Genomic DNA, 115,343 nt, shown 5'->3' on the forward strand with positions numbered 1-115,343 from the left:
TTTGGATTAATGGCTTTCGAGCTTATAGGAAAGTCTTTGCCCTTATATTGATTTGTAGTTAGCTATGAATAACTTAATTTTACGAGGAGGAAAACAAATGAAAAAGTACATCTTAAAACGATTACTGTATATTGCGATTGCCTTATTTTTTATTATTACGCTAACATTTGTCTTAATGCGAATTGCACCGGGAAATCCATTTGCAAGTGAGCGTGCGATGCCACCAGCGATTGAAAAGCAATTGAATGAAACTTATGGATTGGATAATCCATGGTATGTGCAGTATAAAGACTATTTGTTGAATATTTTAAAATTTGATTTTGGTGAATCAATGAAATACAAAGGTCGCTCAACGAATGATATGATTTTTAAATCATTCCCAATTTCATTAGCTTTAGGAGCTCAGTCGCTGTTTTTAGCAGTTGGAATGGGTGTCTTATTAGGGGTTATTTCAGCAATGTATCATAATAAATTGGGAGATTACCTTTCAACTATTATCGCAGTGTTAGGAATTTCAGTGCCGTCATTTATTTTAGCAGGGCTAATGCAATACTTTTTAGGTTTGAAATTAAACTGGTTCCCAATTAGTGGGTGGAAAGGTTTTGCCTATACGATAATGCCGTCTTTTGCGATTGCATTAGGTTATATGGGAAATGTGGCGAAAATGATGCGTTCAAGTATGTTGGAACAAAATACGTCCGAATATGTAAAACTAGCACGTGCAAAAGGCTTGTCGAAATGGACGATTGTGTTTAAGCACTCACTGCGAAATGCTTTATTGCCAGTGGTTACTTATTTAGGGCCTTTAACAGCTGGTGTCATTACAGGTAGTTTCGTTGTTGAAAATATTTTTGCGATTCCAGGTTTAGGAAAACACTTTGTGACGAGTATTAATAACCGTGACTATACAATGATTATGGGGACTACGGTCTTTTATGCAATTTTATTATTATTTGCAGTATTAATTGTCGATATTATTTACGTGCTCGTTGACCCACGAATCAAATTGGAAGGAGATGAATAATAGATGATTGATGAAACAATGATTGATGCTTCAGAGTTTGAGATAGTTGGTATTCGAGAAGACCAAACCGATGTGCTAAGCGATAAGACGGTTTCGTTTTGGGGCGAGGTGTTGCACACATTTCGTCGTAACAAATTAGCGATTTTCGGCTTAGTTGTGTTAATAATCGTTACCTTAATGGCAGTCTTTGTTCCAATGGTATCGCCATTTAGTTTTAGTGAGCAAACGAAAAGCTATAATACAGCTCCTAATTTTACCAATTGGTTTGGAACAGATAACTTAGGTAGAGATATTTTTGTCCGAGTTTGGATAGGTGCACGTATTTCCTTATTTATCGGATTGGCAGCTGCCTTGATTGATTTAGTGATTGGTGTATTGTGGGGAAGTATTGCCGGTGTCGTTGGTGGACGTGTCGATAATGTGATGATGCGTATTGCCGATATTTTAACAGCCGTTCCTTATTTATTAATTGTCATTTTATTATTAGTTGTATTGGATAAAGGACTATTACCGATGATTATTGCTTTATCAATTACCGGTTGGGTGCGAATGGCACGAATCGTTCGTGGTGAGGTTTTATCAATTAAAAATCAAGAATATGTCTTAGCCTCACGTACCTTAGGTGCTAATGTTTGGCATTTAATTTTAAAGCATTTAATTCCAAACGCAATGGGAGCGATAATTGTGACGATGACTTTATCAATTCCGTCAGCAATCTTTACGGAATCATTTTTAAGTTACTTAGGTTTAGGTGTCACACCACCAATGGCAAGTTGGGGTACTATGGCGTCAGAGGGTAATGAAGCGATTATGACAGCCCCATGGCGTTTGATTTTCCCAGCTTTACTGATTTCGATTACTATTTTTGCGTTTAATGCAGTCGGCGACGGTTTGCGTGACGCACTTGATCCAAAATTGAGAAAGTAGAGGTGGTAGCAGATGACACAACCATTATTAGAAGTAAAAGATTTGCGTATTAGCTTTAAAACCTTTGCTGGTCAAGTACAAGCAGTGCGTGGCGTGAATTTTTCATTAGCAGAGGGTGAAACACTTGCGATTGTAGGAGAGTCTGGTTCAGGTAAATCGGTTGCTTGTAATGCCTTAATGCGTTTAATTCCACAACCACCGGGACACTATGACAGTGGTCAAATCTTATTCCAAGGACAAGATATACTAAAATTAAGCGAAAAACAAATGGAAGATATTCGAGGCAATAATATCGCAATGATTTTCCAAGACCCGATGACAGCATTGAATCCAACTATGAAAGTTGGTAAGCAAATTGCTGAAGTTATCTTACGTCATAAAAAAGGTATATCAAAAGAGGCTGCTAAACAACGAGCGATTGAATTGTTGGCAGAAGTAGGTATTCCATTTGCAGAGCGTCGCTATGAACAATATCCGCATGAATTTTCTGGCGGTATGCGTCAGAGAGTGGTAATTGCGATTGCTTTAGCTGCAGAACCACAATTATTGATTGCTGATGAGCCAACAACGGCACTTGACGTAACGATTCAAGCACAAATTCTTGAATTAATGAAAGAAATTCAACAAAAAAACAATAATTCAATTATCTTCATCACGCATGACTTAGGTGTTGTAGCGAATATTGCTAATAAAGTGGCAGTTATGTATGCTGGACAAATTGTTGAATATGGAACAGTGAATGAAATTTTCTATAATCCAAAGCACCCATATACTTGGGGGTTATTAGGGTCTATGCCAGACTTAGAAAATGATGAAGAGGAAGAGTTGTATACAATCCCAGGTGCACCACCGAATTTAATCAATCCACCAGTAGGTGATGCTTTTGCACCACGCAATCGTTATGCAATGAAGATTGATTACGAAAAAGAGCCACCAATCTTTAAGGTGAATGATGACCATTATGTGAAATCATGGTTAATGGCGCCAGGAGCACCACAAATTCCAGTACCAGAAGTAATTCAAAATCGTATCAATCGTTACTTACAGCAAGGAGGGGCAGGCAATGACTAAGAAAAAATTATTAGAAGTCAAAAATTTTAAGCAATACTTTGGTTCGCCTAGTCACCCGATTAAAGCAGTTGACGGAATTACTTTTGATGTATATGAGGGCGAAACGCTTGGGCTTGTAGGTGAATCCGGTTGTGGCAAATCAACAACTGGACGTTCGATTATTGGGTTGTACGATATTACAGACGGTGATATTGTGTTTGACGGACAAGTGATTAGTGGTCATCAAACACCGGCACAACGTAAAGAGTTAGCGACACATTTGCAGATGATTTTTCAAGACCCATACGCATCACTGAATCCACGTATGACGGCTGGAGAAATTATTGAAGAGGGTTTTGACATTCATGGCTTATATAAGGATAAGGTAGAACGTCGTAACCATATTGGTGATTTATTGGAAGCGGTAGGATTAAATAGAGAGCATGCGAACCGTTATGCACATGAGTTTTCAGGTGGGCAACGTCAACGGATTGGGATTGCTCGTGCCTTAGCACTCAAACCGAAATTCATTATTGCTGATGAGCCAATTTCAGCATTAGATGTATCCATTCAAGCACAAGTCGTGAACTTGTTGAAGAAATTGCAAAAAGAGCGTCAATTAACGTATCTATTTATTGCACATGATTTATCAATGGTGAAATATATTAGTGACCGTATCGCAGTAATGTATGCTGGAAAAATATTAGAGATTGGGCCAGCAGCTGAAATCTATCGTAATCCAATCCACCCATACACGAAGTCACTTTTATCAGCTGTACCACAACCAGACCCAATTAGTGAAAGTGTTCGTCAACGTATTCCTTATGAACATCAAGAGCCGACAGGTGTCGTAGACAAGCGTGAAGTAACACCAGGCCACTTTGTCTATGCTGATGAAGAACAGTTTAAGGCTTGGGTAGGGTAAAATTAAGTAGTGCCTACTGGAGAATGAAACCTAGATTTTTAGATTAATTAAACCATAGAAAAATATGGAGCTAGTCAAAAAGGTCAAATATTTTAACAAATGGAATTGAAGATGTTGATTTAACAACAGTTCTGTCTTTTGATTTGTTAGAATTTCTGACTTTTTGCTAGCTCCATAAATTTTGGTTTATTTTTTATCGAGTGCTGTTTTCTTATCCTTGTTCATGCTCTAATGATACAACTGCTAAGGTCTTACCCAGACTTGCCAAAATTTTTAGAACTGTATCAAGTTGTGGGCTTGTCTTGCCTGTTTCCATTCTAGCAATAACGGGCTGGCTCACACCACTAAGCTCCTCTAATTTCTTTTGACTGATACCCTTTTCATTTCTAGTTTTAATTAGCTCACTCATGATAGCCACTCGCATATCACTTTCTAAAATTTCTTCTTTGCTGAATAATTCTGCTCTCACATTTTCCCAGCTACTACCAATTGCACTATTTTTCATTATTTAAGACCTCTTTCTAAAAAATATTATAACCTAAAAGTTATTGACGATAAATACTTTTGAGTTATTTAAAATAAAGAACACATAAAAGGAAAAAAGAATAGAATGTTGATTTATGAATGTTATTAGCTATTTGGATAGCACTATTATATATTGAGTTTAGCATAGCAATAAAATTATTTATGTTTTATTAGTGAATCCATTAACATCAATATTATTTTTTGCAAAAAAAGAGCAGTTATCAAAAAAGATAACCACTCGAAATACAGGTTTTTCACTGCGAATGTATATAGTGCAAGTTTTTCATTGCGAAGTACAAGTGTAGTATCTCATTGTATGCTCAAGGTGTCAATACCTATGTAGTCTAGTAATTTCTTTTTTGTTAAAAGTATAAAAAATCCATTGACAAACCACTTGATTAATTATATAGTTAATTACATAAGTAACTAACCAGTGAGGTTGGGTAACCACAACAAATGGAGGTGATAAGATGCAATTTGATTTTCAAGGAAATGTACCATTGTTTCAACAAGTGGCTGAACAGATTGAACAAGCTATTTTAAGTGGTAGTTTTCCAGAGGGGGAACAAATTCCTTCAACAACGGAAGTGTCAATCAGCTACCAAATTAATCCGGCTACGGTGCTGAAAGGAATGAATTTATTGGTTGACCAAGGCATATTAGAAAAACGCCGTGGCTTAGGAACATTTGTCACGCAAGGTGCACAAGCGATGTTGCGAAAAAAACGGCAACAACAATTTATTGATTCGAATTTACCTGCATTTATAAAAGAAGCAAAAACACTAGGGATTTCAGCCCAATCATTGGTGGAATTAATCGAGAAAGGATATTAACTATGAGTTTAAAAATTGAAAAAATTAATAAAAATTATTTTCGTCATGCTGCATTAATTGATGTTGATTGCGAATTTTTACCGGAAAAAATATATGGTTTACTTGGACGTAATGGAGCAGGAAAAAGTACATTGTTGAATATTATTGCACATCGTATTAATAAGACGAGTGGAGAAGTAACCTTGAATGGCGATTCCATTTATTCAACAGAAGAGGCTCGTAAAGAAATCTATTTATCAAATGATGAAACATGGTTTGATAACGGTATGCGTATTACACAATTGATGTCGATTATTCAAAAATTTCACCCAGACTTTGACGTTGAATTTGCACAAGCATTATTTGCAGAGTTTGAATTAGACCCTAAGAAACGATTCAAGGCATTGTCAACAGGGTATCGCAGTATTGCTAAATTAATTATTGCTTTATCAATGCCGTCGAAGTATATCTTTTTAGATGAGCCTGTGTTAGGGCTTGATGCACATCACCGAATGTTATTCAATAAGAAATTAATTGAGGCGTATGAACGTAATCCACGAACTTTTGTTATTTCAACACATATGATTGAAGAGATTGCTTATTTATTAGAAGAAATTATTATTATTGACCGAGGTATGGTGAAGCAACAAGCGAATATCGAACAGGTGTTGAATGCAGGATATGTCTTAACTGGGACAGCAAGTCAAGTTGAACCATTGCTTAAAACTTTAACGGTAGTAAATATCGACCAGTTAGGTCAATTGATTTCAGCTGCTGTACTAGGAGAGCTACCAACGGAATTGCCAGTAGGTGTTGAAGTGCACCCACTAGGATTGCAAGACTACTTTATCCATACGACAACTAACTAATTGAACAGAGTACGATAAGGAGGAATCAATATGATTTTACAATCAATTAACTATTTATTAAAACGATTATTTAAACTTAGTATCATCTCAACATTAATATTTCTCGCTGTAATGTTTATATTTGTACGATTATTAGGGGGAGGAGATAATGGCATTATTGAATTGAAAATTTCAACGTGGTGGGTATTTTTAATATTTGGTTTTGGTATATCCGAGGCGGTTAAGTATTTCCGTTTCAGTAATTTATTAGGAATGACAAGACGTCAACATGCGATTGCATATTTATTATCTAGCCTTATTGGTTCAGCGATTTTTGCGTTGATTTCAGTTATCAGCAGTCAGTTTGTAACGCAAATGATTGTAGGGCCGTTTAAATTAGTGTTTGAAAACTATGGGTCTGATTGGCTAAGAGTGTTGTCATTAGTGGGGTCATACTGGTTAGTTTGTGTTTTTGCGAGTTTACTGGCTCTTATTTTTAATAAATTACCTAAAAATGTAGGGATTTATGTGGTGATTGGGGCTGTATTTTTAGGGATTCCATTAGTTTCGGGTGCAGGTGCTGTAGTTGTTAATTTGCTTGAATCACAAAATGTCATTGCGTTGATGAAAGTTATTAACTTCATTAAAAGTGTACCGGCATTTGTATGGGATACGCTACTCTATGTAGTGGTTATTGGGGGCTATTGGTTAGTGCAAAGAAGTCATGTGTCACGTGCGATTGATTAGGTATGGGGTGTGAGTGAGAGAGCTCTGAGAGATAGAAGTAGATACAATCCAGTTCGGAACTGGAATAAAGACATTATGGTAGTAAAAACAATGGCGAGGGGTATTAAATAGGTAGAATGGTTTGAATTTTATCGATTTGTGACAGTGTAATCAAAAATGTTAAAAAAAGGTAAAGAAATTGATAAGAAAAAGGTAACGATTTACTTGACAATGAATACTTTGAGGAGTATCATAATGTTGAGTATAGGGGCTGATAATTATCTTAGTGGGTGATAATTTGCCTTTAATATTGACTCGAAAAATAAAAATGTTAGGAGAATTAGACATGCAATCAAAAAAAGTGAAAATGTTATTAGCTAGTGCAATTGCTTTATCTGGTTTAGCTTTCGTTAATCCAACTCAAGCAAGTGCTGAAGAATCAGCTGTAAATCCAGGGTTATTACGTGGAGGTTTGCTGAATTTAGATGAAACACCAGATGAAACACCAGATACAAAACCAACTGAAACACCAGCTGAAGAAGGATCAATTATAAATAAAGGCTTGTTAAATAAGGAGCTTCCAAAATTAGATGGAACATCTACTGAAGCAACTACTTCAGAAAGTGAAAACAAGCAGTTTTTTAATAAATTAGATGAATTAAATAAAGCAATTTCAGGTGAAACAACTGAAGCTCCAGCATCTACGACAACAACTGAAGCACCATTCACAATTAATAAAGGGTTACTTAATCGTAACAGCCCAATTAACAAAGGATTATTTACGCAAAAAGATATCGATGCACTTGTTCAATTCCTTGAAAATGGGGATGTTTCAGGACTTGATAAAGCTTTATTAAATAAAGGAAAATTAGCACTACTTGTAGATTTTCTTGAAAATGGTGAAAGTTCAGCAATTAACAAATCTTTATTAGATATGAAAAAATTAGATGCACTTGTAACTTTCATTGAAAGTTTAGATGCTTCTGTAGTTGATAAGAGCTTACTTAATCAAGATAAATTAAACAAATTAGTTGCGTTTATCGAAGGTTCTGAAGTGGCACCAGAAGTTGCTCCAACTGAAACAGAAATGACAGAAACAACTGTTGAAATGACAGAAATGACAGAAACAACAGCTGAAATGACAGAAACTACTGTTCAAGCAGAAACAACAACTGAAGCTAAAAAAGATGAAGCTAAACCAGCTGAAACAACAACAGCTCAAAAAGCAACAACTGAAGCTAAAAAAGTAGAAGTTAAAAAAGAAGAATCTAAAAAAGCTGCTTTACCAAACACTGGTGAAACTACTACATTAGGTGCATTGGCATTAGCTACATTGTCTGTAGTTGTTGGTGCTGTATTAGTAGCTCCACGCTTCAAAAAAGAGAACTAATTTAACCTAAATTAGCCAATTTTAAAGTACTGATGGTTTAACTGTCAGTGCTTTTTTAGTTTTTTCAGAATACTATATTTTTATTTATAGCAGAGTGCATAAATATATTTTTTAGGTGTTGGATTGAATGATGAAATAGAATCATGAAACAATATTTACGTTGATATTCAGTAAGATTTTGATTAAACTGTAAATATACAGCTGTTTTGTACATATGAGTGAGATAGAGGGAGATATAGGATGAATTTTAAGAGAGTTATTTTGATGATAGTCTTATCATTATGTTTTTTTGTAGGAAAAGTTGAGGCAAAGACAAATATATTATTACTAGGGTCTGATGCAGGGTATGAAAGTGATAGAAAAGAAGAACTTGTTGGTAGTCGGTCTGATGCCATTGTCATTGCGACAATTGATGAAGAATCGAAAACAATCACATTTTCTTCTATTCCGAGAGATTCTTTAGTTGCGATTCCTGGAAGAGGAGAAGAAAAATTAACGCACGCTTTTGCTTATGGTGGTAAAGAATTAACGATACAGACAATTGAAGAGTGGTTAGATGTGAAATTTGACCACTATGTTGTGGCAAATATGCCAGGTTTTATTAATATCATTGATACTCTTGGAGGGGTAACTGTAAAACCGCCGATGACATTTAACTGGTGGAATAGATTTTTCTTTGAAAAAGATGTTGAACAAAAGTTGGACGGAGAGCATGCATTAGCGTATGCGCGTGAACGTTTTACTTCAGGTGGCGATTATGCTCGACAAGCAAGAATGCGTGAAATGTTGATAAAAGTAAGAGAAAAATTGATTTCTGAAAATAACATTGGTAAATATGAAGAACTATTTAATAATCGTTATAAATTTATTGATACAGATTTGAATTTTGATCAAATTAAAGATTTATATGCACAATACTTTAATTCAGAGTACGCACCAATTGAGTTTCAACTTGCTGGAGACGGCTATACTGCTGACGGATTAGGCTATGTTGACGCTATTAGAGAAGACTCATTAGCAGAGCTGAGAAAAATTATTCAGTAAGAAATGAGTGTGAGAACGTTGAATAACAAGATATTATCAGTTGTGATACCAAGCTACAATTGTGCAGAGTATTTATTGGAGACAATTCCTACCTTTCTAGATATTGATACTTCATTAAAAGAATGCATTGAAATTATTATTGTAAATGACGGCTCAACTGATTATACGGCTACGGTTGGAGAACAATTTGAACAGACTAATCCTAATGTCGTTCGCTTAATCAATAAAGAAAATGGTGGACATGGTTCTACGATTAATACTGGGATTAAAGTAGCAAAAGGAAAGTATTTTAAAGTTGTAGACGGTGATGATTTCGTTGATTCACCCAATTTTGAAAAGCTAATCAGATTTTTATTAGAGATTGATGTTGATCAAGTAGTGACACCATATGTTAATTTCTTTGAAATAACTAATCAGCGTCAAGTTGACGGCGTTCTTTCTGTAAAAGAAAAACAAATCACTTCGATTGATGAGTTTTTGAAAGAAACTGGGGCGATTCCTGCTATGCATGCGATTGTTTATAAAACAGAATTGCTTAGAGATAAGGGGATTCAACTGTACGAACATTGTTTCTATGTCGATATGCAGTATATCGTTTTTCCATTACAGTATGTTGAAACAGTTGCTTATTTGAATGCACCATTATATCAGTATCGTTTGGGAAATGCAGGACAAAGTGTGAGCATGGCAAGTTATGTTAAAAACGAAAAAATGCATGAACGAGTGATAAAATCATTGGTTGAGTTCATTAATCATGCTGAAATGAGTATGGTAAAAGAAGAAATGGTTAATCGTAGAATTGCGGATTTATGTGCAACGCAAACCAATATTTACTTATTGAATGAAGATTCAAAGCAAGGTAAGGAAAAATACGAATTATTGAGAGAATATTTAAAAGAACATCATGCATACACATACAATAATCCGTTTGGTAAAAAAGATAAGTTGCTATCTAAGTTTTCGTGGCTATGGCATGGATTAGCATATGGATATAAGGTCAAAGTAAAGAAATAGAGGGTTGTCAATGGGTATTGTTAATCGAATAAACAATATAATACCTCAATGGTATGAAAGATTATTTTTCATACCCTTTATTGTATTTGTAACGCTCAATTTATTATTAATATCAAATTTGTCCTTGCCAGCTTGGATAGCTCCTTTATCAAAAGTTCCAATGCTATTATTGGTGATTAAAATTGTTTGGGATATATATGTAAAAAATATTTCGAAAACAAAGTTAATAGTCAGTGTTTTTTTACTGCTTGTTTCAATGTTAGTCGTATTGCTTGGGGGACAGAAATTTGTACTGTATTACTCGCTACTAACAATCGGAGCACATGGAATTGAGTTGCGAAAAATTTTAAAAGTTTGGTTTTATCAGTTAGCACCAATTGTGTTTATTATCTTCGTGTTTTCGTTATTAGGCATAATTGAGAATGAAGTACATTATCGTGAGAATGGTATTACAATTCGCTATGCTTTTGGTATTGGCTATCCAACTGATTTTTCGGGCTTAATATTCTATATTTACGGCATATTTAGTTATTTATTGCCGATAAAACAATGGAAAAAAATCGTTTTAGGTGTATCGTTAGCAGCTTTAGTTTTCTTTTTTGTAGACGCTAGATTAGACACTATCTTAATTTTAGTGCTACTAGGTGCAATGGTTGTGGTTAAGCCTAAACATTTTAATGGAAAAATTGCTAATTTACTTCCATTTTTGCCACTGATATATTTGATTGTTTCTCTTTTAATGGCATATTGTTATAATTCTGAAATTCAGCTTTATGCAATATTAGATAAAGTATTATCCGGCAGATTGCAATTAGGACATAATAGTTTGATGACGTATCCGATTAAGGCATTTGGTCAAATTGTTGAAATGAATGGGTATGGGAACTTTAGTCCAAATCTTCCGTATTCTTTCATTGATAATGCATATATTCAAATGGTGTTGCGATTTGGTTGGGTATATTCACTTACTATGGCTATTTTTCAAGGGAGCTTAATTTATCGTGCAATAATTGCTCGAGATGTTAAATTGGCACTATTGCTTTTGATTTTTGGTTTGCATGGTATGGTCGCACATCATTTCTTCAATCCGATATATAATCCGTTTTGGATAGGAGTTCTATGCAAAGATAGAAGACAAGAGCAAGAATTAAGCGAAATAATGATTGTCAGTCAAGTTAAAGATAAAGGGAATGGATTAGGTAAAGCCGTTAACGATGTGATTTCTTTCTTGAGAGCAAAAGCGAATGTGGAAGTTTCGGTCTTAGATATTACGGATAATAAATATTATTTGCTTAATTTGATACGAGTATTCTTTTCTAATGCCAGTGTGATATATTTTACACCTGCTGGGTCTTTGTGGGGCAATGTTCGTGATAGTGGCTATTTGTTTATAGCACTAATTTCGGGTAAAAAAATCGTTACTCATTTTCATAATAGTAACTTTGGTAATGTTGTTGTGTCGAAACGGTGGCTATTATGGCTTAATCGCTTTATTTATCAGCGAGTTTCACGAATCATATTACTAGGCGAAAAGCAAAAAGAAATGTTTGAGTTGTTGTATATTGATGATAATAAATTTAATAACATACCGAATCCAATAAATGATGAACTTTTTATTAGTGAAGAGGAGTTTGATTTGAAAAAAGGCAATAAAGTTGTTTATTTTTCAAATATGATTAAGGATAAAGGGTATTTAGAAGTGTTAGATTTAGCGAAATATATGAAAGATGACCCATTTGCATTTTATTTTTGTGGAAAGTTTTATGATGATGAGGCAAAACAGCAATTCATGCAACAAATTAGAGAATTAAAAAATGTTCATTATATTGGTGGTGTCTATAATGCTGAAAAAATGCGTTTTTTGAAAACCGTTGATTATTTTATATTACCTACCCAATATAAAGACGAAACCTTGCCTATTAGTATGTTAGAGGCTATGGCAAATGGAGCATTTATTTTAATTAATAACAGAGGGGTTATTTCAGAATATGTTAATCATAAAACAACTCGTTTTATTGATAATATACCAAGTTCTGACATAAGAAAATTAATCATCGAAAATTATCGTAAATATGAATATAGAGATTTTGAAATTGATAAAATGAAGAAAGCGCATGATTTTTATACTATTCATCAATTGATTGAAAATAATATATTGGAATTAATATGGGGACAAGAATGAAAATTTTACAAGTTACCGGAAGTCTTAATATTGGTGGGCTAGAAAATGTAGCCGCTAATATAATGAGATATGGAAAAATATATAAACAAATGGATTTTTTAATCTATGAAGAAACAGTGAGAGGCTATGAAGAAGAACTAATTGCTTTAGGAGCAGAAGTTATTATGATGTCTCCCCCTAAAGCAAGCATTATGTCGTTTCTAATTAAATTTTTTCAGCTATTAAAAAAAGGAAAGTATGATGCAGTTATTATCCATACTTATACTAGTGCGGGATTTTTATCGTTTGTGAGTAGAATTGCCAGAGTAAAGAAAATTGTTGTGTATAGTCATACTTCAAGCGAAAGCTCTCAAGATTCATTGAAACAAAAATTATATAAGGCTTTTATGAAAGTTTTGATTGCAATATTTTCGACCGATAGAATTGCTGTGGGCGAAAAAGCTGGACAATCCTTATATTTAACCGATTATAAAATTATTGAAAATGGTATTGCTGTCAATGAGTATGAATTTTCACCTTTGAAACGAGCGTCTTTAAGAAAAGAACTAGGTATTCAGGAAGACGACCTATTGTTAGGACATGTGGGGCGTTTATCTAGGGAAAAAAATCAAGTGTTTTTATTAGAATTAATGAATCGCATGAATAAAGATAGCAATATAAAGTTAATGTTGATTGGTGAAGGTGATGAACGTCTTAAGTTAGAAAATTTAATTAAACAGTATCATTTAGAGCAAGCTGTAATATTAGTTGGTTCGGTGCCGAATCCACAGGATTACTATCATGCGATGGACGTTTTTGTTTTTCCGTCCTTGTATGAAGGGATTCCTTTAGCGATGTTGGAAGCTCAATTGAATGGTTTGCCTGTTGTTGCATCTAATAATATTGATAAGAAAGCATTTTTATCGGATAATGCAGCTGCTGTGTCGTTGGATGATAGCGATATATGGATGAATAATGTTTTATTAATGCAACGAAAACCACTTGATGTCAACTTAATAAATAAGTTGGATGTGACGCATATGGTAAGAGAAATTGAAAACATTTTAATGAATTGAGATATAGATATTACAGCGCTGCTTTTCGCAATTGGATAGAGTTTGTTTGAAATATAAAAGTATATTTTCTGAGTTTGTTTGGTTAATTTTAGGTATAGATGACAGTATGATTTTTATTTAATGCAAAGACTCTTCAACATGATTAAAAGATGTTAGACAGAGAGTTTATACATTTTATCTAATTGAATTGTAAATGTTGATTTAGCAACGTTTTTGTTCGGCGACTTGTTAGAATTTCTTACTTTTTGTCCTGAGCGAATATTTTATAAAAAAGTAGTCAAATAGGTAAATATTTGATAAAATATATAATTGATAAATGTTTTAGGGGAGAGCCTTATGAAAAAATTACAATTAAGAAATGCAGTCGTTTTGACAACTTGTGCTTATGCACTGTCGTTTGTTCATCAAGTATCTGCTGAAGAAATAAAAGATAATGATTTAGGATATGATTTTACAAATAGTACTGAAGAGATAGAAGCCATTGAACCGGTAGAAACTGCTGCCGTGGACGCTGAAAGTGTATCAAATGATGATACAGAAATGGTTGAAAATACAGATGCTGTACGTTATTCAGCGGGATTTCGTTCAGCATCAGATGTAGATGAAGAAACAGATTCATTTGAAGAAAGTATTGTTGAGCAAAATAAATGGATTGAAAATTCAGCAAAACAGCAATGGGAATATCGTGATGCACAAGGTAATGTTTTAGCACATATGAACAATGACGGCTACTGGGTAAATGGAGAGAAAAAGTTTGATACAGTGCTAAAAGTATCTGATGATAAGTATTATTATTTTGGAGATAAAAGTTTAAATGGTCAATTAATTCGAAATAATTGGGCATATAGCACAAAAGAACAAAAATGGCATTATGGGCAGAATGATGGAACTGTAGTTTCGACCTTGAGTAAAGATGGTTATTGGAAATTTGGTGTTCAGTATGCCGATGTAGTTGTAGAGATTAAAGATAAAGGCTACTACTATGTTCAAAATTGGGATAAGGGTGGTAAACTGTCTGTTAATCAATGGGCATACAGTTCTAGAGAGCAAAAATGGCATCAATCTAATGCTAGTGGCATGATAACAGCGACATTTGGAAAAAATGGATATTGGGTAAATGGGCGAAAAAAATTCGATGAAGTGATAACAATGCCTGATAAAACTGAATATTATGTTGGTGGATATGCTGCTAATGGGAAATTAGCTGTTAACGAATGGTCGTATAGTAATAAAAATAATAGATGGTACTACGGGAATGAGAACGGTAAGGTAGTTTCTACATTAGATAAAGATGGTTATTTTATTAATGGTAAACAACAATTCGATCAAGTTATTGAAGTGCCAAAATTTGGTTTTTTATATGTTAAAGATGCAGGTCAAAAGGGAAAAATGGCCATTAATGAGTGGGCGTATAGTGTCAAAGAAAAGAAATGGCATTATGGAAGTTACAATGGTCGTATTTCATCTACATTAAGTAATTCAGGATATTGGATCGAAGGAAAGCAATTATTTGACCAAGTTATTGAAGTTCCAAAGATAGGATACTTTTATGTTGAGGGATATAATCAATCTGGACGCTTATCATTGAATAAATGGGTGTATAGTCCTAAAGAGCAAAAATGGCATCAAACTGGTGCAAATGGTGTGATAACAGCGACAATCGGTAAAGAGGGGTACTGGGTCAAAGGAAGAAAGCAGTATGATGAATTGGTCGAAATACCGAACCATGGAATGCTTTTTATTGGCGGATATAGTGACAATGGAGCGTTGGCACTTAATAAATGGGCGTATAGTTCAAAAACAAAGACATGGTATTATGGAACATATGATGGCAAGGTAGTTTCAACATTAGGAGAAAATGGCTATTTTATAAATGAAAATCAATATTACGATCAAATTATTGAAATTCCAAAAGTTGGATTTTTCTATGTTAAGGATAAGAATTCAAAAGGTAAATTAGCTGTTAATGAATGGGTGTACAGTTCTAAAGATAAAAAATGGCATTATGGAAGTGCTAATGGACGAATTTCATCCACTTTAACAGAAAATAGCTACTGGGTTGATGGAAAGCAAATATTTGATCAAGTGGTTGAAATTCCAGGGAAAGGTTCATTTTATGTCGAAGGGATAGCGAATAAAGGAATTATAGCTAAAAACAAATGGGTACAAAGTGATAGAGATGGTCGTTGGCATAAGGTAGGCGTTGATGGTTTAATTGAAGAATCATTCGGTAAGAATGGGTATTGGATTAATGGTGTGCAACAATTCGATGTGTTATTACGCCACCAAAACAAAGTGTACTTCTTTGAACCACAAAATGCCGGTGGTAAAATGTCAGTGAATAAGTGGTCTAAGAGTGAAAAGGCAGGAGTTTGGTATCAATCTAATTCGACAGGTAATTTAGTACGTAAAGATAAGACTGGACCAATCTTGCCGGCGTATGTTGAATTAGACAAGGGGCAATGGAAGATGTTCAGTCTGGCGCAGGATAGTTGGCATTCAGGATGCTGGTTAAGAAGTGCTGCGAGTGGTATTAACTCAGCAGGAGGCAATGTCACACCGTTTAGTTTGATTGAACATATTAAACGTACAGATGATCCTAGAACAGGAATGCTAAGTCATCCGTCGATTACTAATAATTGGAATTTAGGCGGTGTTTATTCAGCGATGTGGCCAGAAGCATTAGTTCCAGTAGTGAAGAAATTTGTTCCTAATGCGGTCGATTTGACGGGTGCTAGTTTTGAGGATATTAAACGTGAACTGGCTAGTGGAAATACTGTGCAGATTTATTATGCTTGGGCAGCTCCAAATATCCGATTGAACGGAGAACGTGGTACGTTTTATGGTAGTAAGGACTATCATTCGATACTACTCACAGGGTATAATAGTACTGGATTTTTCCATCAGGAACATTGGTATGGTGGAACTCGAAATAATCATTTTGCGTATTCTAAATTAAAATGGCAGTATGAGGCGTATGGCTCAAAAGCTATCTCATTTAGAAAAGAAAATGTATTACCATAATTAATCAATTGAACTGGGTAAAAGCATTCAGCATTGAATACAAATAATAGAGTACGATGATATAAGTATTTTTGTTTTGATGTATTGTTGATAATGTGTTTTACCCGGTTTTCTTTTAGATTTTTAATTTGATAGGAGAAAAACAATGAGAAGAAAGTATTCTCTGGAATGTATTCGGGCAGTAGCTATAATTATGGTTGTACTAGTCCATGTAACAGAAGGGATTATGATAATATATCCTGAGAGTAAAACCTATCTATTATCCGTTCTGTTTTTTACATTAGGAAGATTAGGTGTGCCGCTTTTTTTGATGTTAACAGGTTATTTAATGCTGGATAGAACAGATATTTACAATGATATAAAAAAATATTTTAAAAAATATGTCTTTTCATTAATCATAAGTACATGGATGGGAATTTCTGTATTGTTGCTTTATGATATATTTAAAGGAGTATCCTATGATTGGATGAATATTATAAAAATGTTTTTCTTTTTGGCCAAATTACCAGCAATACAAACTTGGTACATGCCAATAATTATTGGTGTTTATTTAATTCTTCCGTTGATTGCGAAAGGCTTTCAGGTCTTGAATTCGAGAGAATTGGGAATGATTCTAGCCCCAGTATTTGTCTATAGTTTTCTTGTCACAGATTTGAATCAAATGTTATTAATGAATGGAATGAAACCCTTGACAGTCTCCATCACATTTGATGGCGTAGGTAGCTATCTATTTTATTTATTATTAGGAGGGTGTCTAAAAAAACTAAAAGAGGGGGCAAAGCGCAGGCAGGTATATATGAGTATAGTATTTACTATGACTTTGACAATATTAGTATGGATGCAATATTATTCGTTAAATACTGATTATATTTTTAAAGTTTGGTATAATAGTGCACTTTTATGCAGCGCTTCAGTTGCTATGTTCATTATAATTGAAGCGACAATCGAACGCAAAACAGCTGGTCAAACTATGAGGAAACGTGGTATTGTATTGTTAGATAGAGGGTCTGTGTTTATTTATTGGCTGCATTCTATCATATTGGATATTCTGCTGAATCAACATTTTTTCTTTGAAAACATTTCGCATTCAGAATGGACGTTTACATTTGCGGTTATAGGGTATTGTATGATTATCGTAACAGTATGTCTTCTACTTAAACAATTGACAAAATATCTAATTAAGAGGTAAAAATGAAAGTTATTGAAAAAATTAAAAAGGGACTATATCCAAAAATCAATCCAATAGTGAATGCTATTGGTGAAAAATTTAATCGTGTTGAAGATATTCGAATGGGACTCTTGTGGTATCCGACAAAAACCAATTTTCCTTTACAATTATTATTCTTTGTTGTTACACCTAAGATGATAAGGATGAGTAGTACGATGATTGCCACAATGTCTGATGGGGAAATCATATGGAGTAAACAGCAAAATGATAATTGGGAAATAAAACTTCGAATTTTAAGCTATGAATTAAATAAAGATTATTCAGTAACATATAAAATTAAAGTAGATATTATGAACAAGATTATTTCGGTCGAGAATGAGGAAGGTGTTGTAACAAAGTATCCGTATTTGACAATAGTGGAGTGGAAAAACACTCCACATTTAGCTGATAGTGCCTTTTTTCACTCGTATCTGGACGATGTTATCTATCATTATCTGGTTGATGCTGGTGTTTTTGAAGAAGAAGATTACGATAAAGAATTGGAGTATGAAAGTTGAAAATTAACATACTAATTGCAACACATAGGCAAGTGAATTTGCCAAAATTACAAGGTTATTTACTTGTTCAATGTGGTAGTAAAATTAATGATAAAATTAAAACAGAATATCAAAGAGATGATGATGGAGAGAATATATCAGAATTGAATCCATATTATAGCGAATTAACAGGTCTTTATTGGGCGTGGAAAAATTTAGAGACAGATATATTAGGTTTAGTACATTATCGGAGATTTTTTGTGAAAAATAAGTCTGCGAAAGAATTGTTAGATAGAGTTTTAGACGCAGATTCAATCGTGAAATTATTAGAAAGTAAAGACATCGTCGTCCCTAAAAAAACAAATTACTATATTGAAACACTCGAAAGTCATTATTCCAATACCTTGAATGATTCGCATATTGATGTGCTGAGGAATATTATTATGACGAATTATCCGTCAGATATCCATGTATTCAATGAGGTAATGCAACAAACTGGTGGGTATATGTATAATATGTTTATTGCGAATAAAAAGATTAGCGATGAATATTGTGAATGGTTATTTCCAATTTTAGATGATGCCTATAAGATTATAGGGAATAAGGGAATGACTGAATTTGAAAAACGATATGTAGGCAGACTTAGTGAGTTACTCTTTAATGTTTGGTTAAAGAAAACAGGTTATTCTATCATCGAAGCACCTTACAAATATGAAGGGAAAATTAATTGGGTATATAAAATATATAGATTTTTATTGGCAAAGCTCATGAAGAAAAAATATACAGAAAGTTTTTAGAGGGAGGATATTATGGCTCATATTAGTCGAAAAGAATATTTTGCTGTGCAATCAAAACGAAAAAAACGCAAAAAAAGCAGAGTAATCAAAATAATTTTTTCAATTTTCTTGACACTTTTTTTAATTTCAGGAGGAGTATTATTATACTCGTACTATCATGTTTCTAAAACCTTTAATGCATTACAATCTAAATCCGAAGTAGAATTAAAAGAAGTTGTTGATGTTCGTAAAGAAGATGTGAAAGTGGGGCATGATTCAATAAGTATTTTGATGTTAGGGCTTGATACGGGTGAATTTGAGCGGACAGATAATGGAAGACCCGATATTGTGCTAGTTCTAACTTTAAATCCAAAGACGAAAAAAGGGATTATGACAAGTATCCCACGTGATACTTATACGGAACTAGTAGGACGTGGAGAGAAAGATAAAATTAATCATGCATATGCCTATGGCGGTATTTCGATGATGATTAATAGTGTACAGAAATTGTTGGATATTCCGATAGATTACTATGTAACAGTAGATATGGGTGGTTTTACAGAAATCATCAATCTTATTGGAGGAATTACGCTTACGCCACTAGAAACGTTCGAACAAGAGGGTTATTTCTTTGTTGAAGGCGAATCACAGGATATGGACGGGTCTACTGCACTCCAATATATTCGAAATCGTTATACTGAAAAGGGAGATTATGGGCGTCAAGAACGTGCAAGACAAGTATTAGGTGCGATTGCAGAGAAAGTAGTCAATGTTAATGCTATCGCTAATTTAGGTTCATATATGTCAGTAGTTGAAAAATATGTAGGAACTAATGTCAAGCTAGGTGATGTTCAGTCAATGCTAGGTGATGTTCCTGCTATTTTAAAAAATTTGAATATCTTACAATTAAAAGGTGCTCCATTAATGTTGAATGATATTTACTATGAGCAAATAAATGAAGATTCGTTATTATCAGTAAAAAATCAACTAAGAGAGAACCTCGAAATAGAGTAAGCGAAAATTAGGAGGGAGTTTATTGTACACAAAAACTCGTGAAATTGAACGGTTTATTGTATCCGCTATGGATTTAATTGCAGTCACCATTGCTGGATATATCACTTCGTTATTTACGAATGCAGAATTTGAATTCAATGATATTATCATTGTGTATTTAATTCATTTCGTGGCTTTCTATGTAGGTAATACATATAAGCATTTTCGTAGGAGAAAAATAACTCAGGAAGTAAAGACCGTAATGGGATATTCTCTAATTTTTTCTTTAGTGTTGTCGATTGTAATATTCTTTTCAAAAAGTTTTATACATATTTCTAGACGGGGAATGCTACTAATCAGTATATTGAATGGTATCTTTATTTTTCTAATTCATTTGTTCGTTAGGTATTATATGAAACAAAAAATATTTTCACTTAATTCAAAGAAAGTATTTGTCATTTTAGAATCTGACAAAGCAGATGAAATTATTGAGCGATTAGATTTTAGTAATACATTAGATGGAGAACTAAAAGGATTTACATTGTTTGATGAAGATGCGGATACAGTCAAAAAAATTCGAGCAAAGTTTCCTAACGCAAATTATGTAAGAGTCCATAATATGATGGAGTATGTGACAAAAAATGTAGTCGATGAAGTTCTCATTAATTTAAAATCAACATCAAATAGTGCAATCGAAAAATATGTAAGAGATTTGGAACTTTTAGGTATAGACATTAGTTTAAATATACCTTATTTTGATTTTGAGTCAGATGCGGATAAGAAAATTACTAAATTGTCAAAATTCAATGTGTTGACGTTATCCCATACTTTCTATAAACCTTTGCACGTTTTTGCTAAGAGAATGATGGATTGTGTAGGGGCTTTAGTTGGTTTGTTGATTACTATGTGTGTAAGTATGATTATTATTCCGTTGATTATGTTTGATAGTCCAGGTTCACCATTTTTCGTTCAAGAAAGAGTAGGGAAAAATGGAAGACGTTTTAATTTTTATAAATTTCGCTCGATGTATCTTGATGCAGATGAAGTGAAGAATAAGCTACAAAGTAGTAATCAGATGAAAGGTCTAATGTTTAAAATGGATAATGACCCTCGAGTAACGAGAGTGGGAAGTTTTTTGCGTAAGACTAGTTTAGATGAACTACCCCAGTTTTATAATGTATTAAAAGGAGACATGAGCTTGGTAGGGACAAGACCGCCTACTGTTGAAGAATATGAACAGTATACTCCACAACAAAAAAGAAGATTAAGCTTTAAACCAGGCATTACTGGATTATGGCAAGTTAGTGGTCGCAGTGAGATTACTGATTTTGATAAGGTAGTCAAACTAGATGTTGAGTACATTACGAATTGGACGATTTGGAGAGATATAAAAATTTTATTTTTAACAATTAAGGTAGTTTTAGCTGGTAGAGGTGCAAAATAATGGTGCAAAAAAATAAATCCATTACGATTAATTTTGTGATGAATTTTATCTTAACGATTTCAACATTTATCTTTCCATTAATAACATTTCCTTATGTTTCTCGTGTACTTTCACCGGTAGGGATTGGAAGAATTAATTTTGTGACGGCTGTGGTTACCTATTTTATGATGTTTGGAATGCTAGGAATACCAACGTATGGAATCAGAGCTGTCGCAAAAGTTCGTGATGACCAAAAATTATTAGCGAAAACAGTTCAAGAAATATTAATCATCAATAGTATCGCAATGTTATTTGTAAGTATTATCTATGTGATTGCTATTTTTACTGTTCCAAAATTTAATCAAGACTTTACGCTTTTTGTGATAAATGGGACGTTATTGTTTTTAAATGTTATTGGTATTGAATGGCTATATAAAGGGTTAGAAGAATATCGATACATAACTATCCGTTCAATCTTTTTTAAACTGATTTCAGTTATACTAATGTTTATATATGTTCGAAGTAAAGAAGATTATATAAAGTATGGCATTATTAATATTTTTGCAACAGCAGGTTCTAATGTCTATAATTTTATTAACATTAGAAAATATACGACGCTTAGATATAGAGGGAAATATGATTTTAAGCAGCATCTTCCCTCTATTTTTCGCTTTTTTATGATGTCAATAGCAGCTACTATCTATACTCACTTAGATACGGTGATGATTGGCTTTATGAAAGGCGATTATGATGTAGGATATTATACTGCTGCTGTAAAAAGTAAGACTATTTTAACGAGTTTAGTGACATCGTTAGGTGCAGTGTTATTGCCACGTCTTTCTTACTATATTGAAAAAAATGAACGAAATAAATTTAATGATTTAGCAATTAAATCCTTTAATTTTATTATATGGTTAGCGATTCCTATTACGGTATTCTTTATATTAAATGCCAAAGAAACGATATTGATTTTATCGGGAGAAACTTTTATAGATGCTGTGATTCCGATGCAAGTGATAATGCCTACGGTGTTATTGATTGGTATTTCAAATTTATTGGGAATTCAAATTTTAGTGCCATTACAACGAGAAAATGAAGTTTTACGTTCTGTTGCGTTAGGAGCGGTAGTGAACTTGATTTTTAATGCTATTTTTATTCCGATGTTAGGTGCGACTGGTGCTGCAATAGGAACTTTGATAGCCGAGTTAATTGTGGTGATTTATCAAATTTATGTGTTATCAGATACTTTTTCACTATTGATGATTCATCAAAAATGGAATGCCTTACTCTTAGCAAATATTGGTGCATTTTTAGCTGAGATATTCATGAATTATTTTATAATGCCCAAATTGTTGATTGTTAAAATGATAATGAATGCTATGGTATTTTTTGGAGTCTATGGAGTAATATTGTTAATAATGAAAGAAAATATGACGATGAATATTTTGTTGAAAATATTTACTAAGTTAGTTAAAAAAGATAGAGGAGTATAGAATGAAAGCAGATTATTTAGTAGTAGGTGCAGGTTTATTCGGAGCTGTCTTTGCCCATGAAATGGCAAAGGCTGGTAAAACTGTTAAAGTGATTGAAAAACGTGACCATATAGCTGGGAACATTTACACTAAAGAAGTTGAGGGGATTCAAGTTCATCAGTATGGGGCACATATTTTTCATACGAGCGATAAAGAGATTTGGGATTACATCAATCAATTTGCTGAATTTAATCACTATATCAATGCACCGATTGCGAATTATAATGGTGAAATCTATAATTTACCATTTAACATGAATACTTTTTCAAAATTGTGGGGAGTTAAAACACCACAAGAGGCAAAAGAGAAGATTGAAGAACAGAAAGCTAATTATGCGATAAAACGACCAGCAAACTTAGAAGAGCAAGCTATTTCATTAGTAGGGCCGGATATTTATGAAAAGTTAATCAAGGGCTATACGGAAAAACAATGGGGTAAAAAAGCTACGGAGTTACCGGCATTTATTATTCGTCGTTTGCCGGTACGATTTACTTATGATAATAACTATTTTAATGATCGTTATCAAGGAATTCCAGTCGGTGGCTATACAGCGATAATTGAGAAGATGTTAGCACATGAGAATATTACAGTGGAATTGAATACAGACTTTTTTGCTAATAAAGCTCACTATTTAGCGGAGTATCTACGCATTGTTTACACTGGAATGATTGACGAATACTTTGATTACCAGTTTGGCGTATTGGAGTATCGTAGTTTACGCTTTGAAACAGAGGTGTTGGATATGGAAAATTATCAAGGGAATGCCGTTGTCAATTATACAGATGCTGAAACACCATATACACGAATTATTGAGCATAAGCATTTCGAGTTTGGTACACAACCGAAAACGGTGATTACTCGAGAATATCCGCATCACTGGACGACAGAAGAAGATGCTTATTATCCAATTAATAATGAGCAGAACAATGCGTTGTATGCAAAATACGATGCTTTAGCGAAGTCACAAGAACAAGTGATATTCGGTGGACGATTAGGACAATACCGTTATTATGATATGCACCAAGTGATTGGTGTGGCGTTGAATATGGTTCATAAGGAGCTGAACTAATGTGCTAGGAAATGTTCGCAAAATACTTAACATGAATTTGCTTTCTCTACTTAAGAAGATTCAAAATAAAAATCAATTATTTTATTCACTATTGCGCGTAACAATAATGATAAATATTTTTATTTTGTTTGGGGCATCTCTTTATGTTTTGCGACCCTATTTTCATAGCGGTCTATCTGCCAATGAAGTGACAATTGTTTCAAAAGAAAAAGAACATCGCTCTCGACAATGGCTGAAAGACATTTATATTAATAATCGTGAAATAACCCAGTTTAATTCTACGCAAGAAAATTTTTCAAGCGAAATGAATGAGAATAAATTAGGGGTAATTTGGAAAGCAGATGAAACAGATTCGAGCATAAGTATTAAAGTTTCTACAATAGAAAAAATTTCTTTTGAGTATTTTAAAGATATATTTATGGGAGAAATAGTAATTCTAGTCGATGGAAAGGAATACCAGCGAATTGACTCGTTTAGTGAGGATTGGGGCTGGGAAAGTTTCCAAATAGATTTACCAAAAAGCTTGGCTATTACGAAAAAAAACTATCTGTTTTATTTGATATATCTCATTGCGGGTATCATGACCTATCTTTTCTTTACAAAGAAAGTATATGAAAACATAAGGGTGAAAGAATTATTTTCGTTAAGTATTTTATCGCTGTTAATTTTGAGCATTTTGATTTCAACTTATTTATTGGGCGATGTTCAATCTGTTAAATTTTTAGGTGGTGAATACCTTTCTAAGAAAAGCATCATTTGTTTAATGCTATTTTTGGAGTTTGCTTTATATATTATGAATAAAGTATTGGCTACAGTCGGTATTCTGAATAATAGAACATATGTAAAAATAGGGTATCACTTAATGTTGATGGCGTTGGTAGCAATCTGTTCGACACGTCTAATTGAATCTGGATATTCTAATGTTAATTATATGTTTCCAGGTAAACTAAGTATCAATGTCTGTATATTATTTTTAATATTACTGCCTACTGTAGTGAGTTCAAGATTATTTAAGTTATTTTCGATTATGACTTTCATGTTATCTGCAATGTTGGGTATTATAAATGATAGAATGATTTTTTATCGTGGACAAGTTATTTCGATGCAATTCCTAAAACAATTGAAAATGTTTGGAACAATTGCGAATAATTATCATATAACTCTTGAAGAGCAACATATTATGGTCATAACTTATGCTTTGTTTTTAATTATGATGTTAATGCTCATTACCACTAGATATAAGTTGGAAGTGAGACAGAATAAATTTAAGCTAAAGACTATATTATGTTTTGTGATAATCTCGTTCTTTAGTTACTTTTCTATTACAACGATAGTATCTAAAAATGATATTCATCTTAGTTATTGGAGAATGCAAGATGTTTATCGTTCAAATGGGTTTCTATTATCTCATTTGAAATATAGAGAAAATGAAAAAATAGAAAAACCAAAGGGGTATTCAGAGGAGAATGTATCCAATATACTTTCGCAATATAAGAATTTTGAACCACATAATAAAAAGTGGCCAAATATTATTATTATTCAAAATGAATCTCAGGCAGACTATTCACCTGTCAAAGATTTAAAATTTTCTGAAGATCCTTTTCGTTTCGAAAATTCATTAGTAGACAATACGGTGAAAGGTTCTTTGTATGTTTCTGTACAAGGTGGCGGAACTGCTAATACGGAGTATGAAGTTTTGACAAGTAATACACTTGCATCTGGAATCAGAAATGTTTTTCCATTTCAGACAATAATAAAAAATGACAGTCATAGCATTGTTGATTATTTAAACAGTTTAGGTTATTTAACTGTAGGTATGCACCCTTTTTCAAAAGATAATTATAATCGATTCGATGTGTATCATTATTTAGGTTTTGACAAGGTGTATTTTTTAGATAATGATACTCCAATTGATGATATTGCAGATGTGAACTTTGAGCGTTCATTTGTTTCAGATGAGTCGCTATTCAAAGGAATAATGGAACTGCATAAGCAAAAAGATGATCAACCACTTTTCGCATTTGCTGTTACAATGCAGGGGCATGGCGGCTATCAAACGCAAGACTATCAAACCGAAGTAGGAATCAATATGGAAAATGCATTGGAAGAAGAAGTATATTTTACTCTAATGAAAAAGACTGATAATGCATTTGAAGAATTGATTAATTATTTTCAAAAGATAGATGAACCTACAATCGTTATCATGTATGGAGATCATCAACCAACGCTATCACAAGGGTTTTATTCAAAATTTATGGAGAATTTACCGTATTCAGATCGTTATCGTACCCCATTTGTTCTATGGGCAAACTTCGATATTTCAGAAGAGCAAAATACCATTCTCAGTCCTAATTTTATTATTCCAACCTTACTTTCTAAATTGAAAAATAGCGATAATCCTTTACCGATTAATTCGTATTATCAGTTTTTAATAGATGTAATGGAAGAATATCCTGTTTATACGACATGGGGCTTTAAAGAGAAAATTGATAAGTATTCTGAAACGATTGATACAAAATTATATCAAGAATATATGCAAGTCCAATATAACAAAATATTTGGAACGTATCCTAGTAAATTGTTTTTACCTTAGGAGATAGGGAGTAGAAACACGAATTGTTATCAATTCATTTGAAATGATTATCCAGAACAAGTAAGACGTTGAGGATTTTTGAGATGATAAGACCAATAATAAAATATTTACGTTAAATTTTTGATTGAATTAAAGGATTCTCCGACATCTTGTGGGGTCCCGCAAGATGTTGGCAACAGAGAATGGGGAGTCCCCCGACAACAATTGGGGAATAAAGCAGAAAAACCATCGTGAAATTTTACGATGGTTTTCTGCATTTCTTATAGAACGTTCGTGATAATGAATAGATGATTGTTAATTAAGATTCTCTTAACTCCTTATTTAAGAACATAAAACATTCGATTGTTGATATTCCTTTATAATATAGAGTAATAGCCTTTACTATGAAAGTCAGAGTTAAAGCAAAATGGACAATGATGAATACTATCCAAAAGGAAACACCGAATTACATCATGAGGGCTAGAATCAATTGACTGAATACGATAAACGGGTAAATTAAAAAATCGAGTAATGAGTTCCTGATAATTGTTCATAAAAACTTCCTAAAATATAAAAGCTGAACGTTCCAGATTGAAATTAGTTAAGACGATGCAAATTTCAATTTGGTACATTTGGCTAGAAATAGTTGAATATTTATATCAGTGTATATCTAGGGTGAGATATGTCTTGTGTATAATTAATTAGGAAATCGAAAATGGGGAAAAGTTTTATTTAGAGTTATTCAATAGCAATAACGTTATAAATTAAAAGCTTAATAGGAGCGATAGCGCTCATAAAAATTCTCGACGAAAATATTTTTTCGAAATTTCAAAAAAAATTCGAAAAAGTATTGACTGACAACATAAAGGATGATAGTATAAGGGAGTTCTCAGGAGAGAACACGAACGAGCGAAAAAAGTTTTAAAAAATCTAAAAAAAGATGTTGACAAACTTAAAAGCTTGGAGTAATATATAGGAGTTGTCACAAGCGGCAACGAAAGCTCATTGAAAACTAAACAAAGAACAAACCAAGAATGTGTAGGGGATAGCAATAGCTATCACAACCCGAATAATAAATTCGAGACAGAGGGACACCTCTTAAAAAATGTAAGCTAGTAAATAGTAAGAGTCAAAGAAGACTCATGAAACTTTCATGAGAGTTTGATCCTGGCTCAGGACGAACGCTGGCGGCGTGCCTAATACATGCAAGTCGAACGAACGGAGACGAAAGCTTGCTTTCGTCGAAGTGAGTGGCGCACGGGTGAGTAACACGTGGGAAACCTACCCTTCAGCGGGGGATAACAGTCGGAAACGACTGCTAATACCGCATAGAACTTTCTGCCGCATGGTGGGGAGAGGAAAGGCGCTACGGCGTCACTGAAGGATGGTCCCGCGGTGCATTAGCTAGTTGGTAAGGTAGCGGCTTACCAAGGCGATGATGCATAGCCGACCTGAGAGGGTGATCGGCCACATTGGGACTGAGACACGGCCCAAACTCCTACGGGAGGCAGCAGTAGGGAATCTTCCGCAATGGACGCAAGTCTGACGGAGCAACGCCGCGTGTGTGAAGAAGGTTTTCGGATCGTAAAGCACTGTTGTTAGAGAAGAACGGTTGTAAGAGGGAATGCTTACAAAGTGACGGTATCTAACCAGAAAGCCACGGCTAACTACGTGCCAGCAGGCCGCGGTAATACGTAGGTGGCAAGCGTTGTCCGGATTTATTGGGCGTAAAGGGAGTGCAGGCGGTTAATTAAGTCTGATGTGAAAGCCCACGGCTCAACCGTGGAGGGTCATTGGAAACTGGTTAACTTGAGTGCAGAAGAGGCAAGTGGAATTCCATGTGTAGCGGTGAAATGCGTAGATATATGGAGGAACACCAGTGGCGAAGGCGACTTGCTGGTCTGTAACTGACGCTGAGGCTCGAAAGCGTGGGGAGCAAACAGGATTAGATACCCTGGTAGTCCACGCCGTAAACGATGAGTGCTAAGTGTTGGAGGGTTTCCACCCTTCAGTGCTGGAGTTAACGCAATAAGCACTCCGCCTGGGGAGTACGGCCGCAAGGCTGAAACTCAAAGGAATTGACGGGGACCCGCACAAGCGGTGGAGCATGTGGTTTAATTCGAAGCAACGCGAAGAACCTTACCAGGTCTTGACATAGGATGCATAACCTAGAGATAGGTGAAGTCTTTCGGGACATCCATACAGGTGGTGCATGGTTGTCGTCAGCTCGTGTCGTGAGATGTTGGGTTAAGTCCCGCAACGAGCGCAACCCTTATCACTAGTTGCCAGCAATAAGATGGGGACTCTAGTGAGACTGCCGGTGACAAACCGGAGGAAGGTGGGGATGACGTCAAATCATCATGCCCCTTATGACCTGGGCTACACACGTGCTACAATGGATGGTACAACGAGCAGCGAACTCGCGAGGGTAAGCGAATCTCTAAAAGCCATTCTCAGTTCGGATTGTAGTCTGCAACTCGACTACATGAAGCCGGAATCGCTAGTAATCGCGGATCAGCACGCCGCGGTGAATACGTTCCCGGGTCTTGTACACACCGCCCGTCACACCACGAGAGTTTGTAACACCCGAAGCCGGTGGCCTAACCGTAAGGAGGGAGCCGTCGAAGGTGGGATAGATGATTGGGGTGAAGTCGTAACAAGGTAGCCGTATCGGAAGGTGCGGCTGGATCACCTCCTTTCTAAGGAGTAATGGAACTACCATTCTTGAGACTTTGTTTAGTTTTGAGTGAGCATTCACTCAAGGGTTATAAATGCGGGCCTATAGCTCAGTTGGTTAGAGCGCACCCCTGATAAGGGTGAGGTCGATGGTTCGAGTCCATTTAGGCCCATGCTTTTAAAAAGTGAATAAAAGCACCAGCAACATGGGGGATTAGCTCAGCTGGGAGAGCGCCTGCTTTGCACGCAGGAGGTCAGCGGTTCGATCCCGCTATTCTCCATTGCTAGTAATGACTAGCAAACAAGCCCATTGAAAACTGAATAACCGAAAACAAACAAATTTATACAAAGCATATAAATTAAACCGAGAAATCAAACCGAGTTAACAAAGAGTTAACAAGAAAGTTATCTGAGAGGATAACGAGCGCAAAAATAAGTGGTTAAGTAACAAAGGGCGCACGGTGGATGCCTTGGCACTAGGAGCCGAAGAAGGACGTGACGAACGACGAAATGCGTTGGGGAGTTGTAAGTAAGCTATGATCCAGCGATGTCCGAATGGGGGAACCCACTACGAGTAGAAACGTAGTACGCGAAAGCGAGGTAGACGCAGAGAACTGAAACATCTAAGTACCTGCAGGAAGAGAAAGAAAAATCGATTCCCGGAGTAGCGGCGAGCGAAATGGGAAGAGCCCAAACCAATGTGCATGCACATTGGGGTTGTAGGACTGCAACGTGGGAGTGAGATTGATAGAAGAATGACATGGGAAGGTCAGCCAAAGAGAGTGAGAGCCTCGTATTCGAAATTGATTGAACCTCTAGCAGAATCCTGAGTACGGCGGGACACGAGGAATCCCGTCGGAATCCGCCAGGACCATCTGGCAAGGCTAAATACTACCTAGTGACCGATAGTGAACCAGTACCGTGAGGGAAAGGTGAAAAGGACCCCGGGAGGGGAGTGAAAGAGTACCTGAAACCGTGTGCTTACAAGTAGTCAGAGCCCGTTAAGGGGTGATGGCGTACCTTTTGTAGAATGGACCGGCGAGTGACGTTACCGTGCGAGGTTAAGCTGAAGAAGCGGAGCCGAAGCGAAAGCGAGTCTTAATAGGGCGAAAGTACGATGACGTCGACCCGAAACCAAGTGACCTACCCATGAGCAGGTTGAAGGTGCGGTAAGACGCACTGGAGGACCGAACCAGGACACGTTGAAAAGTGTTTGGATGACTTGTGGGTAGCGGAGAAATTCCAATCGAACTTGGAGATAGCTGGTTCTCTCCGAAATATATTTAGGTATAGCCTCAGAGTGAGAGTCAAGGAGGTAGAGCACTGTTTGGACTAGGGGGGCGCAAGCTTTACCGAATTCAGATAAACTCCGAATGCCATGTACTCATCTCTGGGAGTCAGACTGCGAGTGATAAGATCCGTAGTCGAAAGGGAAACAGCCCAGACCACCAGCTAAGGTCCCAAAGTAATTGTTAAGTGGAAAAGGATGTGGAGTTGCACAGACAGCTAGGATGTTGGCTTAGAAGCAGCCACCATTTAAAGAGTGCGTAATAGCTCACTAGTCGAGTGACTCCGCGCCGAAAATGTACCGGGGCTAAACAATACACCGAAGCTGTGGATTCTAGCGAAGAGCTAGAGTGGTAGGAGAGCGTTCTATTAGCGGAGAAGTCATACCGTAAGGAGTGGTGGAGCGAATAGAAGTGAGAATGCCGGTATGAGTAGCGCAAGACGGGTGAGAATCCCGTCCACCGAAAGACTAAGGTTTCCAGGGGAAGGCTCGTCCGCCCTGGGTTAGTCGGGACCTAAGCAAAAGCCGATAGGCGTATGCGATGGACAACAGGTAGAGATTCCTGTACTTGGTAAGTATCGTTTGAACGAAGGAGGGACACAGGAGGCGACTCCACGCATCCGGATGGAAGAGGATGTGCAAGCAACGAGTCTTGATAAGAGTGAAATGCTTTTATCTGGAAGGGTGAGTTGTGACGCGTAGCGAAATAAAGTAGCGAAGGTGGATAATCAAACTGTCGAGAAAAGCTTCTAGTGAGATACAACCAACCCGTACCGCAAACCGACACAGGTAGTCGAGTGGAGAACACTCAGGTGATCGAGAGAACTCTCGTTAAGGAACTCGGCAAAATGACCCCGTAACTTCGGGAGAAGGGGTGCTGATGGAAACATCAGCCGCAGTGAATAGGCCCAGGCGACTGTTTATCAAAAACACAGGTCTCTGCAAAATCGAAAGATGACGTATAGGGGCTGACGCCTGCCCGGTGCTGGAAGGTTAAGAGGAGAGGTTAGGAGCAATCTGAAGCTTTGAATTGAAGCCCCAGTAAACGGCGGCCGTAACTATAACGGTCCTAAGGTAGCGAAATTCCTTGTCGGGTAAGTTCCGACCCGCACGAAAGGCGTAACGATCTGGGCACTGTCTCAACGAGAGACTCGGTGAAATTATAGTACCTGTGAAGATGCAGGTTACCCGCGACAGGACGGAAAGACCCCATGGAGCTTTACTGTAACTTGATATTGAGTGTTTGTGTGGCATGTACAGGATAGGTAGGAGCTGAAGAATCGTGAACGCCAGTTTACGAGGAGGCGCTGGTGGGATACTACCCTTGTGACATGGACCCTCTAACCCGCGTGCGAGGAGCACGGGAGACAGTGTCAGGTGGACAGTTTGACTGGGGCGGTCGCCTCCTAAAGAGTAACGGAGGCGCCCAAAGGTTCCCTCAGAATGGTTGGAAATCATTCGCAGAGTGCAAAGGCAGAAGGGAGCTTGACTGCGAGACGGACAGGTCGAGCAGGGACGAAAGTCGGGCTTAGTGATCCGGTGGTACCGCATGGAAGGGCCATCGCTCAACGGATAAAAGCTACCCTGGGGATAACAGGCTTATCTCCCCCAAGAGTTCACATCGACGGGGAGGTTTGGCACCTCGATGTCGGCTCATCGCATCCTGGGGCTGAAGTCGGTCCCAAGGGTTGGGCTGTTCGCCCATTAAAGCGGTACGCGAGCTGGGTTCAGAACGTCGTGAGACAGTTCGGTCCCTATCCGTCGCGGGCGTAGGAAATTTGAGAAGAGCTATCCTTAGTACGAGAGGACCGGGATGGACGCACCGCTGGTGTACCAGTTGTTCCGCCAGGAGCATCGCTGGGTAGCTATGTGTGGGAAGGATAAGCGCTGAAAGCATCTAAGCGCGAAGCCAGCTTCAAGATGAGATTTCCCATTCTTAGGAAGTAAGACCCCTGAAAGACGAACAGGTAGATAGGCTAGAAGTGGAAGTGTTGTGAGACATGGAGCGGACTAGTACTAATCGGTCGAGGACTTAACCAAGAGATTGATTGGGAGTTTGGAAGGTTATTCAGTTTTGAGTGAGCTTGGAGACAAGATTACTTAAGAGACAAGACGAATTCTCTGTGTGGTGACGATGGCAAGAAGGACACACCTGTACCCATGCCGAACACAGCAGTTAAGCTTCTTAGCGCCGATGGTAGTTGGACTTTTGGTCCTGTGAGAGTAGGACGTTGCCATGCAGGAGAAGTCGTTAGTGTCATTCCGCAATAGCTCAGCTGGCAGAGCGCATGACTGTTAATCATGATGTCGTAGGTTCGAGCCCTACTTGCGGAGTGTTTTTTTATTTTCAGTTAATTTATTGCCGTTTTAGCTCAGTAGGTAGAGCGCTTCCATGGTAAGGAAGAGGTCGCCGGTTCGATCCCGGCAAATGGCTGTACAATGTTGCCGAGCTATTGCTCGGTTTTTTGATTTTTTTGGATAATATTTGTATACTGAAGACATAATTTTTAGAAACGAGGTGCGTCTATATGGATTATAATGAGCTAGAACGGAATGTGAGTGAGCTTAATGTTAGTGGATATGAAGCAATTAGTACTGAAATTGATGAGAATAATCAATCAGTGTTAGTTTTTAGCGATAGACAAGCAAATATTGGTAAAAAAAGTGCACCTAAATTTGAGTCAAAGTTAAGAACACGTATTGTTGAAGTGCCTAAAGAGATATATGAAGCGTCTGGAATTGAAATTTTTGGCAAACGGATTAAATCATTATTATTTTCTACAGATGTGGCAATTATTCGTAATTCAAATGCACAATCGGTGATTGCTGTTTATCCATTTACACCGCTTGCAACGATTATGCAATCAATTGTGAGTATTGCATCAGTACCTGTTTTCGTTGGAGTTGGTGGTGGGACGACTACTGGAAGTCGTAGTGTCTATTTAGCTATTCAAGCAGAACAAATGGGTGCGTATGGTGTCGTTGTGAATGCACCTATGGAAAATAGTGTGATTAAAGAAATTAGTATGAATATTGATATTCCTTTGATTGCGACTGTTTCCAGTTTTAATGATGATTTTTTAGGTAAAATTAGTGCTGGGGCAACGATGTTAAATGTGTCTGGTGGTGCTCGTACTGCTGAATTAGTTGCGCATATTCGTAGTGAAATTGGTGATGCTTTTCCTATTATCGCTACAGGTGGGTCTACACCTGAGCAAATTAGGCAGACGATTCAAGCTGGTGCTAATGCGATTACTTATACGCCGCCAACTTCTGCTGAAATTTTTGCAGAGTTGATGAAGAAGTATCGAGGTGAATAAGTTGAACATTGTAGATTGGGCTAAGGAATTACATGCTCTTGCTGAAACTGGGCTGTTTTTTACTAAAGATGTTTTTGATAAGGAACGTTTTGAACGTATAAAACAAATTTCTTTTGAAATGCTAGCTCAAGTAGCAGAGGAGCCGGTTGATAAGATTGCAGAATTATATTTAGAAGAAAAAGGTTATCAAACTCCTAAAGTGGATACACGTGCAATTGTTTGGCGTGGGGATAAATTGTTATTGGTACAAGAAAATGACGGATTATGGGTTTTACCGGGTGGCTGGATGGATGTTACTCAGACGATTTCATCTAATATTCGTAAAGAAGTGTTTGAAGAGGCTGGAATGGAAGTTGAAGTTGGGCGTTTAGTGGCGATTCATGACCGAAATATACATAATCCTGGACTTAATCCTTTTACAATTTTAAAAATTTTTGTAGAGTGTCAGTATGTTTCAGGAATGTTTCGACCTAATTCTGAAACAGTGGCGAGTGGATTTTTTGCAGAAGATGAAATACCACCTTTAATGGAACGCAAGACGTCCACCGAACAAGTGAGATTGGCGTTTGAGGCGAAGAAACAAGGCGAAAAATGGCAACCAATATTTGATTAATATTATTGTTAGGTGGTATAATTGAAAGGAATAAGATTGTTATATTAAATAACAACTTAGTGTGAGTATGAATGTTTGGGTAGAACTACTGTATTTTAAGAGCTTTGTGCAGTGAAGTTCAGACCAATTCGTGCGAACTAAAATAAGGAGGAAGTTATGACAACACAAACATTATCAGTGAATACATTGCGTGCTTTAAGTGTCGATCAAATTGAAGCAGCAAATTCTGGACATCCAGGCTTACCACTAGGTGCTGCACCAATGGCTTATGCTTTATGGAGCGAACATTTACGTGTAACACCTACAGAGTCAAAATGGATTAACCGTGACCGTTTTATTTTATCAGCAGGACATGGTTCAGCATTATTATATAGTTTATTACATGTATCTGGTTTTGATGTTAGCTTGGAAGATTTAAAACAATTCCGTCAATTCAATAGTAAAACTCCAGGACATCCTGAAGTAGGGCATACAGACGGTGTAGAAGCTACGACTGGTCCTTTAGGACAAGGTGTGGCTCAAGCGGTAGGTATGGCTTTAGCAGAAACGCATTTAGCTGCTGAATACAATACAGAAGAACATCAAGTGATTGACCACTATACCTATACTTTAGTAGGTGACGGTGATTTAATGGAGGGTGTAGCGTACGAGGCTTTATCTTTTGCTGGTAAACAACAATTAGGTAAATTAGTTGTGTTATACGATAGTAATGATATTTCATTAGACGGTGATTTAAATATGGCGTTTAATGAAAATATTCAACAACGTTTTGAATCGCAAAACTGGCATTATTTACGTGTAGAAGACGGAAACGATGTGGCTGCTATTTCAGACGCAATTGCAGCAGCAAAAGCACATACTAGTCAACCAACATTAATTGAAATTAAAACAGTAATTGGTTATGGTTCTCCTAAACAAGGAACTTCTGCTGTACATGGGGCACCATTGGGAGCAACTGATTGGGAAACGACAAAAGCGAATTATGGTTGGAATCACCCTGCATTTACAGTGCCAGCAGAAGCACAAGCAGACTTTGATGAAAAAGTAAAAGAGCGTGGCTTAAAAGCCTATGAGGCTTGGACTGCTTTATTTGCAGATTATCAAGCAAAATATCCTGAGAAAGCAGCAGCGTTGTTAGCAGCCTTTGCAGATGAGTTACCAGAAGCTTATGAGTATGCGTTGAATTATGTGTCTACGGATACGAAAGCAGATGCAAGTCGTAATTCAAGTGGACGTGCGATTCAGGCATTGTCTGAAGCCGTACCATTCTTCTGGGGTGGGTCAGCTGACTTATCTGGGTCAAATAAAACAATGGTAAGCAAAGAAACAGCATTTATGCCAGATAATCGTAGTGGACGCAATATTTGGTTTGGTGTACGTGAATTTGCTATGGCAGCGATAATGAATGGTGTACAATTACATGGTGGTTCTCGTGTATATGGTGGGACATTCTTTGTCTTTACGGATTATTTAAAAGCAGCTGTACGTTTAGCAGCATTATCAAATATTCCAGTTACTTATGTAATGACACACGATTCGATTGCAGTAGGTGAAGACGGCCCGACCCATGAGCCGATTGAACAATTAGCAGCTTTTAGAGCATTACCAAACTTAAATGTTTTACGCCCTGCTGATGAAAACGAAACGTATGCAGCTTGGAAAGTGGCAATAGAATCAACGAATCGTCCAACCATGTTAGTCTTAACACGTCAAAATTTACCAGTATTATCGGTAGCGTCAGATGTATTGGAAACGGGTGTGCGTAAAGGTGGTTATGTGATTTCACCTGCTCAAGCTCAAGAACCAGCTGGTATCTTATTAGCAAGTGGTTCAGAAGTGGCTTTAGCAATTGAGGCTCAAACGGTATTGCGTGAAAAAGGTGTAGACGTATCTGTTGTATCAATGCCAGCGATGAATTTATTTGATGAGCAAGATGCAGCGTATAAGGAAAGTGTCTTACCGAGTGCTGTTCGCAATCGTGTATCAATTGAAATGGGCTCAACATTTGGTTGGGGCAAATATGTTGGCTTAGACGGTGTATCAGTCGGTATCGACCGTTTTGGAGCGTCTGGAAATGGTGATACAGTAGTTGCTGAGTATGGCTTTACTGTAGAAAATATTGTGAAAACTTACTTAGACGCATTCGCAAATTAATAAATACTTTAAAGGAGTGAGAGCAGCTTATGCTATTCGCTCCTTTTCATTATGTTAGAAATTCGCTATAATAGTGAGGAGTACTACAAATAGGGAAGAAATATTCACAAATAAAACATTTTTTCAGTGACAAGAGTTGTTAGTATTGTATTTTATAAGTGAGGTGTTGTATGAAAGTAACGATGTTTTCTCAAGCAGAATCTGTTAAAGGACAAGGAGTAGGTAGTGCATACCGTGAACAAATTGAAATGTTAACAAAATATTGTTCGGACGAGATTGAGATTTTAATCAATGATTATCAGCCGACTGATATTTCACATTATCATACGATTAATTTCCCTTATTATTTATCTACTTTTTTGAAAAAAAAGCGTGGTGTTACGGTTGGATATGTGCATTTTTTGCCGGATACTTTAGAGGGGAGTATTAAGTTGCCGTCATTAATTCAAAAGATTTTTGGCAAATATGTACTCTCATTTTATAAACGTATGGACCATTTAGTCGTGGTGAATCCTGTTTTTGGTGAAGAATTAAAACGATTTGATATTCCGGCTGAAAAAATTCATTATATTCCTAATTCGGTATCGCTTAATCGTTTTTATGAAAAAAATGATAATGGTTTGCGTGCCAAGTATGGTTTTCGCCCAAATGAATTCATTGTCTTAGGTGTAGGGCAAATTCAAAAGAGAAAGGGTATTGATGACTTTGTTCAATTAGCACAGAAACACCCAGAATTTACATTTGTGTGGGCTGGTGGTTTTTCGTTTGGGCAAATGACAGACGGATATGAAAAATATCAAAAAATCTATGATAATCCACCGAAAAATTTGAAATTTACCGGTATTATTGATAGAGAATTATTGAATGATTATTATAATATAGCAGATGTGTTTTTATTGCCGTCGTTTAATGAATTGTTCCCAATGAGTATTTTAGAAGCCTTTAATTGTGGGACGCCAGTGGTCGTGAGAGAATTAGACTTATATCGTCCAATTATTCAAGACTATGCGTTGCTAGCTGACGGTGTTGAAGCGATGAGTGAGCGTTTAGTGGCTTTATCTCAGTCGCCAGAGTTAATCGAAACTTATCAAGCTAAATCACGTCAAGCAAGAGATTACTATGCACATGAAGCAGTTGCTAAACAATGGCGTAAGTTTTATCGTGGTGTTTTGCTGAATCGAAAAAAATAAAGCAAAAAACGGGCGTTCGCCCGTTTTATTTGTTTAATTATCTATCGCCATTATATACCGTATTACGCACGATAACGTAATCTACTTTACGAATAGCATCTAAATCTTTTCCACCGGCATAAGAGATTGACGATTGTAAATCTTGTTGCATTTCTCTTAAAGTATCTTCTAAACGTCCACGTGTCGGAATCAATTCGATTTTACCTTCAACATTTTTACGTTCACCTTTTTGGAATTCAGATGCACTACCGAAGTATTCTTTATAGATTTTACCGTCTACTTTGCGTGTGACACCTGGGCTTTCTTCATGAGCAGCTAATAATGAACCAATCATGACCATTGAGGCACCAAAACGAATGGATTTGGCGATGTCACCATTGTGGCGAATACCACCGTCTGCGATAATCGGTTTTCTAGCAGCTTTGGCACATAAACGAACGGCTGCTAATTGCCACCCACCAGTACCAAAACCTGTTTTTAATTTCGTAATACATACACGACCTGGGCCGACACCAACCTTAGTAGCATCAGCTCCTGCATATTCTAATTCACGAACACCTTCAGGTGTGCCGACATTACCAGCGATGACAAAGGCACCTGGTAAATGTTGCTTGATGAATTGAATCATTTTAATTACTTCATCGGAATGACCATGAGCCACATCAATGGTAATATATTCAGGAATTAAATTTTCAGATGCTAATTCACGAATAAAATCATATTCGTAAGGTTTAATACCAACACTGATTGATGCAAATAAACCTTTTTCTTGCATCATTTTGACAAATGGCTTACGACCTTCTTCGTCAAAGCGGTGCATAATATAAAAATAATCATTTTCAGCAAACCAAACAGCTAATTCTTCATTAATAACAGTCTGCATATTGGCAGGTACAACTGGGATTTTGAATGTACGTGGGCCAAAAGTGACGGTTGTATCGCATTCAGAACGGCTAGTAACGATACATTTGTTAGGGATTAGCTGGATATCTTCGTAGTCAAATACTTCCATTATTTGTTAACTCCTTTATTCATCACTGATGTGATTGTTTATTTGGTTGTTAGGGACGCTTGATTAGTGCCACTAACTATTATTATAGATGATTTTTTTATAAATTCCACTTATAGATTGTAAGATTTTATTAGTTTTCTGGATACATGGCAGCGACACGTTTTTGAAGTTCTTTGTCTTCAACGTATTCTTCATATTTTGTATTTAATCGGTCAAAAGCACCTGTAGGTGTTAATTCAATGACACGGTTACATGTTGTATTTAATACTTCGTAGTCGTGAGAAGCAATTAAAATGGCACTCTTAAATTTGATTAAGCCCTCGTTTAACGCAGTGATTGATTCTAAGTCTAAGTGGTTAGTTGGTTGGTCCATTACGAGTACATTTGCTTTTGATAACATCATTTTTGATAATAAACAGCGTACTTTTTCCCCACCGGATAAAACATTAACAGGTTTCATTACATCGTCACCTGAGAATAACATACGGCCTAAGAAACTGCGTAAAAATGTATTGTCTTGTTCTTCTTTTGCAGCATATTGACGTAACCAATCAACGATTGATAATTCAACTCCGTCAAATTCGTCACCAGAATTACGTGGTAAATAAGTTTGACTCGTTGTGACACCCCATTCAAAAGTACCAGAATCCGGTTCTGCTTTACCCATAATAATGTCGAAGAAAGCAGTGACAGCATTATCATTACGACTTAAAAAGGCTACTTTATCATCACGATTTAAAGTGAAAGTAATATTATCCAATACTTTTTCACCGTCAATTGTTTTAGATAACCCTTCAACACGGAGTAAGTCATTACCGATTTCACGTTCTGGTGAAAAGCCGACAAAAGGATAACGGCGTGATGACGGTTGAATGTCATCTAATGTAATTTTATCTAATAATTTTTTACGTGAAGTGGCTTGTTTTGATTTTGACGCATTAGCAGAGAAACGAGCGATAAAGGCTTGTAACTCTTTGATTTGTTCTTCTTTTTTCGCATTTTGGTCAGCTGCCATTTTCGCAGCTAATTGACTAGATTGTAACCAGAAATCATAGTTCCCAACATAAATTTTAATTTTACCGAAGTCAACGTCTGCCATATGTGTACAGACTGTATTTAAAAAGTGACGGTCGTGTGAAACAACGATGACTGTATTTGGGAAGTCGATAATAAAATCACTTAACCAATCTATTGCTTGGGCATCTAAACCGTTGGTTGGCTCATCTAATAATAAATTATCTGGCTTACCAAATAGTGCTTGTGCCAGTAATACTTTGATTTTATCAGCTTCAATTAAATCACTCATTTGAGAGTAGTGCATATCTGTTGGGATTCCTAAACCTTGTAACATGTTACTTGCTTCAGATTCAGCTTCCCAGCCACCCATTTCAGCAAATAGACCCTCTAATTCTCCAGCACGAATACCGTCTTCATCAGAAAAATCTTCTTTCATGTAGATAGCGTCTTTCTCTTTCATAATGTCGTAAAGCTCTTTATGGCCCATCATAACCGTTTCGATGACATTATATTGTTCAAACCCATAGTGGTTTTGGTTTAATACGGCTAAGCGTTCGTGTGGGTCCATTGTAACGGCTCCTGTTGTAGGGGCAATCTCTCCGGCTAAAATTTTTAAAAAGGTTGATTTTCCAGCACCGTTGGCTCCGATGACGCCGTAACAGTTTCCTTGGTTAAAGGTAATATTGACTTCATCAAACAATTTACGGTCTGGAAATTGTAAACTTACATTTGATACATTAATCATTAATGCATTTCCTCCATTTGCTTTATTTGTTTGGGGATGAACAGAAAATGCTCTCATTATATAGTAAAAAAATAACCCCTAAACATCCACCAACATCATACCATAAAATAGCATGAGTTGTGAGTAAAATACTAGAATTCTTAAAACAAAATGTTGTCTTGATTCGATTAATATTTACATTGTACAGATGAAAAGACGTTATGGTGTTTGATTGTATTTATTTTGTTACTTTATTAGTAAAGTATATTTGGAATTATTTGATTTAAAGTTGTGAATATTATAAAATTTAATTATCAGAATATGTGTAAATATTGTTGTAGAATTGAAGTCTTACTGTCGTACATACATTGGCTTTCAGTATTTACGTCAGTTGTCTGGAATAACAAATATGTAAGGGAGAAGTTCGTTGTGAAGAAAATAGTATTGTTAGCAAGTAGTTTGTTTATTTTATCGAGTGTTGGTTCAATTTATGCTGAAGAAACGACAACAAGTGAAATGAAACAAGAATCTGTCGCTGATAAAGACCCATTCGATATGGCATCTTATAAAACAGTTTTTGAAACGGATATGTATAAAGTAGGTAGTGACATTCCTGCTGGTGAATATAAAGTTTATTCACTTGATGAATATGCTTCATTCAAATTAACGGGAGATGCACGTGGCGAAGAGTATATTGCTTATGATATGGTTAAAACTTTTGCTTATGTAAAAGTTGAAGACGGACAATATTTAGAATTAAGCGATTGTTTTGCTGTTCCAGTTGAAGAAACATGGCCAGTAAAAATAGAAAATGATACTATTGGCGAAGGTGTGTATCGTGTTGGTGTTGATATTGAACCAGGGGAGTATAAAGCAAAGGCAAAAGATGAATTTGCTCGCTATAGAATTGCTAAAGATGCGAATGCTATAGATGTTGTAGATTCTAACTCAATTAAAAAATCAAGTTATGTAGACGTTAAAGAGGGAGAATATCTCAAGCTTGAAGGTGCTGAGCTTTCTTTAAAATAATGAAGAGTCTGAGTTCTGCGATACAGATATATGAAAAATAAATAAGTAGGGGTCACTTAATGAGGAGTGACCCCTACTTGTTGTTTAGGGGAGGGTCGTCACACTATATTTTAAAAAATCGTAATCTTAGTGAGTTTAGTAAGACTGATACCGAGCTAAAGCTCATGGAGAGAGCAGCGACCATGGGATTTAATAGTGGACCATTAAAAAGTGCATGAACTAATCCCATTGCAATGGGGATTCCAATCACATTATATGCGAAAGCCCAGAATAAATTTTGCTTAATTGTACGTAGTGTTGCGTGGCTCAATTTAATCGCTGTTAGTACATCGTTTAATTGATTATGCATTAAGACAACATCGGCTGATTCAATCGCAATATCCGTACCAGAACCAATCGCAATTCCTATATCAGCTTGTGCTAGTGCAGGAGCATCGTTAATACCGTCTCCAACCATGATGACGGTATGATGTTCTTGTAAGGTAGCCACAATGCTGCTCTTGTCGACTGGGAGTACTTCACTGTACACACCATCTAAATGGAGTGATGATGCGATTGCGTTTGCTGTATGTTGATTATCGCCAGTTACCATATAGGTGGTTAAGTTCAAGCGTTTCAATTGGGCGATTGCCTCTTTACTCGTAGTTTTAATAGGGTCGCTGACACTGATGATACCCGAAAATTGATTATTGATTGCGACAAATAAAGGTGTTTTTCCTAATTTTGCTAATTGTTCAGCACGAATTTTTATTTCGGCACTCAGCGTCACGATAGATGACATCATTTTGGCGTTACCAATTGCCAAAGTATCACCTTGAACAGTTCCTTGAATACCCAAACCGGATATACTATTAAATTCTGTAACGCTAGGCAATTCACCTAAATTCAAGCTGTCAACATAGTGTACAATAGCATCTGATAATGGATGTTCCGATACGGATTCAATGGCTGCTATTTTTATGAGTAAGTCATTAGTATCAATTTCTTCGTTTAAGTCAATATCTGTAACGGTAGGCATTCCTTCTGTAATCGTACCTGTTTTATCTAATACAATGGCTGTTGCTTTATGAACCATTTCAAGTGCAGTCCCATTTTTAAAAAGAATTCCATGTTTGGCTGCTAGACCAGTCCCGACCATAATAGCAGTTGGTGTTGCTAAGCCTAGAGCACATGGACAGGCAATGATTAAGACATTGATAAAGATTTTTAATGCAAACTCAAATGAAGCACCTGCTAGAAATAGCCAACTCAAACTACTTATTACGGCTAAAAACATGACAGTTGGCACAAAATATAATGAAATTTTATCGGCTAGTTTCGCAATTTCTGCCTTGCTACCTTGTGCATCTTGAACCAGTGTAATGATTTTTGATAGAAAGGTTTCTTGACCAATCGCTGTTACACGGTAGGTGAAACTGCCGTTTTTATTAATGCTCCCACTGGATACAGTATCGCCGATACTTTTTGAAACAGGTAAACTTTCTCCTGTAATCATTGATTCATCGACCGATGATTGCCCCTCTGTAATGATACCGTCAACTCCTAGACGCTCACCTGGACGTACCACTAATAAATCATTGATTTGCACCATTGCTAATGGTATGGATTCTATTTTCCCTTCATTTGTTTTGCGATAAGCTATTTCTGGAGCTAGTGCCATTAATTCATTAATGGCTTGACTTGTTTTTCCTTTAGCGACATCTTCCATATATTTTCCTAATTTCATCAAGGTTAAAATAACGGCAGCAGATTCAAAATATAGTTCTGGGTGTCCTTGTGAAACTGCCGGTGTGATAACTTGATAGATTAACATACCAATTCCTTGTAAATAGGCTGCACTCGTCCCGACAGCGACTAATGAATCCATATTCGGTGCTAAATGGAAAAGTGCTTTGAAACCTTTAATAAAAATATCTCGAGCTAGCCATAAAATAGGAGTAGTTAATAAAAATTGTACTAGCATATTTCGTAATAAATGATGATGACTATCGAACCAAAGTGGAATCGGTAAATGAATCATTGGTGCCATTGTTAGATAAAAGAGTGGTAGCGTTAAGGATAGCATTGATACGAGTTGTTTTTTTCGTTCTTTTAACTGATTTTCTCTATTTTGTTGTGTTATAATGAATTGTTCTTGTGGAGAGAGCGTTAAGGTTGCGCGATAGCCGAGAGATTCGACTGCTTTGGTAATGATAGGTGTATCAGCTTGTTCTCTCCAAACGACAGTTAATTGTTCTGTAACGAGATTAACACTGGCATTTTGAATATTTGGTAGTTGTTGAATCGTTCGTTCCACTTTCGCTGCACAACTTGCACAGTGCATGCCGTCGATGTGATAGTTTTGAATTAAAGTAGGGTTATGAATGATTGATTGCGTTTCATCGACTAATTGATAACCGAGTGATTCGACAGTTTGGCGAATCGTGGCAACATCTAGTTGTTTCGTATCATAATCAATGGTTGCCGACTGCGTTATTAAATTGACAACAGCTTCATTGATACCAGGGAGCTGATTTAATTTTTGCTCAACTTTTGCTGCACAACCAGCACAATGCAAACCGTTAATTTGAAATTGTTGTTTCATAAAGGGGATTCCTCCTACTAATGATGTTTACAGCAAGTGCATTGACCAGACAGACATTGACAAGCAATGGATTCTGGTGCATTTGTATGTTTTTCTTGTGCAGTTTGTTGAATGAGCTGGCAATCTGCTTTAGATAATGTTTGTTGTTCGAGCAGATAGCGAATATATTTGCCACGTTCTTTGGTGCAGCAACGACTAAGAATGGCATCCAATTCTTGTTGTATTGCTTCTTCTTCGCTAATGGCAGCAGAATATACATAGGGTTTAGTTGAGGTATCTTGAATTAAGAATTGTTTTTGAATAAGGCGGTTAATGAGTGATTTAATCGTTCCCTCTTTCCATTCCAAAATATGCTGGAATACTTGAAGAATTTCACGACTGGTTAATTGATGATGTGCCCAAACAACACGCATTATTTCCCATTCAGCTGGTGAAATAGATATTTTTTCCATAGTAACCCTCCGTTTACAATTGTAATCTCAAATATAGTTTACATCTGTAAACATAAAAATGCAAGTGAAAATCAAAGTAAGAGTGAGAGTGCGGACTTGAAATACTAGAGAAAGTTTACTTAAGCGAGAAAAGGTGAAGAAAATGAAACAACGTTATTTGACAAAGAGTGCTGTCTTTCTTGTCATTGAAGATGAGCAGCAACAATATTTATTACAAAGACGGTTTCAAACAGGCTATATGGACGGTTGGTTAGATTTAGGTGCTTCGGGGCATGTTGAAGCAGGTGAAACGGCTCGACAAGCTGCTAGGCGTGAGTTATTAGAAGAAACAGGGCTAAATATTGAATTAGACCGATTTGAGTTTATTTGTGTTGCTCATCGTAATACGGATAGTCAAGTTTATTATGATTTTTATTTTCATGTGAAGATAACACAAGCAGAAAAAGAAATAGTTCGTATTAATGAACCAATGAAAGTATCAGAAATGGTATGGGTTAATAAAGATGAATTGCCACCAGATTTAATTGAGTATAGTCGTGATATTTTACAACGTGTGGAGCATGGCGAACGATATTTTGAAATTGGGTGGCAAAATTAAGTAGAGTTATAAGGAAAATGATGAACAAGCAAAAGTCTTATTAACACAACATATTGTGGCACAAAAACTTTTCAGACCCTATATAATGTTTTTGCGTTGATTTTTAACAAGTGCGGTGCTAAGATAGGTAGAGTGATTATTGTCAATAAATGTTTATTTATTGACATAACAAATATAAGGTCTGGAGGAAATATAATGTTAATAGTTTACCTATCGTTGACAGGGCAAACACGGCGATTTATAAAAAAATTGGACTTACCTGCAATTGAATTATTTCCAGATAGACCCATGATAGAAGTGACAGAGCCTTATATTATCGTAGCACCCACGTATGAACGTGAAGTGACGGATTTGTTATGGGAATTTGTAGAAACAGGGCATAATCGACAGTATTTACAAGGAGTTGCTGGTGGAGGTAACTTGAATTTTAATACGCTCTATTGTTTTACTGCAAAAGATTTAAGCCGTGACTTTAATGTGCCGATATTACATTTATTTGAATTTCAAGGCAATGACAATGATGTAAAAAAATTGAAAGAAGAGGTGGAGAAACTTGGAAAAACCAAGATTAGCGACTAAGGCGAAAGAAGTAACCTATTTTAAATTAAATAATGAGTTGAATCGTCCGATTAACAATCAAATCCCACTCCATAAAGATAAAGAAGCCGTACGAGCTTACTTTTTAGAACATGTTAATCCGAATACTGTATTTTTCTACACCTTAGATGAAAAATTGGAATATTTAATGGAACATGACTATTTAGAGCGTGAATTTATTGAAAAATATTCTCGTGAATTTGTAAAGCAAATGATGAAAGACACTTATGCGATGAAGTTTCGTTTCAAATCCTTTATGTCTGCGTTCAAGTTTTATACGCAATATGCACTTAAAACGAATGACGGACAACGTTATTTAGAACGTTATGAAGACCGTGTCGTGTTCGCTTCATTATTTTTAGCAGACGGCGATGAAGCATTGGCTGAAAAATTACGTGATGAAATGATTGCACAACGTTATCAACCAGCGACTCCTACTTTTTTAAATTCAGGACGTAAACGTCGTGGGGAATTAGTGTCATGTTTCTTAATTCAGTTAAGTGATGATATGAATAGTATCGGTCGTGGAATTAATTCTGCCTTGCAATTGTCACGCATCGGTGGCGGTGTAGGGGTTAACTTATCGAATCTACGTGCAGCTGGTGACCCAATTAAGAAAATTGAAAATGCGTCAAGTGGTGTCGTACCAGTTATGAAATTATTGGAAGATAGTTTTAGTTATTCTAACCAACTGGGGCAGCGTAATGGTGCTGGAGCTGTATACTTGAATGTGTTTCACCCAGATGTTGTGTCGTTTTTATCGACTAAAAAAGAAAATGCGGATGAAAAAATTCGTGTAAAAACTTTATCGCTAGGTTTAGTAGTACCAGATAAATTTTATGAATTAGCAGCGAATGATGAACCAATGTATTTATTTAGTCCGTATGATATTGAACGAGTTTATGGTGTGCCATTTTCTTATTTAGATATTACGAAAGAATATGATAATATCGTTAATAATTCGGAAATTCGCAAGTCTAAAATTTCGGCTCGTGAATTAGAAAATGAAATTAGTAAACTACAACAAGAGTCAGGTTATCCTTATATTGTGAACATTGATACGGCGAATCGTTCCAATCCGATTGACGGTATGATTACGATGAGTAACTTGTGTTCAGAAATTTTACAAGTTCAAGTACCGTCTCACATTAATAATCGCCAAGAATATGAAGTGCTAGGGACGGATATTAGTTGTAATTTAGGTTCGACCAATATCCCAAATATGATTCAATCACCAAACTTTGCACAATCAGTTGATGTAGCTGTTCGTGCTTTGACCTTTGTAACGGACCATTCAAATATTGAAACTGTTCCAACGATTAAAAATGGTAATGACAAGGCACATACGATTGGTTTAGGTGGTATGGGTCTACATACATTATTTGCCTTAAATCAAATGCACTATGGTTCTCCAGAATCAATTGAGTTAACGGAAGCGTACTTCTATGCGTTAAATTATTATACTTTAGTTTCAAGTAATCAAATTGCGACAGAACGTGGCGTAAGTTTCTATAATTTTGAAAAATCAACGTATGCGACAGGTGAATACTTTGATGCGTATATTGCGAATCCATTTGAAATTCAATCAGAAAAAGCGGCAGAAATCATGAAAAATGTTCCAATGCCAACAGCATCAGATTGGAAACAATTAAAAGAAAAGGTACAAGCAACAGGCTTGTATCATCAAAACCGTATGGCGATTGCCCCAACAGGTTCGATTAGTTATGTCAATGAAACAAGTGCGTCACTACACCCGATTACACGCTTAATCGAAGAACGTCAAGAGAAAAAGACAGGAAAAACGTACTATCCAGCACCACATTTATCGAATGCAACTTTGCCATACTATAAATCAGCTTATGATATTGATATGCGTAAAGTCATCGATGTGTATGCAGCAGCGCAAAAGCATATCGACCAAGGTATGTCGTTAACTTTATTTATGCGTAGTGAAATTCCTGAAGGGATGTATGAATGGAAAGCAGGTCGTACCAATAAAATGACGACACGTGACTTAAATATTTTACGTCATTATGCTTGGAAAAAAGGAATTAAGTCGATTTATTATGTGCGTACCTTTACTGATGACGGCGATGAGGTCGGCAGTAACGCATGTGAGTCTTGCTCAATCTAATCAAAAATCAGTGTTACATTGAGCCATAAGGAGAGTGAAAAGGAAATGTCGAAAGAAGTTGAAAATCCATATTTTGCGATTAACTGGAATCAAATTGAAGATATGGTGGATAAATTAACATGGGAAAAACTGACTGAACAGTTTTGGTTAGATACACGTATTCCTTTGTCCAATGATTTAGATGATTGGCGCACATTGTCGCATGCTGAAAAGGATATGATTGGTAAGGTATTCGGTGGCTTAACATTACTTGATACATTGCAATCGGAAGATGCGATTGAACGATTACGTTTATCGGTACGGACGCAACACGAAGAAGCGGTATTGAATAATATTCAATTTATGGAGTCTGTACATGCGAAGAGTTATTCTTCTATTTTCAGTACATTAAATACGAAAGCTGAAATTGAAACGATTTTTAATTGGACGAACTCAAATGATGTATTGCAGTATAAGGCACAAAAAATTAATGATGCCTATCAAAATGGAACAGACTTACAAGCGAAAGCAGCGAGTGTATTATTAGAATCCTTTTTATTCTATTCGGGATTCTTTGCGCCATTGTATTATTTAGGCAATAATAAATTAGCGAATGTCGCTGAAATTATTAAATTAATTATTCGAGATGAATCGGTTCATGGAACTTATATTGGGTACAAATTCCAATTGGGCTATGAAAGATTATCTGAGAGTGAACAAGAAGAATTAAAGGCATGGGTTTATCAATTAACATTTGATTTGTATCAAAATGAAACGAAATTTACGCAAATGATTTATGATGAAATCGGTTGGACTGAAAAAGTCAAAACCTTTGTGCGATATAATGCCAATAAAGCATTACAAAACTTAGGGTTTGACCCACTGTTTCCAGATACAGCTGATGATGTTGACCCGATTGTTATGAATGGTATTTCAACAGGAACAAGTAATCATGATTTCTTCTCGCAAGTTGGAAATGGTTATTTATTAGGTACAGTTGAAGCAATGGAAAATGACGATTATACTAAGTGGATGTAGTTGAATTAAAATAAGAAACGTTTGTAGAAGTGCTTCCTCAAACGTTTTTTATTTTAAAAATAGATTGCATATTACGTGAATTAGTGGTAAAATTCGTGTCAGAAAAAACCTTTAAATTCGTCCGAGAGGCGAGCAAGGCAAATAAGTATCAGTTGAACTGTCTTAGTAGGCCTTGGTGTATTTTCATCGAGGTCTTTTGTTTTGGTTTTTTCCGAGTTAATAGGTGCACCGCACGTTAAACAAGGAGGAGTCATGAGAAAATTATCGTTTGCTCAGAAGATGATTGTTTCATTAGTGAGTGGTTTAGTTATTGGATTAGGTTTTTTATTGCTGCGTCAGCAGTTAAATGCTCATAATCCAGCTGCTTGGGTTTCGATTAATCAGTTGCTTTTTGTCGATATAACGGCTGAGGGAAATGAAAGTGCGTTAGGATTATTTTACATCGTAGGGCAAGTGTTTGTACGGTTATTGCAATTAGTTATTGTTCCAATGGTATTTACAAGCATTACTTTAGCAATGGTACACATTAAAGATACAGAGAAGTTAGGTCGTATCTCGTTTAAAACGATTAAAGGATTTTTAGTGAATTCTATAGCAGCGTTATTAATGGCATCTGTGATTGGCTATATTGTCATGAAATTAGGTTGGTTCAATGTATCGGAATTAGCGATTGAAGGAGCAACTGGTTCGACTGGAAGTAATCCACTTAATGTGTTGTTAAGTATGTTCCCCAATAATTTGGTAGGAACATTTACAAGTAATACTAGTGTTTTAGCGGTTGTCTTTTTAGCTGTCAGCTTAGGGTTAATCTTAAATCGCTACCATGAAGAATTAACGGTAGTTCAAAAATTGGTAGAAGAAGTTAATAAAATTGTGAGTGTGTTTTTAAATTATGTCATTCAAACTTTAGCTCCTGTCTCAGTAGCAGTTCTTTTAATTCGTACGATTGCAAGTTATGGTATAGATTATTTAAAACCAGCTGCTATTTATATGTTAGTGACAACTTTTAGCTTAATTATCTTTTTAACAATTGGTTATGCACTCTTTATTCGCATAATGGCAAAATTAAATCCAATGCCATTCGTTCGCAAAATTAGTGAAGTAGCAATCTTCGGTTTTTCTACATCATCAAGTGCAGCGACTTTGCCACTAAATATGAAAGTGACACAAGAAGAATTAGGAGTAGATACGGATATTACATCTTTTGTACTACCACTAGGAATGACTATTAATATGAATGGAACAGCTATTATGCAAGTAATCGCCTCAATTTTTGTGGCGTCTAGTGCAGGATATGAATTATCGTATTGGAATATTTTGACGATTGCCACTTTGGCACTCGTAGCGTCAGTTGGCACACCGGCAGCACCAGGTGCAGGTGGGGTTATCCTCTTTACAATTTTAAGTGGTATGGGGTACAGTAACCCAGCAGCTTTAGCGACATATGCTTTAATTCTAGCGATTAACCGTCCAATCGAAATGCTTGTGACATCATTAAATGTTGTTGGAGATAGTGCAACAGCCATTTATGTAGCCAACAGTGAAGGGCAATTAGATACAAAAGCATATTTTAATCAAGAAAATGAGCATGTAGTAGAAGTGTAAGCTCGTCAGTAAATATTTGAAGCCTATAAATAAGGGTCTGGGTAGAAAGTCTAAAAATTTTAACAAATGGAATTAAGGATGCTGATTTAACAACATTCTTGTTCTTGGATTTGTTAGGATTTCTGACTTTTTGCCCAGACCCTATGATGTATCCAATTTTTTAGAGGATATAATTGTAGATGTAAGTTCAATTGTTAAATTATCCAAGTTATTTAAAATCTTTTTTTGTAAATAGATAATAGCTACAGATTAAGTAAATAAAAGCAAAAAGACAGGCAATAAAAGTGCTAGCATTCCAAGTAGTATCCGTATTTTGTAAAGCAAGAAATAAGAAGATACTGTTAGGAATAGGGATATTTAAGATACTGTCAGCAATGAGGTGGAGTATATTATCCCAAAGAAGCGAAATAAGAATAAAAGTTAGATATGCCTGATTTATTTTGTTGAATCCTATAAAAAGAGTAGAAGTTAATAGGATAATACAGATGTAAATAGGCAGTTGATGGATAAAGATACTCAAAATCTCTAATAAAACAAGCTGACCTCCAAGAAAAATTCGAAACATACTTGCTAGACTATAAGAGAATACGATGTACAGTAAATTAATAATAAGATTCGATAGGATTTTATAGATAAAAATAGAGTTGCGTTCCTGTCTTTTAACAATGAGATTATTAATGGTTCTATATTGAAAATCTTCTCCAAAAATAAATGTAGTTGGAGCAAGGAAGAATAAAGGCAGGAACTGTGTTAAAAGTTGAATCAAGGTATGAGTTTCTTCTTTTGACGGAGAACTCTTGAGTAAGAAAACAGCTAGCAATGATAGACAAAAGAGGATTGATAGAGATATCATTAATTTTCTTTCTTTTAAGATACGGTATAGGTCTGCTTTAAGGTAATTCATGGGTAGTTTCTCCTTTTTGAATGAGTTGTAGGTAATAATTTTCAAAGGCAATTTTCTTATTGAAAATTTCTTTTAGTTCAATATTTTCTTGAATAAGTTGTGCAATAAGAGGCATAATTTTTGTCTCTTTTGGTAGAATGAGATAATCTTCTTCTTCGTGAAAAGGAATTTCTTGTTTCTGCAGAATAGATTTAGTTGTTTTTAAATTAGAAGTGGATAAATAGAGTTTTTCTTCTAATTCTTGTTGAAGTTCAGTTTTTGAGAATTCTTTTAAAACAGCTCCCTTATGCATGATAATATATCGGTCAACGACTAACTCTAATTCCGATAAAATATGACTAGAAATTAAAATTGTCATTTGATAGTTTTCTCGTAGATTGAGAATGATATTTCTCATATCTCGGATACCAGCAGGGTCTAAACCATTGATAGGTTCGTCGAGAATAAGAAAATCAGGCTTATCTAAGATAGCCATTGCAATCGCTAGTCTTTGTCGCATACCAAGTGAGAAATTTTTTGCTTTCTTGTATGGAGCAATATCTTGAAGTCCTACAGTTTCAAGAGCTTTATCAATAATCTGTTGTCGATTTTTTAATCCTAATTGCAGAGCAATGTAGTGAAGATTTTCTTCAGCTGAGAGATTAGGTTGCAAGGCAGGTGACTCGATGAGTGCACCAATGCGATAAGGCTGTGTTGAAAGAATTTCACCAGATGTTGGCGAAATAAGACCAGATAAGATTCGTAAAAGAGTTGTCTTTCCTGCTCCATTTTCTCCTACTAACCCACAAATTTCTCCTTTTTGTATTGAAAAAGAAATATGGTTAACTGCTTTGTATGAGGCATATTGTTTTGTTAAGGATTGTAATGTTAAAAGCGTGGACATGTTTTGTTTTCCCCTTTCATTTTTAATAAGGTAATGATATACTTTTTTGAAGTTAAAATTAATTGTATTACATATGTGTAATGAGGTGTCGCATGAAGGAACAATTTGGAAAAGTTTTTAAAATTATTCGAGAATCCAAAAATATGTCTTTAAAAGAGGTGGCAGGAGAGTATGTAACCCCTGCCCAGTTGTCACGTTTTGAGAATGGTAAGAGTAATCTGACGGTTGATACGTTTTTCTATTGTTTGGGCAATATGGATGTTTTGCAAGGAGAATTTTCAACTTTTTATAATAATTATTATGGTATTCGGGATATACGTTTATCCAATGAGCTTTATGAAGCTATACAAAACAGGAATATTGATTTTTTAAGACGCAGTCTTACTGAGTATGAATGTAAGTATCGTGTTACAGCAAGGAAATCGGATCGTTTGATGATTGCTGTGCTACATGTTTTTATAAATAAATGTGATTCAACTATCGATATTCCTAGAGAAGAAAAGAGTGTGATAACTGATTATTTGATGTCTATTGATGAATGGTGCAGATATGAATTATGGATATTAAGTAATTGTGCCCGTTCTTTAGAAACACAGGCTTTAGAAGTTTTAGGACAAGAAGCAGTAACTCGAAGTCAATTTTACGATAGTATCGAAGAGAATCGAAGAAAAACGTATGGGTTGCTATTGAACATTACAGGAATTTTATTGGATAGAGGAGAAGAAAGAATAGCCTCTAAGTTTATTAAAATCCTTGATAATTTTAATATTTTAGATAATTATCTTATAGAAAAATTACAGTTAAAATTTTGTAAAGCTCATTTAAGATATTTACAAGGTTTTGAAGATGCGTTAGATATTATGAAAGAGTGCTTAAAAATGACTAATCTTGTAGAGAGTTATAGTATTTCTAGGCAAATTGAGCAAACTATCAGCCAGCTTACAGATATGTAACGATTTTAAAATGAATTGATTTTTCCGATAGAATTACTCCTGTAAGTTTTACAAACAACAAAGTATTGGAGTGAACAATGATGAAGAAAAAATTTTTTATCTCGCTTTTATTTGCAAGTTGCTTTTTACCTGTATTTAAAAATGATATAGTAGGGAAAGTATCAGAGAGCGAGTTTACGCTTTTTGGAAGAGTTCATTTAGAAGACAATGACTTAGAAGATAACAGTGATTCAGGAAATAATAATGATGATAGTGTTTTAGACCATTGGTTTGAAAGTTTTATTAAGACGCATAAAACACCATTTTCTAAAATAATAAAAAAATAAGGGCGTATTTCGTGTGATATTCTCCCAATAAAGTGAAAAACATTTGTTAGGCTGATAGTATAGTCTGGCAAATGTTTTTTTGATTATGGCGATGAATAATTAACGATTGCGTGAAATGGGGTACTGTTGATAAGATAGAATAAAGTGTTTTAAGCGAAAGGAATAAATGAATGGTTAGATTATTGATGTATAATACTCGTGAAGAAGAAAAAATCTGGGCGTTAGAGTGGGCGAAACAGAATAATGTAGAAGTTGAAATGACGGTTGACTTACTGACAATGGATACGGTGGAACAAGCAAAAGGATTTGACGGTATTTCACTAAGTCAAGTAGCACCGATTGATGAGGCAGTTTATTCTGAATTAGCCAGCTATGGTATTAAACAAATTGCACAACGTAGTGCGGGTGTCGATATGTATAATTTGGAATTAGCACAAGCTAATCATTTGATTATTTCAAATGTTCCGAGCTATTCGCCAGAATCTATTGCAGAATTTACGGTCAGTGCAGCCCTAAATTTGATTCGTAAGGTTGAGTTAATTCAGGCTCGTGTTGAAAGACAAGATTTTCGTTGGACACCAGAAATTCGTGGACGTGTACTGGGAGATATGACAGTGGCGATTATTGGAACTGGACGAATCGGCTCTATTGCTGCAAAATTTTTTAAAGGATTTGGTGCAAAGGTGATAGGGTATGATTTATATCCCAATGCATTATGCGAAGATGTATTACATTATGTTGATTCCATTGAAACAGCGATTGTTGATGCCGATATTGTGTCGATTCATATGCCAGCAACGGCTGATAATTACTATTTGTTCGATTATGATTTGTTTAGAAAGTTTAAAAAAGGTGCGATGCTATTAAATATGGCACGTGGGTCAATTGTGAAGACACAGGATTTGTTGCGAGCGTTAGACGAAGAATTATTAGCTGGGGCTGCTTTGGATACATATGAATCAGAAGCTGCGTATATTCCAAAAGACTGGAGCGATAAGCCAATTGAAGATGACACTTTCCAAAAAGTATTGAATCACCCTAAAATCAGTTATACTCCCCATATTGCCTATTACACAGATGAAGCTGTAAAAAATTTAGTGGAAGGTGGCTTAAATGCAGCTCTGGAAGTTATTCAAACAGGAACTACGAAAAATCGCATGAATTAAGACGAGTGAATATCAGAAACGTAGTGCTGCAAGTTTCAGTTTATACAAAATCTAGTTTGGAGAGTTGTTGGCTTGAAAACTAGATTTTTTCCTTGTGTCAGTCTGTTGTTACGTGTGTTATACTGAATTTTATTGAGATAATGGAGAGGAAGTTAGAATGAAAAAAATATTGAAAATAGTTGCTGCTGTATTCATAGTGATAGTTGTAGCAATCGTTATATTATTTCAAATAGCACGCTATCAAGCTGATGCGAATGTTATGGTGGACGGAGTTTTAAAGATGCGTTATGGCTGGCACATTGATGTCAAAGAAGAAAGTAAGACTCCGATTATTTTGTATCAAGGAGCGTTAGTTGATGCTAAGGCGTATTTGCCGTTAGCAAAAGCATTATCCGATGAACAAAGAGATGTCTATGTCATTGATGCACCACTTGATTTACCAATATTTGCTAGTAAGCAAGTAGATAAAATCATGATAGAAGAACAACTGACAGAAGCCATTGTAATGGGACATTCACTTGGTGGAGTAGTTGCGAGCCAAGTAGCAGCTGGAGATAATCGTATTAAAGGACTAGTCTTGTTAGCGAGTTATCCCTCTAAGCACACTGATTTATCGCACGTTAAATTTCCTGTCTTATCGATTCGTGGAACGGAAGATAAGGTTTTAAATCAAGACAATTGGACACAAGCCTTAAAACGACTACCTAATTCAGCTGAATTAGAGATAATTAAAGGTGGAAATCACGCACAATTTGGTTACTATGGTGTGCAAAAGGGTGACGGTGTGGCGACTATTTCAGCTGATGTGCAGCAACAAATGGTTGCTGATAAAGTGAATGCAATCTTTAGGTAGAATAGGGGAAAACGATGAATAATAAAAGGTACTGACTCCTAAAATATTGGAGTTAGTACCTTTTTGTGTGATTTATAGTGATTGGTAAGGAACTTCAAGTGCACGTTGCACTGCTGGTCGTTGACTAATTTGTTCAGCCCAACGGTTTAAGTGCTGATATTGTTCGACAGCTAAAAATTTATCTGAGCCATTATATAGATGACCTTGCACTAAACGTCCGTACCATGGCCAAATCATCATATCAGCAATTGTATAAGTATCGCCTGTAATGTATTCACGTTTACTTAATAATTGGTCTAACAAGTCTAATTGACGTTTCGTTTCCATTGTGAAACGCTCAATCGGATATTCCATGTCGTATGGTGCATAATGGAAGAAGTGTCCAAATCCCCCACCGATATAAGGGCCAGCTCCTGTTTGCCAAAATAACCAATTGAGTGTTTCTGTTCTGCCGGCAATATCTGTTGGAATAAATTGTTGAAACTTTTCAGCAAGATATAGCAAAATAGAACCTGATTCAAAAACATGCAATGGTTGTTCAGTCGAATAGTCTACTAAAGCAGGAATTTTGGAATTGGGATTGATGTTAACAAAGTCCGTTCCAAATTGGTCTCCTTTACCGATATTAATTTGATATAAATTGTATTCAGTCCCATTGATGCCGAGTGCTTTTAATTCTTCAAAGATAATTGCTACTTTAATTCCGTTTGGTGTACCGAGTGAATACACTTGATGTGGAGCGTCACCAATAGGAAGTGTTTGCTCAAAGCGAGCACCAGCTGTTGGACGATTACCACTTCGTTTATCGTTTGGATTTTGCCATTGCCAAACATCAGGTTTTGTATAGTTTGTCATTATGATTCCTCCATAAGTTTCAGTTTTACTTCAGTATAGTGCGATATTACTGATAATCGCAACTATTTTGATTGATAGAATGGCGATAATTTGACTAAAAATAAGCGTGGACTGTGTTACAGAATGATGACAAAGTGATATTTTTATATCATATCATTACAAAAATCTTGCGACCTTGGGCAAACTGATTAAGGTTGACTTACAGATAATCCAAAAGGGTTTTAATATTTGGAATATCATGTAGAATGGTTTCATAGGCAATAACTTATTTAGACGAGAGAGTTTAAATATTATGCAAAAGGAGAAATTATTGATTATGAAGAAATCATTAAAAGTGATAGCAGCGACTGCCGTATTGTCGTTAGCTACATTTAATTTAAATACAGCATTAGCACAAACTTGGACACAACGTTCAGAAAGCGATGTGCGTGAAACATTAAAGACGAGTGAATCAGGTGTATATGTTATCCAATGGGGTGATACATTAAGTACGATTGCAGCTGCGACAGGATATTCAGTAGCAGAATTGGCATCAATTAATGCTATTGCAGATGTTAACTTTATTCAAGCGGGTTCAGTATTGTATTTTAATCACCAAGCAAATACTTTATCTTATGTGAATCCAACAAGTGAACAACCACAGACTTATACAGTAGCACCAGCTGCTCATTATGCTGTATCGGAAACGGCAGAGTGGGTGTCTGAAACTAGCACTTCAAGTGTAGACCAAGATGAAACAACTTCAGCTCCAGTGAGTGAAGAAACTGTTGCACCAGCTGAAGAATCTGTAGTAACAGAAGCTCCAGTTGTTGAAGAGCCAGTTTCAGCAGAAGTGCCAACGGTTGAAGAAACAACGCAAGCACCTGTAATGGCAGAAACATCTACTGTTGAAACGACTGTTAGTGAGGCACCTGCAACACCAGAAGTTCCTGCAATTGAAGAAACAACATTAGCTCCAGTGAGTGAAGAAACTACTCCAGTCGTTGAAGAACCTGTTACAACAGAAGCACCTACTGTTAGTGAAGAAGTAACACCAGCACCCGTGGCAACAAATTCTGGTCTGAATGAATACGGTGGTATCATTTCTGAAGCGAAAGAATGGATTGCGATGAAAGAATCAGGTGGAAACTATGAAATTTGGAATCCGTCAGGAACTTATTATGGACGTTATCAATTAACGGTTTCTTATTTGAAAGGTGATTTATCACGTGAAAATCAAGAAAAAGTAGCAGATGAATATGTTATTAACCGTTATGGTTCATGGGAAGCAGCTAAAGTATTCTGGGAAGCAAATGGTTGGTATTAAAATTTGATGCATTAAAGAGACTCTCCGTATATTAGGAGGGTCTTTTAATGTATAATGGCTCATGTGAATTGATTTGATGAGAACGAGGTTTGAAAATGCGATTAGATAAATTATTAATTCAGACAAAAAATTATTCAAAAAAGCAACGCAAAAAAATGCTAGCAGAAGGTGAAATACTTGTTGATGCTAAAGTAGCGAATAGTTTAAGACAAAATGTTGATAGCCATTTACAAGAGATTGTCGTTAAAGGTGAGCGTCTAGTCGGTGAAAGAGAACGGTATTATTTAATGAATAAGCCTAGAGGTGTAGTCAGTGCTGTTACAGATGATGAAATGATGACGGTAATTGATTTAATGAATGAAAAAATTGAAGTTACTGGATTATATCCAGTGGGTAGATTGGACCGTGATACAAGTGGAATATTGCTTATAACGAATAATGGCCCATTAGGTTTTCGTATGTTGCATCCAGATAATCATGTCGATAAAACTTATGAAGTGATTGTTAATGGAAAATTAGGCGAAGAAGAACAACAACGATTTCTTCAAGGTATTCTGTTCGATGACGGGTATCAATGTCGACCCTCCCAATTAGAGATATTATCAGCTCAAGAACATCAGAGCGTGGCTCATGTTACGATTTCGGAGGGGAAATTTCATCAAGTTAAAAAGATGTTTTTATCCGTAGGTGTTAAAGTTGTTCAATTGAAACGGATTGCATTTGGCTCGTTTACTTTAGACCCACAATTAGCACCGGGAGAATATCGTGAATTGACTACAACAGAATTAGGGTGGATAAAGGAGTATTTGGAGTAAGGGGGATAAATCATTGAGGAATATTGCGATAGAAATTAAGGGGAGAGATTAATCAATAAAGCATGTATGTTCTTTTTCTCACATACATTTACAGATACCTCTATCTATGATAAAATTTCAACAGAATGAAAACGTTTTAGGAGGTATTGTCATGGGTCAAGTCACACAAGCGATTCAAGAGGGAAAAACAGCCTTAGGAATTGAATTAGGCTCAACACGGATAAAAGCGATATTAATTGATGACGAGCAAAATGTTATTGCGTCCGGTAATTATGAATGGGAAAACCAATTGAAAGACGGTATTTGGACATATGATTTAGAAGAAGTGTGGAATGGGATTCAGTCGGCATATTCTGAACTTGCTGCAAAGGTTCAAAAACAATATGGTATTGCGTTAACGACGATAGGTAGTATTGGCATTAGTGCGATGATGCATGGATATTTAGCATTTGACCAAGAGAATCAATTATTAGTGCCATTTCGTACTTGGCGTAATACGATAACACATCAGGCTGCCAGTCTGTTGAGTGATGCATTTGAATTTAATATTCCAGAACGTTGGAGTATTGCCCATTTGTATCAAGCGATGTTGAATAAAGAACCTCATGTTGCGAATATTTCCTATCTGACAACCTTATCTGGCTATGTTCATTGGTGTTTAACCGGTGAAAAAGTGTTGGGTGTAGGAGATGCTTCAGGTATGTTTCCGATTGATGCCAAGACTGCTGACTATCGCCAAGCCTTTCTCGAACAATTTGATAGGCTAGTTTCTGAACAGGTGCCATGGCAATTGGTAACACGATTACCGAAAGTATTATCTGCTGGACAGGTTGCAGGGTCCTTGACGCAAGAGGGAGCAAAACGTCTAGACCCAACAGGAGTATTAGAGGCAGGTATTCCATTATGTCCACCAGAAGGAGATGCAGGAACGGGAATGGTCGCAACGAATAGTATCGCACCTAAGACGGGAAATGTTTCAGCTGGTACTTCTATTTTCTCAATGGTTGTATTAGAACAAGATTTAAATTCTCAATACCCTGAAATTGATATCGTGACAACTCCGGTAGGGGATAATGTTGCGATGGTACATGCTAATAACTGCAGTTCGGATATTAATGCGTGGGTGAAACTCTTTCATGAATACAGTCAATTCTTAAATCCACAACAAACATTAAGTGATACGTATGCACTTTTATTTAATCAAGCACTTGAAGGTGATAAAGATTGTGGCGATGTGATGAGTATTGGGTATTTTTCAGGGGAGAGTATTACGAATGTTCAAGAGGGACGACCGCTTGTGATACGCACACCAGAGAGTCGTTTAACGGTAGGAAATTTAATGCGAAGTCATATTCTATCAGCTTTTACGACATTGGCGATTGGAATGGAGATACTGACTGAGAAAGAACAGATAAAGATAGAACAAATATTAGGTCATGGGGGTATTTTTAAAACACCACGAGTGGCACAGACATTATTAGCAGCAAGTATTAATACACCGGTGTCGGTAATGGAAACGGCAGGAGAAGGTGGAGCGTGGGGGATTGCCTTATTAGCAGATTATCTTAAATATAGTGAGATGAGTTTGGCTCAATATTTGGATGAGATAGTGTTTAAAAACACAGGGATTGAAACGATTGAACCGAATGAAGCAGATGTGGAGGGATTTAAACGATTTAAGCAGCAATTCAAGTCAGTGATACAAGTAGAGAAGATAGCAGGAGAAGTATTATAAAGTATTATATACCTAATTAGTATATGGAAATGAGAACATTTGAGGCTGGGCATAGGGTCTGAAAATGATAACAAATAATATTAGAAATGATGATTGAGTAAGGGTGCTAATGCTATTTGTGTCAATTGATGACAGTGTGTCTAGTCTTATTTTTACGGTTGGGGCTTTCAATAGCACAGCAGCTTTTTGATGTGTTATGGTAATTTATCGGAATGAAAACTTCAATCTTTCAAAATTTTGTTATATCATTGTATGTGATAGATGTCTGTTCATTATTGGTCGAACTTTTAATAAATTGGACATCTGTCTTTTTATATCTATCATAATTGATGTATAACAAAATCAGAAAGAGGCACCAAAATGTGGCAAATAAAAACATTATCTAACATGAATTACCAAGAAATTTATCAATTATTTAAACTACGGACGGATATTTTTGTCGTGGAACAGCAATGTGCCTATCCTGAGATTGATGAGTGGGATTTAACATGTCGACATGGATTGAAGTTTGATGAAGAGCAAAATATAGTTGCTTGTTTTCGCATCATCGAAGATGCAACACATACACGTATCGGTAGAGTGGCAGTGATGTCATCTTTACGTGGAACCGGATTAGCACATGAATTGATGGAAACGGCTATCAAGGCATGTTCGCCAAATCGACCGATTCAAATTAGTGCACAGGCACATTTAATATATTTCTACGAAAAACATGGGTTTGAATCAGTAGGTGAAATTTATTTAGAAGACGGAATTCCACATATTGAGATGAATTTTGGCCAATCATAAATATTAAATTTTCATTAAGAAAGCCTCAATAAATCAATCTATATAAATAGGAAGAAAAGTCACAAAAAATGCTGCGATTTTTGGCTAATGTGATAATGACACGATAAATCCTATGAAATTTACTTAATTAATCGCTAATATTTTGATATAATAAAAATGTTAGTATCTTAAATTGAAATCGAATTGTAATGTAAACAAGGATTTCATTGTTGAAGGAGGTGTAACAATGGCACAATCTACGTTAGAAGAAATGCAAGCGATTGAGCAAGCAGTCGCTGAGATTCGTGAGAATTATCGTGAGCAAATTCAAGCGTCAAAAGAATCTATAGCACAGCGTTTGAATGAAGTTTCATCTTCATTAGAAGAAGAAACGCAACGCTTAGTCCAACAGGCAAGGGAACATTTCGAAATGCAGAAAGTTCGCATGGAAACACAGCTGAAGGAAAATTTATCACAAAATCAACAACAGTTAGCACATGCACTTGCTGATAAAAAGTCAGCGTTGATTAATCAAATTGTAGATAAGGTGGTGGCACAATATGGCGATTAGCCAAATGCAAAAAGTGACATTAATTGCAGCACGTGAGCATTTAGATGCAATTTTAGCATCGGTTCAACGGTTGCGTCGTGTTCATGTAAACAATCTGCAAGAAGAAACGATAGAGTTAGTATCGGATACACCATTAATTCGACACTATGATGTAGAGCAACAAGCGTTTGTCTTTGAAGATGAGGCATTGCAATCAATCATTAGTCGTCGGCAAAGAATTTTACACGCAATTGAACAATTAGAAGTTTATGAAGTAAAAGGCAAGTTATGGGAAACATTAACAGCAGAAAAGCCGGCAATGGATTTTGATACTTTTCGATTGCACAATGATGAATTTGCAGAACAAACGGTTATTAAACAAGCGAATCATTTAACGACACGCATTCGTGAAATTGATGATTATCTTGAAAAAACGCAAGAAGCAATCGATAAAATTGTTAAATGGCGTGAACTAGATGTCACTCCGGAGCAATTAAGACAGTTTCAATATGTCAAAGCAGTCATTGGAACTATTCCTAATGTCGAAAGTAATGCATATATCGACCTGATTCGTAAGCACCCCAATATTGAGCACAAGATTATTTTCTTGAATGATTTTGAATATGGCTTAATTTTGTTCTATCAAGATAATGAACGTGAAGCAGTAGAAGATTTAATGACGCAAGCTCGTTTTAATAAGCTGGAATATCCATACAATCTTTTACCACGTGAGCAAGTTGCGCTGTGGAATGATGAGATTGAAAAAGTCAAAGCAGAACGTATTGCGATTATTGAGCAAATGAAAAATACTCGAGATGAATTAGCCGGATTGAAAATTCAAGCTGATTATGTCAATACAAAATATGCACGTGAATTAGCGAAGAAAAAATTGGGCGTGACACAACATTTAGTGGCGATTGAAGGTTGGATTGAAAAAGATGAATTTGCAATCTTTGAAACATCAATCAGACAACAATTTGGTGATGAAATTGTGATTCGTACGGCAGAAGTGCAAGAAGATGAAGTGGAAAATGTCCCGGTTAAATTGAAAAATAATCCGATTATTGCACCATTTGAATTAATTACCAATATGTATGCTTTACCAAAATATAATGAAATGGATCCAACACCATTTGTTATGCCATTTTATTTTATTTTCTTCGGTATGATGGTAGCTGATTTAGGATATGGTTTGTTGACGGTATTAGGCAGTCTATTCGCTTTGAAATTCTTCAATTTAAGCAATAGTATGAAAGGCATGTTGCGTTTTGGCTTTGTACTTGGAATTTCTGTCTGTATTTGGGGAATCATCTATGGTTCATTTTTCGGATTCACAATGCCAATCGGTATTTTTGATCCGAACACCGATGTTATTCCAATCTTATTGATTTCGGTTGGTTTGGGTTTGATAAATATTTTTACTGCATTAGGTTTAAATATTTATCTAAATTTAAAAGCGAAACAATATATTGATGCGTATGCGTCTGGACTAGCTTGGATATTGCTTGTTACTGGTCTGTTATTATTAGGATTAGGTATGTTGGTACCTGGCTATGAAATATTTGGAACAATCGGTAAATGGCTGGCAATCTTGAATGCGCTAGGAATCGTCATTGCACCATGTATTAAGTCAAAAAGTTTTGCAAGCATGGGCTGGGGACTTTATGATTTGTACGGAACAACGAGCTATATCGGCGATTTAGTATCTTACTCTCGTTTAATGGCATTAGGTTTGTCTGGTGCAGGTATGGCAATGGCATTTAATATGTTACTCAGCTTCTTACCAATTTGGGGCAAGTTTACGATTGGTGTCGTATTGTTCTTATTATTACATGCAGTAAGTATGTTTTTATCAATGTTATCGGCATATGTACATGGTGCACGTCTGATTTTCGTTGAGTTCTTTTCAAAATTCTTTACAGGTGGAGGCAAACCGTTTGAGCCTTTAACTATCAGTGAAGAATATGTCACAATTAATCAAGAAAAAGTAAAATAATGGAGGATTTAGAATTATGGAACAATTTGTAGGTTACTTTACACAAAATGGCGGTGTTTTCTTCGCTAGTTTAGGTATTTTTATTGCAGTCGTATTTAGTGGGATTGGTTCAGCAGCCGGTGTACAAGCAGGTGGTTCAACTGCTGCAGCTTTACTTAAAGAAGAGCCAGATAAGTTTGCACAAGCATTGATTTTACAACTTTTACCAGGTTCACAAGGTTTATACGGATTCTTAATTGGATTCTTAACAGTATTACAATTAAATTCTGGTTTAACCGTTGAAAAAGGTTTAGGATACTTCTTTGCATCATTACCAGTAGGGATTGTAGGTTACTTCTCTGCGAAATACCAAAGTCAAGTGGTAGTATCTGCAATGCAAATTTTAGCAAAACGTCCTGAAGAAAATACTAAAGGGATTATTTTGGCAGCGATGGTTGAAACTTATGCCGTATTGGCATTCGTAGTATCATTAGTAATGTTCTTAAACGTATAGAGAGGACGAGTATATGAGCGACTTACAAAAATTACGTGAGTCCATCTTAGCTAAGGCGCACCAAGAAGGACAAGCGCAATTAGAAAAAGTAAAGCAAATTCATGAAATTGAATTTAATGAACAAGTGGAAAAACTAACACGTGAAAAAGAGTTGGCGCGTCAGCATTTGTTAGATAAAGAAGCACATAAATTGGTTCGTTTAGAGCAGCAAATGGCTAATCAAGGACGACAAGGTAACTTAATGAATCGTCAACATTTAATTGATACCCTATTTGAAGGGGCTGTTGAACAGATGACTTCTTGGTCAGGCGATACTTTACAGTCATTTTTATTGAAAATATTGAATCAATTCAAAGAACAACAAGTAACATTATTGTTTGGAGATAAAACAAAAGACCAATTGACGTCAGAACAAGTGGAATCATTGCAGTCAATGTATTCGAATGTGTCAGTTAGTGAAGAAGTGGTTGCGAATGCAGCAGGTTTTATCATTCGTGATGCACGTGTTGATTATAATTTTTTATTCAATCAATTGGTTGATTCTATCCGTTCTGAAATGAGTACACAATTAGTTCAACAAGTTTTTGAAAATCAAAATTAAGGGGGGATTTTATGACTACCCATGATTTTTCAAGTGTGAATACAACGATTAGTATTCGAGAGAAAGATTTTTTAACAACGGAAGAATGGCAACAATTATTAGATGCAAAAGATACGGCATCTGTTTCACTGCTATTACAAAATACACCGTATGAAATGTCAGCGGAGCAATTAGAAGATCCAGATGCGATTGAAACAGTTTTGATGACGGAATTACGGCGTACATATCGTTGGTTGTTTGAATTGTCACCACAGTCGGAAGTGATTGAACTATTTTCATCGATTTATACCTATCATAATTTGAAAGTATTGATGAAAATTCGTGCGACAGGACGAGATTTATCGACTTTATTGATTCCGATTGGTCGTTTTTCAATTGAGGCACTTGAGCATTTAGTAAATAATCTTGAGTCAGCTATTGTCTACCCAACACTTGTTGAAGAAGTGCGTCGAACATGGTCGGAATATGAAGCCTATCAGTTAACTGATGCGATTGATGTTGGTTTTGATGGTGCTTACTTTGCACATCTTCGTATGCTAGAAGAACGTATTTCCGATGAACGTGTTGCACCGATTATTAATGCACTCGTTGATTTTTACAATGTGATTGCGGTTAAGCGTGCAATGGAATTGGCAAAGGGTCGGAGCTTTATGCATACGATGATGACCAGTCGAGGTTCAGTTGAAAAACAAATTCTCATTGATTATATCGAGAATAATGAGCTTTCTAATTGGTTTGAGTGCCAAGATAATGTCTATTATGGTTCGGTCTTTCAAAAGGCAACAAAGGCGATGGATGAAGGCACAATGACTGCTAGTCAGTTAGAAAGATTGAAAGATGATTATTTACATCAATTTTTATATGAAAAACGTTTAGAATCAGACGGACCTTTAACTTTATTGCGATATTTAGTTGGAAAAGAAGCAGAAATTCGTAATTTACGTTTGGTTTTAACAGGGCGTGTCAATGGTTTGAAACGTGAACAGATGACGGAAAGGATGGGTGCGATTTATGGTGAAACAATATAGAGTTGCAGTAGTCGGTAATCGTGATGCTATCCTACCGTTTCGAATGATTGGATTCGATATTTTCCCTGTTACAAGTGGGGAAGCTGCAAAAGTGAAGTTAAGAGAATTAGCCAAAGAGGATTATGGAATTATTTATTTGACTGAAGATTTTGCACAAGAAATTCCTGAAATCATTCAATTTTATGATACCGTTGTAACTCCTGCTGTCATTTTAATTCCGACTCATCGTGGGCAATTAGGAATCGGCAAACAACGCATTCAAGATAATGTGGAAAAAGCAGTCGGTATGAATATTTTATAGAAGGAATAAGGAGGAACGAGATTGAGTCAAGGTAAAATTATTAAAGTATCTGGACCATTAGTGGTTGCATCTGGAATGCAAGAAGCAAATATTCAAGATATTTGCCGTGTAGGACATTTAGGTCTTATCGGTGAAATCATTGAAATGCGTCAAGATAAAGCCTCCATTCAAGTTTATGAAGAAACATCCGGTCTAGCACCAGGAGAGCCAGTTGTGACAACTGGTGAGCCCTTATCAGTTGAATTAGGGCCTGGTATTATGTCCCAAATGTTTGATGGGATTCAAAGACCGTTAGATACTTTTATGGAAGCAACACAAAGCGACTATTTAATTCGTGGAGTTGAAGTGCCTGTATTAAATCGTACGAAAAAATGGAACTTCACACCTAAGAAAGCAGTAGGTGATACTGTACAAGCTGGTGACGTAATCGGTGTGGTACAAGAAACAAAATCAGTGGAACATCGTATTATGGTGCCATATGGGTATGAAGGGACACTTACAGCTGTTCATGAGGGCGAGTTTACAGTTGAAGAAACTGTCTATGAGTTGAGTTTGTCTAATGGTGGCGAGTACAAAGGAACAATGATTCAACGTTGGCCAGTACGTCGTGGTCGTCCATTTGCACAAAAATTAAGCCCTGTTGAACCGATGATGACAGGACAACGTGTTATCGATACATTTTTCCCTGTAACCAAAGGGGGAGCAGCAGCTGTACCGGGGCCATTCGGTGCGGGTAAAACGGTAGTGCAACATCAAGTAGCCAAATTTGCGAACGTGGACATTGTGGTATATGTTGGTTGTGGTGAACGTGGTAATGAGATGACGGACGTATTGAATGAATTTCCGGAATTAATTGACCCAGCAACTGGTGAATCGATTATGAATCGTACGATTTTGATTGCAAATACGTCTAATATGCCGGTAGCAGCACGTGAAGCGTCAATTTATACTGGAATTACGATTGCTGAGTATTTTCGTGATATGGGATATTCAGTAGCGATTATGGCGGATTCAACTTCTCGTTGGGCAGAAGCATTGCGTGAAATGTCAGGACGTTTAGAAGAGATGCCAGGTGACGAAGGGTATCCAGCTTATTTAGGTTCTCGTATTGCGGAATATTATGAACGTGCAGGACGTGTGCGTGTATTAGGTAGTCAAGGTTTAGAGGGGACGATTACTGCAATTGGTGCGGTATCACCACCCGGTGGGGATACTTCTGAACCAGTAACGCAAAATACATTGCGTATTGTTAAAGTGTATTGGGGATTAGATGCGACATTAGCTCGTAAACGTCATTTCCCGTCAATTAACTGGTTAAGCTCTTATTCATTATACCAAGATGAAGTTGGTTCATATATTGAAGAACATTTTGGTGTTGAGTGGGCACGTAAAGTAACAAAAGCGATGAACTTATTGCAAAAAGAATCTGAGTTAGAAGAAATTGTACGTTTAGTCGGTATTGAGTCATTATCAGAACGTGACCGTATTACGATGAATACAGCTAAAATGATTCGTGAAGATTACTTGCAACAAAATGCGTTTGATGATGTCGATACTTACACGTCATTTGCAAAACAAGAAACGATGTTATCAAATATTTTAGCGTTTGATGAAGCGTCACATGAAGCATTGAATTTAGGTGCGTACTTTACAGATATTATGTCTGGTACAGTTGAGTTACGTGACCGTATTGCACGTAGTAAATTCATTTCAGAAGAGCGATTAGATGACATCAAAGCCTTAAAAGAAGCAATTGATAGCACAATGCGTGAGATTTTAGCAAGCGGAGGTGAGGCATAATGGCAGTTATTAAAGAGTATCGTTCAGTAGAAGAAGTCGTTGGCCCACTGATGATTGTTGAGGGTGTTGAGGGCGTAAAATATAATGAACTTGTTGAAATTGAAACTCAGACTGGTGAAGTGCGTCGTGGACAAGTGTTAGAAGTACAAGAAAGTCGTGCTGTTGTGCAGTTGTTTGAAAGTTCTTCAGGTATTAACTTGGCGAAAACAAAAGTTCGTTTTAGTGGTAAGCCATTACACTTGCCAGTATCAGAAGATATGATTGGCCGTATTTTCAATGGAATGGGTGAGCCAATTGATAATGGCCCAGCGATTATTCCTGAAAAATCATTGGATATCGACGGACAAGCGATTAACCCAGTTGCCAGAGATTATCCAGATGAATTTATTCAAACAGGTATTTCGGCTATCGATCATTTGAACACCTTAGTACGTGGTCAAAAATTACCAGTATTCTCTGGTTCAGGTCTGCCGCATAAAGAATTGGCAGCACAAATTGCTCGTCAAGCAACGGTATTAAATACAGATGATAATTTTGCTGTAGTTTTTGCAGCAATGGGGATTACATTTGAAGAGTCTGAATTCTTTATGAATAGTTTGCGTGAAACAGGTGCGATTGACCGTTCGGTGTTGTTCATCAACTTGGCTAATGACCCAGCGATTGAACGGATTGCGACACCTAAAATTGCCTTAACAACGGCTGAATATTTAGCTTATGAAAAAGGTATGCACGTATTAGTTATTATGACGGATATGACAAACTATTGTGAGGCATTACGTGAAGTATCAGCAGCACGTCGTGAAGTACCCGGACGTCGTGGGTATCCAGGATATCTATATACGAACTTATCAACCTTATACGAACGTGCAGGACGTTTAGTTGGAAAACCGGGTTCGGTAACGCAAATTCCAATTTTAACGATGCCGGAAGATGATATTACGCACCCAATTCCTGACTTAACCGGATATATTACAGAGGGGCAAATCATTTTATCACGTGAATTAGATAAGAGTGGTTATAAACCCCCAATCAATGTCTTGCCGTCCTTATCTCGTCTAAAAGATAAAGGTTCAGGTGAAGGTAAAACACGTAAAGATCATGCTCCGACAATGAACCAATTATTTGCTGCTTATGCCGAAGGTAAGCAAGCAAAAGAATTGTCAGCTATCTTAGGAGAATCTGCTCTATCGGATACGGATAAATTGTATGTTGAATTTACTACTCGTTTTGAAGAAGAGTATATTAACCAAGGATTTGATAACAACCGTTCGATTTATGAAACATTAGATTTAGGTTGGGAATTGTTGTCTATTTTACCTCGTACGGAATTAAAACGTATTAAAGATGAGATGATTGATGAATATTTACCTAATAAGGGGGAATAATTCATGGCACGTTTAAATGTCAATCCAACGCGAATGGAGTTAAGCAATTTAAAAGATCGCTTAAAAACTGCGACGAGAGGACATAAATTATTGAAGGATAAACAGGACGAGTTAATGCGTCAGTTTATTATGCGAATTAAAGAAAATAATGAGTTGCGACAAAAAGTCGAAGCGAAATTAACGAATGCCATGCAAGACTTTGTATTGGCGAAGTCACTCAAAAGTGATCAAATGGTGCAAGAGATGTTAGCTATTCCGTCTAAGGAAGTTACTTTGCACATGCGATTAGAGTCTATTATGAGTGTAAAAGTGCCACGTATTCATTCGGATATTAAGGAAAATACGATTGATAGTGAATTTGCGTATAGTTTCATTTCTTCTAATGCTGAAATGGATCAAGCGATTGAGTCAGTAGAAGCTAGTTTGGAAGAGTTACTGAAATTGGCTGAAATTGAGAAAAGCTGTCAATTAATGGCAGATGAAATCGAAAAAACACGTCGTCGTGTTAATGCGTTAGAATTTAGAACGATTCCTCAATTAGAAGAAACGATTTATTTTATCGAAATGAAACTTGAAGAAGCAGAACGTGCTCAAGTAACACGAATGATGAAAATTAAAGATATGGGGCAATAAGTATTAGTGTGAGCGAGGGTGACTTGGTTTAACTAATTGGAGTAGCCTAAGTGAGCGAAACTCAAAAGAGCCGATAGGGCGAGGTCAGTGATGAAATAAAATTATGCCGATAATTCCATTATGGGACTGTAAAAATAGGTGTGATAAAACCGAAAAATATGTTATACTATCAGTGGATCACACGAGTAACACTCCCTATGTTGACGGTGTGTGATCGGGTAGGTAAAACTACCACTTTTTGCATCAGATTGCATTCTAAAGAAGCATCCACTCCCTAAGTTATGCTTCATTCTCCCTATATTAATATAAGATTCATTTAATATGTTTGCATCTGATGAAAAACACCACAATCGCGATGTGGTGTTTTTATTTTTTAGTATAGGACAAGCAAAAACCACCCGTCATATCAAATGGGTGGTTTTTAAGTATTATTCTTCGCTCAAATTATTATTGTCTTCATCAACAATAACAAGACGTGTCCGTTTGCGATTATTAGTGCGAACGCTGTAAACAATGGTACGAATCGCACGTGCCACACGACCTTTTTTACCGATGACACGGCCAATATCTTCTTTATTTAAATGTAAATGGTATTCGTAAAATTCATCTGTATCGACTTCTTCAATACGCATATCTTCAGGAAATTCGATTAAAGGTTCGACAATTGTATTGATTAATTGTTTAATATTTGCCATGTAAGTACATCCTTTTTCTTTTAATCATTTTACCCCATTATCTTAGCAGATAAATGTTAAATGGTCAAATTTGTCTGATTTTATAATGCAACAAATCAATGTTTGAACACAGTCTTTGATACATAGAAGATGATAAAAGTAATGAAACTGACGACAGCCACCATACCGGACATCGACACATTGAAATAGAGTGCTAAATAGTATCCCCCAATGGCATTGATAGTTGAAACTAGCATCCCTATCATTAGTAATTGCATGAAACTTTTAGCATATAGTTGAGCGACTAATGCAGGTGCCACTATCATGGCAATCACTAGAATCGCTCCAACACTTTGAAAAGCGACCACACTGGTTAGTGATACAAGTGTCATTAAAGCGAAATCCAATGCCGAAACCGGAATACCAATCGCACGAGCGTAAGTTTCATCGAATAATCGAATGATGAGTGGGCGATAGGTAAGGGATAAAAATAGGAATAAAATTACCAATACAAAAATATTTTGCACAAATGCTTTCGGTAAATCCATGCCTAAAAAGGTCATTCGGTTAAGTGGGGCAAAAACTACTTGTCCTAGTAAGACCATATCAATATCCAAATGCACATTTGCTAGATATTTGGATATTAAGATGACAGCCGTTGAGAAAAAGGCTGAAAAGATTAAACCGATAGCAGCATCTTGTTGGATAGCAGTATTTTTCACGACAGTTTCAATGGCAAAAACAGTGATGACACCAAAAATAGTTGCTCCGACAATGAGCCAAGGTGAATCTAAATCTTGCACAATGAAAAAGGCAATGACAATTCCGAGTAAAATAGTATGCGAAATAGCGTCAGCAATCATGACCGATTGCTTTTGCACTAGTAGATTACCAACAATGCTACATGCAATTCCGACGACAATTAAAATCCATAGTGATTCAATCATTTTATCCACCCCTTACTTTTAATAATACCGTTTGGTGCAATAAAGATTGAAATAGCTGATAAAATAAATAAGCATAAAACAACGGTTGGGCCAGTTGCTAATTTTGAGATCGTTGTACTTAACCATGTTCCAACTAAAGCAGAAAATAGACCTGAACCGGCTGCGATCCAAAGCATTTTTTTATATTCACGAGTCCATTGCATTGCGATAATCGTTGGTGTAATGAGTAAACTACTAATTAAGAGTGCACCTACTGCTTTAAGCCCTACGCTGATGATGAGCAGTGCTAATAATAAATTCAATAAACTGATGTTTCGTGGTGAAATCCCAATTGACGCTGCGAATGCTTTGTCGAATAGCACTAATTTAATTTTCGGATAAAAAATGTAAAAAATTCCGAGCGAAATAACTGTACACACAGCGATTAATATCACGTCATCGACCGTCAAATAAGAGGCTTGTCCCATAATATAACTTTGTAAACCAGCTTGTGACGAGTTTAAATAGTTATCATTTCCTTGAATGTAACTCATCAGTACCATACCGAGCCCAAATAAAGACGAAAGTACTAGTGCTAATAAACTATCATAGTGAAAGGCTTCGAATTTGCTGAGCCAATGTACGAGTAAAAGTGCCACTAAACCAGCACCGATTGCCCCAAGTAATAAAAAGAATGGCGAACGATGTTGAATAATCATAAAAGCAATAATAATTCCTGGGTAAGAGGAATGCCCAATCGCATCGCCTAACTGACTTTGACGTTCTAGTACAAGCGAACTGCCGATAACACTAGCTGCCACACTTAAACATCCTAATCCAAGTGCTACGACAAGAAAAATATAGTGATTAGACCATAGATTTGTCATCGGAACTCCCCCAGTCTGTTTTTGTAGTACCAGTATAGGCTAAATTAATATTTTCTTGCGTCATGACTTCATGAATTGGGCCAGCTGCAATAATGGTTCGATTGAGTAGTACAACATAGTCAAAGTAGTCATCAACGGTTTCTAATTGATGATGAACAGTAATGCTCGAACGTTTTTCTTTTTTTAATTCAGCGAGTTGATCCATAATTAAGGCTTCGCTTGTTTTATCGACACCAGCTAATGGCTCGTCTAAGAAATAGGCTTGAGCATTTTGAGCAATGGCACGAGCTAAGAACACTCGTTGTTTTTGCCCACCGGATAGTTGATTAATTTGACGATTTTGTAAATCGGTTAATGCCATTTTTTCGATAGCAGCTAATGCTTGTTCTTTTTGCTCAGGACGTATCCGTTGAAAGCCAAACCGTTGACTAGTAATCCCCATTTGGACCACATCAAGTACAGTAGTAGGGAAGTACCAATTTACATTTGCTCGTTGCGGAACATAGGCGATTTGATTGCGTACTTCACGGATTGGACGCTCTAATACTGTCAGCTCATCAGCTTGATAGGGGATAAGATTTAATGCTGCTTGCATTAAGGTTGATTTTCCAGCACCATTAGGGCCGATAATGGCAATTCGTTTTCCTGTTGGGAGAACTAAGTTAACATCATATAGGGCTTGAGCTTGTTGGTAACTCACAGCTAAATTTTTAATGGTTAATAAGTGTGTCATAACACTGCCTTCCTTCATTGCTTAATAATTAAATAATATGTGGGAGAAATCCTACATGCGAAAATTTTTTTGAGAATATTATACTTTATTATCGCTTAAAATAACGAAAGAGTAAACTAATATCACCGTTTTAGGAGGACTTTTCAGTCAAATGATGTATTAGTTTACTTCTTTGTGCAATGTATGAAGTGAGTGTTCAAATCATACATTAATATGAAGACGAAATATGTGAATCGTCTGGTTGATGTAAGCCGCCTTATTATTGGGCTTGTGAAAGGTATTTAACAATAACGTTGATATTATGTTGATACATTGAAATGTATGTATCACCATTTTGTCCAGCAGGAGCGAGTGAGTCAGAGAATAGTGCTTCATCTTCACCGTTTACTACTGCTACATTACCGCCTTTTGCTTTAACGGCTTCTTGTAATTTTTTCATACGTTCAGGGTTAGTTGTTGATTCAACGAAAATCGCTGGTATTTTGTGTTCAATGATAAAATCAACCGTTTCTCCGATTTGTTGATTGGAAACTTCAGAGTTTGTGCTGACACCTTGAGGAGCATAAACTGTGAAACTATAACTGCGAGCAAAGTAATTGAATGCATCGTGTGGGGTAACAAGATAATGTTGGTCTTCTGATAAAGTGCCTAATTCTTTTTTAATCCACTCATCTAATTCATCTAATTTTGCTAAATAAGCAGTTGTATTTTTAGCGATTTGGTCTTTTAAGTCAGGATATTTTTCTTGTAAAACATCGCTGGCTGTTTGAGTTGCTTGTTTGTATAAGTTTACATCAAACCAGAAGTGAGGGTCGACAACAGAAGTATTATCTTCTTCCATTTGGTTGATAGAATCTTTATCAAAATCTTTTGTGACAGCTTGACCATATTTTTCTAAGATTTCAACCATTTTTCCTTCGAAATGTAAACCATGATACAATACAAGGTCTGCTTTTGAAATTTTTTGAACATCTTGTGCTTTCGGTTGGTATAGATGTGGGTCGCTACCTGCTGGCATAAGTGTTTCGATATTTACGGCATCTCCGGCTAATTCATGCACCATATCAGCTAAAAAGGTTGTAGTAACTGTTACAGTGGGCTTTTCTGTTGCAAATCCTGTGGCAAAGGGGATAATCGACAAGGCACAAAGTAGTGTGGCGATTATTTTAAACGACTTTTTAAACATAAACATTCTCCTTTTTAGGTTAACCTAAATTTATTTGATGAATTAAGTATACAATAGCCGAAACAAAAAATCAATAGGTTAGCCTAAAAAAATTAGGTGCACTTAAAAATTGTGTATTATCTTATAAAATGGTATGATATTACAAGAATTAGTACAATATCATCTGGAGACAGAAAGAAGGCGAATACACACGATGTCACAAAGCAGAGAGGATTATATTAAATATATTTTTGAGCAAGGTTCAGATGGCTTAGTGTCAAATAAATCTATCTCTCAAGGGCTACGAGTATCTGCTCCGTCTGTTTCTGAAATGATAGGTAAGTTATCGGAAGAGGGCTTAGTTTCTTATGAACGGTATCAAGGTGCCAAGTTGACCGAATCTGGTAAGAAAATGGCGATTGATTTAATTCGTAAGCATGAAATTTGGGAATATTTTCTAGAGCGTGAATTGGGGTATAATAAAGATGAAGTGCATGAACTAGCAGAAGTATTGGAACATGCGACTTCTACAGAGTTAGCTAATCGTTTAGCGCAATATATTCATTATCCGGAATAGGTGAATGTATGACGATTAATTCTTTTGTTCGCATGAATCAATTATTTAGTTTTTATCAGTCTTTATTGACGGTAAAGCAACAAGAAATGTTATCGTTATATTATGAAGAAGATTATTCTCTAGCAGAAATATCGGAACATTATCAAATTAGTCGACAAGCAGTTCATGATACAATTAAACGCAGTGAAAAAGCACTGGAGCAATATGAAGAAAACTTACATTTGTTAGAGCGACGTTTGCAACGAGAAAAATGGTTAGATACATTAGAAGACCAAGCTGATAATAAAGAGGCGGTATTAGCCATTGTGCAAAAATTGCGAGCTTATGATGAATAAATGAAATAAAGTGTGAAAGGATGTATAAATTTAATGGCATTTGAAGGATTATCTGAACGTTTGCAGTCTGCTATTAGCCAAGTAGGTGCAGGTGGAAAAATTACTGAAGCAGATTTAAAACAGATGATGCGTGAGATACGTTTAGCTTTATTAGAAGCAGACGTTAACTTTCAAGTAGTTAAAACATTTGTAAAAAAAGTAAATGAGCGTGCACTAGGTTCTGATGTGTTAGAATCATTGTCGCCGGCACAACAAGTATTGAAAATTGTTGATGAAGAATTAACAGCCTTAATGGGTGGCGAATTAGTTGAATTGAATTTTTCTCCAGCACCACCAACAATCATTATGATGGCAGGTTTGCAAGGGGCTGGTAAAACAACTACTGTTGGGAAATTAGCTAAATATGTTGTTGAAAAAGGAAAAAAACGCCCATTATTAGTAGCGGGTGACGTGTATCGTCCAGCTGCGATTGACCAATTAAAAACAATTGGAGCACAATTAGGTTTTGATGTGTTTAGTTATGGAACACAGGCGAATCCAGTTGACATCGCACGTGATGCAGTAGCACAAGCTAAATTGCAAGGTAATGATGTAGTGATTATCGATACGGCTGGTCGTTTACATGTTAATGAAGAATTAATGGAAGAATTGCGTCAAATTAAGGCGACAGTTCAACCGCATGAGATATTATTAACAGTCGATGCGATGACTGGTCAAGATGCCGTAAATGTAGCCCAAGCGTTTAATGAAGCCTTAGATATTACAGGGGTTGTCATTACTAAGTTAGACGGGGATACTCGTGGTGGTGCTGCACTGTCAATTCGTTCAATCACCGATAAACCGATTAAATTTACAGGGCAAGGTGAGCAACTTGATGCGTTAGAACCATTCTATCCAGAACGGATGTCCAGCCGTATTCTCGGTATGGGGGATATGATGACCTTAATCGAGAAAGCTCAAAAAGATTTCGATGAAGCAAAAGCCAAAGAAATGGCTGATAAGCTGAAAGATGCGTCATTTGACTTTAATGATTTTATCGAACAAATGGATCAAGTGACGAAAATGGGGCCGATTAAAGACCTACTTAAATTGATTCCAGGTGTGTCTAAGATTCCAGGTTTAGATGAGCTAAATGTTGATGATAAAGATATGGGACGTGTTAAGGCGATTGTTTACTCTATGACTCCAGAGGAACGTAGTAATCCTGATATTATCTCGCAAAGTCGTCGTAAACGGATTGCTGCTGGTTGTGGACAATCATTAGCTGATGTTAACCGTATGATTAAGCAATTTAATCAAACACGTCAAATGATGAGTCAAATGTCGAATGGTAAAATGGGCGGCATGAAAAAAATGATGAATCAAATGCAACAAATGCAAGGTGGTATGCCAGGTATGGGTGGTGGAATGCCGAATTTATCAGATCGTGCTTTTATGACACCAGAGCAATTACAAAGAGAAAATGAACAGAAAAAAATACAAAGACTATTGAAAAAGAAAAAAAGAAAATAGTGTTTTGAGATAGAATATAAAAAGCGTCATGAAAAGCAATTTATGCGTATCATGACGTTTTGTTGTGTTGAATTATTATTTAATAAAAGAAAGGACTAGATAAAAAATCAGCCCGATAATCATCATGATAGGGTAACGGTACAGCTTGAATTGCTCGCTTTTATATTTGCGGACGGCTTTTATGGCAAGAATCCCTTGTATGCCACTGATTCCAATGCCGATAATCATACAGGTGAAAGCAGAGATGCTCAATATTGAAAACCATGGATTGGGTGCAGAAACATCAAAGAAAAAGATGACTGCAAAAAATAGGAAACTTATTGCTAATAATAAAAGTGAATATTGATTTAGATGTTTTAATTTTCGTAAAGCTTGTTGTTCGTCTGACATGGTAACGCCCCCCTATTTGTTTTATCTTTAGCTTTATTATAGGCTTTATTTTTGGAACACGCTATCTTAAATAGCTAATGAGAAAAGTGACTTTCTTGTATATTTCAATAAGAAATTGTGATATTCTATACTAGGATATAGTGTGGGTGCACGCACTGTAATTCGAACTGCTATTTAAATGCTTTAATCATGTACTGTGAGACATGGAAGTATCGTAAAATCAATAATACTAAAGATGCAATATATAAACTATTTTTTTGTTGTATCTTACTATTTTACGACCAGTCACATAGTTTGTGGCTGGTTATTTTGATTTGATGTTAAGCATGGCGGTTAATTGTGAATTGTTGTTCAAAGTGGAATCGAGTGAGTTAAGTTTTTAGGTTTAGGAGGAAATAATAATGGATACAACTGTTAAAATTGCTGGTCGTACATTTGACCACTGTGTAATGAATGCTGCAGGTGTTATGTGTATGACAAGTGAAGAATTAATGCAAGTCGCACAATCTGGTGCTACAACTTTTGTTACTAAAACAGCAACGCTAGAATCAAGGGAGGGTAATCTTCAGCCACGGTACTTCGATTTTGCGACGAATAGTATTAATTCAATGGGACTTCCGAATCATGGAATCTCGTATTATTTAGACTTTTTATTTAGCGAATCAAAAGAACTACAAGCTAAACGTTTCCTATCTATAGCACCGTTACATCCGAAAGAATTACCTGTTTTACTGCAATGTATTTCTGAATCTAACTTCCTTGGTCTAGTGGAATTAAATTTATCTTGCCCTAATGTGTCAGGGAAACCACAAATTGGTTATGATTTTGAACAGACCGATCGGCTATTGTACACTACTTTTTCGCAATATCATTCGCCGATAGGTGTTAAACTACCACCATATTTTGATATTGCACATTTCGATCAAATGGCAGAAATTTTAAACCAATATCCCTTAACATTCATTAATAGTATTAATAGTCTAGGAAATGGTATTGTTATAAATGGGAATAGTATGGCAATACACCCTAAAAATGGATTCGGAGGCATTGGTGGCTCTATCATTAAGCCGACGGCTTTAGCTAATGTGCATGCTTTTTATCAACGACTTAATCCTGATATTAAAATTATTGGCACTGGTGGGGTAACGTGTGGTCGAGATGTGTATGAACATATTTTATGCGGTGCTCATCTAGTACAGGTCGGTACGGCTTTGCATCAAGAAGGTGTATCTGTATTTCAACGATTACGACGAGAACTACAAGATGAAATGACTCGGAATAATGTTCATTCCTTTGATATGTTTCGTGGCAAAGTGAATTATATTTAAACTATTATCTGATTTTGAAAATAAATGATAAAACAGTCCAAAAATTGATTAGGTTATGTTAAAGGTAACTTTCTTGTGTATTTAACTTAGAAATTGTGATAGCATATAATAGAATATAGTATGGCGAAGGTGCTCGAGCTTGAAGCACTGGAGTGCGAGAAACGCACAGAAGTGACTTCTGAAGTGGACGTCAAGCCAACCAGAGTGAACCAGAATAATATAGTGTGACAATGAGTGTTATGAAATGGACCACTGGAGCAGAGGGCGTAGAAGTGAGGTAGCACTTCAAGCTCTATGCGAAGTGGACGCCATTTCAACTCATTGGAGCCAGAATAGAGGTGAGTAAATGTTTGCGAAAGTTATTGTTGATATTCCAGTTGCACAAGTAAATCGTGAGTTTGACTATGCAATTCCTGAAGAGTGGGAAGAGATTATCACATTAGGAATGCGGGTACAAGTGCCTTTTGGTTCACGACAGTTATTAGGCTTTGTCGTTGGTTTTTCTAAAGAAACAGACTTTTCAGGTGCAGTAAAGCCAATTACGCAATTGCTAGATTATCAGTCATATCTCAATGAAGAATTAATTGAATTGAGTCATTACTTAGCTGAACATTTACAGTCATTTCGTATCGTTGTGTTACAGGCGATGTTACCTAATTTATTGAAAGTCAAATACGAAACAGTGTTTACTGTATTAGAAGATTCATTACTTTCACCGGAAGCAAAGGCAGTGTTTGGAGAAAAACGTGAAATATCACGAGAAGTATTAGACGCAGCCTTATCACTGAAACAAATTCGTATCTTGATTGATAGTGGTGCGATTCAATTAGTGTATCGAGTGCAAGATAAGAAGAGCACGAAAAAGGAATATTATTATCAATTAACGCATTCAAGTCAGCAATATCTTGAGTTGCTTGAAACGACACGAAAAAGTGCAACTAAGCAGCGAGAATTATTACAATTTTTGAGCGAACAAACAGAGCAAGGTGAGTTGAGTGCTGCACAAATACAAGCTGCTACTACCGTAACGGCAGCTATTATGCGAACGGCAGTGGATAATCAGTGGATAAAAAAAATGGAACGAGAAGTTTATCGTAATCCATTGGCCAATCGACATTTTGAACCAACCGAGCAACGAACATTGCGACCTGTTCAACAAGCAGCATTTGATGCAGTCGCACCGATGATTCAACAACGAACGGCTACCACATTTTTATTGGAGGGTGTAACCGGTAGTGGTAAGACGGAAGTGTATTTGCAATTAATGGCAGCTGCACGCCAACAAGGGAAATCAGCATTATTATTAGTACCGGAGATTGCGTTGACGCCACAAATGGTCGAGCGTGTAATGGGACGTTTCCAAACTGGTGTGGCAGTATTACACTCGGGTCTGTCTACGAGTGAAAAATATGATGAGTGGCAACGTATTATTAAAGGTGAAGCAACGATTGTCGTTGGAGCTCGTTCATCGGTATTTGCCCCATTAAAAAATTTAGGTATTTTAATTATTGATGAAGAACACGAAACGACGTATAAGCAGTCGGACAATCCACGCTATCATGCTAGAGATGTAGCGATTTGGCGTAGTCAGTATCATGGCTGTCCTGTTGTGTTAGGAAGTGCCACTCCGTCTTTAGAAAGCCGAGCACGCGCCCAAGTCGGTCGGTATCAATTGATTAAAATGAGTGAACGTGCGAATTTTTCTAATTTGCCGTCTGTTACATTGATTGATATGACCAAAGTGTTAGGGCAAGAAACGATGACCGAAATATCGCCTTTATTACTCGATAAAATGAAAATGGCGATTGAACAACAACATCAAGTAGTTCTATTATTGAATCGACGAGGCTATGCGTCCTATTTACAATGTCGTGAATGCGGACATGTGATTCAGTGTCCACGTTGTGATATTTCGTTGACGTATCATAAACACGAACATTCGATGAAATGCCATTACTGTGACTATCAACAATCAGTGCCGTACCAGTGCCCAGCGTGTCAAAGTCAGCATTTACGCTTGCAAGGGTCTGGTACGCAAAAAATTGAAGAAGTATTACAATCTTTATTGCCGCAGGCACGTATTTTACGAATGGATAATGATACAACGCGACGTAAAGGTGACCATGAACGGATTTTACAACAGTTTGGGCAACGAAAAGCAGATATATTATTAGGAACACAAATGATTGCTAAGGGGTTAGATTTTGAAAATGTAACGGTTGTCGGTGTGATTAATGCCGATACGGCGTTAAATATTCCTGATTTTCGTGCAGGGGAAAAGACTTTTCAATTATTGACGCAAGTGGCTGGACGTACTGGTCGTGGTGCATTAGCAGGAGAAGTATTCATACAAACGTATAATCCGGAACATTATGTGATGCAGTTGGTGACACAACATGATTATGAACGCTTTTTCCAATATGAGATGAAACGCCGTCATATCGGTAATTATCCACCTTATTATTTTACGACGCTTATTACCGTTTCTAGTAAAAATGCTGGTAAGGCAGAACGTAAAATTCATGAGATTAAACAACAACTCAGTCAACCAGTATTAGAACAAACAAAAGAATTATTAATATTAGGGCCAACTCGTGGGGGAATTGCACGAATTAATGAAGTGTATTATTACCAATTACTGTTAAAGTATAAGGATAAGCAATTAATTCAATCAGCGATTAATCAGTTGGTGCAGTCATCACAAGCGGAGGCACAACAGGGGCTATATGTGACGGTAGACCACGAACCCTATCATTTTATTTAGAAGTTTACTTAAAGGAGCAGTTTTAGCATGCAAAACATTATTTTTATGGGAACACCGCAGTTTTCAGCGACTGTTTTAAAAGGGATTTTATCAAAAGGATATAATGTCTTAGCAGTTGTGACGCAACCAGACCGTCCAGTTGGACGTAAGCGAGTGATTACGACGTCCCCAGTTAAAGAGGTTGCCGTAGAAAACGATATTCCAGTGTATCAGCCGGAAAAATTAAGTGGCTCACCGGAAATGGCAGAATTATTAACATTAGATGCTGATATTATTGTGACGGCTGCGTATGGGCAGTTTGTCCCAACTAAGTTGTTGAAAGGATTTCGTTTTCCAGCAATTAATGTTCACGCATCTCTATTACCGAAATATCGTGGGGGTGCACCGATTCACTATGCTATTTGGCAAGGTGAAAAAGAAACCGGTGTTTCCATTATGTATATGGAACGTGAAATGGACGCTGGTGATGTGCTGGCACAACAAGCTACACCGATTGGCGAGCATGAAGATGTCGCTGATTTATTCGAGCGTTTAGCGATTATCGGTCGAGACTTATTGTTAGATACTTTGCCACCATTATTCGCTGGTACGATTACATCGCAACCACAAGATGCAACACTTGTGACGTATTCGCCAACGATTTCCAAAGAACAAGAACAAATTGATTGGCAGACATCTGCACAAGCCGTACATAATCATGTGCGTGCCTTTCGACCGATTCCGTCGACTTATACTTGGTGGAATAATCAGCGATTAAAAATATGGGCAGGACGACCGGTTGAGTAACAAGGGCTAGAGCAAGCGACTGTGGGAACGATTGTTGCAGTGAATGAGGAACAATTATTGGTTCAATGCGGTGAGGGTATCTATGCGATTGAATCACTGCAACCAAGTGGTAAAAAGCGTATGGACGTTCCAACATTTTTGAATGGAGTCGATGTGGATAGTTTAATCGGACAACGCTTAGGAGTTCAGCCTGATGAAAATTAAAAAACGAAGTGAGCAACAGTTATCACAATCGGCTCGTTGGCAAGCACTTGTTATTTTGCATCAAGTGGAATATGAGGCAGAATATTCTAATGTGCTCATTGACCGTTTTTTGTCGGATACTACTTTATCGGATAAAGACCAGCGTTTATGTGTTCAGCTTGTCTATGGTGTGATTCAACGACGTTTGACTTTAAATTATTATTTAGAACCCTTTATTCGCGGTAAAAAAATTGATTCATGGGTGGAAAGTTTATTACGTTTGAGTATTTATCAAATCGTTTATTTAGATCGTATTCCACAACATGCGATTGTAAATGAAGCAGTGAAAATAGCGAAAACTAATGGGCATGACGGACTAGGAAAATTTGTTAATGCGGTATTACGTCAGTTTTTACGTGTGTCATTGCGTGAATTACCAGAAAAACAATCAAATTATGCGGAGTATTTAAGTGTAGCGTATAGTATGCCACAATGGTTAGTGACTTCTCTATTAGAATGGTTAGGTGGAGATGAGCAAGTAGTCGAGTTACTATTGGCGAGCTTGTTGGATAATCCGTATTTGTCGATTCGTATAAATGGACAGCCGGAGGAACGTGAACGCATTCAGCAACAGTTATCACAAGAAATGGTTGATACGACAGTGAGCGAATTATCACCATTTGGCTTACGTGTAGCAAAAGGTAATGTGGTGGATACAAATAGTTATCAAGCAGGAACGATTACAGTTCAAGATGAATCGAGTATGTTAGTAGTACCACTTGGTCGCTTGAACGGTAATGAAAAGGTGCTCGATGCTTGTTCGGCGCCAGGAGGTAAAGCTACCCATATTGCACAATTATTGAATCAAGGTGGGCATTTGACTGCATTGGATTTATCGGCAGCAAAATTGAAAAAAGTCGAGCAACATTTAGTGCGAATGGGTTTAAGTCATCGAGTGCGTACTTTTTGTACTGATGCTGAAAAATTTTTCCCCGAACCAGGTGAATTATATGATACAATATATTTAGATGCGCCGTGTTCAGGTTTAGGGTTGATGAGACGTAAACCTGAAATTAAATATGAAAAATTTGCAGCAGATATTGTTGAGTTAGCAGCTATTCAAAATCGTTTGTTAGACCATGTAGCAACGTTGCTAAAACCAGGTGGAACTTTGATATATAGTACCTGTACAATTGCACCATTGGAAAATGCTCAGCAAATCGATAAATTTTTAATGAATCATGCAGATTTTGAAATAGATCGAATTGATGAGACCGATAATCTTCCGTCAGAATTAATCAATGGACAGGGACAGGTTGAAATTTTACCACATCAATTTGGCACAGACGGTTTCTTTATTTGTCGTTTAAAAAAGGCGTCATAATGAATATAAAATTGAAAAATCAGTGTGAGGTGACAGAATGAAGATTAAAGTTCACTCCAATATCGGTCGTCGACGGAGTTCTAACCAAGACTATGCCGATTATTTTAAAAACCAACATAATCAAGTGTTATTCGTGTTGTGTGACGGTGTTGGTGGACATCAAGCTGGTGATGTAGCAAGTTTAAAGACAACTGAATTTTTAGGAGAGCGGTTTAAAAATTCTGCAGAAAAATTTACATTAACTTCGATTCAAACATGGTTAATGGAACAAATTACTGCCGTTAATGAATACATTTATCAAGAATCGATTCGTCATAGTCAATTAGGTGGTATGGGCACAACGTTAGTTGTAGCGATGGTTGTGGACGGACATTTAGTAGTTGCGCATGTGGGTGATAGTAGAGCATATGTTTTTGCCAAAGATGCGTTGACACAAGTGACAGAAGACCATTCGCTAATAAATGTCTTAATTAAATCAGGAGAGATTACGAAAGAAGAAGGACAGTTGCATCCTCAGCGTAATGTGGTGACACAATCGATTGGTGGCACTCAAACGGTGGGAACGGATTTAACAGTGCTCTCATTGTCCGATGTTGAGGTGCTATTATTATGTTCTGACGGCTTAACAAATATGGTAGATAACGATACCTTATTGGAAATGTTTAAAGTGTTTCGCAATGATGATGATTTTCCGGACAAATTAATTCAAGCAGCAAATGATGCAGGGGGAACTGATAATATAACAGTTATTGTGGCATCTGACCTTGACGTGACGGAGGTGGCATCATGATAGAGATTGGAGAAAAGCTATCTGGACGTTACCGAATTACTGACGTAATTGGCCAAGGTGGTATGGCGAATGTGTTTTTAGCCCATGATTTAATTTTAAATCGAGATGTGGCAGTGAAAGTACTTCGTTTTGACTTTCAAGATAATCAAGATGCGATTCGCCGTTTTCAACGTGAAGCGATGTCTGCAAGTCAATTGCTGCATCACAATATTGTTGAAGTATACGATGTCGATGAAACGGATCAACAACAATATATTGTAATGGAGTATGTTAAAGGAACGGATTTGAAATCTTATATCCAACAACATGCACCTTTATCGTTAGAATTAACGGTATCGATTATGAGTCAAATTTTGTCAGCGATTGAAGTGGCACATAAAAATCGTATTATTCACCGTGATATTAAACCGCAAAATATTTTGATTACTGACCAAAATGAAGTGAAAATTACGGATTTTGGGATTGCGATTGCGTTATCGGATACGAGTATTACACAGACGAATACTTTATTAGGTTCTGTGCATTATTTATCACCAGAACAAGCTCGGGGAAGTAATGCTACAACTAAATCAGATATTTATGCTTTGGGTGTTGTATTATATGAATTGATAACAGGTTCAGTGCCTTTCAATGGAGAATCAGCGGTATCGATTGCATTGAAACATTTTCAAGAAACTTTCCCACGTGTAAAAGATTCAATGGATTATGTCCCACAAAGTTTGGAAAATGTTGTCTTACGTGCGACTGCAAAAAATCCAGCAGACCGTTATGAATCAGTTGAAGAGATGCACCAAGACTTAGTCACTAGTTTGAGTGCTAATCGCATGAATGAAAAGGTGTTTGTACCGAGTAATTTAGGTGATACGGTGGTGTTAAAACCAATCAAACCGATTACGTCAGCTAAAATGGTGCTAGATGAGCAAATTGAGGCACCTGAAGCGTTAGAAGAATCTTATTATCAAAACTTTGATGAAGTAGCTCCGATGGAGCCAGTGCGTAAAAATTATCGTTTTATTCGTTGGTTAGTAGGAATACTCATGCTGATTGTAGTGGCTTTAGGTGCTTATTATGTGTATGCTCAAACTACACGATTTGTTGTTGTGCCAGAGGTTTATAATTTAAGTCAGGCAGATGCAGAAGCGTTGTTAAAAGAAAATAATATAGAAGTGGACAGCGTAGTTCACCAATGGAATAACAGTTTATCCCAAGGAACGGCGATTGAAACAAAACCAGAAGCTAATTCACGTGTGGCAAAAAATAGTAAAGTTCAATTAATCGTGAGTAATGGTAAAGAACAAGTTGAACTAGGGGATTATGTGGGGCAACGGTATGAACCGATTCGTCAACAATTAACAGATGCGAATTTTATTGTGGATAGACGTGGAATGGCGACAACAGACCCTAATCAAGTCGGTGTCATTTTAGCCCAAAGCGTTAAAGCAGGTTCGAAAGTTGTGCCGTCGGACACAACGATTACGTTTACGGTTGGGCAAATGTCAGATTCGGTTACAATGCAGAATTTTGATAATTTACCATTAGCTATGGTTGAAAAATTTGCAGAAGAGTATGGCTTGAGTGTTGATGTAAGTTATGAATTTGATAATTATGTACCTGAGGGGCAAGTGATTAGTCAAAGCCCGGCTAATGGAACGACATTAGTTGCAGGAGATGTCATCTCTGTTGTCGTTTCAAAAGGGGTCGAAGAAGAAGTCATTGTTCCAGTGCGAGAAAATATTACAGTGGAATATTTACCGCGTTATGCAGAAGATGATACGAATATGGAAAAACCTTTACCAAATCGAATTGATATCTATATTGGAGATACACGCAATAGCATTAATACGATTAATCGTAGCTTTGAAATTACAGAAGATGTTCCGATTCAATTGTTATTGTATATTGCAAACAATGGTGTTGGACAATATCGTATTGTGCGTGACGGAGAAGTATTTCTAGAAAGTAATTCTGTTTATCCGGAATAAGTGAGTTTTTGACGGATACATTAGTGTAATTTAAGTATTACTAGTCGAGGTGGCGATGAAGTTAGATAGTTAAATCGAACTTCACCCACCTTTTAGAGTATCTAAAAGTAGATGACAGATTGTGATATAGAGAAAGTATTACCTGTAAAGAAAGGAGCATTCCTTGAGTAAAGAAGTAAGAAAAGGATTGATTTATCAAGCAATTAGTGGTTTTTATTATGTTTGGTCGCAAGAGGAGTCTTTTGCAACGAAACCACGAGGGAATTTTCGTCACCAACAAATTAAACCATTAGTGGGTGATGAAGTGGAATTTGAAGTAGATATTGAAGATGAAAAATCAGAAAGCCGTATTATTAAAATATTGCCACGAAAAAATTCGCTTGTGCGTCCACCCGTTGCGAATGTCGATTATGCGCTAGTCGTCATGTCACTAGTTGAGCCGGATTTTTCGTATAATTTGCTAGACCATTTTTTAGTGTCATTGGAGTCAAATCACATTTCACCGTATATCATTTTGACAAAAAAAGATGTTTTGGTTGAAAAACGAGGTCAAGAAGCAGCTGATGATTTAATCAATGATATTAGACAAGTTTACCGTACCGCCAAGTATCCTGTGCTTGTTAAAGAAGAAAGTAATCAGTTTATCGAGCAATTAGCTGGTCATGTCGAGTCAGGTATTTATATTGTAATGGGACAATCAGGAGTAGGAAAATCAACCCTTTTAAATCAGTTGTTGCCAAATAGTGATATTCAAACGGCTGAGATTAGTGATTATTTGAATCGTGGACGACACACAACACGTGAAGTGACCCTGTATCCATGGAATGACGGCTTGTTAGCTGATACACCTGGTTTTAGTGCTATTGAATTTCCGGAAGTGGAAAAAGAACAATTAGGCGAATATTTTCCTGAAATTTGGCAGCAAAGTCAGCATTGCCGTTTTAGAGGTTGTCTGCATATAAATGAGCCGAATTGTGCAGTTAAGCAGGCAGTGGATTTAAATGAGATTGCTGTTTCGAGGTATCAAAATTACTGCCAAATATTAGAAAAAATAGAACAAAGAAAACCAATTTATCGCAAGAAAAAATAATGGACGTTGGAGGAGAATACAAATGAAAATAGCACCATCAATGTTGAGTGCAGATTTTACTGGATTATTAACAGAAATAAAAGAAATGGAACAATTAGGTGCTGATTACTTACATATTGATATTATGGACGGCAATTTTGTACAAAATATTTCGTTTGGTCCAATGGTATATCAATGGTTGCGTCCACATACGGAGTTAGTATTTGATGTACACATGATGGTTCAGCAGCCAGAACGCTATATTGAATCGGTTGCCCAAGCCGGTGCTGATATTATTAGCGTTCATGTGGAGGCGACTAATCATTTATATCGAGTGATTCAACAAATTCATCAATTAGGCAAAAGAGCCGGTGTCGTTATCAATCCAGGAACATCAGTGGCTCAGTTGGAGGCTGTTTTATCGGAAGTGGAATTAGTCTTGGTGATGACGGTTAATCCAGGTTTTGGTGGTCAAACATTTATTGAATCGACAGTAGAAAAAATTGCACAATTAGCTGCGATTCGTAAAGAAAAAGGCTATCAGTTTGAAATTGAAGTTGACGGTGGTATTAATCATGAAACAGGTAAGCGATGTGTTGCTGCCGGAGCAGATGTGTTAGTAGCAGGTTCATACTTATTTAATGCAGATAATCGACTACAAGCGATGCAAGCACTCAGACAAATTGAGGCATAATTAATATGAAACGAGTACTCATTTGTGCCGGTGGGCCGCAACCAGCATTTGTTAAAGTTGTGAGAGAACAGTATGATTTTTGGATTGGGGTCGATAGAGGGGCACTAAATTTAGTAAATTCAGACTTGCCTTTAGATGTGGCTTTTGGGGACTTTGATTCGGTATCGTCAGAAGAATTTGAGCTGGTTCAAAATAGAGCAAGACAATTGTTTCGCTTTAATGCTGAAAAAGATGATACGGATTTACAGCTTGCACTGATGTATGTTGTTGAGCAGTTTCCTGAAGTGGAAAGTATTCATATATTTGGTGGATTAAGTGGTAAGGGACGTGTCGACCATTTGATTGCGAATACTTGGTTTGTGCACGATTCACGCTTTGCCTCTGTTATCGAACGTATTCGTTGGATTGAGTCGAATCATGAGATGTGTGTTTATTTACCAGGTGTTCATCAGATAAAAAATGAGTTGGATTATCGTTATTTATCAATTGTTTCGCACACACCGGTTCAGCAGCTGAAGATTGAGGGGGCAAAATACGTTTTACCAGCAACGGACTTTGATGAGCCACGTTCGTTGATTAGTAATGAATTTTTACTGGAGCAATCGATTGTTACGTTGTCGTTTGAAAAAGGAATTATGACAGTGTGGTTTGTTGCAGATGACCACTAAGCAATGTTTTTTTGCGAAAAAAATTGATAGTCTAATAAAAAAAGTGTAAAGTATCTTGCCTTTACACTTAATCTGTGGTAAATTTGTAAGGTATGAAAAAAGCAGAGACAAATGCTCCTGCAAAATAAAGGAGGAATTACGATGGCTAAAGTATGTTACTTCACTGGTCGTAAAGCAAGATCAGGTAATAACCGTTCACACGCAATGAATTATAGCAAACGTCGTTTCGGCGCTAATTTACAAAAAGTTCGTGTAATGATTGATGGCGAGCCTAAAAAAGTTTGGGTTTCTGCTCGTGCTTTAAAATCAGGTAAAATCGAACGTGTTTAATTAAATGACTATTTGAACTGTTGACTGTAATTGGTCAGCAGTTTCTTTGTTTTTAGGGAGCAAATATCTGAATTTAGGATAAAGAATAAGGTGAGATGAGTTGAGAGTAGTGTGTTGAGTTCTGCAGAAAAAATAGCCATTAGTTATTATTTATGGTAGAATAACGATGATTAGATAAAATTTTGCTAAGGAGGTAGTTGAAATGGCGATTAAAATTCAAACTCCAAATGGACAAATTACATTAGAACAAGATGTCATCGCAACCGTTGTAGGTGCAGCTGTAACAGATAATTATGGTGTTGTTGGCATGGTAAGTAAAAATGTTATTCGTGATAATTTTACTGAAATTTTGAAAAAAGACAATTATGCTAAGGGTGTTGTAATTTCGCAACAAGGTAATGAAGTAGCAGTTGATGTTTACATCTTAGTATCTTATGGTACAAAAATTTCAGTTATTTGCCAAAATATTCAACAAGCAGTGAAATACAATGTAGAGCAATTATTAGGTTTTGAGATTAGTTACGTGAACGTCCATGTTCAAGGCGTAAAAGTCGTTGACTAGAACTTAAAATCGAGGAGGATTTCAGTGGAATTAAAACAAATTACAGCAGCAGAGTTTCGTGCAATGGTAATTGCCGGTGGACAACGCTTAAACGATCAAATGGAATTAATTAATTCATTAAATGTCTTTCCAGTTCCAGACGGTGATACAGGAACAAATATGAATATGTCATTTACATCTGGTGTGGAAAATTTAAAAGCATCAAATGCAACATCTGTTGGTGAATTAGCAGGTGCATTAGCTAAAGGATTATTAATGGGGGCACGTGGTAACTCAGGTGTTATCTTATCACAAATCTTTAGAGGTTTTTCACAGTCAGTAGCTGGAAAAGACGTCTTAGATGCAAATGATTTTGTAGCTGCTTTTGCTGGGGGAGTGGAATCTGCTTATAAAGCAGTCATGAAACCAGTTGAGGGAACGATTTTGACGGTTGCACGTGAGTCTGCTATTCGTGGTGAGAAAAAAGTTGCTAAAACGGATAATATTATCGAAGTAATGCAATCAATTGTTACTGGTGCAGAGAAGTCATTAGCAAAAACACCAGAACTATTACCAGTATTAAAACAAGTAGGCGTGGTTGATTCAGGTGGTAAAGGTTTATTATCTGTATATGAAGGTTTCTTAGCTGCCTTAAAAGGTGAGGCGGTTATTCAAGAGGGTGCAGCTGAAAAAACAGCTCATGCACACGCAATGTTTGAAGACGGTGCTGAGAACCCAATGACATTGGAAGAAATTACTTTCGGATACTGTACAGAAATCATGGTGCGTATCGGTGAGGGTCCAACAACGATTAAATCCTTTGATTATGAAGCGTTTCGTCAGACATTGGATAAAAAAGGTGACTCTTTATTAGTCGTAGCTGATGATGAAATTGTCAAAGTGCATATTCATACTGAAAATCCAGGTGAAATTATGCAATTAGGGCAAGAATTTGGTGAATTAATAAAAATTAAAGTTGATAATATGCGTGAACAAGTGCGTACCTTAGAAGCCAATGAAGCGTCGCAACAAGCAACGACAGCAGAGGTGGTTGCACCACTAGCACCAGCACCGGAATATGCGATTATTGCTGTGGCAGCCGGTGACGGAGTGACTGAGTTATATCGCTCAATGGGAGCAGAAGTATTATCCGGTGGACAAACAATGAATCCGGCGACAGAAGACTTTGTTAAACTAATTGAAAGTTCGAAAGCTAAACGGATTGTCTTATTGCCGAATAACAAAAATATTATTATGGCAGCTGAACAAGCAAGTCAAGTGGCTGAAGTGCCAACGATTGTTATTCCAACTAAAACAATTCCAGAGGGGATTGCGGCGTTAATGGCATTCAATCCGGAACAGGAAATAGAAGATAACTATACTGCTATGAATGCGATGAGCCAACAAGTGAAAAGTGGACAAATCACTTATTCAATTCGTGATACTGAAATTGACGGTGTAACGATTAAAAAAGATGATTTTATGGGTATCGTTGGTGGCAAAATTGTATTATCAATACCGAATCTTGCTGATACATTGAAACAAACATTAATGGTGATGATGGATGAAGACTCTGAAATCGTGACAATTATTGTAGGTGAAGAAGGCTCCACAGAGGAGGCTGAAACTGTAATTGCTGAATTAGCTGAGCAGTTTGAAGACGCTGAATTTGAAATTGTACAAGGTGATCAGCCTGTATATCATTATATTATTTCAGTAGAATAAGTGAGATAATAACGATTGATTAACAGATGTGGGATCGGAATGCAAAGCGAGTATTGCTTGTATTCTGCTCCCTGTTTGTTTATTTAATAAAAGAAAGGAGTGAAAAAATTGCCACATTGGAATGAATCGATACGTGTTTTGAAAGGTATGGGGCCAAAAAGAATGGAATTATTTGAGAAATTAGGGATTCAAACCATACGGGATTTACTTTTTCACTTTCCTTTCCGTTATGAAGATATTCAAGTGCGAGAATTGGGGACTATTTTAGACCAAGAGAAAGTGACTTTAAAAGGAACGATTGTCAGTCCACCGGTTGTTAATTTTTATGGGCATAAAAAGAGTCGCTTATCCTTTAGAATGGCAGTGTCGGATAGTGAAATTATTCAAGTAACTTTTTTTAATCAGCCTTATCTCAAAAAACAACTTGAATTGGGACAAGTACGAGCAATTTATGGTAAATGGCAAAGTAATCAACAAAGTTTACTTGGCATGAAAATGATTAAGGAGCAGACCGAGGGAGATACATTATCAGCTGTATATCCGACTGTCAAAGGCTTAAAACAGACGACACTTGAAACGGTGATTAGACAAGGTTTTGAGTATTTAGACGGCAATATTCCGGAAATAATCCCCCATTACTTAAATGAAAAATATCGTATGTGGCCAATGGGACAAGCACTTTACTGCATGCATTTTCCAAAAGAAATGTCAGAGCATCAGCAGGCAAAGCGAAAAATAATTTTTTCAGAATTCTTCCTATATCAATGGCGTTTATTGAATGCGACTGCTCAAGATTTGTCACAAAAGGGTGTGCGTGTTTATTACGATGTTGATGAATTAAAATCAATTATTAGTCAATTACCGTATGAGTTGACGAGAGCACAAAAAAAGGCAGTCAATGAAATATGTTCTGATTTAATGGCACCATTTCCTATGAAACGCATGGTACAAGGCGATGTGGGGAGTGGAAAAACATTAGTTGCTTTTTTAGCCATGATTGCGTCGGTGTTAGCTGGCTACCAAGTAGTGTTAATGGTTCCAACAGAAATTTTAGCGAAACAACATACTGAGAATTTTAATCGTTTGTTTGAACCGATGAATTTGCACGCAGAATGTTTAGTGAGTGCCTTAAAAGCAAAGGAAAAGAAACAACTGGTTGAGGGATTAGCGTCAGGACGTATTCGCATTGTTATTGGAACGCACGCACTGATTCAAGAGCAAATTGAATTTAAGCAATTAGGATTAGTTGTAATTGATGAACAACATCGTTTTGGTGTAAATCAAAGGCAAATGTTACTTAATAAAAATGAAGTAGGTGTCAATTTATTACAAATGACGGCAACGCCTATTCCACGTTCTCTTGCGATGACAGTTTATGGCGAATTATCTGTTTCGACAATTGATGAGTTACCGGGTGGTCGCCAACCGATAACAACAGAACGGTTAAAAGCAGATGCGATTGACACAGTGTATCAACGTATGGATGAAGAACTGGCAAAAGGACACCAAGTCTACTATGTTTTACCATTAATTGATGCCTCTGAAACGATGCAAAGTATTGATAATGTAAATGAAATTGCTGAAACGTTAATCGAGCGTTTTTCTAATTATCAAGTTGATGTGCTGCATGGACAATTAGATAAAGCAGCCCAACAAGCAGTAATGGATCAATTTAAGCAAAATCATACACAAATTTTAGTGGCAACAACCATGGTTGAAGTGGGGGTTGATGTGCCAAATGCCACGATTATTGTGATACAATCTGCTGAACGTTTTGGATTAGCACAGTTGCATCAATTGCGAGGTCGTGTTGGACGAAGTAGTTTACAATCTTATTGTTATTTAATTGGTAATCCTACGACTGACCAAGGTGATGCGAGACTTGATATTATGACGCAAACACAAGACGGTTTTCGAATTAGTCAAGAAGATATGAAAATTCGAGGCATGGGCGATTTATTAGGAAAAAATCAGAGTGGGATACCACAATTCCATTATGCTAATTTAATAGAAGACCAACATATTTTGGCGGTTGCTAGACAAGAAGCGAAACAGTTGATAGAGCAGCCGTATTTATTAAGTGAAGTAGAAGCAGCTCGACTGCAAGAATGGAATCAACAATTAATTATTGAAGTATAAAATATAGTGAGAAGGTTTTGGCTTCGACCATCAGAGAATAGTTCACAGCAGCACGCAAGTGCTGCAAGAGCACAGCGAAGTGGAGGTCAAGCCAACCCGAACGAACCCAAATAAGAAGGCGAGGAAATAATATGTTTAAAATTGCAGTTGACGCAATGGGTGGAGATCATGCACCAAAATCAATTGTCGAAGGTGTCAATATGGCTGTAAAACAATTTTCAAATATTGAAATTGTTTTAGTTGGTGATGAAACAAAAATTACCCCATATTTAGAACTTAGTGAACGAATTACTATTGTTCATACAACCGAAAAAGTCGAAAGTGATGATGAACCTGTTTCAGCAGTGCGACGAAAAAAACAATCATCAATGGTATTAGCTGCACAAATGGTTAAAGATAATGAGGCAGATGTATTGTTATCAGCAGGAAATACTGGGGCACTGTTAGCGAGTGGATTATTAGTCATTGGTCGTATTAAAGGAGTAGACCGTCCAGGCTTAATGCCTATTTTACCGACAATGAATGAGAAAGCTCCACAATTTATTTTAATGGATGCTGGAGCTAATGCTGATTGCAGGCCTAAAAATTTACACCAATTTGCGATTTTAGCTAATTTTTATGCGAAAGCAGTATTGGGTATCTCGCAGCCACGTGTCGGATTAATTAATAATGGAACTGAAGCAAGTAAAGGGAATGAGTTAGCAAAAGCGAGTTACGCTCTATTGAACGAAGAACCGTCCATTCATTTTATTGGTAATGTTGAAGCAAAAGAATTATTACAAGGTGTTTGTGATATTGCCGTAACGGACGGATTTACTGGTAATGCGATTTTAAAATCATTAGAGGGAACATCAAAGACATTGTTTAGTGCGATTAAACATAAATTACTTTCTTCCGGTATAAAAGGTAAATTAGGTGCTCTATTAATTAAAGATGCATTGCTTTCATTGCGTGACCAGTATGATGATTCTAAACAAGGGGGAGCTATTTTATTAGGTGTAAATGCTCCGGTAATTAAGGCACATGGTTCATCAAATGAAGAGGCGATTTTCCATGCGATTCGACAAGCAAAAAATATTATGGAAGCAAAAGTAGTGGATCAGTTAGTTGAATATTTCGCTAATAATTAATAAATAAATGAGAATTGTCTAAAAAGATTAATTTTTTGTGGACAATTACTGTGAGAATATGTAAAATAGGTGAGTATATAATAGCATAAAGTGTACGATGAGGTTGGAGGTGTAAATAATGAGTGAAACAGAAACAGTGTTTTCAATTGTGAAAAACATGATTGTAGACCGTTTTAATGTGAATGAAGAGACTGTCACTCCAACAATGACATTTGATGATTTAGGTGCTGACTCATTGGATGTTGTTGAGTTAGTAATGGAAATTGAAAATCATTTTGACGTGACATTCGATGATGAAAAAATTGAGCAATTAACAAATATTGGGGATGCCGTTCAATATATTGAAACGTTAAAAGAGGCTTAATAAAAACGAAATAGATGATGAACGGAGGAAGAATATGAATAATCCAGAATTGTTACTAGATATCAAAGACTTACATATTGGGTTTCGTATCAAAGATAGTTACTATGATGCAGTAGACGGTGTAAGTTTACAATTATTTAAAAATGAAAAATTAGCAATCGTGGGTGAATCCGGTTGTGGTAAGAGTACCTTAGCAACCGCTATTATGGGTTTGCATAATCCACGTGTGACGAAAATTACTGGTGAAATTAACTATAAAGGTAATAACTTAGTTGATTATGATGAGACACAATTTAATACAGTTCGTGGTAAAGAGATTGGGATGATTTTCCAAGACCCATTGGCTTCATTGAATCCTTTGATGACAATTGAAGCACAAATAGACGAAGCACTTGTTTATCATACTAAATTAAATGCGCAACAACGTCATGAACGTGTATTAGAATTGTTGGACCAAGTAGGAATTGCGAATCCTCAGCGTACAGCAAAACAATATCCACATGAATTATCTGGTGGTATGCGTCAGCGTGTGGTGATTGCGATTGCTTTAGCATGTAAACCGCCAATTATTATTGCAGATGAACCAACAACAGCGTTGGATGTAACGATTCAAGCTCAAATTTTAGACTTATTAAACGAAATTCAAGAGGAAACAGAATCAGGAATTATCTTGATCACACATGATTTAGGGGTTGTAGCTGAAACAGCTGACCGTGTGGCAGTAATGTATGCTGGACAAATTGTTGAAATTGCGACTGTACATGAATTATTCAATAATCCAAAACATCCATATACACGTTCATTATTACGTTCAATTCCACAAACAAATGACCAATTAGAAAATGGTTCAGGCGATTTACATGTTATTCAAGGTATTGTACCACCATTACCGAAATTGCCACGTAAAGGGTGCCGTTTTGCACCACGTATTCCATGGATTGATGCGTCGATACATGAGGAGCATCCTGTATTACATGAAGTATCACCTAGCCATTGGGTACGTTGTACATGCCATGAGCATTTCCATTTTGAAGAGGAGGGACAATAATGTCAGAATTTATGAGAGTTTCCGGCTTAAAAGTCCATTATCCGATTCGCAGTGGATTTTTTAACCGTATAACAGATTATGTATATGCAGTAGACGGTGTTGATTTAGCGATTGAAGAAGGGAAAACCTATGGTTTAGTAGGGGAGTCTGGATCAGGTAAATCAACTATCGGTAAAGCGATTATTGGTTTAGAGAAAATGACAGACGGACAAATTATTTACGAAGGTAAAAATATCACGTCTGAAGCTCGTCAACGTCGTTCGAATTATCGCCGTAATGTACAGATGATTTTCCAAGATGCGTTATCAAGTTTTAACCCTAAAAAACGTATTTCAATGATTTTATCAGAACCTTTACGCAACTTCGAAAATATGACACCAGATGAAGAACGCCGTAAAATGATTGAATTATTAAACATTGTAGGGCTTTCTGAAGATGCGTTAAATAAATATCCACATGAATTTTCAGGTGGACAACGTCAACGTATTGGGGTTGCTCGTGCAGTGGCATTGAATCCAAAACTAGTGATTGCAGATGAGCCTGTTTCAGCATTGGATTTATCTGTGCAAGCACAAGTATTGAACTTCATGAAACGTATTCAAGAAGAGTACAACACGAGTTTCTTATTCATTTCGCATGACTTAGGTGTTGTTAAACATATGTGTGATGAAATTGCTATTATGTATCGTGGACGTTTTACAGAGTATGGTTTACGTTCAGATATTTACAATGACCCACAACATATTTATACACGTCGTTTATTATCAGCTATTCCACAAACGGATCCGAATGTTCGTGAACAAAATAAATTAAATCGTTTGCGTGTAGAGAAGGAATATCAAACAAATGCATCGAAATATTATACAGAAACTGGAAAAGTGTATGATTTGAAAAACTTAACGCCAACGCATAAAGTTGCGTTACGTGATTTGAACGAGCAAGGGGGCGTGAAATAAATGTGGAAAACAATACTTAGACGTGTCATTTTGATGATTCCTCAATTGTTTATTTTAACGATACTTGTCTTTGCGTTATCGGCTTTAATGCCTGGTGATGCTTTAACGGGGTTAATTGACCCGTCAATTACAGCAGCACAACAAGAGGCGATGCGTGAATCATTAGGATTGAATCGTCCTTGGCACGAGCGTTATATTGATTGGATGAAAGGTATCATGGTTGGTGATTTTGGTAGAAGTTTCCAACATAAACAACCTGTTACAGCAATTATTGCACAACGTGTGTGGCCTACTATTTGGTTATCATTATTCACTGTTATCGTAACGTACCTTATCGCTTTACCATTAGGTTTAATTTCTGGACGTTATCAAGATACTTGGATGGACCGTACAATCAACTTGTATAACTTTATTTCTTATTCAATGCCGTCATTTGTATTAGGATTATTGATGTTATGGATTTTTGGTTATACATTAAATTGGTTCCCAACACGTGGTACAGTTGATTCTAATGTTACTTTAGGTACGATTGAAGAAGTATTTTCAAGATTGAAGCACGTGGTGTTACCAGGGACAACATTGGCATTAATTAGTACGACAGGTACAATTCAATATTTGAGAACAGGTATTATCGATGCGAAGTCGCAAGATTATGTTCGTACTGCACGTGCTAAAGGGGTACCGGAATCTGTCGTTTATCGCCGTCATATTTTCCGTAATTCTCTTTTACCGATTGCAGCATTTCTTGGATATACGATTACTGGTTTAGTTTCAGGTGCCGTTATTACAGAACGTATTTTCTCTTATCAAGGTATGGGACAATTGTTTATCAATTCAATAACTGGGCGTGATTTCTCAGTAATGATGACTTTAGTATTGTTCTTTGGTTTCATGACCCTATTGGGAACATTATTATCGGATATTATTATGGTATTCGTTGATCCACGAATCCGTATAGATTAAGAAAGGAGGAAGACAATGGAATTAAAAGAAAAAGATTTAGTTGTTGAGCAAGAACTGACAAAAGAAGAGCCAGTTTCGCTTCCTCCAATGGGATTTGAAGTAATCAAGCGAGAATTTTTGAAGGATAAGGTTGCGATAGGTGCGTTAATATTATTAGTTTTAATTTTAGGAGCATCAATTTTAGTTCCATATTTTATTGATATGGACGCAGCGATGAAAGTTAGTATTTTTGATCGCTTTTTAAAACCAGGTGTTGATGGTCATATCTTAGGTACTGATGAAGGTGGACGTGATGTGTTCGGTATGTTAGTTGCCGGTACACGTAATTCATTATTCATCGGCTGGTCAGTAACAGTTCTTACTGCAGTAATTGGGATTGCCTTAGGGATTATTTCTGGTTACTATGGTGGAAAAATTGATGATGTGATGATGCGTGTAGTTGACTTCGTTATGGTATTACCAACGCTTATGTTTACTATTGTAATGATTTCAATTACTGAAGGTTTCAGTATGATAAAATTAGTTTTAATTTTATCTGTATTTGCTTGGCCGGGGATAACACGTTTAGTGCGTACGGCAGCATTAAGTGAGGCTTCTAAAGATTATATTAGTGCATCAAAAACAATGGGAACACGTGATTGGAAAATTATCTTGTTTGAGTTATTACCAAACTTGAGTTCTATCTTAATTACGAACTTAACATTGAGTTTCGCAGCTAATATCGGTTTGGAAACTGGTTTAAGTTTCTTAGGATTTGGTTTACCAGTCGGAACACCGTCAATTGGGACATTAATCGGTTATGCCAATAATCCAGATACAATTGAAAATAAAACATGGGTATGGTTACCAGCTGTATTATTAGTATTAGTATTAATGCTATGTGTTAACTATATCGGACAAGCATTACAGCGTGCAGCTGATTCACGTCAACGTCGTGGATAATATGAATTTGAGCACTTGAACTTCGGTTCAAGTGTTTTTCTTATTAATCTATTTGCAAACTGCGATATGCATGTGCTATAATGCATTCATGCGATGAGTCGAATCAGTCTGGTAGACTGCAGACAGTATAACATATGCCAGGAAGGCGTTATAAGTTATAATGTTGTGAACCTTTATAACTGGTACGTTTAAACGTATTCTGTCGTTTCGAATAAGAGTTGAGATTTCGGTCTCAGCTCTTTTTTTGTGGGATTGTGATTTCTACTTCAGTGCATGCATTGTCGCAAATTGAATTTTTTTTGGTAAAATAGATATAACAAATGATTCATGGGGTGATGAAGATGAATGTAGAATTAATGTCAGTCGGCACAGAATTGTTATTGGGTGATATTGTCAATACGAATACTGCTTATTTATCAAAGCAATTGGCGAATTTAGGTATCAATGTATTTAAGCAAACAACAGTGGGAGATAATCCTAAACGCTTGTCACAAGCATTGGATATGGCATTTAAAACAGCGGATACGATTATTATTACAGGTGGTTTAGGCCCAACTGATGATGATATTAGCCGAGAAGTAGCAGCGTCTTACTTTGGTTATGAATTGATTTATCATGAAGAAATTTGGCAACAAATTATTACATATTTAACGCATAATCGCAAAGGTGTACTCATATCAGAAAATAATCGTAAACAGGCATATGTGCCGGAACACACGAAAATATTGACGAATCATCAAGGGACAGCACCTGGATTAATTATTGAAAAAGAAAATCAACGTATTATTTTATTGCCTGGCCCACCAAATGAGATGAAAGCAATGTTTGAAGAGTCAGTTATTCCCTATTTAAGACAGTATTCCGATAAACAATTTGTATCGGCATATATTCGTTTCTTTGGAATTGGTGAGTCAGCACTTGAGATGAAAATAAAGACATTATTGGACAGTCAAACCAATCCAACAATGGCACTCTATGCTAAAACAGGTGAAGTTTTATTGCGTGTAACAGCATCAGGTGATAATGAAGCGAAATGTCGAGAAATCATGAAACCAATCATAGAGCAGTTACAATCAGAAGTGGGAGAGTATATTTATTTAATTGGCGATGAGCGTGTCGCTGAAACGCAAACTGAAATGCATCGTGTAGTTGCACAACTCTTATTAGAAAAGCAATTATCAATTAGTATCGCCGAGTCAATTACTGGTGGAGCAATTACGTCTTCTTTAGTGGAACAGAGTGGTATTTCTCAAGTGCTAAAAGAGGGGATTGTTTGCTATTCCAATCAATCTAAAGTTGAAACATTGGGTGTCAACGCCGATACAATTGAGAAGTACGGTGCAGTGAGTGAGCAAACTGCTAGAGAAATGGTCATCGGTGTTGCTAAGCGATTGAATAGTGATGTAGCGATTGCCTCAACTGGTATTGCAGGGCCTACGAGTGACGGTACAGATAAACCAGTAGGCTTAGTTTATATTGCAACTTACGTTAAAGGAAAGGTCAATGTCAAAGAATATCATTTATTTGGTAATCGAGCATTGATTTGTGAACGTGCCTCTAGGATAGCTCTCAATCAACTTCGATTGCATATTTTAGATAAATAGGACTTGGGGCTGATACTCTCCTAAATGGCAAATGCTATACTAAGAGTAAGGAAAAGCAAATAGTATTGGTGCTATTGAAAATTATCAAAATATAGGTGAGTGAGGGTGCTCTGCAGAGTGGTAGGCAAGGCAGTCCGAATGAACTAGAATAAATAGGAGGGTATAAAAGATGTCATTATTGTTACTAAGTCTGGCTATCATTATTGGAATGATATACGGTATGTTACTAGGGAAAGAGCTGCTTAAAGGGTATTCACTGAATTATTCTTATATTACGAAGTTATCTTCATTATTTCTTATTCCTGTATTAATGGAGAGTTTTTTCATTGTATTACTTTATCGAGGAGTAGTGACAATTTTTAGTTTGGTCGTAGTTGTTTCGGCAATTATTTTAGGTGTGATGTTACTTAGTTTTATTTTTGGTGGATTAACACGAAGATTTGGACAAAATTGGTTAACGATTATTTATTATATAGGGATTGTCTTTACGTTCATGACAGCCGCTTTCATGTCTGTCGAAATGTCTATGTCATATATCATTGATCAATTTATGGCATCGCATGCCGTTATAGCATCTTGCATTGCCATTTGTTCTGCCCCATTTGCAGGAATAGCTTGGTTAATTTCTCGAGTTGAACGACATGAACCAAATAATTTTGCTCATGTGAAATCGGGTAAAGTACAACATTATCGTCATCATGGTTTATCGGATAGTGATATTGATTTCTTCCGTAGTCAAATGGCTGAAGCGAAAGTTCGTATTGAAAATAGTGAAAAAAATATGCAGGCTGTTGCAAAATTACGTATTATTGAAACACGTCACAATACGATTGATGTTGCTAAACAATTTTTCAAAGATATTGTTGCAGAACCAGCACGTTTGCCACAAGCGGGTATTTTTATGAATAAGTTATTGCCGTCATTGGAAGATTTAACAGCTAAATATGTTGAAATTTCGAATCATGTGGCGAAAAATAAACAAACGTATCTGATTTTAGATAAAAGTGCGTCAACGATTGAAAAAATTTGTGAATCAATTACAGAACAATATTTACAATTTCATCAATCGGTTTACAATGATTTAGATGATGAAATCAAATTAGCAAATAAAAATTTATATAAAGCAAGTGAAACATTAAAAGAAGAAAATGTAGACTCTTTAGTAGAAGACCCATTTGCCTTTGATGATTTTGAATAGAACTAGAATAGCACAATAGGGGGATTGAAATGAGCGAAAAAAATACAGAATCATTATTTGATGAATTAGTCAATGAAACAACGACATCAGCAGTCGATGATTTATTAGCGAATCCTTTTGATGAAAAAGAGAGCGTTTCGAATAATAGTGTACAAAATGACTTATTAGACGCACAAATGTTATCTAAACGTGCGATTACAACTGAAAAATTAATTCATCGTTTGCCTGAACATCGACAAAAACAAGCCTATGATTTGGCTAAACAAATTGATGAAACGAATATGAATGCCGTTATTGCATACGGTTCAAATGCACAAAAGAAATTAAGTGAATTTTCTCATTCTATGTTGATGCAAGTGCAAATGAAAGATACAGGTGAAATTGGCGATGTCTTAACTGATTTAATGCAGCAATTGAATCGCTCTAATCCACGTGAATTAACGGCAGAACCTAATGTCTTTAAACGTTTATTTGCCAAAGTGAAAACATCGGTTGCTGAAACACAAATTCAATATCAAAAGATTGGTAGTCAAATTGATAAGGTGGCGATTCGGTTAGAGCGTGAGAAGAATGAGTTGTTAAATGATAATATTATGCTGGAGCAATTATATAATAAAAATAAAGATTATTTTGAGGCATTGAATATTTATATCGCTGCTGGAGAAGTAAAAATGCAAGAATTGCAGGAAAAAATTATTCCAGAAGCGATTGAAAAGGCTAAAGAAAGTAATAGCCAAATGGATGTGCAAATTGTCAATGATTTAAATCAATTTCTTGACCGTTTAGATAAACGTACTCACGATTTACGTTTGACACGTCAAATGACGATTCAGCAAGCCCCACAAATCCGTATGATTCAAAATACGAATCAAGCACTCGCTGAAAAGATTCAAGTGTCAGTTCATACAGCGATTCCATTATGGGAAAATCAAATTACAATTGCTTTAGCATTATTACGTCAACAAAATGCTGCGATTACTCAACGTCAAGTATCTGAAACAACCAATGATTTATTACTACGAAATTCTGAAATGTTGAAACAAAGTGCGATTGATACTGCACGTGAATCTGAACGAGGTGTAATTGATATTGAAACCTTACAGAAAACGCAAGCGAATTTGATTGCAACATTAGAAGAAACCTTGCAAATTCAAACAGAAGGACGTCGTCAGCGTGCCTTAGCAGAACAAGAGTTACAAGCAATGGAATTAGATTTGCGTGATAAATTAATGCGTATTACATCGGAGCAACAAGCGATGAAACCGAGTGGTGAGTGAGAATGTAATCAATAAACGACTCTGTGTCGACTAGTAGATTGAACTAGTTGATGAAGAGTCGTTTTATTTTACCATAAAATTTCACATTGACTGCCAACGGAGTCTAAAAAAGAATCAGATGGAACAGAATTGGTGATAATGTAGTCAATGTGTTGATAATTTGCAAGCTTAAAATAATGAGAAGTATTAAATTTTGTATTATCGGCTAATAGTATATTAGTGTCTGAATTTTCAATCATTTTCTTTTTAATTAAAGCTTGTTCAGGATTAGCTTCATATATACCGAAGCGATCTAAGCCACGGCAGCTAAAAATTGCTAAATCAGCGTGAAAATTATCAAGGAAAGTAGTAGCGAAATTACCCAGAGAAGATTGGGTATTGTAATTGATGTATCCTCCAGCAAAGTAAAGTGACACATTATCCATATTACATAATGTTAAGGCCGAAACTAAACCATTTGTAATAATCCTTAAATTGGTATATTTTTCAAGATGTGGAATTAGATTGGCTGCGGTAGTAGAACTATCTAAGAAAATTGATAAATTATTGGTTAAAAAAGTAGCAGCAATATCTGAAATAATTTCCTTAGAGCATGACTGTTCTGTTTTACGGGTATGATAGCTGAATTCAATATTGCTATCACTGGCTAATTGTACTTCGCCATGTGTGCGAATGATTTTCCCATCTTTCTCTAGCTTTATAAGTTCTCGTCTTAATGTAGAAGTGCTGCAAAATAATTGTTGTTCTAAATATTTGGTCGTTGTAAATTTTTTTGCTTGTAGAATTTTCAAAATTTGTAATCGTCTTTCAATTGCCGGCATTTTAAACACTCCTTTATTTTGATGTTAATGAGCTGAAATGACGTCCTCTTTATGAGCTTGTTTTAGTGCTTAAGGCAAGTAATTTATACTTACACAATATTGTCTCGTGGTTCATTTCGGTTTGCTCACTTTATCACTATTTTTGATAAATCATACTTGTTAGCTAAAAAACATGAACATTTATGAACAAATATAAATAAATTATAACCGCTTTCATCGAAAAACACCAGCTTTTTGACCACCCATTGTAAATATTACGACTATTTGTTATATTCTGAATAAAGAAAGGGATGAGATTATGACGGAATCTGAACAAATTATTCGTGAACAAATATGCGATGTGTGCCATAAAATGTGGCAATTAGGCTGGGTAGCGGCGAATGATGGGAATGTTTCAGTGCGATTGAACGAGAATGAACTTTTAGCGACGCCTACTGGAATGAGCAAAAGTTTTATTACACCGGAAAAATTAGTGAAGTTGAATATGAAGGGAGAAATCCTGGAGGCACAAGAGGGGTATCGTCCGTCGAGTGAAATAAAAATGCATATTCGTTGTTATGAGGAGCGCTCTGATGTTAAAGCAGTGGTACATGCTCATCCACCGATTGCAACAAGTTTTGCTTTAGCGCATATTCCATTGGATACGTATTCATTAATTGAAAGCGCTATTGTGATTGGGTCTGTGCCAATTACACCATTTGGAGTTCCGAGTACAATGGAAGTTCCAGATGCTATTACACCATATTTACCAGATCATGATGTTATGTTATTGGAAAATCATGGAGCATTGGCAGTTGGTAGCGATGTGATTACCGCATTTTATCGTATGGAAACATTAGAATTAGTAGCGAAATCTACTTTCCATGCACGAATGTTATTATCGACAAAGGGACTTGAGGAGAAAGAAATTCCGCGTGAAACATTAGAACGCTTGTTTAATATGCGTGCAAATTATAAAGTAACCGGAACACATCCTGGTTATCGGAAATATAATGCCGATGGTACAGTAAAAGAAGATTAAAAAAATAGTAAGGAGTGTATCAAAATGACAAATTATCCAAAAATTGGTATTCGACCAACGATTGATGGTCGCCGTAATGGTGTACGTGAATCATTAGAAGAACAAACAATGAATATGGCAAAAAGTGTAGCAGAATTAATTTCAGCTAACTTAAAATATCCAGATGGTACGCCAGTAGAATGTGTGATTTCACCTTCTACGATTGGACGTGTTCCTGAAGCTGCTGCATCTCATGAATTATTTAAACGTTCCAATATTTGTGGAACGATTACAGTGACACCTTGTTGGTGCTATGGTTCTGAAACAATGGATATGTCACCAGATATTCCACATGCTATTTGGGGCTTTAATGGAACAGAACGTCCAGGTGCTGTATATTTAGCAGCAGTATTAGCATCTCATGCACAAAAAGGAATTCCAGCATTTGGTATTTATGGTAAAGATGTTAAGGATTCAACTGATACTGAGATTCCTGAAGATGTTCGTGAAAAAATCTTACGCTATGTGCGAGCTGCTATTTCGAAGGGTATTATGCGAGATAAGTCATATCTATCCATGGGAAATGTTTCTATGGGTATTGGAGGCTCAATCGTTGATGCCGATTTCTTCCAAGAATATTTAGGTATGCGAAATGAATATATTGATATGTCAGAATTTATTCGTCGTTTGGAAGAAGGTATCTATGACCATGAAGAATATGAACGTGCACTTGCATGGGTGAAAGAACATGTTAAAGAGGGAATCGATCGAAATCGTGAAGATTTAGTTCTTTCAGCTGAAGAAAAAGAAAGACAATGGGAATTCGTTGTTAAGATGTTTATTATTGGTCGTGATTTAATGATTGGTAATCCACGTTTAGCAGAATTAGGATTTGTTGAAGAATCTGTGGGTCATAATGCTATTGTGGGAGGATTCCAAGGACAACGTCAATGGACAGACCACTTCCCAAATGGGGACTTTATGGAAACTTTATTGAATTCTCAATATGATTGGAACGGTATTCGTAATCCATATATTTTCGCAACCGAAAATGATGCATTAAATGGTGTAACGATGTTATTTAACTATTTATTAACCAATACACCTCAAATTTTTGCAGATGTTAGAACATACTGGTCACCTGAAGCAGTTGAACGTGTAACAGGTCATAAAGTTGAGGGGCATGCTGAAAATGGATTCTTACATTTAATTAATTCTGGTTCATGTACATTGGATGGGACAGGTCAAGCGAGTCGTGACGGTGAACCTGTGATGAAACCGTATTGGGAATTATCTGAAGATGAAGCAAAAGCAATGTATGAAAATACAGTATTTCCTGCAGCTAATCGTGAGTACTTCCGTGGTGGAGGTTTCTCAACACGTTTCTTAACTAAAGGTGGTATGCCAGTAACAATGGCACGCTTGAATTTCTTAAAAGGCGTTGGTCCAGTATTACAAATTGCAGAAGGCTATACATTGGAGTTGCCGGAAGAAGTACATAATACATTAGACATGCGTACTGATCCAGGTTGGCCAACAACTTGGTTTGCTCCACGTTTAACAGGAAAAGGTGCATTTAAATCAGTTTATGATGTGATGAATAATTGGGGTGCAAACCATGGTGCGATTTCATATGGACATATCGGAGCGGATTTAATTACATTGGCATCAATGCTACGTATTCCGGTTAATATGCACAATGTCCCAGAAGAAGATATTTTCCGTCCAAAAGATTGGTCATTGTATGGTACCGAAAACTTGGAAGCTGCAGATTATCGTGCGTGCAAAACATTAGGTCCAGTGTACAAGTAGAGAGTTGTTGAAGTATATGTGACGTAAGAGAAAGTGGGATAGCGTGTATTTGGTTAGAAATTCCACTTTCTCCTCGTTACGATGATGATGTTTAGTAAAAGGAGCTATTAAAATGACAAAGACCATTATTTTATCCTGTATCGGTGGATTAACAACAAGTATGTTAGTAGAACGTATTCATGAAGTTGTTTTGAAAGATCAACTAGATGTTGTCGTTTATTCAGTTGGAATTACAGGAATTGATACTTTAAAAAATGTAGATGTTTTATTATTAGGACCTCAATTAGCTTATTTAAAAGATAAAACAAAAGCAAAATTAAATATTCCAGTAGATGTTATTTCAGACGAAGACTTTGAATTAATGCAAGGGGAAAATGTTTTGAATCAAGCCTTGACTTTAATGGGAGATAAATAATATGTCAGCAGACATTGAACAACAATTAATGCGATTGATTGTATTAAGCGGTAAAGCAATGGGGCAAGGGCTTAATACGATAATGAGTGATTATAATAATCAGCAGGCTTGGGACGAAGTAAAAAAATATGTCAACCAAGCACATGATGTTCAAACGGCTTTAATTGAACGAGAAGTTCGTGGAGAAAATATAGAAGTCAGTTTATTAGCCGTTCATGCACAAGATCATTTTATGAATAGTCATTTTTTAACACAAATTGGAGAGTTATTATTAGAACAGCAGAAGCATATTCATTTGTTAGAGGAACGTCTGGTAGTTTTAGAAGAACAGCTTTCTGTAAGAAAAAATGATTAATCATATTAAGATAACTTTGGTCGAATGAGAGAAGGTAAGGTGAAGTAAGTGGAACAACGTGTCATCTTAGAAATGAAAAATATAGTGAAATCGTTTGGTCCAGTTAAAGCGTTGAAAGGCGTAAATTTAGATTTGCGTCCAGGTGAAGTACATGCCTTAATGGGTGAGAACGGAGCCGGAAAATCAACATTAATGAAAGTATTAACTGGAATTTATAGTGCTGATGAGGGCACAATTATTTATAATGGGCAACAAGTTCGATTCTCCAAGCCAATTGAGGCGATGGATGCAGGGATTGTAATTGTACATCAAGAATTAAATATGATGAATCATCTTACAGTTGCGCAAAATATATTTATTGGTAGAGAGAAGAAAAAAGGTATTTTATTAGATGATAATGAAAGCGTTAAACAGACGCAGGAATTATTCAAATTATTGAAATTAAATATTAATCCTAATGAAAAAGCAGGGAATTTAACGGTTGGTAAACAACAAATGGTAGAAATTGCTAAAGCATTGTCGATGAATGCAAAAATCATTGTGTTTGATGAACCGACGGCAGCATTAACCGAATCTGAGATTAATGAGTTATTTGCAATTATCGCTGATTTGCGTCAAAAAGGTGTAGGAATAGTCTATATTTCACATCGTATGGATGAAATAGCTCGTATTACCGATCGTGTGACGGTCATGCGTGACGGTGAATATGTTGGTACGGTAAATACACGTGAAACGACAAAAGACGATATTATTTCAATGATGGTTGGTCGCACAATCTACGAAGATCCTAAAGAATGTTCAACCGTTCCGGAGGGTGCACCAATTGTATTAAAAGTTGAAAATTTAAATTCAGGCAATGCAGTAAAAAATGTTAGCTTTGAATTGCGAAAAGGCGAAATACTAGGCTTTTCAGGATTAATGGGTGCAGGTCGTACAGAAGTAGCTAGATTAATTTTTGGTGCGGACAAAAAAGATAGTGGTACGATTACAGTGAATGGAACGGTAGTCGATATAAAAACACCACAAGATGCGATTAAAGCAGGTATTGGGTATTTGTCAGAGGACCGCAAGCAATTTGGTTGTATTGTCGATATGACAATTGCGAATAATACTGTTATGACAAATTTAGATAAATATGTTCAAGGTGGATTAATCAATGATAAGAAAATTGTTGAAGTGAGTGATCACTTTGTTAAACAATTGCGGACAAAAACACCGTCATCCAAACAATTAATTCGTAATTTATCTGGTGGAAATCAGCAAAAAGTTGTTATTGCGAAATGGTTGGAGCAAGATAGTGATATTTTAATATTTGATGAACCTACTCGAGGAATTGATGTCGGCGCTAAAAGTGAAATCTACAAATTAATGAATGATTTAGCAGCAAGCGGTAAGTCAATCATTATGATTTCTTCTGAATTAACTGAAATTTTACGTATGAGCGATAGAATTGTGGTTATGTGTGAGGGACGTAAAACAGGTGAGCTAGATATTAGTGAAGCGACACAAGAACGTATTTTAGCATTAGCAACCGATCGGTAAGAAAAGTAGTGAATGTAATCAACGATTTTTCAACTAGATGATAGGTAGTTTGAATCAATCAGAATAATAATAGAACTATCTAAATTTTAAACCTATTTAAAACATCGTGTGACAACGAGTATTTTGAAATGAGTTACTTGAACATAATATGTAAGGGAAACGAATTATTGGGGTCAAAAGTACTAGTAATTTAAGCATTTTGTGAAGTAGTCGCCATTTCAGCTTGTTGGAGTCAGAATAAGGAGCAAGTATTATGGAAAACAATGAAAATTTGTCATTATTTAAGAAAATAGAAAAAACGATGGGATTACAAAAATTAATTGCGTTAATTGCCTTAATCGTTATTTTTAGTTTTTTTGCCGTATCAAGTGAATCATTTCGATCATTTGATACAGTTGTAAGTATTATGGATGCATCCTACTATATTGGTTTTTTAGCAATAGGTGTGACGTTTGTTATTATCACAGGTGGGATTGATTTATCATTAGGGACAGTCATGATGTGCTCGACTATTATCGGTGGAGTGTTACATACGAAAATGGGATGGCCATTATGGTTGGCTCTGTTAGCAATTTTAGTTATAGGAGGTGTATTTGGTCTATTTAATGGAATAATGGTTGCAAAATTTGGTTTACCGCCATTTATTGCAACTTTAGGAACAATGATGGTGACACGTGGTCTATCTTCAATTGTATCCAATGTGCAAAGTGTGACATTCCCATTACGCAGCTCAGATGATGGTTGGTATAAAAATATTTTTAGAACACAAAATAATTTTCCAACTGGATTAATTGTTTTAACAGTTATAGCAATTACAGCAGCAATTGTGTTAAATAAAACAAAAATTGGACGTTATATTTTTGCAATCGGAAGCAATAAAGAAGCAACACGTTTATCAGGAGTCGATGTTGTTAAGTGGGAAACAATTGCATATTTAATTAGTGGTTTATTAGCTGGTTTAGCAGGTATTGCCTATGCTGCTACTTACTCAACTATTTTACCGGGAACTGGTAATGGTTTTGAGTTAGATGCGATTGCAGGTGTTGTAGTCGGTGGGACTTCACTTTCTGGTGGGGTTGGTTCAATCTTAGGAACAGTTATCGGTGTGTTCATTATGTCTGTCTTAAAAATCGGTTTACCATACATTGATTTACAACCACATTATCAATTGTTCATCACTGGTTTCGTTGTAATTGTGGCAGTATATTCAGATATTCTTATCCGTAAAAATAAAAAATAATCAAACGAATCATGGTTATTAAAATAGAGTAAATAACTAAAATGATTTTACGACATAGAATTGTTGGAATAAGGTCATGATGAGTAGCAAATTGATAAGATTTAAAGCAATAAAAAGAACGAAAGAGGAGAATTTATTATGAAAAAATCATTTAAAGTGAAAGTATTAGCTGTCGCTTCATTGTTAACATTATCTGGTATTTCAAGTTTCATACCAAGTGTATCAGCTGAGGAATTTAAAGTAGAGGTTATTGCCAAAGGGTTCCAACACGACTTTTGGAAAGCGGTTAACAAAGGTGCTGATGAAGCTGCAAAAGAATTTGGTGCAAAAATCAACTTTGTCGGACCACAAAATGAAACAGCTATTGCAGAACAGCTAGAACAAATTAACAATGCGATTAATAAAGGACCAAGTGCGATTGCATTAGCAGCACTTGATACAGAAGCAGCAGTAGATGCTTTAAATGTAGCAAAAGATAAAGGTATTCCAATTATTGGTTTTGACTCAGGTGTACCAGGCGCTCCAGAAGGATCTATTTTTGCGACAGCTTCAACGGATAACTATGCTGCCGGTGCAAACGCTGCAGAACATATGTTGCCATTAATTCAAGAAAAAGTAGGTAAAGATAAAGTGCGTATCGGTGTAGTTTCTCAAGAAGCAAACTCACAATCAATTACACAACGTACAGCTGGTTTCATTGAAAAAATGGTAGAATTATTAGAAGGTAAAGATTTAAAAGTTGCTGTTTTAGGACATGATAAATTTAAAAATGATGTCGCTGAAAATGATGCGAATGTTGTGATTGAAGTGCGTATTCCAGCGCAAGTAGATGATGCAGCTGCAAAAACTGAAGCATCTACTGTATTAGAAAAAGCAGATACAATTGCGATTTATGGCTCAAATGAATTTGCGGCTAAAGCGATTATTAATGCCAATGAAGGTTTCTCTGAATCAAAATTAGGTGCAGATAAAATTATTGCAGTTGGTTTTGACTCAGGTGCATTACAACAAGATGCAATTCGTAGTGGTGTATTTGCAGGTTCAATCACTCAAGACCCAGTACAAATTGGTTACCAAGCAGTAAAATTAGCAGTACAAGCAGCTAAAGGTGAATCAGTATCAGATGTGGATACTGGATCTAAATGGTATGATGCATCTAATATTGATGATGAAGATATTCAAGCTGTTTTATATCAATAATTTATAAAAAATGGTGAGATGGAGGAAAAGCCAATGTCTAGCAAAAAAATTCTAGCGATTGATTTAGGTGCAAGTTCGGGAAGATTGATGCAAGCCATTTATAATGGAAAAAGCCTCCAATTATCTGAAGTTCACCGATTCAAAAATGAATCGGTGAATATTAATGATGGGTTATATTGGGATATTTTATATTTGTTTCAAGAAATTAAAGTAGGAATAAAAAAAGCAACACTAGATGAGATTCCCATTGAATCCATTTCAGTAGATACTTGGGGTGTCGATTACGGTTTTATTGACCAACATGGTGATTTACTGTATAACCCACATTGTTATCGTGATAATCGAATGGGGTGTTATGAAGAACAGTTCTATTCCATTGTGTCAAAAGAAGAATTGTTCAGTCGAACAGGTGTGCAACCGAATCTAATTAATACGATTATGCAAATTTATGCGGATTTACAAGTGAATCCATACTTACGACAAGTAGTTAAGCATGTTTTGTTTACACCTGATTTAATTAATTATTTATTATCCGATACGGTTGCAAATGAATATACGATAGCTAGTACGAGTGGTTTGCTAGATATTCATACGCAGGATTGGGCAGTGGATTTATTAAATAAATTGGAAATTCCAGTAGAATGGTTTTTACCAGTAACAAAATGTGGTAAACAATTGCGTACACTTTCGCCACGCATTACTCAAGAGCTGAAAATAGAACCATTTTCTGTCATAACTGGAGCTGGGCATGATACAGCAGCGGCAGTTTTAGCGGTGCCTTATGAAGATAAAGCACACTCAGCCTTTATTTCAAGTGGAACATGGTCATTAGTCGGTGTTGAATCAACAACGCCAGTTGTAACAAGTCAAGCTCTAGAAGCAGGTGTAACCAATGAAGGCTGCTTTACTGGTGATTATCGTATTTTGAAAAATACAACGGGTTTGTGGATTTTGCAAGAATTACGCCGTGATTGGCTATTGAAAGGCGAAGATATTTCGTTTGCCGATATGGTTGTTTTAGCTCAAAATGTTGAAGAAATTTCATGTTTTATTAATCCAAATGATGAGTGGTTCAGTACGCCAAATAATATGGAAGATAAAATTAAGCAATATTGTCAACGTTCAAATCAACCAATACCTGTGACAAAAGGCGAAATAATACGTATTGTATTAGAGAGTTTAGCGTTTAGTTACCGACAAACTGTTGAACAAATTGAATGCTTGTCGAATCGTTCAATCCAAACGATTCATATGGTTGGTGGTGGTATTCAAAATAAATTACTATGTCAATTGACTGCTAATCATACTGGACGTAAGGTGATTGCAGGACCAGTTGAAGCGAGTGCTATGGGAAATATTTTATCGCAATTATTGACATTAAATAAAATTGAAACGCTTGAGGAAATCGTTACATTAGTTAAGGCTTCTGATACTACAACTGTTTACGAACCAATAGATAATGAAACAATTGATGTAAAATATGAACAATATAAAAAGATAGTAAAAGTAGGTGAGTGACTTGTTAAAACAAATTCCAAAAATTTTGAGTCCTGAGTTGGTGAAACTCCTTATGGAAATGGGGCATGGGGATGAAATCGTTTTGTCGGATGCTAATTATCCTGCGCATCGACTAGGGCAACGTGTGGTACGTGCTGACGGACATGGGGTGCCAGAACTATTAGATGCAATATTGCAACTATTTCCATTGGATACATATAGTGATTATCAAGTGGGACTAATGCAAGTCGTACCAGGTGACAATGTTGTACCTGTTATTTGGGATACGTATAAAGAGATTATTGCTAAACATCATGAAAATGCGTCAATTAAAGAAATTGAACGCTTTGCTTTCTATGAACAATCAAAAGAAGCATATGCTGTGTTAATTACAGGTGAAACAGCACTCTATGGTAATGTTATTTTGAAAAAAGGCGTTATTTAATAATGTCACCGGCAATTTGTATCAGTGAGGAGATAATGGTGTTTTCATGAGTCAGAAAATGACAATATCATCAAAATATTGAACAGACATCATATACTATACTCCTACATTAAAAGGCGAAATAGTCAAAAATTAATAGCATGAAGAGATTGAAAATTAATCTTTTTCGTGCTAAAATCTATTTGTGAAAAAATTAACTTGATAAAGTGAGGAGAAATATAAATGGCAACATTTTATGTACCGTCAACAAACTTAATTGGCGCAGGATGTGTAAATGAAATTGGTGGATATGTAAAGGATTTAGGTTATCAAAAGGCATTGCTTGTAACGGATAAATTCATCGAAAGTAGTGACATCTTACCAAAAGTAACAGCACCATTAAAAGAAGCAAATATTGAATTTGTGATTTATAGTGATGTAGATCCTAACCCTACATGTAAAAATGTTACAGATGGATTAGCTGTATTAAAAGAAGAAGGTTGCGATTTTATTATTAGTTTAGGTGGGGGGTCACCACAAGATTGCGCAAGCTGCATCTCAGTTATGGCAACAAATAGTGGAAAACCACAAGACTATGAGGGATTACACAAATCAACTGAAAAAGGGTTGCCTGTTGTAGCGATTAATACAACTGCCGGAACATCAGCTGAAATTACGATTAACTATGTTATTACTGATGAAGAACGTAAAGTTAAAATGGTAATGGTAGATAAAAATTCATTAGCTTTAATTTCAGTTAATGACCCTGAATTAATGATTTCAAAACCAGCTGCTTTAACAGCTGCTACTGGTATGGATGCGATGACACATGCAGTGGAAGCATTAGTAACACCAGGTGCATACGGCGTAACGAAAAAATTATCAATGGGAGCGATTGAATTAATTAAAGAATTTTTACCACGTGCAGTGAAAGACGGTTCTGATATTGAAGCACGTACTGGTATGGTGGACGCAATCTTCCTAGGTGGTATGGCATTTAATAATGCAGGATTAGGATATGTTCACTCAATGGCACATCAATTGGGTGCAGTATATGATTTACCTCATGGTGTTTGCTGTGCAATGTTATTACCGATTATTGAGCGTGAAAATGCAAAACGTGTTCCAGCGGCATTCCGTGATGTTGCGAAAGCATTAGGTTTAAATCCTGAAGGCAAATCAGATGAAGAATGTGCTGCATATGCTATTTCAGAAATTGAAAAATTATCTGAAACAGTTGGTATTCCTAAAAAATTAACAGAGTTTGGTATTAAGGAAGAAGAATTTGACTTCGATTACTTATCTAAAAATGCGATGATTGATGCTTGTGCACCAGGTAATCCATTTACACCGACATTAGAAGAGACAATTGCATTTTATAAAGAATTATTCTAGTATTAAAAAACCACTCAGCATTCGAAACTGAGTGGTTTTACTAATTAAGGGCAGAGATAAAAGGGGAAAATCTTAGTGGTTTAATTGGTCTGTCATAATTTGACTACCTGACCATTCTTCAGGGTAGTATGTTGGCCAATTTTCTAATTCTTTTAATAATTCTTCATGTGATTGGTCACCAAAGTATAAGTGGAAGTGCATTACTTTAGTAGGTGCAATATTGTGGTCGCTAAATTGTACAGATTTAGGTGCAGCCTCATCGCCACTCACTTTAGTAAATAAGAAGCGAACGCCACGATTTCCTTTTTCGTATTGTAAAATTTCTTTACGTTCATATTTATATTCACCAGTTACAGATGTATCACCTGTTGTGAAAGTAATTTTTCCGTCTTTGATTGTAATATGGTCGACATCTGTTTTATAGCCATTCATATAATATTCTTTATATTCTTCAGCTGTCATCTTACCTTCTTTAGCTTTTTTCTCCATTACCATATCTAAGGTACCGTCTTCTAAGTAAGGTAAAACAGATTGCCATTCACCTTCCCAATCAGTCAATTCACGGTCTTGTACTTGATCATCTTCAAAGTAACCTTTATAAA

General features: G+C 36.3%; 98 protein-coding genes, 4 tRNA genes, 3 rRNA genes and 1 pseudogene (1 of these 106 running past the window's edge). 90 read left to right on the forward strand and 16 right to left on the reverse strand.

What is annotated here, in order from left to right; all coding sequences use genetic code 11:
* Positions 1-97 precede the first annotated feature (97 nt).
* The 4 genes from JDW14_00930 to JDW14_00945 are packed head-to-tail and all read left to right on the forward strand — an operon-like array spanning position 98 to position 3,926.
* Positions 98-1,024, forward strand: a complete 927-nt coding sequence (locus JDW14_00930; protein QQD65725.1) for an ABC transporter permease — start codon at positions 98-100, stop codon at positions 1,022-1,024.
* An 18-nt stretch (positions 1,025-1,042) separates the two neighbouring features.
* Positions 1,043-1,951: an ABC transporter permease gene (locus tag JDW14_00935; protein QQD66463.1), complete on the forward strand. Its 909-nt coding sequence runs from the start codon at positions 1,043-1,045 to the stop codon at positions 1,949-1,951.
* Positions 1,952-1,963: 12 nt separating this feature from the next.
* The gene (locus JDW14_00940; GenBank protein QQD65726.1) at positions 1,964-3,022 is read left to right on the forward strand and encodes an ABC transporter ATP-binding protein; all 1,059 of its coding nucleotides are present in this window, start codon (positions 1,964-1,966) and stop codon (positions 3,020-3,022) included.
* A complete protein-coding gene (locus JDW14_00945) occupies positions 3,015-3,926 on the forward strand; it encodes an ABC transporter ATP-binding protein (GenBank protein ID QQD65727.1) in 912 nt (303 codons plus the stop codon). The genes JDW14_00940 and JDW14_00945 overlap by 8 nt, the downstream gene beginning before the upstream one ends.
* A gap of 211 nt (positions 3,927-4,137) precedes the next feature.
* Here JDW14_00945 and JDW14_00950 read toward each other — a convergent pair whose 3' ends face one another.
* Positions 4,138-4,431: a helix-turn-helix domain-containing protein gene (locus JDW14_00950; GenBank protein QQD65728.1), complete on the reverse strand. Its 294-nt coding sequence runs from the start codon at positions 4,429-4,431 to the stop codon at positions 4,138-4,140.
* 490 nt (positions 4,432-4,921) lie between these two features.
* Here JDW14_00950 and JDW14_00955 point away from each other — a divergent pair, with 490 nt between their 5' ends.
* The 28 genes from JDW14_00955 to JDW14_01090 all read left to right on the forward strand — a co-directional run bounded on the left by JDW14_00955 (position 4,922) and on the right by JDW14_01090 (position 37,856).
* Positions 4,922-5,284 carry a GntR family transcriptional regulator gene (locus JDW14_00955; protein ID QQD65729.1) on the forward strand — a complete coding sequence of 121 codons (363 nt, stop codon included), beginning with the start codon at positions 4,922-4,924 and terminating at the stop codon, positions 5,282-5,284.
* 2 nt (positions 5,285-5,286) lie between these two features.
* Positions 5,287-6,132 (forward strand): ABC transporter ATP-binding protein, encoded by an 846-nt coding sequence (locus tag JDW14_00960; protein ID QQD65730.1) that lies wholly within the window; start codon positions 5,287-5,289, stop codon positions 6,130-6,132.
* 30 nt (positions 6,133-6,162) lie between these two features.
* The gene (locus JDW14_00965) at positions 6,163-6,858 is read left to right on the forward strand and encodes a hypothetical protein (GenBank protein ID QQD65731.1); all 696 of its coding nucleotides are present in this window, start codon (positions 6,163-6,165) and stop codon (positions 6,856-6,858) included.
* A gap of 325 nt (positions 6,859-7,183) precedes the next feature.
* On the forward strand, positions 7,184-8,227 hold the full coding sequence (locus JDW14_00970; GenBank protein QQD65732.1) for an LPXTG cell wall anchor domain-containing protein: 1,044 nt from the start codon (positions 7,184-7,186) through the stop codon (positions 8,225-8,227).
* A 240-nt stretch (positions 8,228-8,467) separates the two neighbouring features.
* Positions 8,468-9,271, forward strand: a complete 804-nt coding sequence (locus JDW14_00975; protein QQD65733.1) for an LCP family protein — start codon at positions 8,468-8,470, stop codon at positions 9,269-9,271.
* 18 nt (positions 9,272-9,289) lie between these two features.
* Entirely contained in the window at positions 9,290-10,285 is a 996-nt protein-coding gene (locus JDW14_00980) for a glycosyltransferase family 2 protein (GenBank protein ID QQD65734.1), read from the forward strand.
* A 334-nt stretch (positions 10,286-10,619) separates the two neighbouring features.
* On the forward strand, positions 10,620-12,467 hold the full coding sequence (locus JDW14_00985; GenBank protein ID QQD65735.1) for a glycosyltransferase family 4 protein: 1,848 nt from the start codon (positions 10,620-10,622) through the stop codon (positions 12,465-12,467).
* Positions 12,464-13,522 (forward strand): glycosyltransferase, encoded by a 1,059-nt coding sequence (locus JDW14_00990; protein ID QQD65736.1) that lies wholly within the window; start codon positions 12,464-12,466, stop codon positions 13,520-13,522. The genes JDW14_00985 and JDW14_00990 overlap by 4 nt, the downstream gene beginning before the upstream one ends.
* A gap of 336 nt (positions 13,523-13,858) precedes the next feature.
* The gene (locus tag JDW14_00995) at positions 13,859-16,546 is read left to right on the forward strand and encodes a C39 family peptidase (GenBank protein QQD65737.1); all 2,688 of its coding nucleotides are present in this window, start codon (positions 13,859-13,861) and stop codon (positions 16,544-16,546) included.
* Between the two features lie 145 nt (positions 16,547-16,691).
* The gene (locus JDW14_01000; protein QQD65738.1) at positions 16,692-17,735 is read left to right on the forward strand and encodes an acyltransferase; all 1,044 of its coding nucleotides are present in this window, start codon (positions 16,692-16,694) and stop codon (positions 17,733-17,735) included.
* Between the two features lie 2 nt (positions 17,736-17,737).
* The gene (locus tag JDW14_01005; protein ID QQD65739.1) at positions 17,738-18,271 is read left to right on the forward strand and encodes a hypothetical protein; all 534 of its coding nucleotides are present in this window, start codon (positions 17,738-17,740) and stop codon (positions 18,269-18,271) included.
* Entirely contained in the window at positions 18,268-19,047 is a 780-nt protein-coding gene (locus tag JDW14_01010) for a DUF4422 domain-containing protein (protein ID QQD65740.1), read from the forward strand. The genes JDW14_01005 and JDW14_01010 overlap by 4 nt, the downstream gene beginning before the upstream one ends.
* Positions 19,048-19,059: 12 nt before the next feature.
* A complete protein-coding gene (locus JDW14_01015) occupies positions 19,060-20,040 on the forward strand; it encodes an LCP family protein (GenBank protein QQD65741.1) in 981 nt (326 codons plus the stop codon).
* Between the two features lie 67 nt (positions 20,041-20,107).
* Positions 20,108-21,463 (forward strand): sugar transferase, encoded by a 1,356-nt coding sequence (locus JDW14_01020; GenBank protein QQD66464.1) that lies wholly within the window; start codon positions 20,108-20,110, stop codon positions 21,461-21,463.
* Positions 21,463-22,935, forward strand: a complete 1,473-nt coding sequence (locus JDW14_01025) for a flippase (GenBank protein QQD65742.1) — start codon at positions 21,463-21,465, stop codon at positions 22,933-22,935. The genes JDW14_01020 and JDW14_01025 overlap by 1 nt, the downstream gene beginning before the upstream one ends.
* A 1-nt stretch (position 22,936) precedes the next feature.
* Positions 22,937-24,043 carry a UDP-galactopyranose mutase gene (gene glf, locus JDW14_01030; protein ID QQD65743.1) on the forward strand — a complete coding sequence of 369 codons (1,107 nt, stop codon included), beginning with the start codon at positions 22,937-22,939 and terminating at the stop codon, positions 24,041-24,043.
* Positions 24,044-24,191: 148 nt separating this feature from the next.
* Positions 24,192-26,636 (forward strand): LTA synthase family protein, encoded by a 2,445-nt coding sequence (locus tag JDW14_01035; protein QQD65744.1) that lies wholly within the window; start codon positions 24,192-24,194, stop codon positions 26,634-26,636.
* A gap of 1,128 nt (positions 26,637-27,764) precedes the next feature.
* A 16S ribosomal RNA gene (locus JDW14_01040) occupies positions 27,765-29,314 on the forward strand.
* Between the two features lie 76 nt (positions 29,315-29,390).
* A tRNA-Ile gene (locus tag JDW14_01045) sits at positions 29,391-29,464 on the forward strand.
* Between the two features lie 35 nt (positions 29,465-29,499).
* Positions 29,500-29,572 (forward strand) — tRNA-Ala (locus JDW14_01050).
* Between the two features lie 157 nt (positions 29,573-29,729).
* Positions 29,730-32,619: ribosomal RNA gene (locus JDW14_01055) — 23S ribosomal RNA — on the forward strand.
* Between the two features lie 84 nt (positions 32,620-32,703).
* A 5S ribosomal RNA gene (gene rrf, locus JDW14_01060) occupies positions 32,704-32,819 on the forward strand.
* Together the 16S, 23S and 5S rRNA genes with 4 tRNA genes alongside form the textbook arrangement of a ribosomal RNA operon.
* Before the next feature lie 21 nt (positions 32,820-32,840).
* Positions 32,841-32,913: transfer RNA gene (locus JDW14_01065), tRNA-Asn, on the forward strand.
* Between the two features lie 27 nt (positions 32,914-32,940).
* Positions 32,941-33,013: transfer RNA gene (locus JDW14_01070), tRNA-Thr, on the forward strand.
* 217 nt (positions 33,014-33,230) lie between these two features.
* Positions 33,231-33,899 (forward strand): hydrolase, encoded by a 669-nt coding sequence (locus tag JDW14_01075; protein QQD66465.1) that lies wholly within the window; start codon positions 33,231-33,233, stop codon positions 33,897-33,899.
* A complete protein-coding gene (locus JDW14_01080) occupies positions 33,892-34,512 on the forward strand; it encodes an NUDIX hydrolase N-terminal domain-containing protein (protein QQD65745.1) in 621 nt (206 codons plus the stop codon). Before JDW14_01075 ends, JDW14_01080 begins: the two co-directional genes overlap by 8 nt.
* Before the next feature lie 156 nt (positions 34,513-34,668).
* The gene (tkt, locus tag JDW14_01085; protein ID QQD65746.1) at positions 34,669-36,666 is read left to right on the forward strand and encodes a transketolase; all 1,998 of its coding nucleotides are present in this window, start codon (positions 34,669-34,671) and stop codon (positions 36,664-36,666) included.
* A 182-nt stretch (positions 36,667-36,848) separates the two neighbouring features.
* Entirely contained in the window at positions 36,849-37,856 is a 1,008-nt protein-coding gene (locus tag JDW14_01090) for a glycosyltransferase family 4 protein (protein ID QQD66466.1), read from the forward strand.
* Between the two features lie 37 nt (positions 37,857-37,893).
* Here JDW14_01090 and guaC read toward each other — a convergent pair whose 3' ends face one another.
* Together guaC and JDW14_01100 are read right to left on the reverse strand one after the other, a co-directional pair.
* Entirely contained in the window at positions 37,894-38,868 is a 975-nt protein-coding gene (gene guaC / locus JDW14_01095; protein QQD65747.1) for a GMP reductase, read from the reverse strand.
* A 130-nt stretch (positions 38,869-38,998) separates the two neighbouring features.
* Entirely contained in the window at positions 38,999-40,630 is a 1,632-nt protein-coding gene (locus tag JDW14_01100) for an ATP-binding cassette domain-containing protein (GenBank protein QQD65748.1), read from the reverse strand.
* Positions 40,631-41,038: 408 nt separating this feature from the next.
* On the opposite strand from JDW14_01100, the gene JDW14_01105 reads away from it, so the two are divergent.
* A complete protein-coding gene (locus JDW14_01105; GenBank protein ID QQD65749.1) occupies positions 41,039-41,638 on the forward strand; it encodes a hypothetical protein in 600 nt (199 codons plus the stop codon).
* Positions 41,639-41,741: 103 nt separating this feature from the next.
* Here JDW14_01105 and cadA read toward each other — a convergent pair whose 3' ends face one another.
* Positions 41,742-44,222 (reverse strand): cadmium-translocating P-type ATPase, encoded by a 2,481-nt coding sequence (cadA, locus tag JDW14_01110; GenBank protein ID QQD65750.1) that lies wholly within the window; start codon positions 44,220-44,222, stop codon positions 41,742-41,744.
* 17 nt (positions 44,223-44,239) lie between these two features.
* A complete protein-coding gene (locus tag JDW14_01115) occupies positions 44,240-44,674 on the reverse strand; it encodes a CopY/TcrY family copper transport repressor (GenBank protein QQD65751.1) in 435 nt (144 codons plus the stop codon).
* Positions 44,675-44,816: 142 nt separating this feature from the next.
* Between JDW14_01115 and JDW14_01120 the strand changes: the two genes are divergently transcribed.
* The 5 genes from JDW14_01120 to JDW14_01140 all read left to right on the forward strand — a co-directional run bounded on the left by JDW14_01120 (position 44,817) and on the right by JDW14_01140 (position 50,625).
* On the forward strand, positions 44,817-45,272 hold the full coding sequence (locus tag JDW14_01120) for an NUDIX domain-containing protein (protein ID QQD65752.1): 456 nt from the start codon (positions 44,817-44,819) through the stop codon (positions 45,270-45,272).
* Positions 45,273-45,467: 195 nt separating this feature from the next.
* A complete protein-coding gene (gene nrdI / locus JDW14_01125) occupies positions 45,468-45,851 on the forward strand; it encodes a class Ib ribonucleoside-diphosphate reductase assembly flavoprotein NrdI (protein QQD65753.1) in 384 nt (127 codons plus the stop codon).
* Complete coding sequence (gene nrdE, locus JDW14_01130; GenBank protein QQD65754.1) at positions 45,826-48,003, forward strand: class 1b ribonucleoside-diphosphate reductase subunit alpha; 2,178 nt, start codon at positions 45,826-45,828, stop codon at positions 48,001-48,003. Before nrdI ends, nrdE begins: the two co-directional genes overlap by 26 nt.
* Positions 48,004-48,048: 45 nt before the next feature.
* Complete coding sequence (nrdF, locus tag JDW14_01135; GenBank protein QQD65755.1) at positions 48,049-49,020, forward strand: class 1b ribonucleoside-diphosphate reductase subunit beta; 972 nt, start codon at positions 48,049-48,051, stop codon at positions 49,018-49,020.
* A gap of 279 nt (positions 49,021-49,299) precedes the next feature.
* On the forward strand, positions 49,300-50,625 hold the full coding sequence (locus tag JDW14_01140; protein ID QQD66467.1) for a dicarboxylate/amino acid:cation symporter: 1,326 nt from the start codon (positions 49,300-49,302) through the stop codon (positions 50,623-50,625).
* A 208-nt stretch (positions 50,626-50,833) separates the two neighbouring features.
* Here the strand turns inward: JDW14_01140 and JDW14_01145 are convergent, their stop codons facing one another.
* Together JDW14_01145 and JDW14_01150 are read right to left on the reverse strand one after the other, a co-directional pair.
* Positions 50,834-51,529 (reverse strand): ABC transporter permease, encoded by a 696-nt coding sequence (locus JDW14_01145; protein ID QQD65756.1) that lies wholly within the window; start codon positions 51,527-51,529, stop codon positions 50,834-50,836.
* Entirely contained in the window at positions 51,516-52,412 is an 897-nt protein-coding gene (locus JDW14_01150) for an ATP-binding cassette domain-containing protein (protein QQD65757.1), read from the reverse strand. Before JDW14_01150 ends, JDW14_01145 begins: the two co-directional genes overlap by 14 nt.
* Before the next feature lie 92 nt (positions 52,413-52,504).
* Between JDW14_01150 and JDW14_01155 the strand changes: the two genes are divergently transcribed.
* The 4 genes from JDW14_01155 (at position 52,505) to JDW14_01170 (ending at position 55,710) form a co-directional block, all read left to right on the forward strand.
* A complete protein-coding gene (locus JDW14_01155) occupies positions 52,505-53,365 on the forward strand; it encodes a helix-turn-helix domain-containing protein (protein ID QQD65758.1) in 861 nt (286 codons plus the stop codon).
* Positions 53,366-53,442: 77 nt separating this feature from the next.
* The gene (locus tag JDW14_01160) at positions 53,443-53,691 is read left to right on the forward strand and encodes a hypothetical protein (GenBank protein ID QQD65759.1); all 249 of its coding nucleotides are present in this window, start codon (positions 53,443-53,445) and stop codon (positions 53,689-53,691) included.
* A gap of 170 nt (positions 53,692-53,861) precedes the next feature.
* Positions 53,862-54,857, forward strand: a complete 996-nt coding sequence (locus JDW14_01165; protein QQD65760.1) for a D-2-hydroxyacid dehydrogenase — start codon at positions 53,862-53,864, stop codon at positions 54,855-54,857.
* Positions 54,858-55,014: 157 nt separating this feature from the next.
* Positions 55,015-55,710, forward strand: coding sequence for a dienelactone hydrolase family protein (locus JDW14_01170; protein ID QQD65761.1), 696 nt, complete (start codon positions 55,015-55,017; stop codon positions 55,708-55,710).
* 72 nt (positions 55,711-55,782) lie between these two features.
* Here the strand turns inward: JDW14_01170 and yghU are convergent, their stop codons facing one another.
* A complete protein-coding gene (gene yghU, locus JDW14_01175) occupies positions 55,783-56,565 on the reverse strand; it encodes a glutathione-dependent disulfide-bond oxidoreductase (GenBank protein ID QQD65762.1) in 783 nt (260 codons plus the stop codon).
* A 316-nt stretch (positions 56,566-56,881) separates the two neighbouring features.
* On the opposite strand from yghU, the gene JDW14_01180 reads away from it, so the two are divergent.
* The 13 genes from JDW14_01180 (at position 56,882) to JDW14_01240 (ending at position 69,976) form a co-directional block, all read left to right on the forward strand.
* Positions 56,882-57,871 carry a LysM peptidoglycan-binding domain-containing protein gene (locus JDW14_01180; protein ID QQD65763.1) on the forward strand — a complete coding sequence of 330 codons (990 nt, stop codon included), beginning with the start codon at positions 56,882-56,884 and terminating at the stop codon, positions 57,869-57,871.
* A 95-nt stretch (positions 57,872-57,966) separates the two neighbouring features.
* Positions 57,967-58,686 carry a 16S rRNA pseudouridine(516) synthase gene (locus JDW14_01185; GenBank protein ID QQD65764.1) on the forward strand — a complete coding sequence of 240 codons (720 nt, stop codon included), beginning with the start codon at positions 57,967-57,969 and terminating at the stop codon, positions 58,684-58,686.
* Between the two features lie 106 nt (positions 58,687-58,792).
* Positions 58,793-60,421: an FGGY-family carbohydrate kinase gene (locus JDW14_01190; GenBank protein QQD65765.1), complete on the forward strand. Its 1,629-nt coding sequence runs from the start codon at positions 58,793-58,795 to the stop codon at positions 60,419-60,421.
* Positions 60,422-60,781: 360 nt separating this feature from the next.
* The gene (locus tag JDW14_01195; protein ID QQD65766.1) at positions 60,782-61,210 is read left to right on the forward strand and encodes a GNAT family N-acetyltransferase; all 429 of its coding nucleotides are present in this window, start codon (positions 60,782-60,784) and stop codon (positions 61,208-61,210) included.
* A gap of 226 nt (positions 61,211-61,436) precedes the next feature.
* Entirely contained in the window at positions 61,437-61,760 is a 324-nt protein-coding gene (locus JDW14_01200; protein ID QQD65767.1) for a hypothetical protein, read from the forward strand.
* Positions 61,750-63,735, forward strand: a complete 1,986-nt coding sequence (locus JDW14_01205; GenBank protein ID QQD65768.1) for a V-type ATP synthase subunit I — start codon at positions 61,750-61,752, stop codon at positions 63,733-63,735. The genes JDW14_01200 and JDW14_01205 overlap by 11 nt, the downstream gene beginning before the upstream one ends.
* Positions 63,736-63,751: 16 nt before the next feature.
* Positions 63,752-64,228, forward strand: a complete 477-nt coding sequence (locus JDW14_01210; GenBank protein ID QQD65769.1) for a V-type ATP synthase subunit K — start codon at positions 63,752-63,754, stop codon at positions 64,226-64,228.
* A gap of 13 nt (positions 64,229-64,241) precedes the next feature.
* Entirely contained in the window at positions 64,242-64,829 is a 588-nt protein-coding gene (locus JDW14_01215; GenBank protein QQD65770.1) for a hypothetical protein, read from the forward strand.
* A gap of 11 nt (positions 64,830-64,840) precedes the next feature.
* On the forward strand, positions 64,841-65,857 hold the full coding sequence (locus tag JDW14_01220) for a V-type ATPase subunit (GenBank protein QQD65771.1): 1,017 nt from the start codon (positions 64,841-64,843) through the stop codon (positions 65,855-65,857).
* Complete coding sequence (locus JDW14_01225) at positions 65,841-66,158, forward strand: V-type ATP synthase subunit F (protein ID QQD65772.1); 318 nt, start codon at positions 65,841-65,843, stop codon at positions 66,156-66,158. Before JDW14_01220 ends, JDW14_01225 begins: the two co-directional genes overlap by 17 nt.
* A gap of 21 nt (positions 66,159-66,179) precedes the next feature.
* Complete coding sequence (locus JDW14_01230) at positions 66,180-67,958, forward strand: V-type ATP synthase subunit A (GenBank protein ID QQD65773.1); 1,779 nt, start codon at positions 66,180-66,182, stop codon at positions 67,956-67,958.
* A complete protein-coding gene (locus JDW14_01235; protein ID QQD65774.1) occupies positions 67,958-69,343 on the forward strand; it encodes a V-type ATP synthase subunit B in 1,386 nt (461 codons plus the stop codon). Before JDW14_01230 ends, JDW14_01235 begins: the two co-directional genes overlap by 1 nt.
* A gap of 3 nt (positions 69,344-69,346) precedes the next feature.
* On the forward strand, positions 69,347-69,976 hold the full coding sequence (locus JDW14_01240) for a V-type ATP synthase subunit D (GenBank protein ID QQD65775.1): 630 nt from the start codon (positions 69,347-69,349) through the stop codon (positions 69,974-69,976).
* A gap of 428 nt (positions 69,977-70,404) precedes the next feature.
* Here the strand turns inward: JDW14_01240 and JDW14_01245 are convergent, their stop codons facing one another.
* The 5 genes from JDW14_01245 to JDW14_01265 form a co-directional block, all read right to left on the reverse strand.
* On the reverse strand, positions 70,405-70,671 hold the full coding sequence (locus tag JDW14_01245) for a KH domain-containing protein (protein ID QQD65776.1): 267 nt from the start codon (positions 70,669-70,671) through the stop codon (positions 70,405-70,407).
* A 95-nt stretch (positions 70,672-70,766) separates the two neighbouring features.
* Positions 70,767-71,597 carry a metal ABC transporter permease gene (locus JDW14_01250; GenBank protein QQD65777.1) on the reverse strand — a complete coding sequence of 277 codons (831 nt, stop codon included), beginning with the start codon at positions 71,595-71,597 and terminating at the stop codon, positions 70,767-70,769.
* Positions 71,594-72,463: a metal ABC transporter permease gene (locus JDW14_01255; GenBank protein ID QQD65778.1), complete on the reverse strand. Its 870-nt coding sequence runs from the start codon at positions 72,461-72,463 to the stop codon at positions 71,594-71,596. The genes JDW14_01250 and JDW14_01255 overlap by 4 nt, the downstream gene beginning before the upstream one ends.
* The gene (locus JDW14_01260; protein QQD65779.1) at positions 72,444-73,196 is read right to left on the reverse strand and encodes an ABC transporter ATP-binding protein; all 753 of its coding nucleotides are present in this window, start codon (positions 73,194-73,196) and stop codon (positions 72,444-72,446) included. Before JDW14_01260 ends, JDW14_01255 begins: the two co-directional genes overlap by 20 nt.
* Positions 73,197-73,455: 259 nt before the next feature.
* Positions 73,456-74,382: a zinc ABC transporter substrate-binding protein gene (locus tag JDW14_01265; protein ID QQD65780.1), complete on the reverse strand. Its 927-nt coding sequence runs from the start codon at positions 74,380-74,382 to the stop codon at positions 73,456-73,458.
* Between the two features lie 193 nt (positions 74,383-74,575).
* On the opposite strand from JDW14_01265, the gene JDW14_01270 reads away from it, so the two are divergent.
* From JDW14_01270 to ffh, 3 genes are read left to right on the forward strand one after another with little or no spacing between them, the layout of a single operon-like run.
* The gene (locus JDW14_01270) at positions 74,576-74,938 is read left to right on the forward strand and encodes a metal-dependent transcriptional regulator (protein QQD65781.1); all 363 of its coding nucleotides are present in this window, start codon (positions 74,576-74,578) and stop codon (positions 74,936-74,938) included.
* 8 nt (positions 74,939-74,946) lie between these two features.
* Positions 74,947-75,273, forward strand: a complete 327-nt coding sequence (locus tag JDW14_01275; GenBank protein QQD65782.1) for a YlxM family DNA-binding protein — start codon at positions 74,947-74,949, stop codon at positions 75,271-75,273.
* Positions 75,274-75,306: 33 nt separating this feature from the next.
* Positions 75,307-76,785 (forward strand): signal recognition particle protein, encoded by a 1,479-nt coding sequence (gene ffh / locus JDW14_01280; protein QQD65783.1) that lies wholly within the window; start codon positions 75,307-75,309, stop codon positions 76,783-76,785.
* Between the two features lie 75 nt (positions 76,786-76,860).
* On the opposite strand, the gene JDW14_01285 is transcribed toward ffh, so the two are convergent.
* Entirely contained in the window at positions 76,861-77,175 is a 315-nt protein-coding gene (locus JDW14_01285) for a hypothetical protein (GenBank protein ID QQD65784.1), read from the reverse strand.
* A 398-nt stretch (positions 77,176-77,573) separates the two neighbouring features.
* On the opposite strand from JDW14_01285, the gene JDW14_01290 reads away from it, so the two are divergent.
* From JDW14_01290 to JDW14_01395, 22 genes and pseudogenes are all read left to right on the forward strand, one after another.
* Positions 77,574-78,503: a dihydroorotate oxidase gene (locus tag JDW14_01290; protein QQD66468.1), complete on the forward strand. Its 930-nt coding sequence runs from the start codon at positions 77,574-77,576 to the stop codon at positions 78,501-78,503.
* A gap of 346 nt (positions 78,504-78,849) precedes the next feature.
* Entirely contained in the window at positions 78,850-81,267 is a 2,418-nt protein-coding gene (priA, locus tag JDW14_01295; protein ID QQD65785.1) for a primosomal protein N', read from the forward strand.
* 27 nt (positions 81,268-81,294) lie between these two features.
* Positions 81,295-82,257, forward strand: a pseudogene (locus tag JDW14_01300) (methionyl-tRNA formyltransferase).
* A complete protein-coding gene (gene rsmB, locus JDW14_01305; GenBank protein ID QQD65786.1) occupies positions 82,247-83,620 on the forward strand; it encodes a 16S rRNA (cytosine(967)-C(5))-methyltransferase RsmB in 1,374 nt (457 codons plus the stop codon). Before JDW14_01300 ends, rsmB begins: the two are co-directional and overlap by 11 nt.
* 37 nt (positions 83,621-83,657) lie before the next feature.
* The gene (locus JDW14_01310; GenBank protein ID QQD65787.1) at positions 83,658-84,410 is read left to right on the forward strand and encodes a Stp1/IreP family PP2C-type Ser/Thr phosphatase; all 753 of its coding nucleotides are present in this window, start codon (positions 83,658-83,660) and stop codon (positions 84,408-84,410) included.
* Positions 84,407-86,392, forward strand: a complete 1,986-nt coding sequence (gene pknB, locus JDW14_01315) for a Stk1 family PASTA domain-containing Ser/Thr kinase (protein ID QQD65788.1) — start codon at positions 84,407-84,409, stop codon at positions 86,390-86,392. The genes JDW14_01310 and pknB overlap by 4 nt, the downstream gene beginning before the upstream one ends.
* Positions 86,393-86,555: 163 nt before the next feature.
* Positions 86,556-87,482, forward strand: coding sequence for a ribosome small subunit-dependent GTPase A (gene rsgA / locus JDW14_01320; protein QQD65789.1), 927 nt, complete (start codon positions 86,556-86,558; stop codon positions 87,480-87,482).
* Between the two features lie 22 nt (positions 87,483-87,504).
* Positions 87,505-88,155, forward strand: coding sequence for a ribulose-phosphate 3-epimerase (locus JDW14_01325; protein ID QQD65790.1), 651 nt, complete (start codon positions 87,505-87,507; stop codon positions 88,153-88,155).
* Between the two features lie 5 nt (positions 88,156-88,160).
* Positions 88,161-88,823 carry a thiamine diphosphokinase gene (locus JDW14_01330; protein ID QQD65791.1) on the forward strand — a complete coding sequence of 221 codons (663 nt, stop codon included), beginning with the start codon at positions 88,161-88,163 and terminating at the stop codon, positions 88,821-88,823.
* A 141-nt stretch (positions 88,824-88,964) separates the two neighbouring features.
* Complete coding sequence (locus JDW14_01335) at positions 88,965-89,153, forward strand: 50S ribosomal protein L28 (protein ID QQD65792.1); 189 nt, start codon at positions 88,965-88,967, stop codon at positions 89,151-89,153.
* Between the two features lie 202 nt (positions 89,154-89,355).
* The gene (locus JDW14_01340; GenBank protein ID QQD65793.1) at positions 89,356-89,715 is read left to right on the forward strand and encodes an Asp23/Gls24 family envelope stress response protein; all 360 of its coding nucleotides are present in this window, start codon (positions 89,356-89,358) and stop codon (positions 89,713-89,715) included.
* A gap of 24 nt (positions 89,716-89,739) precedes the next feature.
* Positions 89,740-91,419 (forward strand): DAK2 domain-containing protein, encoded by a 1,680-nt coding sequence (locus JDW14_01345; protein QQD65794.1) that lies wholly within the window; start codon positions 89,740-89,742, stop codon positions 91,417-91,419.
* Positions 91,420-91,566: 147 nt separating this feature from the next.
* Entirely contained in the window at positions 91,567-93,558 is a 1,992-nt protein-coding gene (gene recG, locus JDW14_01350; GenBank protein ID QQD66469.1) for an ATP-dependent DNA helicase RecG, read from the forward strand.
* A 131-nt stretch (positions 93,559-93,689) separates the two neighbouring features.
* On the forward strand, positions 93,690-94,688 hold the full coding sequence (gene plsX / locus JDW14_01355; protein QQD65795.1) for a phosphate acyltransferase PlsX: 999 nt from the start codon (positions 93,690-93,692) through the stop codon (positions 94,686-94,688).
* Between the two features lie 118 nt (positions 94,689-94,806).
* Positions 94,807-95,052 carry an acyl carrier protein gene (gene acpP, locus JDW14_01360; protein QQD65796.1) on the forward strand — a complete coding sequence of 82 codons (246 nt, stop codon included), beginning with the start codon at positions 94,807-94,809 and terminating at the stop codon, positions 95,050-95,052.
* Positions 95,053-95,086: 34 nt separating this feature from the next.
* Positions 95,087-96,100 (forward strand): ABC transporter ATP-binding protein, encoded by a 1,014-nt coding sequence (locus JDW14_01365; GenBank protein ID QQD65797.1) that lies wholly within the window; start codon positions 95,087-95,089, stop codon positions 96,098-96,100.
* Positions 96,100-97,056 (forward strand): ABC transporter ATP-binding protein, encoded by a 957-nt coding sequence (locus JDW14_01370; GenBank protein QQD65798.1) that lies wholly within the window; start codon positions 96,100-96,102, stop codon positions 97,054-97,056. Before JDW14_01365 ends, JDW14_01370 begins: the two co-directional genes overlap by 1 nt.
* Entirely contained in the window at positions 97,057-98,019 is a 963-nt protein-coding gene (locus JDW14_01375; GenBank protein ID QQD65799.1) for an ABC transporter permease, read from the forward strand. It begins immediately after the preceding gene.
* 15 nt (positions 98,020-98,034) lie between these two features.
* On the forward strand, positions 98,035-98,961 hold the full coding sequence (locus JDW14_01380; GenBank protein QQD65800.1) for an ABC transporter permease: 927 nt from the start codon (positions 98,035-98,037) through the stop codon (positions 98,959-98,961).
* Positions 98,962-99,302: 341 nt separating this feature from the next.
* The gene (locus JDW14_01385; protein QQD65801.1) at positions 99,303-100,565 is read left to right on the forward strand and encodes a competence/damage-inducible protein A; all 1,263 of its coding nucleotides are present in this window, start codon (positions 99,303-99,305) and stop codon (positions 100,563-100,565) included.
* A 169-nt stretch (positions 100,566-100,734) separates the two neighbouring features.
* A complete protein-coding gene (locus JDW14_01390) occupies positions 100,735-101,763 on the forward strand; it encodes a 5-bromo-4-chloroindolyl phosphate hydrolysis family protein (GenBank protein QQD65802.1) in 1,029 nt (342 codons plus the stop codon).
* 29 nt (positions 101,764-101,792) lie between these two features.
* Complete coding sequence (locus JDW14_01395; protein ID QQD65803.1) at positions 101,793-103,040, forward strand: toxic anion resistance protein; 1,248 nt, start codon at positions 101,793-101,795, stop codon at positions 103,038-103,040.
* A gap of 68 nt (positions 103,041-103,108) precedes the next feature.
* Here the strand turns inward: JDW14_01395 and JDW14_01400 are convergent, their stop codons facing one another.
* On the reverse strand, positions 103,109-103,861 hold the full coding sequence (locus tag JDW14_01400; GenBank protein ID QQD65804.1) for a DeoR/GlpR transcriptional regulator: 753 nt from the start codon (positions 103,859-103,861) through the stop codon (positions 103,109-103,111).
* Positions 103,862-104,159: 298 nt separating this feature from the next.
* Between JDW14_01400 and JDW14_01405 the strand changes: the two genes are divergently transcribed.
* The 10 genes from JDW14_01405 to JDW14_01450 all read left to right on the forward strand — a co-directional run bounded on the left by JDW14_01405 (position 104,160) and on the right by JDW14_01450 (position 114,741).
* Positions 104,160-104,882 (forward strand): class II aldolase/adducin family protein, encoded by a 723-nt coding sequence (locus tag JDW14_01405; GenBank protein QQD65805.1) that lies wholly within the window; start codon positions 104,160-104,162, stop codon positions 104,880-104,882.
* Between the two features lie 24 nt (positions 104,883-104,906).
* The gene (locus tag JDW14_01410) at positions 104,907-106,673 is read left to right on the forward strand and encodes an L-fucose isomerase (protein ID QQD65806.1); all 1,767 of its coding nucleotides are present in this window, start codon (positions 104,907-104,909) and stop codon (positions 106,671-106,673) included.
* A 112-nt stretch (positions 106,674-106,785) separates the two neighbouring features.
* Entirely contained in the window at positions 106,786-107,088 is a 303-nt protein-coding gene (locus tag JDW14_01415; protein ID QQD65807.1) for a PTS sugar transporter subunit IIB, read from the forward strand.
* 1 nt (position 107,089) lies between these two features.
* Positions 107,090-107,443, forward strand: a complete 354-nt coding sequence (locus JDW14_01420) for a PTS lactose/cellobiose transporter subunit IIA (GenBank protein ID QQD65808.1) — start codon at positions 107,090-107,092, stop codon at positions 107,441-107,443.
* Positions 107,444-107,515: 72 nt separating this feature from the next.
* Positions 107,516-108,985 carry a sugar ABC transporter ATP-binding protein gene (locus JDW14_01425; protein QQD66470.1) on the forward strand — a complete coding sequence of 490 codons (1,470 nt, stop codon included), beginning with the start codon at positions 107,516-107,518 and terminating at the stop codon, positions 108,983-108,985.
* A gap of 253 nt (positions 108,986-109,238) precedes the next feature.
* On the forward strand, positions 109,239-110,225 hold the full coding sequence (locus JDW14_01430; GenBank protein ID QQD65809.1) for an ABC transporter permease: 987 nt from the start codon (positions 109,239-109,241) through the stop codon (positions 110,223-110,225).
* Positions 110,226-110,363: 138 nt separating this feature from the next.
* Positions 110,364-111,425: an ABC transporter substrate-binding protein gene (locus JDW14_01435; GenBank protein ID QQD65810.1), complete on the forward strand. Its 1,062-nt coding sequence runs from the start codon at positions 110,364-110,366 to the stop codon at positions 111,423-111,425.
* Positions 111,426-111,458: 33 nt separating this feature from the next.
* Positions 111,459-112,943: a rhamnulokinase gene (locus JDW14_01440; protein ID QQD65811.1), complete on the forward strand. Its 1,485-nt coding sequence runs from the start codon at positions 111,459-111,461 to the stop codon at positions 112,941-112,943.
* A gap of 1 nt (position 112,944) precedes the next feature.
* Entirely contained in the window at positions 112,945-113,367 is a 423-nt protein-coding gene (fucU, locus tag JDW14_01445; GenBank protein ID QQD65812.1) for an L-fucose mutarotase, read from the forward strand.
* Positions 113,368-113,589: 222 nt separating this feature from the next.
* A complete protein-coding gene (locus JDW14_01450) occupies positions 113,590-114,741 on the forward strand; it encodes an iron-containing alcohol dehydrogenase (protein QQD65813.1) in 1,152 nt (383 codons plus the stop codon).
* 72 nt (positions 114,742-114,813) lie between these two features.
* Here the strand turns inward: JDW14_01450 and JDW14_01455 are convergent, their stop codons facing one another.
* Positions 114,814-115,343, reverse strand: the 3' portion of a protein-coding gene (locus tag JDW14_01455) for a pneumococcal-type histidine triad protein (GenBank protein QQD65814.1). It continues 358 nt past the right edge of the window; only the last 530 of its 888 coding nucleotides appear in the window; its start codon lies beyond the right edge, outside the window; its stop codon occupies positions 114,814-114,816.

Source organism: Aerococcaceae bacterium zg-252 (assembly GCA_016237705.1).
Taxonomy (GTDB): Bacteria; Bacillota; Bacilli; order Lactobacillales; family Aerococcaceae; genus Globicatella; species Globicatella yangjingiae.

What these genes read in the sequence shown, in the direction of transcription:
- JDW14_01245 (QQD65776.1), bottom strand. Translation starts at nt 70,671, where the DNA reads ATGGCAAATATTAAACAATTAATCAATACAATTGTCGAACCTTTAATC.
- JDW14_01375 (QQD65799.1), top strand. Translation starts at nt 97,057, where the DNA reads ATGTGGAAAACAATACTTAGACGTGTCATTTTGATGATTCCTCAATTG.
- JDW14_01025 (QQD65742.1), top strand. Translation starts at nt 21,463, where the DNA reads ATGGTGCAAAAAAATAAATCCATTACGATTAATTTTGTGATGAATTTT.
- JDW14_01310 (QQD65787.1), top strand. Translation starts at nt 83,658, where the DNA reads ATGAAGATTAAAGTTCACTCCAATATCGGTCGTCGACGGAGTTCTAAC.
- JDW14_00990 (QQD65736.1), top strand. Translation starts at nt 12,464, where the DNA reads ATGAAAATTTTACAAGTTACCGGAAGTCTTAATATTGGTGGGCTAGAA.
- JDW14_01440 (QQD65811.1), top strand. Translation starts at nt 111,459, where the DNA reads ATGTCTAGCAAAAAAATTCTAGCGATTGATTTAGGTGCAAGTTCGGGA.
- JDW14_01250 (QQD65777.1), bottom strand. Translation starts at nt 71,597, where the DNA reads ATGATTGAATCACTATGGATTTTAATTGTCGTCGGAATTGCATGTAGC.
- JDW14_01265 (QQD65780.1), bottom strand. Translation starts at nt 74,382, where the DNA reads ATGTTTAAAAAGTCGTTTAAAATAATCGCCACACTACTTTGTGCCTTG.
- JDW14_01200 (QQD65767.1), top strand. Translation starts at nt 61,437, where the DNA reads ATGGCACAATCTACGTTAGAAGAAATGCAAGCGATTGAGCAAGCAGTC.
- JDW14_01185 (QQD65764.1), top strand. Translation starts at nt 57,967, where the DNA reads ATGCGATTAGATAAATTATTAATTCAGACAAAAAATTATTCAAAAAAG.
- JDW14_01405 (QQD65805.1), top strand. Translation starts at nt 104,160, where the DNA reads ATGACGGAATCTGAACAAATTATTCGTGAACAAATATGCGATGTGTGC.
- JDW14_01160 (QQD65759.1), top strand. Translation starts at nt 53,443, where the DNA reads ATGATGAAGAAAAAATTTTTTATCTCGCTTTTATTTGCAAGTTGCTTT.
- JDW14_01420 (QQD65808.1), top strand. Translation starts at nt 107,090, where the DNA reads ATGTCAGCAGACATTGAACAACAATTAATGCGATTGATTGTATTAAGC.
- JDW14_01180 (QQD65763.1), top strand. Translation starts at nt 56,882, where the DNA reads ATGAAGAAATCATTAAAAGTGATAGCAGCGACTGCCGTATTGTCGTTA.
- JDW14_01120 (QQD65752.1), top strand. Translation starts at nt 44,817, where the DNA reads ATGAAACAACGTTATTTGACAAAGAGTGCTGTCTTTCTTGTCATTGAA.
- JDW14_01390 (QQD65802.1), top strand. Translation starts at nt 100,735, where the DNA reads ATGTCATTATTGTTACTAAGTCTGGCTATCATTATTGGAATGATATAC.
- JDW14_01395 (QQD65803.1), top strand. Translation starts at nt 101,793, where the DNA reads ATGAGCGAAAAAAATACAGAATCATTATTTGATGAATTAGTCAATGAA.
- JDW14_01365 (QQD65797.1), top strand. Translation starts at nt 95,087, where the DNA reads ATGAATAATCCAGAATTGTTACTAGATATCAAAGACTTACATATTGGG.
- JDW14_01380 (QQD65800.1), top strand. Translation starts at nt 98,035, where the DNA reads ATGGAATTAAAAGAAAAAGATTTAGTTGTTGAGCAAGAACTGACAAAA.
- JDW14_01140 (QQD66467.1), top strand. Translation starts at nt 49,300, where the DNA reads ATGATTGTTTCATTAGTGAGTGGTTTAGTTATTGGATTAGGTTTTTTA.
- JDW14_01410 (QQD65806.1), top strand. Translation starts at nt 104,907, where the DNA reads ATGACAAATTATCCAAAAATTGGTATTCGACCAACGATTGATGGTCGC.
- guaC (QQD65747.1), bottom strand. Translation starts at nt 38,868, where the DNA reads ATGGAAGTATTTGACTACGAAGATATCCAGCTAATCCCTAACAAATGT.
- JDW14_01415 (QQD65807.1), top strand. Translation starts at nt 106,786, where the DNA reads ATGACAAAGACCATTATTTTATCCTGTATCGGTGGATTAACAACAAGT.
- pknB (QQD65788.1), top strand. Translation starts at nt 84,407, where the DNA reads ATGATAGAGATTGGAGAAAAGCTATCTGGACGTTACCGAATTACTGAC.
- plsX (QQD65795.1), top strand. Translation starts at nt 93,690, where the DNA reads ATGTTTAAAATTGCAGTTGACGCAATGGGTGGAGATCATGCACCAAAA.
- cadA (QQD65750.1), bottom strand. Translation starts at nt 44,222, where the DNA reads ATGAAACAACAATTTCAAATTAACGGTTTGCATTGTGCTGGTTGTGCA.
- JDW14_01450 (QQD65813.1), top strand. Translation starts at nt 113,590, where the DNA reads ATGGCAACATTTTATGTACCGTCAACAAACTTAATTGGCGCAGGATGT.
- JDW14_01285 (QQD65784.1), bottom strand. Translation starts at nt 77,175, where the DNA reads ATGTCAGACGAACAACAAGCTTTACGAAAATTAAAACATCTAAATCAA.
- nrdI (QQD65753.1), top strand. Translation starts at nt 45,468, where the DNA reads ATGTTAATAGTTTACCTATCGTTGACAGGGCAAACACGGCGATTTATA.
- JDW14_01145 (QQD65756.1), bottom strand. Translation starts at nt 51,529, where the DNA reads ATGAATTACCTTAAAGCAGACCTATACCGTATCTTAAAAGAAAGAAAA.
- JDW14_01425 (QQD66470.1), top strand. Translation starts at nt 107,516, where the DNA reads ATGAAAAATATAGTGAAATCGTTTGGTCCAGTTAAAGCGTTGAAAGGC.
- yghU (QQD65762.1), bottom strand. Translation starts at nt 56,565, where the DNA reads ATGACAAACTATACAAAACCTGATGTTTGGCAATGGCAAAATCCAAAC.
- JDW14_01170 (QQD65761.1), top strand. Translation starts at nt 55,015, where the DNA reads ATGAAAAAAATATTGAAAATAGTTGCTGCTGTATTCATAGTGATAGTT.
- glf (QQD65743.1), top strand. Translation starts at nt 22,937, where the DNA reads ATGAAAGCAGATTATTTAGTAGTAGGTGCAGGTTTATTCGGAGCTGTC.
- JDW14_00945 (QQD65727.1), top strand. Translation starts at nt 3,015, where the DNA reads ATGACTAAGAAAAAATTATTAGAAGTCAAAAATTTTAAGCAATACTTT.
- JDW14_01000 (QQD65738.1), top strand. Translation starts at nt 16,692, where the DNA reads ATGAGAAGAAAGTATTCTCTGGAATGTATTCGGGCAGTAGCTATAATT.
- JDW14_01165 (QQD65760.1), top strand. Translation starts at nt 53,862, where the DNA reads ATGGTTAGATTATTGATGTATAATACTCGTGAAGAAGAAAAAATCTGG.
- priA (QQD65785.1), top strand. Translation starts at nt 78,850, where the DNA reads ATGTTTGCGAAAGTTATTGTTGATATTCCAGTTGCACAAGTAAATCGT.
- JDW14_01190 (QQD65765.1), top strand. Translation starts at nt 58,793, where the DNA reads ATGATAAAATTTCAACAGAATGAAAACGTTTTAGGAGGTATTGTCATG.
- JDW14_01090 (QQD66466.1), top strand. Translation starts at nt 36,849, where the DNA reads ATGTTTTCTCAAGCAGAATCTGTTAAAGGACAAGGAGTAGGTAGTGCA.
- JDW14_01340 (QQD65793.1), top strand. Translation starts at nt 89,356, where the DNA reads ATGGCGATTAAAATTCAAACTCCAAATGGACAAATTACATTAGAACAA.
- JDW14_01435 (QQD65810.1), top strand. Translation starts at nt 110,364, where the DNA reads ATGAAAAAATCATTTAAAGTGAAAGTATTAGCTGTCGCTTCATTGTTA.
- JDW14_01240 (QQD65775.1), top strand. Translation starts at nt 69,347, where the DNA reads ATGGCACGTTTAAATGTCAATCCAACGCGAATGGAGTTAAGCAATTTA.
- JDW14_01220 (QQD65771.1), top strand. Translation starts at nt 64,841, where the DNA reads ATGACTACCCATGATTTTTCAAGTGTGAATACAACGATTAGTATTCGA.
- JDW14_01330 (QQD65791.1), top strand. Translation starts at nt 88,161, where the DNA reads ATGAAACGAGTACTCATTTGTGCCGGTGGGCCGCAACCAGCATTTGTT.
- JDW14_01385 (QQD65801.1), top strand. Translation starts at nt 99,303, where the DNA reads ATGAATGTAGAATTAATGTCAGTCGGCACAGAATTGTTATTGGGTGAT.
- JDW14_01225 (QQD65772.1), top strand. Translation starts at nt 65,841, where the DNA reads ATGGTGAAACAATATAGAGTTGCAGTAGTCGGTAATCGTGATGCTATC.
- JDW14_01115 (QQD65751.1), bottom strand. Translation starts at nt 44,674, where the DNA reads ATGGAAAAAATATCTATTTCACCAGCTGAATGGGAAATAATGCGTGTT.
- JDW14_01020 (QQD66464.1), top strand. Translation starts at nt 20,108, where the DNA reads ATGGATTTAATTGCAGTCACCATTGCTGGATATATCACTTCGTTATTT.
- recG (QQD66469.1), top strand. Translation starts at nt 91,567, where the DNA reads ATGGGGCCAAAAAGAATGGAATTATTTGAGAAATTAGGGATTCAAACC.
- JDW14_01155 (QQD65758.1), top strand. Translation starts at nt 52,505, where the DNA reads ATGAAGGAACAATTTGGAAAAGTTTTTAAAATTATTCGAGAATCCAAA.
- JDW14_00950 (QQD65728.1), bottom strand. Translation starts at nt 4,431, where the DNA reads ATGAAAAATAGTGCAATTGGTAGTAGCTGGGAAAATGTGAGAGCAGAA.
- nrdF (QQD65755.1), top strand. Translation starts at nt 48,049, where the DNA reads ATGTCGAAAGAAGTTGAAAATCCATATTTTGCGATTAACTGGAATCAA.
- JDW14_01370 (QQD65798.1), top strand. Translation starts at nt 96,100, where the DNA reads ATGTCAGAATTTATGAGAGTTTCCGGCTTAAAAGTCCATTATCCGATT.
- JDW14_01195 (QQD65766.1), top strand. Translation starts at nt 60,782, where the DNA reads ATGTGGCAAATAAAAACATTATCTAACATGAATTACCAAGAAATTTAT.
- tkt (QQD65746.1), top strand. Translation starts at nt 34,669, where the DNA reads ATGACAACACAAACATTATCAGTGAATACATTGCGTGCTTTAAGTGTC.
- JDW14_00995 (QQD65737.1), top strand. Translation starts at nt 13,859, where the DNA reads ATGAAAAAATTACAATTAAGAAATGCAGTCGTTTTGACAACTTGTGCT.
- JDW14_01275 (QQD65782.1), top strand. Translation starts at nt 74,947, where the DNA reads ATGACGATTAATTCTTTTGTTCGCATGAATCAATTATTTAGTTTTTAT.
- JDW14_01270 (QQD65781.1), top strand. Translation starts at nt 74,576, where the DNA reads ATGTCACAAAGCAGAGAGGATTATATTAAATATATTTTTGAGCAAGGT.
- rsmB (QQD65786.1), top strand. Translation starts at nt 82,247, where the DNA reads ATGAAAATTAAAAAACGAAGTGAGCAACAGTTATCACAATCGGCTCGT.
- JDW14_01150 (QQD65757.1), bottom strand. Translation starts at nt 52,412, where the DNA reads ATGTCCACGCTTTTAACATTACAATCCTTAACAAAACAATATGCCTCA.
- JDW14_01205 (QQD65768.1), top strand. Translation starts at nt 61,750, where the DNA reads ATGGCGATTAGCCAAATGCAAAAAGTGACATTAATTGCAGCACGTGAG.
- acpP (QQD65796.1), top strand. Translation starts at nt 94,807, where the DNA reads ATGAGTGAAACAGAAACAGTGTTTTCAATTGTGAAAAACATGATTGTA.
- JDW14_01210 (QQD65769.1), top strand. Translation starts at nt 63,752, where the DNA reads ATGGAACAATTTGTAGGTTACTTTACACAAAATGGCGGTGTTTTCTTC.
- JDW14_00940 (QQD65726.1), top strand. Translation starts at nt 1,964, where the DNA reads ATGACACAACCATTATTAGAAGTAAAAGATTTGCGTATTAGCTTTAAA.
- JDW14_00930 (QQD65725.1), top strand. Translation starts at nt 98, where the DNA reads ATGAAAAAGTACATCTTAAAACGATTACTGTATATTGCGATTGCCTTA.
- JDW14_00970 (QQD65732.1), top strand. Translation starts at nt 7,184, where the DNA reads ATGCAATCAAAAAAAGTGAAAATGTTATTAGCTAGTGCAATTGCTTTA.
- JDW14_01255 (QQD65778.1), bottom strand. Translation starts at nt 72,463, where the DNA reads ATGACAAATCTATGGTCTAATCACTATATTTTTCTTGTCGTAGCACTT.
- ffh (QQD65783.1), top strand. Translation starts at nt 75,307, where the DNA reads ATGGCATTTGAAGGATTATCTGAACGTTTGCAGTCTGCTATTAGCCAA.
- JDW14_01005 (QQD65739.1), top strand. Translation starts at nt 17,738, where the DNA reads ATGAAAGTTATTGAAAAAATTAAAAAGGGACTATATCCAAAAATCAAT.
- JDW14_01400 (QQD65804.1), bottom strand. Translation starts at nt 103,861, where the DNA reads ATGCCGGCAATTGAAAGACGATTACAAATTTTGAAAATTCTACAAGCA.
- JDW14_00975 (QQD65733.1), top strand. Translation starts at nt 8,468, where the DNA reads ATGAATTTTAAGAGAGTTATTTTGATGATAGTCTTATCATTATGTTTT.
- JDW14_01335 (QQD65792.1), top strand. Translation starts at nt 88,965, where the DNA reads ATGGCTAAAGTATGTTACTTCACTGGTCGTAAAGCAAGATCAGGTAAT.
- JDW14_00960 (QQD65730.1), top strand. Translation starts at nt 5,287, where the DNA reads ATGAGTTTAAAAATTGAAAAAATTAATAAAAATTATTTTCGTCATGCT.
- JDW14_00935 (QQD66463.1), top strand. Translation starts at nt 1,043, where the DNA reads ATGATTGATGCTTCAGAGTTTGAGATAGTTGGTATTCGAGAAGACCAA.
- JDW14_01215 (QQD65770.1), top strand. Translation starts at nt 64,242, where the DNA reads ATGAGCGACTTACAAAAATTACGTGAGTCCATCTTAGCTAAGGCGCAC.
- JDW14_01100 (QQD65748.1), bottom strand. Translation starts at nt 40,630, where the DNA reads ATGATTAATGTATCAAATGTAAGTTTACAATTTCCAGACCGTAAATTG.
- JDW14_00965 (QQD65731.1), top strand. Translation starts at nt 6,163, where the DNA reads ATGATTTTACAATCAATTAACTATTTATTAAAACGATTATTTAAACTT.
- JDW14_01430 (QQD65809.1), top strand. Translation starts at nt 109,239, where the DNA reads ATGGAAAACAATGAAAATTTGTCATTATTTAAGAAAATAGAAAAAACG.
- JDW14_01325 (QQD65790.1), top strand. Translation starts at nt 87,505, where the DNA reads ATGAAAATAGCACCATCAATGTTGAGTGCAGATTTTACTGGATTATTA.
- JDW14_01260 (QQD65779.1), bottom strand. Translation starts at nt 73,196, where the DNA reads ATGACACACTTATTAACCATTAAAAATTTAGCTGTGAGTTACCAACAA.
- JDW14_00955 (QQD65729.1), top strand. Translation starts at nt 4,922, where the DNA reads ATGCAATTTGATTTTCAAGGAAATGTACCATTGTTTCAACAAGTGGCT.
- JDW14_01015 (QQD65741.1), top strand. Translation starts at nt 19,060, where the DNA reads ATGGCTCATATTAGTCGAAAAGAATATTTTGCTGTGCAATCAAAACGA.
- JDW14_01235 (QQD65774.1), top strand. Translation starts at nt 67,958, where the DNA reads ATGGCAGTTATTAAAGAGTATCGTTCAGTAGAAGAAGTCGTTGGCCCA.